General features: G+C 61.9%; 73 protein-coding genes, 1 tRNA gene, 2 pseudogenes and 2 riboswitches. Of the genes and pseudogenes, 35 read left to right on the top strand and 41 right to left on the bottom strand.

Annotated features, from left to right (window positions below; all coding sequences use genetic code 11):
- Positions 1–375 precede the first annotated feature (375 nt).
- Both H8A95_RS04895 and H8A95_RS04890 read right to left on the bottom strand, forming a co-directional pair.
- Entirely contained in the window at positions 376–1,137 is a 762-nt protein-coding gene (locus H8A95_RS04895) for an SDR family oxidoreductase (RefSeq protein WP_163161617.1), read from the bottom strand.
- Between the two features lie 12 nt (positions 1,138–1,149).
- Positions 1,150–1,911 (bottom strand): proteasome-type protease, encoded by a 762-nt coding sequence (locus H8A95_RS04890; RefSeq protein ID WP_229182168.1) that lies wholly within the window; start codon positions 1,909–1,911, stop codon positions 1,150–1,152.
- A gap of 302 nt (positions 1,912–2,213) precedes the next feature.
- Between H8A95_RS04890 and H8A95_RS04885 the strand changes: the two genes are divergently transcribed.
- Positions 2,214–3,824 (top strand): ABC transporter substrate-binding protein, encoded by a 1,611-nt coding sequence (locus tag H8A95_RS04885; protein WP_229182167.1) that lies wholly within the window; start codon positions 2,214–2,216, stop codon positions 3,822–3,824.
- Positions 3,825–4,016: 192 nt separating this feature from the next.
- On the opposite strand, the gene H8A95_RS04880 is transcribed toward H8A95_RS04885, so the two are convergent.
- A complete protein-coding gene (locus tag H8A95_RS04880) occupies positions 4,017–4,310 on the bottom strand; it encodes a GYD domain-containing protein (protein WP_229182166.1) in 294 nt (97 codons plus the stop codon).
- Between the two features lie 374 nt (positions 4,311–4,684).
- On the bottom strand, positions 4,685–4,903 hold the full coding sequence (locus H8A95_RS04875) for a hypothetical protein (protein ID WP_229182165.1): 219 nt from the start codon (positions 4,901–4,903) through the stop codon (positions 4,685–4,687).
- Positions 4,904–5,158: 255 nt separating this feature from the next.
- Between H8A95_RS04875 and pdhA the strand changes: the two genes are divergently transcribed.
- Genes pdhA through H8A95_RS04860 form a run of 3 tightly spaced genes read left to right on the top strand, consistent with a single transcriptional unit; the run spans position 5,159 to position 8,263 of the window.
- Entirely contained in the window at positions 5,159–6,169 is a 1,011-nt protein-coding gene (gene pdhA, locus H8A95_RS04870) for a pyruvate dehydrogenase (acetyl-transferring) E1 component subunit alpha (RefSeq protein WP_229182164.1), read from the top strand.
- The gene (locus H8A95_RS04865) at positions 6,162–7,142 is read left to right on the top strand and encodes an alpha-ketoacid dehydrogenase subunit beta (protein ID WP_229182163.1); all 981 of its coding nucleotides are present in this window, start codon (positions 6,162–6,164) and stop codon (positions 7,140–7,142) included. The genes pdhA and H8A95_RS04865 overlap by 8 nt, the downstream gene beginning before the upstream one ends.
- A gap of 20 nt (positions 7,143–7,162) precedes the next feature.
- A complete protein-coding gene (locus H8A95_RS04860) occupies positions 7,163–8,263 on the top strand; it encodes a dihydrolipoamide acetyltransferase family protein (protein ID WP_229182162.1) in 1,101 nt (366 codons plus the stop codon).
- Between the two features lie 21 nt (positions 8,264–8,284).
- Here H8A95_RS04860 and H8A95_RS04855 read toward each other — a convergent pair whose 3' ends face one another.
- The 4 genes from H8A95_RS04855 to H8A95_RS04840 form a co-directional block, all read right to left on the bottom strand.
- On the bottom strand, positions 8,285–8,710 hold the full coding sequence (locus tag H8A95_RS04855) for a carboxymuconolactone decarboxylase family protein (RefSeq protein WP_229182161.1): 426 nt from the start codon (positions 8,708–8,710) through the stop codon (positions 8,285–8,287).
- A gap of 180 nt (positions 8,711–8,890) precedes the next feature.
- Positions 8,891–9,733, bottom strand: coding sequence for a transglutaminase family protein (locus H8A95_RS04850; RefSeq protein WP_229182160.1), 843 nt, complete (start codon positions 9,731–9,733; stop codon positions 8,891–8,893).
- Between the two features lie 138 nt (positions 9,734–9,871).
- On the bottom strand, positions 9,872–10,816 hold the full coding sequence (locus tag H8A95_RS04845; protein ID WP_163161606.1) for an alpha-E domain-containing protein: 945 nt from the start codon (positions 10,814–10,816) through the stop codon (positions 9,872–9,874).
- Positions 10,817–10,824: 8 nt separating this feature from the next.
- Positions 10,825–12,243, bottom strand: a complete 1,419-nt coding sequence (locus tag H8A95_RS04840; protein ID WP_076858580.1) for a circularly permuted type 2 ATP-grasp protein — start codon at positions 12,241–12,243, stop codon at positions 10,825–10,827.
- 224 nt (positions 12,244–12,467) lie between these two features.
- Here H8A95_RS04840 and H8A95_RS04835 point away from each other — a divergent pair, with 224 nt between their 5' ends.
- The 3 genes from H8A95_RS04835 to H8A95_RS04825 all read left to right on the top strand — a co-directional run bounded on the left by H8A95_RS04835 (position 12,468) and on the right by H8A95_RS04825 (position 14,521).
- Positions 12,468–13,220 (top strand): competence/damage-inducible protein A, encoded by a 753-nt coding sequence (locus H8A95_RS04835; RefSeq protein WP_229182159.1) that lies wholly within the window; start codon positions 12,468–12,470, stop codon positions 13,218–13,220.
- Positions 13,221–13,226: 6 nt separating this feature from the next.
- On the top strand, positions 13,227–13,754 hold the full coding sequence (gpt, locus tag H8A95_RS04830; protein ID WP_092115219.1) for a xanthine phosphoribosyltransferase: 528 nt from the start codon (positions 13,227–13,229) through the stop codon (positions 13,752–13,754).
- 143 nt (positions 13,755–13,897) lie between these two features.
- Positions 13,898–14,521, top strand: a complete 624-nt coding sequence (locus tag H8A95_RS04825) for a hypothetical protein (RefSeq protein WP_229182158.1) — start codon at positions 13,898–13,900, stop codon at positions 14,519–14,521.
- Positions 14,522–14,537: 16 nt separating this feature from the next.
- Here H8A95_RS04825 and H8A95_RS04820 read toward each other — a convergent pair whose 3' ends face one another.
- On the bottom strand, positions 14,538–15,560 hold the full coding sequence (locus H8A95_RS04820; RefSeq protein ID WP_229182157.1) for a methionine synthase: 1,023 nt from the start codon (positions 15,558–15,560) through the stop codon (positions 14,538–14,540).
- Positions 15,561–15,659: 99 nt separating this feature from the next.
- On the opposite strand from H8A95_RS04820, the gene H8A95_RS04815 reads away from it, so the two are divergent.
- From H8A95_RS04815 to H8A95_RS04805, 3 genes are all read left to right on the top strand, one after another.
- Entirely contained in the window at positions 15,660–16,364 is a 705-nt protein-coding gene (locus H8A95_RS04815; protein WP_229182156.1) for a glutathione binding-like protein, read from the top strand.
- A 131-nt stretch (positions 16,365–16,495) separates the two neighbouring features.
- Positions 16,496–17,107, top strand: a complete 612-nt coding sequence (locus H8A95_RS04810) for a 2-hydroxychromene-2-carboxylate isomerase (RefSeq protein ID WP_229182155.1) — start codon at positions 16,496–16,498, stop codon at positions 17,105–17,107.
- Positions 17,107–18,081: an NADPH:quinone oxidoreductase family protein gene (locus H8A95_RS04805; RefSeq protein ID WP_229182154.1), complete on the top strand. Its 975-nt coding sequence runs from the start codon at positions 17,107–17,109 to the stop codon at positions 18,079–18,081. Before H8A95_RS04810 ends, H8A95_RS04805 begins: the two co-directional genes overlap by 1 nt.
- Before the next feature lie 81 nt (positions 18,082–18,162).
- Here H8A95_RS04805 and H8A95_RS04800 read toward each other — a convergent pair whose 3' ends face one another.
- The 11 genes from H8A95_RS04800 to H8A95_RS04750 all read right to left on the bottom strand — a co-directional run bounded on the left by H8A95_RS04800 (position 18,163) and on the right by H8A95_RS04750 (position 32,359).
- Positions 18,163–18,837 carry an alpha/beta hydrolase gene (locus H8A95_RS04800; RefSeq protein ID WP_229182153.1) on the bottom strand — a complete coding sequence of 225 codons (675 nt, stop codon included), beginning with the start codon at positions 18,835–18,837 and terminating at the stop codon, positions 18,163–18,165.
- Positions 18,834–19,724, bottom strand: coding sequence for a crotonase/enoyl-CoA hydratase family protein (locus tag H8A95_RS04795; protein WP_229182152.1), 891 nt, complete (start codon positions 19,722–19,724; stop codon positions 18,834–18,836). Before H8A95_RS04795 ends, H8A95_RS04800 begins: the two co-directional genes overlap by 4 nt.
- Before the next feature lie 135 nt (positions 19,725–19,859).
- The gene (locus tag H8A95_RS04790) at positions 19,860–21,278 is read right to left on the bottom strand and encodes an amidase (protein ID WP_229182151.1); all 1,419 of its coding nucleotides are present in this window, start codon (positions 21,276–21,278) and stop codon (positions 19,860–19,862) included.
- Complete coding sequence (locus tag H8A95_RS04785; protein WP_229182150.1) at positions 21,271–22,443, bottom strand: M20 aminoacylase family protein; 1,173 nt, start codon at positions 22,441–22,443, stop codon at positions 21,271–21,273. Before H8A95_RS04785 ends, H8A95_RS04790 begins: the two co-directional genes overlap by 8 nt.
- A 5-nt stretch (positions 22,444–22,448) precedes the next feature.
- Positions 22,449–23,969: a M81 family metallopeptidase gene (locus tag H8A95_RS04780; protein ID WP_229182149.1), complete on the bottom strand. Its 1,521-nt coding sequence runs from the start codon at positions 23,967–23,969 to the stop codon at positions 22,449–22,451.
- 244 nt (positions 23,970–24,213) lie between these two features.
- Complete coding sequence (locus H8A95_RS04775; RefSeq protein WP_229182148.1) at positions 24,214–25,878, bottom strand: ABC transporter ATP-binding protein; 1,665 nt, start codon at positions 25,876–25,878, stop codon at positions 24,214–24,216.
- The gene (locus H8A95_RS04770) at positions 25,875–26,762 is read right to left on the bottom strand and encodes an ABC transporter permease (RefSeq protein ID WP_176530408.1); all 888 of its coding nucleotides are present in this window, start codon (positions 26,760–26,762) and stop codon (positions 25,875–25,877) included. Before H8A95_RS04770 ends, H8A95_RS04775 begins: the two co-directional genes overlap by 4 nt.
- A 3-nt stretch (positions 26,763–26,765) precedes the next feature.
- Positions 26,766–27,707 carry an ABC transporter permease gene (locus H8A95_RS04765; RefSeq protein ID WP_229182147.1) on the bottom strand — a complete coding sequence of 314 codons (942 nt, stop codon included), beginning with the start codon at positions 27,705–27,707 and terminating at the stop codon, positions 26,766–26,768.
- A 263-nt stretch (positions 27,708–27,970) separates the two neighbouring features.
- A complete protein-coding gene (locus H8A95_RS04760) occupies positions 27,971–29,269 on the bottom strand; it encodes an ArgE/DapE family deacylase (RefSeq protein ID WP_229182146.1) in 1,299 nt (432 codons plus the stop codon).
- 265 nt (positions 29,270–29,534) lie between these two features.
- Positions 29,535–30,842: a D-amino acid dehydrogenase gene (locus tag H8A95_RS04755; protein WP_229182145.1), complete on the bottom strand. Its 1,308-nt coding sequence runs from the start codon at positions 30,840–30,842 to the stop codon at positions 29,535–29,537.
- Positions 30,843–30,911: 69 nt separating this feature from the next.
- A riboswitch (glycine riboswitch) is annotated at positions 30,912–31,027 on the bottom strand.
- 3 nt (positions 31,028–31,030) lie between these two features.
- Positions 31,031–31,137: riboswitch (glycine riboswitch) on the bottom strand.
- A 91-nt stretch (positions 31,138–31,228) separates the two neighbouring features.
- Positions 31,229–32,359, bottom strand: coding sequence for a M20/M25/M40 family metallo-hydrolase (locus tag H8A95_RS04750; protein WP_229182144.1), 1,131 nt, complete (start codon positions 32,357–32,359; stop codon positions 31,229–31,231).
- A gap of 270 nt (positions 32,360–32,629) precedes the next feature.
- Here H8A95_RS04750 and H8A95_RS04745 point away from each other — a divergent pair, with 270 nt between their 5' ends.
- Positions 32,630–34,249, top strand: a complete 1,620-nt coding sequence (locus H8A95_RS04745) for an ABC transporter substrate-binding protein (RefSeq protein WP_229182143.1) — start codon at positions 32,630–32,632, stop codon at positions 34,247–34,249.
- 270 nt (positions 34,250–34,519) lie between these two features.
- Here H8A95_RS04745 and H8A95_RS04740 read toward each other — a convergent pair whose 3' ends face one another.
- Positions 34,520–34,801 (bottom strand): hypothetical protein, encoded by a 282-nt coding sequence (locus H8A95_RS04740; RefSeq protein WP_229182142.1) that lies wholly within the window; start codon positions 34,799–34,801, stop codon positions 34,520–34,522.
- Between the two features lie 276 nt (positions 34,802–35,077).
- On the opposite strand from H8A95_RS04740, the gene H8A95_RS04735 reads away from it, so the two are divergent.
- A complete protein-coding gene (locus H8A95_RS04735) occupies positions 35,078–35,338 on the top strand; it encodes a PilZ domain-containing protein (protein WP_338027776.1) in 261 nt (86 codons plus the stop codon).
- A gap of 125 nt (positions 35,339–35,463) precedes the next feature.
- Here the strand turns inward: H8A95_RS04735 and H8A95_RS04730 are convergent.
- The 8 genes from H8A95_RS04730 to H8A95_RS04695 form a co-directional block, all read right to left on the bottom strand.
- Positions 35,464–35,550, bottom strand: a tRNA-Leu gene (locus H8A95_RS04730).
- 114 nt (positions 35,551–35,664) lie between these two features.
- Positions 35,665–36,825, bottom strand: a complete 1,161-nt coding sequence (locus H8A95_RS04725) for a tyrosine-type recombinase/integrase (RefSeq protein ID WP_229182141.1) — start codon at positions 36,823–36,825, stop codon at positions 35,665–35,667.
- Positions 36,826–37,274: 449 nt separating this feature from the next.
- Positions 37,275–37,499, bottom strand: a complete 225-nt coding sequence (locus H8A95_RS04720; RefSeq protein WP_229182140.1) for a hypothetical protein — start codon at positions 37,497–37,499, stop codon at positions 37,275–37,277.
- Positions 37,500–37,940: 441 nt separating this feature from the next.
- Positions 37,941–38,153, bottom strand: coding sequence for a twin-arginine translocation signal domain-containing protein (locus H8A95_RS04715; RefSeq protein WP_229182139.1), 213 nt, complete (start codon positions 38,151–38,153; stop codon positions 37,941–37,943).
- Between the two features lie 12 nt (positions 38,154–38,165).
- Positions 38,166–38,480: a hypothetical protein gene (locus tag H8A95_RS04710; protein ID WP_229182138.1), complete on the bottom strand. Its 315-nt coding sequence runs from the start codon at positions 38,478–38,480 to the stop codon at positions 38,166–38,168.
- Entirely contained in the window at positions 38,477–38,791 is a 315-nt protein-coding gene (locus H8A95_RS04705; RefSeq protein ID WP_229182137.1) for a DUF6634 family protein, read from the bottom strand. The genes H8A95_RS04710 and H8A95_RS04705 overlap by 4 nt, the downstream gene beginning before the upstream one ends.
- Positions 38,791–40,644, bottom strand: a complete 1,854-nt coding sequence (locus H8A95_RS04700; protein ID WP_229182136.1) for an AAA family ATPase — start codon at positions 40,642–40,644, stop codon at positions 38,791–38,793. The genes H8A95_RS04705 and H8A95_RS04700 overlap by 1 nt, the downstream gene beginning before the upstream one ends.
- Positions 40,641–40,892, bottom strand: a complete 252-nt coding sequence (locus H8A95_RS04695) for a hypothetical protein (protein ID WP_229182135.1) — start codon at positions 40,890–40,892, stop codon at positions 40,641–40,643. Before H8A95_RS04695 ends, H8A95_RS04700 begins: the two co-directional genes overlap by 4 nt.
- Positions 40,893–41,000: 108 nt before the next feature.
- On the opposite strand from H8A95_RS04695, the gene H8A95_RS04690 reads away from it, so the two are divergent.
- The 3 genes from H8A95_RS04690 (at position 41,001) to H8A95_RS04680 (ending at position 44,374) form a co-directional block, all read left to right on the top strand.
- Positions 41,001–41,306 carry a hypothetical protein gene (locus H8A95_RS04690; protein ID WP_229182134.1) on the top strand — a complete coding sequence of 102 codons (306 nt, stop codon included), beginning with the start codon at positions 41,001–41,003 and terminating at the stop codon, positions 41,304–41,306.
- A 325-nt stretch (positions 41,307–41,631) separates the two neighbouring features.
- Positions 41,632–43,632, top strand: a complete 2,001-nt coding sequence (locus H8A95_RS04685; protein WP_229182133.1) for a hypothetical protein — start codon at positions 41,632–41,634, stop codon at positions 43,630–43,632.
- 277 nt (positions 43,633–43,909) lie between these two features.
- Entirely contained in the window at positions 43,910–44,374 is a 465-nt protein-coding gene (locus tag H8A95_RS04680; protein WP_229182132.1) for a hypothetical protein, read from the top strand.
- A 305-nt stretch (positions 44,375–44,679) separates the two neighbouring features.
- Here the strand turns inward: H8A95_RS04680 and H8A95_RS04675 are convergent, their stop codons facing one another.
- From H8A95_RS04675 to H8A95_RS04645, 7 genes and pseudogenes are all read right to left on the bottom strand, one after another.
- The gene (locus tag H8A95_RS04675) at positions 44,680–45,456 is read right to left on the bottom strand and encodes an alpha/beta fold hydrolase (protein WP_229182131.1); all 777 of its coding nucleotides are present in this window, start codon (positions 45,454–45,456) and stop codon (positions 44,680–44,682) included.
- Positions 45,457–45,537: 81 nt separating this feature from the next.
- Positions 45,538–46,710: an HlyD family secretion protein gene (locus H8A95_RS04670; protein WP_229182130.1), complete on the bottom strand. Its 1,173-nt coding sequence runs from the start codon at positions 46,708–46,710 to the stop codon at positions 45,538–45,540.
- A gap of 11 nt (positions 46,711–46,721) precedes the next feature.
- A complete protein-coding gene (locus H8A95_RS04665; protein ID WP_229182129.1) occupies positions 46,722–46,925 on the bottom strand; it encodes a DUF1656 domain-containing protein in 204 nt (67 codons plus the stop codon).
- On the bottom strand, positions 46,925–47,953 hold the full coding sequence (locus tag H8A95_RS04660; RefSeq protein ID WP_229182128.1) for an FUSC family protein: 1,029 nt from the start codon (positions 47,951–47,953) through the stop codon (positions 46,925–46,927). The genes H8A95_RS04665 and H8A95_RS04660 overlap by 1 nt, the downstream gene beginning before the upstream one ends.
- Before the next feature lie 131 nt (positions 47,954–48,084).
- Positions 48,085–48,777: pseudogene (locus H8A95_RS44360) on the bottom strand (FUSC family protein); the annotation flags it as partial.
- A gap of 45 nt (positions 48,778–48,822) precedes the next feature.
- Positions 48,823–49,290: a winged helix-turn-helix domain-containing protein gene (locus tag H8A95_RS44355; RefSeq protein ID WP_420839332.1), complete on the bottom strand. Its 468-nt coding sequence runs from the start codon at positions 49,288–49,290 to the stop codon at positions 48,823–48,825.
- 283 nt (positions 49,291–49,573) lie between these two features.
- Positions 49,574–50,209: a response regulator transcription factor gene (locus H8A95_RS04645; protein WP_229182125.1), complete on the bottom strand. Its 636-nt coding sequence runs from the start codon at positions 50,207–50,209 to the stop codon at positions 49,574–49,576.
- A gap of 235 nt (positions 50,210–50,444) precedes the next feature.
- On the opposite strand from H8A95_RS04645, the gene H8A95_RS04640 reads away from it, so the two are divergent.
- Positions 50,445–50,837, top strand: a complete 393-nt coding sequence (locus tag H8A95_RS04640; protein ID WP_229182124.1) for a response regulator transcription factor — start codon at positions 50,445–50,447, stop codon at positions 50,835–50,837.
- Here H8A95_RS04640 and H8A95_RS04635 read toward each other — a convergent pair.
- From H8A95_RS04635 to H8A95_RS04625, 3 genes are all read right to left on the bottom strand, one after another.
- Entirely contained in the window at positions 50,832–53,636 is a 2,805-nt protein-coding gene (locus H8A95_RS04635; protein WP_229182123.1) for a PAS domain-containing sensor histidine kinase, read from the bottom strand. The genes H8A95_RS04640 and H8A95_RS04635 overlap by 6 nt on opposite strands.
- Before the next feature lie 108 nt (positions 53,637–53,744).
- Positions 53,745–54,185, bottom strand: coding sequence for an Ohr family peroxiredoxin (locus tag H8A95_RS04630; protein WP_229182122.1), 441 nt, complete (start codon positions 54,183–54,185; stop codon positions 53,745–53,747).
- A 226-nt stretch (positions 54,186–54,411) separates the two neighbouring features.
- A complete protein-coding gene (locus H8A95_RS04625; RefSeq protein ID WP_229182121.1) occupies positions 54,412–57,273 on the bottom strand; it encodes an ATP-binding protein in 2,862 nt (953 codons plus the stop codon).
- A 273-nt stretch (positions 57,274–57,546) separates the two neighbouring features.
- Here H8A95_RS04625 and H8A95_RS04620 point away from each other — a divergent pair, with 273 nt between their 5' ends.
- The 10 genes from H8A95_RS04620 (at position 57,547) to H8A95_RS04575 (ending at position 71,130) form a co-directional block, all read left to right on the top strand.
- Entirely contained in the window at positions 57,547–59,214 is a 1,668-nt protein-coding gene (locus tag H8A95_RS04620; RefSeq protein WP_229182120.1) for an NAD-dependent malic enzyme, read from the top strand.
- An 88-nt stretch (positions 59,215–59,302) separates the two neighbouring features.
- On the top strand, positions 59,303–60,739 hold the full coding sequence (gene fumC, locus H8A95_RS04615; protein WP_229182119.1) for a class II fumarate hydratase: 1,437 nt from the start codon (positions 59,303–59,305) through the stop codon (positions 60,737–60,739).
- 13 nt (positions 60,740–60,752) lie between these two features.
- Positions 60,753–61,337, top strand: coding sequence for an FUSC family protein (locus H8A95_RS04610; protein ID WP_229182118.1), 585 nt, complete (start codon positions 60,753–60,755; stop codon positions 61,335–61,337).
- Complete coding sequence (locus tag H8A95_RS04605; RefSeq protein WP_229182117.1) at positions 61,330–62,682, top strand: threonine/serine exporter family protein; 1,353 nt, start codon at positions 61,330–61,332, stop codon at positions 62,680–62,682. The genes H8A95_RS04610 and H8A95_RS04605 overlap by 8 nt, the downstream gene beginning before the upstream one ends.
- Before the next feature lie 77 nt (positions 62,683–62,759).
- Complete coding sequence (locus H8A95_RS04600) at positions 62,760–64,094, top strand: NAD(P)/FAD-dependent oxidoreductase (protein ID WP_229182116.1); 1,335 nt, start codon at positions 62,760–62,762, stop codon at positions 64,092–64,094.
- 272 nt (positions 64,095–64,366) lie between these two features.
- Complete coding sequence (locus H8A95_RS04595) at positions 64,367–66,106, top strand: alpha-keto acid decarboxylase family protein (RefSeq protein ID WP_229182115.1); 1,740 nt, start codon at positions 64,367–64,369, stop codon at positions 66,104–66,106.
- Positions 66,107–66,445: 339 nt separating this feature from the next.
- On the top strand, positions 66,446–68,167 hold the full coding sequence (gene poxB / locus H8A95_RS04590; protein ID WP_229182114.1) for a ubiquinone-dependent pyruvate dehydrogenase: 1,722 nt from the start codon (positions 66,446–66,448) through the stop codon (positions 68,165–68,167).
- A gap of 24 nt (positions 68,168–68,191) precedes the next feature.
- Entirely contained in the window at positions 68,192–69,595 is a 1,404-nt protein-coding gene (locus tag H8A95_RS04585) for a cytochrome ubiquinol oxidase subunit I (RefSeq protein ID WP_229182113.1), read from the top strand.
- On the top strand, positions 69,592–70,575 hold the full coding sequence (gene cydB / locus H8A95_RS04580; RefSeq protein ID WP_229182112.1) for a cytochrome d ubiquinol oxidase subunit II: 984 nt from the start codon (positions 69,592–69,594) through the stop codon (positions 70,573–70,575). The genes H8A95_RS04585 and cydB overlap by 4 nt, the downstream gene beginning before the upstream one ends.
- Positions 70,576–70,698: 123 nt before the next feature.
- Positions 70,699–71,130, top strand: coding sequence for a hypothetical protein (locus tag H8A95_RS04575; protein ID WP_229182111.1), 432 nt, complete (start codon positions 70,699–70,701; stop codon positions 71,128–71,130).
- A 447-nt stretch (positions 71,131–71,577) separates the two neighbouring features.
- Here the strand turns inward: H8A95_RS04575 and H8A95_RS04570 are convergent, their stop codons facing one another.
- Positions 71,578–71,778, bottom strand: coding sequence for a DUF302 domain-containing protein (locus H8A95_RS04570; RefSeq protein ID WP_420839334.1), 201 nt, complete (start codon positions 71,776–71,778; stop codon positions 71,578–71,580).
- 734 nt (positions 71,779–72,512) lie between these two features.
- On the opposite strand from H8A95_RS04570, the gene H8A95_RS04565 reads away from it, so the two are divergent.
- The 3 genes and pseudogenes from H8A95_RS04565 (at position 72,513) to hemA (ending at position 74,765) form a co-directional block, all read left to right on the top strand.
- Positions 72,513–72,728, top strand: coding sequence for a hypothetical protein (locus H8A95_RS04565; protein WP_229182110.1), 216 nt, complete (start codon positions 72,513–72,515; stop codon positions 72,726–72,728).
- 210 nt (positions 72,729–72,938) lie between these two features.
- Positions 72,939–73,172, top strand: coding sequence for a DUF6894 family protein (locus tag H8A95_RS04560; protein WP_229182109.1), 234 nt, complete (start codon positions 72,939–72,941; stop codon positions 73,170–73,172).
- A 370-nt stretch (positions 73,173–73,542) separates the two neighbouring features.
- Positions 73,543–74,765: pseudogene (hemA, locus tag H8A95_RS04555) on the top strand (5-aminolevulinate synthase).
- Between the two features lie 664 nt (positions 74,766–75,429).
- Here the strand turns inward: hemA and H8A95_RS04550 are convergent.
- Entirely contained in the window at positions 75,430–76,323 is an 894-nt protein-coding gene (locus tag H8A95_RS04550) for a LysR family transcriptional regulator (protein ID WP_229182170.1), read from the bottom strand.
- A gap of 182 nt (positions 76,324–76,505) precedes the next feature.
- Here H8A95_RS04550 and H8A95_RS04545 point away from each other — a divergent pair, with 182 nt between their 5' ends.
- From H8A95_RS04545 to H8A95_RS04520, 6 genes are read left to right on the top strand one after another with little or no spacing between them, the layout of a single operon-like run.
- Positions 76,506–77,984 (top strand): aldehyde dehydrogenase, encoded by a 1,479-nt coding sequence (locus tag H8A95_RS04545; RefSeq protein WP_229182108.1) that lies wholly within the window; start codon positions 76,506–76,508, stop codon positions 77,982–77,984.
- Positions 77,985–77,992: 8 nt separating this feature from the next.
- Positions 77,993–78,829, top strand: coding sequence for a citryl-CoA lyase (locus H8A95_RS04540; RefSeq protein WP_229182169.1), 837 nt, complete (start codon positions 77,993–77,995; stop codon positions 78,827–78,829).
- Complete coding sequence (locus H8A95_RS04535; RefSeq protein WP_229182107.1) at positions 78,826–80,058, top strand: CaiB/BaiF CoA transferase family protein; 1,233 nt, start codon at positions 78,826–78,828, stop codon at positions 80,056–80,058. The genes H8A95_RS04540 and H8A95_RS04535 overlap by 4 nt, the downstream gene beginning before the upstream one ends.
- Positions 80,055–81,524: an FAD-dependent oxidoreductase gene (locus H8A95_RS04530; protein ID WP_229182106.1), complete on the top strand. Its 1,470-nt coding sequence runs from the start codon at positions 80,055–80,057 to the stop codon at positions 81,522–81,524. The genes H8A95_RS04535 and H8A95_RS04530 overlap by 4 nt, the downstream gene beginning before the upstream one ends.
- A gap of 6 nt (positions 81,525–81,530) precedes the next feature.
- Positions 81,531–84,059, top strand: a complete 2,529-nt coding sequence (acnA, locus tag H8A95_RS04525; RefSeq protein WP_229182105.1) for an aconitate hydratase AcnA — start codon at positions 81,531–81,533, stop codon at positions 84,057–84,059.
- Entirely contained in the window at positions 84,014–85,456 is a 1,443-nt protein-coding gene (locus tag H8A95_RS04520) for an MFS transporter (RefSeq protein WP_229182104.1), read from the top strand. Before acnA ends, H8A95_RS04520 begins: the two co-directional genes overlap by 46 nt.
- The last annotated feature ends 180 nt before the right edge of the window (positions 85,457–85,636 follow it).

Below are 85,636 nucleotides of genomic sequence, written 5' to 3'. Positions count from 1 at the left end.
GGGACTCTCCGCGAATGCGTCTCTCGCCGTCCTCGCGGAGACTCCCCCTCATCCCGACCTTCTCCCCGCAGGCGGGGAGAAGGGGAAGATCAGCCCCGGGCAAGCTTTCACGATTTCGGAATAATGGAAAAATACCGCTGAGTTGCCCGACGTGTCAAGTTGCCGAGTCGGTCGCTGGTAGCCGCCGGCTACTTTGCATGGGGTTGTTTTCGATATTTGACAGGTTCCCGACGCTGCAGGATGTGGAAAAGCTCAAGAAGGGGCCGCTCTCGCCACCCGTCATTGCGAGGAGCGAAGCGACGAAGCAATCCATCTATCCCCGAGAGGATCGATGGATTGCTTCGCTTCGCTCGCAATGACGGGAGTGGCGGTGGCTTAGCCCCGGCCGACGAACGGCATCTTGGTCGCCATGACAGTCATGAACAACACGTTGGCGTCGAGCGGCAGCCCGGCCATGTAGGCGACGGCGTCGCCGACCGCTTTCGCATCCATGCGCGGCTCGTGCTTGGTGGTGCCGTCCGGCTGCAGCACGCCGGGGCCGTTGACCATGCGGTCGGTCATCGGGGTCGCGGCATTGCCGATGTCGACCTGGCCGACCGCGATGTCATACATGCGGCCGTCGAGGTTGGAGGCCTTGGTGAGGCCGGTGATGGCGTGCTTGGTCGAAGTGTAGGCCGCCGAGAACGGCCGCGGCGCATGCGCCGAGATCGAGCCGTTGTTGATGATGCGGCCGCCGCGCGGGGTCTGGTCCTTCATGATGCGGAAGGCGTGCTGGGTGCACAGGAACGGCGCGGTGAGGTTGGTGTTGACGACGGCCTGCCACTGCTCGAGCGGCAGGTCCTCGAAATTCACCGGCGGCGCGCCCATGCCGGCATTGTTGAAGAGAACGTCGAGCCGGCCATAGGTCGCCTTCACCTTGTCGAACAGGGCTGCGATCGCGGCCGGGTTGGCCATGTCGGCGGTGACGCACAGGCTCTTGCCGGCGGGGCCGAGCTTGGCGGTCTCCTCCAGCATCTCCAGGCGGCGCCCGACCAGCACCACGGTGTAGCCCTTGTCCATCAGAGCGAGCGACGCGGCGCGTCCGACGCCGGTGCCGGCGCCCGTCACGAGTGCGATCTTGCTGGTTGCCTCAGTCATCCGAGTTTCCTCTTACTTGGTTTTTGCTTCGGTTTCGTTCTTGTAGGGTGGGCGTGGAATGTTCTGATGCGCCGCGCGCAGCGCAGCCGACCAGCGCGAGCGCAAATCGTGGAAATAGGGCTCGCCGGCCTCGATGCGGTGGTTGAGATCGGCCTCGCAGGCGTCGGTGCGCACCACCAGCACGTCGATCGGCAGGCCGACGCCGAGATTGGAGCGCATCGTCGAGTCCATCGAGATCAGTCCCGTTTTGAGCGCCTCATAGAGCTCGACGTCGTAGTGCATGGCGCGATCGAGCACCGGCTTGCCGTATTTGTGCTCGCCGATCTGCAAATACGGTGTGTCGGTGGTGCATTCGATGAAATTCCCGGCGGTGTAGACCATGAACAGGCGCATCCGCGACCCCTTGATCTGGCCGCCGAACAGGAACGAGACGTCGAAGGAGATATCTTCGGAGCGCAGCGCGTCGCCCTCGGTGGAATGCACCGAGCGGATGGCGCGGCCGATCCGCTGAGCCGCCTGGAACATGGTCGGGGCGTTCATCAGCGTCTCGAGCTCGCCGGTGTCCGGATTTTCCATGCCCTCAGTCAGGGTCGACAGCACCGACTGGCTGATCGCCAGATTGCCGGCGCTGGCGATCGCCATGATGCGCTCGCCGGGTGTCGAGAAGATGTGCAGCTTGCGGAAGGTCGAGACATTGTCGAGGCCGGCATTGGTGCGCGTATCGGCGATCATGACAAGGCCGTCTCGCACCAGAATTCCGCAGCAATAGGTCATTTCCAGTCCCCAACGATCCGAGTTTCTCGGCGCAGAACGTGTAGCCAATTTCGAGGTCGCATCCAACCCTAATTCCCCGTGACGGGACATGCGGTCGCTGGTCAAAAAGGGCAGAGGCCGATCGCGGAGACGGCCTGTCGGCGTCTGTTCCAGCCGACGGCTGCTCGGAATTGCGGGGCGACGGCCTTGCTCTGCGTTGCGCGCAGCCGGCAATGATCAGCGCCCCCTGTCATTGCGAGGCACCTGGCGTTGTGGTCGACTGCCTGCAATCGACAAGAACAAAAGAATTCCGGGAGGCGAGAATGTCGTTCAAACTGGCCGCATGCATCATGGCACTGGGTGTCGCGGCGATGGCCGCGAGCCCGGCATCGGCGCAGAAGAAGGGCGGCACGCTCCGGCTCTATCACAACGACAATCCGCCCTCGACCTCGCTGCTCGAGGAGTCCACGATCGCTTCGGTGATGCCGTTCGCGGCGGTCTTCAACAACCTCGTGGTGTTCGATCCGTCCAAGGTGCACGAAAGCATCGATACCGTGATCCCCGATCTCGCCGAGAGCTGGTCGTGGGATTCCACCAGCACAAAGCTCACCTTCAGGCTGCGCCACGGCGTGAAATGGCATGACGGCCAGCCGTTCACGGCCAGGGACGTCCAATGCACCTGGCGGATGCTGATCGGCAAGAGCGAGACCCAAGACTCCAAAACCCAGGACTTCAAGCGCAACCCGCGCAAGGTTTGGTACTCGAAGCTCAGGGACGTCAGCGTCAATGGCGACGATGAAGCGACCTTCGAATTGACCGAGCCGCAGCCCGGCCTGCTGGCGCTGCTCGCCAGCGCCTTCTCGGTGGTCTATCCCTGCCATGTGCCGCAGCAGGTGATGCGCACCAAACCGGTCGGCACCGGACCGTTCAAGTTCGTCGAGTTCCGGCGCGGCGATTCAATCCGTCTCGTCCGTAACCCGGATTACTTCAAGAAAGACCGGCCGTATCTTGACGAGATCGCGGTGCGCTCGATCGACAGCCGCGCCACGCGCATGCTGGCCTTCGCGACCGGCGACTACGACATCACCTTTCCGTCCGACGTCAGCATTCCCCTGATGAAGGACGTCAAGGCGCGGGCGCCGAACGCGATCTGCGAGATGACGTCGACCAATCTGCAGATCAATCTCCTGGTCAACCGCGTCAATCCGCCGTTCGACAATCCGGACATTCGCAAGGCGATGTCGCTGGCACTGGATCGCAAGGCCTTCAACAGTATCCTGTTCGAGGGCACCGGGCGGCTCGGCGGCGCGATGCAGGCAAGGCCGGAAGGCGAGTGGGGCATGCCGCCCGAGATACTGTCGACGTTGATGGGCTACGGTCCCGACAGCGAGAAGAACCTCGCGGACGCGCAGGCGATCATGCAGAAGCTCGGCTACAGCGATGCCAAGCCGCTGTCGATCAAGATCCAGACCCGCAATCTGCCGACCTATCGCGACCCGGCCGTGATCCTCGCCGACCAGCTCAAGAAGATCTACATCATAGCCGAGCTCGATATCCTGGATACGCCGCGCTGGTACTCGCGGCTGCAACGCAAGGATTACACGATCGGCCTCAACGTCACCGGCGTCAGCGTCGACGATCCCGACGGCAATCTGGTCGAGAACTATTCCTGCAACTCGGAGCGCAACTACACCCAGTATTGCAATGCCGAGGTCGACAAACTGCTCGCGGCGCAGTCGCGCGAGGTCGACAAGGACAAGCGCCGCAAGATCGTGTTCGACATCGAGCGCCTCTTGGTCGACGACGCCGCGCGGCCGGTCATCCTGCACTCATCGGCCGGCAATTGCTGGCAGCCCTACGTGAAGAACTTCCATCCGCACGACAACAGCCAGTACAACAATCTGCGTTTCGAGGACGTCTGGCTGGACAAGTGACGCATCTGCCCCGCTGGCAACGACATGCGCCGTCGTCCTCGTGCGTTTCGCGTCTTCACTCATTCACGTGACCAGGAGCGGGTGGCTGTTCCTGCGCACACGCGTGGTCCCCGGGCTGATCGCCGGCTGCCAAGGTTGCGGCGGCACCCGTCAGTCAGACCGCGTAGGGATCCATTGGGATATCCGAAGCCGCTACGGGAGCTCGGATATCAGCTTGGTCCACTCGGCCTCGGGCCACGCCCGCGAGGTGCAGGTTCGAATGTTTCCCATTGAGCTGAGGGCAAGCGCGAGTTTTGTAATGCTGTCGCCGAGGGGCGCTTCGGCGAGGAGAAGAATGTCATGCTCGCCGGAGGTGAGATAGACCTCCTTGATTTCGACACCGAGCTTCTGGGCGAGTTCTCTCGCCGCTCGGCTGCGCTTGGGAGCTTCCTTGACGTTACGAATTCCCTGGTCGGTCCAGTCGATCCTCAATATGAATGTTGCCATGTCGTCCTCCAAGGGTTGTGCATTCCCTTGTCTGCCGCGTGCGCGGCAGGCGAACTTGCTTCACGTTGGAGTTGAAGGAGCGCCACATAAGGCAGGCGCTGCTTTCAGACTGAGATGCCTGCCGATGGCCTGACCGCTGCCCGTTCTGTCAAACGGCGACGTCGGCCCGTCCCGTCTCAAAGAGCAGCTCGGTGCAGACTACGCCATGTCCTTTGCTCGAGAAAGAGGCTCCCCGTGTTGTGATCGGAAACGCGCGGCGAGGCTCGGCGATCAAAATTTCGCGTAAGCGACGGCGCTGTGTCGTGATCACACGCTGCGCACGAGGATGACGGCCGCACGAGGCCTTCGCGAGCCGGGCTGCCATCTGGCGCAAGTCAGGTGTGGGTGTAGTCGCCGGGTTTCAATCCGAGCGCTTTCACAGCCGCTTCGGGAAGCGGCCCCCAGGCTTCGATCGTTTCATTCGGGGCCATCATGTCCGCAATGATCGCCGTGGCCTTCGCCGCGTCTCCTTCAGCCACGAAGAAGACCGAGCGAACAGGCGGACCGCCGCCCAACGGCGCAGTTGTTACGAGGACAACCTGACCATTTGCCATGTTCTTTTATACCGCTATGGCAGCGCTGTTTCCACGGATCTCATGGATCGATCCCAGCGATCCGGCCGCCGACCGGGCGCCAAAAGCGAAGCTGCTCCCGTATTGCATCGTCGTGGCTCGAACACCAAATAGCAGAATGGGACGCAGAACCGCTCCAGGAGCGAGAGCGTGGCCAGCAAGAGAGCAAGCGAAGAGCTCCCCGTTATTGCGCGCTTTGAGGTGCGCCGCCGCAATTGCCTCGCGCCGGACGGCTCGATGATCCGGCCGCTTCCCGCCTTCGCCACCGACGCCAGGTTAGTTGTCGAGCTTTACCAGTCGATGGTGCTCCTGCGCCTGTTTGACCGAAAGGCTGTTGCATTGCAGCGTACCGGTCGGCTGGGAACCTATGCCGTTTCGCTCGGCCAGGAAGCGGTGTCGGTCGGTGTCGCCAGTGCGATGCGGGAAGATGATGTTCTGCTGCCCTCCTATCGCGACAATGGCGCGTTGCTCTGGCGTGGCGTCAAGCTGGAGGAGATCCTGCTTTTCTGGGGCGGCGATGAACGGGGCAATCAATTCTCCGGTCCTGTCCACGATTTCCCGTTCTGCGTTCCGGTCGGATCACAGGCGCCGCATGCCGCCGGTGTCGCCTATGCCTTCAAGCTGCGCAGGGAGCCGCGTGTCGCCGTCTGCCTGTTCGGCGACGGCGCCACCTCGAAAGGCGATGTCTACGAAGCCATGAATTTTGCCGGCGTGCACAAATTGCCACTTGTGTTCGTCGCCACCAATAATCAATGGGCCATTTCGGTACCGTTGCGGCTGCAGACCGCTTCTGAAACGTTGGCCCAGAAGGCCATCGCTGCCGGATTCAGCGGCGAGCAGGTGGACGGGTGTGACGTGGTGGCGATGCGCGCCGCGGCCGAGGAGGCCATTCTCGCTGCCCGCGACGGCAAGGGGCCTCACTTCATCGAAGCGGTCACCTACCGGCTCGGCGATCACACGACGTCCGATGATGCACTGCGTTATCGTTCGGCCGACGAAGTCCAGGCACATTGGAAGGAGGAGCCGATCGCGCGCCTCAGGTCCTATCTTGTGAGGCAGAAGATGTGGACCAAGGCGGACGAGGAGCAGCTTGCCGCCGAGTGCCATGAGCGGATCGAGGCGGCGGTGCAGCGCTATCTGACGATGCCGCCGCGCCGGCCAGAGACCATGTTCGACAATCTCTATGCCGATCTGCCCGAGGCGTATGCCGCGCAGCGTCGCAAACTCGCGGGAGAGGACGATGCCTGAAGTGACGTTGGTCGAAGCCATCAATCTGGCGCTCGGCCGCGCCATGGCGGACGATCCCGACGTGGTCGTGCTCGGCGAGGATGTCGGCGTCAATGGCGGCGTCTTCCGCGCGACCGTCGGCTTGCAGGAGCGCTTCGGTCCGGAGCGCGTCCTCGATACGCCGCTTGCCGAGCTCCTGATCAGCGGGCTCTGCGTCGGCATGGCCGCGCAGGGGCTGAAGCCCGTCGGCGAAATCCAGTTCATGGGATTTATTTATCCCTGTCTCGATCAGCTGGTGAATCACGCATCACGGATGCGCAATCGTACCCAGGGACGACTCACCTGTCCGATGGTCCTGCGCACGCCGCATGGTGCCGGCATTCGCGCGCCCGAGCATCATTCCGAAAGCACCGAGGCGATGCTCGCCCACATTCCGGGCTTGCGTGTCGTCATGCCTTCGTCGCCGGAGCGCGCCTATGGACTTCTGCTCGCCGCGATCCGCGATCCCGATCCGGTAGTATTCCTGGAGCCGACGCGGTTGTACCGCGCGGCGAAAGGCGAGGTGGATGACAACGGCGAAGCCTTGCCGCTCGATCTCGCCTTTATCCTGCGGGAGGGGCGCGACGTCACGCTGATCAGCTGGGGCGCGATGCTGAAGGAAACGATGGCCGCAGCGGACGCGCTTGCCGACGAGGGCATCGCTGCCGAGGTTATCGACCTCGCCACGCTCAAGCCCTACGATGAAGACACCGTGCTCGGTTCGGTCACAAAGACCGGGCGCTGCGTCATCGTGCATGAGGCCGCGCACACCGGCGGATTTGGTGCGGAGATCGCCGCCCTGATCGCCGAGCGCGGACTATCCTCGCTGCTCGCACCCGTGACCCGCGTTACCGGCTACGACACGATCGTCCCGATGGCTCGCCTTGAACAGAGCTACATGCCGTCGGTCGGACGCATCGTGGCCGCCGCCCGAAAGGCCTGCCAGTACAACTGAACACCGACGGACCTCGTCCCATGCGCCAGTTCACGTTGCCGGACCTTGGTGAAGGTCTTGAAGAAGCGGAGATCGTCACGTGGTACGTCAACGAAGGCGACCACGTCGTGACCGACCAGCCGCTCGTCTCGGTCGAGACCGACAAGGCGGTGGTCGAGATACCGGCGCCGTCGAGCGGACGCATCGCGCGCCTGTTCGGTGCCAAGGGCGATATCGTGAAGGTCGGCGCGCCGCTCGTGGAGTTTGCTGAAGGCGCCGGGGAGGACACCGGCACGATTGTGGGTGACCTCGGCGGTGGCGAGCCACGGTCGACGGCAGCAGCTCCTTCGACGCCGCCGAGCGGGGAGGCAGCTCAGGTGTTTCCGGCGGTGCGCGCGCTCGCGCGCAAGCTTGACGTCGCGCTTGATCTCGTCGAGGCGACGGGGCCCGGCGGCACCATCACGCGGGGCGACGTCGAAAGGGCGGCGAAGCGGATGTCTCACAGCGGACCCGCCGAGCCGCTGCGCGGCTTGCGTCGCGCGATGGCCCAACGCATGACGGCAGCGCACGCGGAAATCGTCCCGGCAACGGTCACCGATGAAGCGGACATCCAGGAGTGGCGGCAGGGCGAGGATGTGACAATCCGCCTGGCGCGGGCGATCGCCGCCGCCTGCAAGGCAGAGCCCGCACTCAATGCCTGGTATCATTCCGGCGCCGGAGAACGGCGCTTGATCGAGCGCATCGATCTCGGCATCGCCGTCGACACCGGCGGCGGCCTGATCGTTCCCGTGCTGCGCAACGTCGCGGAACGGAGCGTATCGGACTTGCGGGCCGGACTCGACCGTCTGCGAGCCGACGCAATCGCACGTGCGATACCCCCGGAAGAGCTGCGCGGCGCGACGATCACGTTGTCGAATTTCGGCATGATCGGAGGCCGGTTTGCCAATCTCATCATCGTGCCGCCGCAGACGGCGATCGTCGGCGCCGGGCGCATATCGGAGCGCGTGGTCGCGCTTCGGGGAGAGGTTGCGGTCCGGCGCACGCTGCCGCTATCGCTGACATTCGACCATCGGGTGGTGACGGGCGGCGAAGCGGCCCGTTTCCTGGTTACCCTCAAGACCGACGTCGAGCGCATTTCGTGACATCACTCATTCGCGAGAGCGTCACGGCTCCTGCCTTTGTCCCGCCGGTGCATCGACGAGGAACGCGTCGTCCACCGGCACGCCGAGCGCGGTGACCAGCCGGTTGGTCTCGGCGGCCATGCCGACGATCGCCAGCATTTCCTGATACTCGGCCTCGGTCATGCCTTTGGCGCGGGCGGCTGCAGTGTGCGAATGGATGCAGTAGCTGCAGCCATGGGCTACCGAGACCGCAACATAGAGCATTTCCTTGACCTTCGGATCGAGTGCTCCGGGCGCCATCACCTCCTTGATGCTCTCCCAGGTTCGCCGCAGGGTCTTCGGATCATGCGCGAGCGCGCGCCAGAAATTGTTGATGAAGTCCGATTTTCGCGTCGCGCGGATGTCGTCGAAGACGGCGCGCGCCTCGGCTGAGAGCTCGTCGTCGGAGAGCAGTTTTACGGTGGCCATGGTGTGTCTCGCTGTTGGATTTGATACGGCCGCGATCGTCGCGCGCTGGTAGCTTACCATCGTCATTCCGGGGCGCGCCTCTTGGCGCGAGCCCGGAATCCATTTCTCCGCATGGTGGTGGCACGATGGATTCCGGGCTCTCGCTCCGCGAGCCCCGGAATGACGTGGAAAGAATGGGGTCTACGACTGCGTCTGGCTCTGCCACTGCCCGGGGCGTCCGGCCTGATCGACCTTGACCGCGACTGTCAGTGTCTCGTTGCCGCCGCCATAGCGGGTGCCGCGGACCGGGGCGGCGCCGAGATAGTCGAGCCCGATCGCGACGCGGGCATGGGCGTCGGTGGTACAGATGCCGTTGGCGGCGTCGAAGCCGATCCAGCCGAGGTCGGGCACGAAGGCCTCGGCCCAGGCGTGGCCGGCCTGCTGGTTGACCATGCCGTCGGAGCGCAGGAAGTGACCGGAGACGAACCGCGCCGGAACGCCGCCGGCGCGCGCGCAGGCGATCAGGATGTGGGCGTAGTCCTGGCAGACGCCGCGCTTCAGCGCGAACGCCTCGGAGGCCGAGGTGGCACTGTTGGTCGGGTCCTCGTCGAAGGTCATGTGCTCGTAGATCTGCGACATCAGCGCATGCAGGAAGCCGAGCACGTCGTTGCCTGCTTCCGCGCGCAGCTCGCGCACGAGACTCGTCATCGCCGGGTTGAGATCGGTCAGCGACGTGGGGCGCAGGAACAGGCTCGGCGGAAACCGCTCGTCGCTGCCCTTGAGTACGCCGCCGGTGTCCTGGGTCTCGACCAGGCCCTCGCAATGGATGGTGAGGTCGCTGATGGCGCCGTGTGTCAGCACATGGGTGACGTTGCCGAAGGCGTCCTCATGGGTATCGAGCCGGGAATCGGTCGAGACGTCGATCTGCCAATCCGCGACATACTGGCCGTCATGGCTGCCCGGCGTCATCCGCAGAATCTGGATCACGCCCGAGGCCGCCGGCTCGTAGCGATAGGTGGTGGTATGGGCTATCCGCAGGCGCATGGTCGATCAACTGCAGTTGGGATCGTCATGCCCGGACTTGTTCCGGGCATCCACGTCTTTCTTCCTAATCGCCCTTCAAAGCAAGACGTGGATGGCCGGGTCAAGCCCGGCCATGACGAGATTTTGCGTCAAAATCGGTCAGATCAGATACTGCTTGGTGATGATCTCACCCAGCCGTGAGTTATCCGCGATGAATTCCTGGATGAATTCGTGCACGCCGTGCTGGAAAATGTCGTCCATATGGCTGTGCTCGAGCCGGTTCCTGATGCCGCGGGCGTGGCGCTGGGACGCGCCCTGGCGGCCATAGGCGACGCCGATCTGGTCCAGATTGCGCACCAGATTGCTGTAGCAGCTGGCAAGCGAGCGCGGCAGCGTGTCGTTGAGGATCAACAGGTCGGCGATCAGCCAGGGTTTTAAGGTTTCCCGGTAGACCCAGTGATAGGCGGTCGTTGCCGACACCGAGCGCAGGATCGAGGTCCACTGGTAGTAGTCCAGCGGGCCGCCGACATGCTCTTCCTCGGGCAGCAGCATGTGATACTTCACGTCGAGAATGCGGGCGGTGTTGTCGGCGCGCTCGAGATGCACGCCCAGTCGCGAGAACCAGTAGGCGTCGTTGCGCAGCATGGTCCGGTAGGCCGAACCATCGAAGCGCAGCGAGGTCTCCTGCACGAAGCGCAGGAATTTCGCCAGCTCCTCGCGGTTGGCGGGACCTTTGTTCCAGACCGCCTGCAGCTCGATCCAGGCCGAGTTGATGGTGTCCCACATCTCCGACGTCAGTGCTGTTCGTACCGAGCGCGAATTGAGCCGCGCCGCCTCGATGCAGTTCTTGATCGAGGCGGGATTTTCGTCCGAGAAGGAGAGGTACTCGATGACGTTTCGCTCGTTCGCCTCTTCGTAGTGGTCGTAGAAGGCGGCGCCGACGCCCGCGGTGAGCAGCGCGGAATCCCACTCATTGGTCTTGCCGACATAGGCCGCGGGCAATGCGGTGACGCGTAACGTGGCGTCGATCGTGCGGGCCAGATATTCGGCGCGTTCGACATAACGGGCCAGCCAGAACAGGTTTTCAGCGGTGCGCGACAGCATGCTTTCAACTACTCGCTCAGTATCCAGGTGTCCTTGGTGCCGCCGCCCTGGCTCGAATTGACCACGAGCGAGCCTTCCTTCAGCGCCACCCGCGTCAGCCCGCCGGGCACGATGGTGGTGTGGCTGGAGCCGGTCAGCACGAATGGGCGGAGATCGACATGGCGCGGCGCCAGACCCTTGTCGGTGCAGGTCGGGCAGGTCGACAGCGCCAGCGTCGGCTGCGCGATGAAACCTTCCGGCTCGCGCTTGAGCTTGTCGCGGAACGCCTCGATGGTCGCCTTGGTGGCGGCGGGGCCGATCAGCATGCCGTAGCCGCCCGAGCCGTGCACCTCCTTGACGACGAGGTCGGCGAGGTTGTCGAGCACGTAGGACAGATCCTGCGGTTCGCGGCAGCGCCAGGTCTGCACGTTCTTCAGGATCGGCTCCTCGCTGAGGTAGAACTTCACGATGTCGGGCATGTAGGAATAGATCGCCTTGTCGTCGGCGATGCCGGTGCCGACCGCGTTGGCGAGCGTGATGTTGCCGGCCGCGTAGGCCGACATCAGTCCGGGGACGCCGAGCGCGGAATCCGGACGGAAGGTGAGGGGATCGAGGAAGTCGTCGTCGACGCGCCGGTAGATCACGTCGACCCGCTTCAGCCCCTCGGTGGTGCGCATGAACACCTCGTCGTTCTTGACGATGAGGTCGCGCCCCTCGACCAGCTCGATGCCGAGCTTGTCGGCCAGGAAGGAGTGCTCGTAATAGGCCGAGTTGTAGACGCCCGGCGTCATCAGCGCGACCGTCGGCTCGGCGGAAGCGTTGTGCGGCGCCACCGACCGCAGCGCCGACAGCAGTTCGTCCGGATAGCGTTCGACCGGTGCTACGCGGTGACGCGAAAACAGGTCCGGAAACAGCCGCATCATGATCTCGCGGTTTTCCAGCATGTAGGAAACGCCGGACGGCGTGCGTGCATTGTCCTCCAGCACGATGAAGTTGTCGGGGTCGGTGCGGATGATGTCGATGCCGGCGATGTGGACGTAGATGTCGTGCGGCACGTCCTGGCCGTTCATCTCCGGCCGGAACACCGGGTTCTGGAAGATCAGGTCTTCGGGGATGATGTTGGCGCGCAGGATGTCGCGGCCGTGATAGATGTCCTTGAGGAACATGTTCAGCGCGAGCACGCGCTGCTTCAGGCCCTTCTCCAGCAGCGTCCACTCGGTCGCCGACATGATGCGCGGGATGACGTCGAACGGGATCAGCCGCTCCTGGGCTTCGGAATCGCCATAGACCGCGAAAGTGATGCCGATCCGGCGGAACAGCAGCTCCGCTTCCTGGCGTCGATATTCGAGCGCATCCGGTGGCGTCTCTTTGAGCCAGCGGGAGAGCTCCTGGTAGGCCGGGCGAAGATCCTCGCCGAGGCCGTTCATCTCATCGAACGCGACTGCCATATATCCCGACTGCCCTCCCAAGCCATGTGACACAGTGCATGACTTGATGGGATGGTAGCAAGGGGCGGGCCAGCGCGATATGCATTGGCTTGTGGCATTTGCTAAGGGGTATCCGGAAGGCTGCCCGAAAAACCGGCTGAGGTCTGCTTAATTCGGCGGCAAAACCCCGTGACATCAAGGCATTGGATCGGCAATGTCAGGGGATCAAGTTAGGGAATGAGACCATGAGCGAGATCGTCACGGCGGGGATATTGGTGATCGGCGACGAGATCCTGTCCGGCCGGACCAAGGACAAGAATATCGGCTTCATCGCCGAATACCTGACCAATATCGGCATCGACCTGAAGGAAGTCCGCGTCGTCGCCGACGACGAGGCCGATATCGTGTCGGCCCTTGATGCGCTGCGGCATAGATACAATTACGTGTTCACCACCGGCGGCATCGGGCCGACCCATGACGACATCACCGCCGACAGCGTGGCGAAAGCGTTCGGGGTCGAGATCCACCATCATCCTGACGTGGTGGCGCGGTTCAGGGAGCGCTGGAGTGAGCAGGACCTCAACGAGGCGCGGCTGCGGATGGCCCGGGTGCCCGACGGCGCCGAGCTGATCCAGAGCGCGACCATCCTGGCGCCCGGCTTCAAGCTCGGCAATGTCATCGTGATGGCCGGCATCCCCACCATCATGCAGGCGATGATGGACATCGTGGCGCCGACCCTGAAATCCGGCGTGCGGATGCTGTCGGACTCGGTCCGCGCCGACGCGCGGGAAGGCGACATCGGCGGCCCGTTACGGGCGATCGCCGAAGCCAATCCCGACACCATCATCGGCAGCTATCCGTTCCAGGACGAGAACCAGAAGCCGAACACCAATCTGGTGGTGCGCTCGCGCGATCCCGAGAAGCTCGCCGCCGCGATGGCCGCGGTGAAGGAGATGTTGAAGCAGGTGCAGGCCGCGCAGAAGAAGCCGGCGGGTTGAGGCGACATGGTTGAACGAAATTCTGAACAGAATGCGCAGGATCGGGCCGGCAGGCCGTTCCCGGTCTCGTGGGATCAATTCCATCGGGATTGCCGGGCGCTGACCTGGCGTCTCAACGAGGTCGGCCCGTTCCACGCGGTGATCGCGATCACCCGCGGCGGGCTGGTGCCGGCGGCGATCGTGGCGCGCGAGCTCGGCTTGCGGGTGATCGATACCGTCTGCGTCGCGAGCTACGACCATGACAAGCAGGGCGACCTGAAAGTGCTCAAGGGCATTTCGGAGCAGACCGCCAAGCTCGGTGGCGGCACCGGCAAGGGGCTCTTGATCGTCGACGACCTCGTCGATACCGGCAAGACCGGCAAGCTGGTGCGCGAGATGCTGCCCGACGCGCATTTCGCCACGGTCTATGCCAAGCCGAAGGGACGGCCGCTGGTCGACACCTACATCACCGAGGTGTCGCAGGACACCTGGATATTCTTCCCCTGGGACACCGCGCTGTCGTTCCAGCCGCCGATCCGCGACGGCGCGGCTTGAGGTAGCTGTCATTGCGAGCGCAGCGAAGCAATCCATGCCGCCGCATATGCGGTACGATGGATTACTTCGTCGCTTCAGCGCAAAATTGCCTTGCAATTTTGTCGCGAGCTCCTCGCAATGACGATCGTGGTTAGAGCTGTGCCATGCCCCTGCAAAACCGCGTCACCCCCACCGGCGACATCGTCGCGTCAGAAAATCGCGGCACTTTCACCGGCAATCGCGGCATCATCCACGATCCCGCGACACGGACGCTTTTGAACAAGCGCTGGTCGTCGCCGGCGTGGCTCACCTGCGTCTGCGAGTTCGGGGGACGGCGGCGTGAGGTGATGAGCCGGCGAAGCTGGACCGAGCTGTTCTTCCTCGACGAAGCCACCGCGTTCGCAGCCGGACACCGGCCCTGCTTCTACTGCCGCCGTGACGACGCCAACCGGTTTCGCGCCGCATGGGAGACGGGCAACGGCGTCGGCGATCTCAGCGCCAAGGCGATGGATGCGGTGCTGCATGCCGAACGGCTCGACCGCGGCAAGAAGCGGCTGCATGAGCTACCGATGTCGCTCGATCAGTTGCCCGACGGGACGATGGTGCAGGCGAACGAGAAAAGCTATCTCGTCGCCGGTGGCAAGACACTGTGCTGGTCGTTCGCCGGCTACAACCGGGCCGATGTGACCACGCCCGCAATGCTGCTGACGCCGCCGTCGACCGTCCGTGCATTCCAGTCCGGCTATCGGCCGGTGCTGCACCCGAGCGCGGCGGCTGCTTTGGGCTGAGCCGCCGGCGCTGCGCTTACGCCAGCCGCTGTCGCGCCAGCTTGGCGCCAGCGCCAAGTGCGATCAGCTTGGCTTCGGCGATGTCCCGCCGCATCGGCGCCATGCCGCAATTGGTGGTCGCGATGATGTTGCCCTTCGGCACGTGCTTCGCCACCGCCTCGATCACCTTGACGACATCTTCCGGGGTCTCGATTTCGTCGCTGGCGACGTCGATCACGCCGGCCTGCACGATCTTGCCGGGCAGTGCTGCGAGCAGCTCGATCGGTACCTTCGAGTTGCGGCATTCGATCGCGACCTGCTGGATCGTGCTCTTGTCGATCACGGGGAAGGTCTCTTCATACTGCCGCCATTCGCCGCCGAGCGTCTGCTTCCAGTCGGTGTTGGCCTTGATGCCGTAGCCGTAGCAGATGTGCACGGCAGTAGCGCAGGTCAGGCCTTCGGCGGCGCGCTCCAGCGCCTTGATGCCCCAGTCGCGCACCTCGTCCATGTAGACGTTGAACGCAGGCTCGTCGAACTGGATCATGTCGACGCCGTCGGCCTGCAACGCCTTGGCTTCCTGGTTCAACAGCTCCGCGAAAGCGAACGCCATCTTGACGCGGTCGCCGTAATATTTGTCGGCGATGGTGTCGATGATCGTCATCGGGCCGGGCAGGGTGAACTTCAGCCTGTTCCTGGTGTGGGCGCGCGCCGCGCGCGCTTCGCCTTCATGGACGCGGCCCTTGAGCTGCAACGGCGCGACCAACTGCGGCACCATCGCTTTGTAGCGGTCCTTGCGGATGCCCATCTCGACCTTGTGGGCGAAATCGATGCCCTCGATCCGCTCCAGAAAACCGTGCACGAAATGCTGGCGCGCCTGCTCGCCCTCGGTGACGATGTCGACGCCGGCATCCTCTTGCAGCTTGACCGCAAGCACGGTGGCGTCGCGCTTGGCGCGGGCCAGCTCGGCGCCTTCCGATTTCCAGGGTGCCCACAGCATGTTCGGTTCGGCGAGCCATTCCGGCTTCGGCAGCGAGCCTGCGATCGTGGTTGGAAACAGCATGGGTGCCTCCCGGTGGGTTCTGATTGAGCGCCTGTGTGCCATGTCCTAGAGTGGAGGTACAGAACAACAAAAGTCTTTGTGATGGGGATTGGGACGCCGATGATCGACCTGCACTACGCGCCGACGCCGAACGGCTGGAAGATCTCGATCATGCTGGAGGAACTGGGGCTACCTTACAAGGTGATCCCGGTGAACATCCGCGCCGGCGAGCAGTTTCGGCCGGAATTCCTGGCGATCAGCCCGAACAACCGCATTCCCGCGATCGTCGACCATCAGCCTTCCGACGGCGGCGGACCGTTCTCGGTGTTCGAGACCGGCGCGATCCTGATCTATCTCGCCGACAAGGCCGGCCGCTTCCTGTCGAACGAGCTGCGTGCGCGGTCGAACGTCATCCAATGGGTAATGTGGCAGATGAGCGGGCTCGGGCCGATGCTCGGCCAGCACGGCCATTTCGCGCTCTATGCGGCCGAGAAGATCCCGTACGCGATCGAGCGCTACCGCGACGAGACGGCGCGGCTCTACGGCGTGCTCGACCGCCAGCTCGGCAAGACCGGCGCCTATCTCGCCGGCGACGATTATTCGATCGCCGACATCGCCTGCTTCCCCTGGACCATGACCCACAAGGCGCAGGGCTTCACCCTCGACGACTATCCGAACATCAAGCGCTGGTACGCGACCGTGCGCGCTCGCCCGCAGGTGCAGGCCGGGCTTGCGATCGGAAAATTCGTCAAGGAGCCGTTCGACGAGGAATCACGCAAGAACATGTTCGGCCAAAAGGCTAGAGAAGTGTTGGGGAAACAGTAGATGTTCCCACGCCGTCATTGCGAGCGAAGCGAAGCAATCCATCGCGCCACATGCGGAGACATGGATTGCTTCGTCGCTTCGCTCCTCGCAATGACGGAGGGTAGAGTGCACACATAACAAAGGGAAACGCCATGATCGAATTCTTCTTCGACTGTTCCAGCCCGTGGACTTACCTCGCCTGGCACAACATCCAGCCGATCGCGAAGGAGTTCGATACGCCGATCAGCTGGCGGCCGATCCTCGTCGGCGGCATCTTCAACACGGTCAATCCGTCGGTCTACGCGCAGCGCGAGACGCCGGTGCCGTTGAAGGCGCGCTACATGAAGAAGGATCTCGCCGACTGGGCGCGCTCGGCGGGCCTTGCGATCAAGATGCCGCCGACCGTATTCCCGGTGAACAGCGTCAAGGCGATGCGCGGCTGCATCTGGCTCGGCAACGACAAGATGGTGCCGTTCGCCCGTGCTGTGTTCGAGGCCTATTGGGGTGACGACAAGGATATCTCCCAGGATGCCGTGCTGAGCGAGATCTGCACCAAGCTCGGGATCGATCCGGCGCAGTTCCTTGCCGGCATCGGCGATCAGGCGATCAAGGACCAGCTCAAGGCCAACACCGAGGAGGTGATGGCGCGCGGCGGCTTCGGCTCGCCCACGATCTATCTCGACAAGACCGACATGTATTTCGGCAACGACCGCCTGCCGCTGATCCGCGAGGCGCTGGCCCGTCTCAAGGCGCGGGCTGCCTGATGCCGAAAGCCGTCGTTTGCCGCGAGCTCGGCCCGCCCGAGCGTCTTCAGCTCGAGAGTTTCGCCTCGGTGGCTTTGCAGCCGGGGCAGGTGCGCGTTGCGATCCGTGCCGCCGGGATCAATTTCCCCGACATCCTGATGGCTGCCGGCGAGTACCAGCTCAAGCCGCCGCTGCCGTTCACGCCGGGCTCGGAGGCTGCCGGCGACATTGTCGAAGTTAAAGATGCCGCAGGCGTTGCCGTTGGCGACAAGGTGATCGTCAAGATGCGCTTCGGCGGCTATTGCGATGAGACGGTCGCCGTGCCGTCGCAGCTCGTGCCGGTGCCGTCGACCTTCGACTATGCCGAAGGCGCGACTTTCCTTGCCGCGCACGGCACCGCGTATCACGCGCTGATCGATCGCGGGCAGATCAAGCCGGGCGAGGTGCTGCTGGTGCATGGCGCCGGCGGCGGCGTCGGGCTTGCCGCAGTCGAGATCGGCAAGCTGCTCGGCGCCACCGTGATCGCGGCGGCCTCGTCCGAGGAGAAGCTTGCGATTGCCAAACAACGTGGCGCGGATCATCTCGTGCTCTATGCGCGCGAGCCGTTCCGTGACGCCGTCAAGCGCCTCACCGACGGTCGCGGTGCCGACGTCGTGTTCGATCCCGTCGGTGGCGAGGTGTTCGAGAACTCGATGCGCTGCATCAACTGGGGCGCGCGGATTCTCGTCGTCGGCTTCACCGGCGGCATCGGTCTCGCCCGCACCAATCTCTTGATGATCAAGGGCGCGAGCGTGCTCGGCGTCCGCGCCGGCGAGGCGGTGCGCAAGGACCCCGCACTCGGCGAGGTCAGGTTCAAGGCGCTCAGCGAATGGGCCGAGGCCGGCCGGGTGCGGCCCAATATCTCACACCGGCTGCCGCTGGAAGACTACGCGAAGGCGATGCGGCTCCTGATCGAACGCAAGGCCATCGGCCGTGTGGCGTTGATGATGCGATAGAGGTGCGTAGGGCGGGTTAGCCGTAAGGCGTAACCCGCCGCGTCTGCCGAGAAGCGGTGGATTACGCTTCGCTAATCCACCCTACGATTTTGTGAAATTCCCGCCTTTCAAGAACGCAATCGTCTGCGCGATCGCCTCGGCGTTACGCACCAGCCAGGGATGCGAGGTGCGGATCACGATGTGGTCGGCCATGCCGTCGAGCCTGGTGTTGGCGACCGACACCCGGCCGTCATGCGGCCGCGGCAGGCCCATCGATGTGATCGGATAGACCGAGCGGTTGCCGGCGATGATCCCGGCCGGATAATCGATCGCCGGCAGCAGCGCGCTCGTCGCGGCATCGCGGCGGGTGACGAGCTGCTGGCCGGCTGGGCCGAACAAGGCGCGATAGGCAGCGAGGTTTTTCAGGCGATCGGCGATCTCGCTGCCGCCATTCGGCGTGCCCAGCATCACGACGCGGCCGAGCCGCGCCGGGCGATATCTTGCCAGATAGACGCGTGCCAGCAGACCGCCCATCGAATGGCAGACGAAATGCACGGAGCCGTCGAGGCTGCGCGCGAACGGATCGAGCGAGGAGTGGATGTCCTCTGCCAGCGCATCAAGTGGCTTGCGTCGGCTGTCATAGTCGAGATTGAGGGTGGCAAAGCCGGCATCGCCGAGCGCCAGCTCCATCCTGCGAAACGAGCGCGCCGTCCTGCTGATGCCGTGCAGCAGGACGACGCCGTCAGATGTCGACGCCGGGTGACGCCGTTCGCTCACTTATAGTCGCGCTCTTGCCACCACGGGAAATAGTCGGGCATGTCCGACGACACCTTGTTCTTGAACTGCGCCGGGCGCTTTTCCAGGAACGACACCACGCCTTCCTTGACGTCCTCGGAGCGGCCGCGGGCATAGATGCCGCGGCTGTCGACCTTGTGCGCTTCCATCGGATCGTCGGCGCCCAGCATGCGCCACATCATCTGGCGGATCAGCGCCACCGACACCGGCGCGGTCTTGGCCGCGAACTCCTTGGCGAGCGCGCGCGCGGTCGGCAACAGCTGGTCCGGCGGCACCACCTTGCTGACGAGCCGGCCGGCGAGCGCTTCCTGTGCCGGGAACACGCGGCCCGAGTAGCACCACTCCAGCGCCTGCGAGATGCCGACGATGCGCGGCAGGAACCAGCTCGACGCGGCCTCCGGTACGATGCCGCGCTGGGAGAACACGAAGCCGAAGCGCGCGGCCTCAGACGCGATGCGGATATCCATCGCAAGCTGCATCGTGACGCCGATGCCGACCGCCGGACCGTTCACCGCGGCGATGACCGGCTTCAGGCATTTGAAGATGCGCAGCGTCACCTGGCCGCCACCATCGCGCACCTGCGGATCGCTGTAGTCGACGCTGCCGTCGGCATTGCGCTTGACCGGGCCGCGCCGCGCATCGCGGTCGAACGTGTTGGCGCCGGAGGAGAGGTCGGCGCCGGCGCAGAAGCCGCGGCCTTCACCGGTCACGATGATCGCCCTGACCTCGTCGTCCTTGTCGGCTTTGTCGAACGCGTCGATCAGCTCCTGCTGCATCGTGGCGTTGAAGGCGTTGAGCTTGTCGGGCCGGTTCAGCGTGATGGTCAGGATCTGCTCGGCGACCTCGTACTTGATCGTCTCATACGCCATGGGGATGATTTCCTCTCGGTTTTCTTGAATGAACGGCGCAGGCGCGCGTCTCCATTCAGTTAACCCGGCAATCATCCCTTGTGAAGAAGTCGGATGCGCGGCGTCGCTCCGCGCATCCTGACTTGCGTTGAGGCGCTACTTCTTCGGCGGTATCGGCCACGGCTTCTGCGGGCCGCGCAGGCTTTCGAACGCCTTGCCCATGCCGAGCACGCCGATGTCGTCGAAACGGCGGCCGATGATCTGGACACCGATCGGAAAACCCTTCTTGTCATAGCCGCCGTTGATCGACAGCGCTGGATTCTCCGACATATTCCACGGCACGGTAAAGCAGATGTGCTCGAACGGCTTTGCCGGGTCGTTGAGCGGTGCTGCGAACTCCGCCGGGAAGTTCACGACCGGCGACACCGGCGAGATCACGTAATCGACCTCGCAGAACAGCTTTGCCGCGGCCGCGCGGATCGCCATCGTCTGGTTGAAGCCGCGCACCACGTCGACGCCGGAGAGTTTTGCGCCGGCCTCGGCCCAGTTGAGGATATAGGGCAGGGTCTTGCCGCGATCGGCTTGCGACAATTTCGACAGCTCGTCCCAGGTCCGCGCACGCCAGAAATTGTCGAGCCCCTCGAGCATCTCAGGCGTCAGGATGCCGTCGATCTCGGTGATGACGGCGCCGGCGGACTCGAACGCCTTCGCCGCCTTGACGACGACCTCGCGAACCTCCTTCTCGACCTTCTGGCCGGATCCGGCATCCAGCATCAGCCCGATGCGCAGCTTGCGCGGCGACTTCTCCAGCGCCTTCCAGTTCACCTCGAGCGCCGGCAGGCTCATGCCGTCGCGGCGATCAGGGCGCGACAGCACGCTCATCATCAGAGCGGCGTCGTCGACGGTGCGGGTCATCGGCCCCGCGACGCGGCCGACATAGGGCGGGTCGATCGGCACGCGGCCGAGGCTCGGCTTCAGCGCGACGAGGCCGCACCAGCTGGCCGGCAGCCGCACCGAGCCGCCGATATCGGTGCCGAGATGCAGTGGGCCGTAGCCGGCAGCACCGGCCGCGCCCGCGCCGGAGCTCGAGCCGCCGGGGTTCTTGCTGACATCCCAGGGATTGCGGGTGAGGGGATGGAACGACGACAGCCCCGACGACAGCATGCCGTAGTCCGGCATCGTGGTCTTGGAGAAGATCACGCAGCCCGCTTCGCGCAACCGCGCGGCAGGTGGCGCATCCTTTTCCGCCGGCGCAAGCTTGACGCTCGCCGCACCCAGCGGCACCGGCTGCCCCTTGGTCGCGACGTTGTCCTTGATGGTGACGGGCACGCCGTCAAGCGTGCCGGCCGGCTCGGCCTGCTGCCATCGCTCGGTCGAGGTCTTGGCGACCTTCCGCGCCTCGTCGGGGTCATACAGATAGAGCGCCTTGATTTGCGGCTCCCAGGTTGCGACCTGGGAGATGATTTCCTCCAGCACCTCGGACGGGGAGAACTGCTTGGCACGATAGCCGGCGAGCAGGTCGACGGCCGAGAGATCGTGCAGCGACGTGATGGCGTCCCCTTTCAGCTTATGCATGCGCACCTGCCGGCATGCGTTTCTCGATGATGCGGGCGAACATGCTGGCGCCGATCGGCAGGATCTTGTCGTCGAGAACGTAACCGGGATTGTGCACGGGCACTGAACCGTCATGGCCGACCCAGAAATACGCACCGGGAACGGCCTGCATCATGTCTGCGAAATCCTCGCTGCCCATCTTGGGCGTCGAGCGGGTGATCACCTTGGCGGGATCGACCACCGTGCGTGCGACTTCCTCGACGACACGGGACTGCTCCTCCTGATTGACCAGCACGCTGAAGCCGTCGCGGATCTCAACCGAGATTTCGGCGTCATATGCGGCGGCAAAGCCGGCACAGATTTCGCGCATGCGCTTGCGGATCAGCGCGCGGATCTCCTCGGAGAAACAGCGCACCGTGCCGCACATCCAAGCGTCCCCGGGAATGACGTTGTAAGCCGAACCGGAATGGATCTGGGTGATCGACAGCACCGCTGCCTGCAGCGGATCGACGTTGCGGCTGACGATCGACTGCAGCGCCTGTCCAAGCGTCATCGCGATCACCACCGCGTCCTTGGAGCGTTCCGGCATCGCGCCATGGGCGCCATAGCCCTGGATCTTGATGTCGAAGAAGTCGGCGGCGGCCATTGCCGGGCCCGGCAGGATCGCGATCTCGCCATGGTTCAGGTCGGGCGCGTTGTGCAGGCCATAGACCTCGTCGCAGGGGAACTGCTTGAACAGCCCGTCCTTGATCATGGCGCGGGCGCCGCCGAGGCCTTCCTCGGCCGGTTGGAAGATGAAGTGCACCGTGCCGTCGAAATTGCGGGTCTCGGCGAGATAGCGCGCCGTGCCGAGCAGCATCGTGGTGTGGGCGTCATGGCCGCAGCCATGGAAACGGCCGGGAATTGTCGAACGCCACTTCAGATTGGTGTTTTCTTCCATCGGCAGCGCGTCCATGTCGGCGCGCAGGCCGATCTTCTTGGTGCTGTTGCCCTTGCCCTTGAGCACGCCGACCACGCCGGTGCCGCCGAGGCCGCGATGCACCTCGATGCCCCAGCTCGTCAGCCTGTCGGCGACGATGCCGGAGGTACGGACCTCCTCGAAGCCGATCTCGGGATGCGCATGCAGATCCCGTCTGATGGCGGTGAGTTCGTCGGCAAAACTGTCGATGCGCTCAATGGTCGGCATGGTCTCTATCCGTTTGTGCGTGAAGGGGAGGTGGGGGTGAAAGTCGGGCCGTTAGGCTTGATACGAATGCCGGGCCGCAAATGTTTCCACGGCAGTGTGGCGGTATCGGCCGGCATCGCGCCGGGGGCGGCGCAGATCAGCAGTTTCTCGGCGATCGGCTCGAAATCGGCGCGGAAATGCACCGAACTCTTGTTGACCAGGATCTTCTGCGCGGTCGGCTCGATGCCGACATAGCGGTACATCGCCTGGTCGGCAAGCTGGGCCTTGTAGGAGCCGACGACGACGCGGACGTTGCCGACCCGCAGGCAGGCCGAGGGTCCCATGTCCATGTCCCGGCCGCCGTAGAATGGCCCGGGCGCGACGAACCTGCCGTCCGAGAGCTTCTCGACGACGAAGGTTTCCCTGTAAGGCGCATCGCCGGGAATACCGGACTTGCCGCCGAGATCGAGCGTGACCGTCGCGCCGACGCCGGCCGCATGCGCAGCCCGCGCCGATTGCGGGTCGCAGATCACGCCGGTGGCGGCGCTGGCTCCGTTGCGCACCAGCGCGCGCAGCATGCCGGTGGTATCGGAATCGCCGCCGGCGCCGGGATTGTCCTGGGTGTCGGCGATCACGATCGGCTTCGAGGCCGATGCCGCGAGCTCCATTGCAAGGCGCACGCCCTCATCGGGCGAATAGATCGGACCGTCGAAATCGTTCTCGTGGCTTTCGACCAGTGCGGCGATGCTGTCGGCTGCGGCGTCGGCATCGGCCTGGGTCCGGCCATAGGCGAATATGCTCGGGCCGCAGTCCCTGATATCGGCGGCCGGGAAGCCGAACGCAAAAGAAAGCGTCGGAACCGCGTCGCTCTCGAGCGCCGCAAGCTTCTGATAGATGGCCCTGGCCGGCTGGTCGTTGGTGCACTGCCAACTGATCGCGATCAGGAACGGCAATTGCCGGAATGCCTTTGCGAGACGTTGCCTGGATTTGAGCAACAACGCCAAATGCCTGGCGCAGGCGCGGCCGGTGTCGGCCATGTCGACATGCGGATAGGTCCGGTAGGCGATCAGCGCATCGGCATGTTCGACCATCTCGGGTGAGACGTTCGCATGCAGATCAAGGCTTGCGACCAGCGGAATGTCCTTGCCGATCGCCTTACGCACGCGGGCGAGGATTTCGCCTTCGCCGTCGTCATAGTGCTCGGTGACCATCGCGCCGTGCAGGTCGAGATAGACGGCATCGATCGGCCCGGCCGCGACGATGCCATCGATCATGTCCTTGACGATCCGCTCGAAGGCATCCTTCGTCACATGTGCCGACGGGGTCGCGCCGGCCGCAATCGTCGGCACCAGCTCCCAGCCATTGGCTTCCGCCGCCTCGACGAAGCCGGCGAGGCCGGCATTGATCTTGCGCATGACCTTGAGCACGTCGGCGCCACGCGTCATCGACGGCCAGCCGCCGCCGTGCACGAAGTCGTCATAGGTTGCCTTCGTCGGTGCGAAGGTGTTGGTCTCGTGCAGGAAGCCGCCAACGGCAATGCGGGTCATCAAGTTGGTCTCGATACGTTTCTTCGATCATGACGCGATCGGAATGGTTCGCACCATGGTCTCGTTTCGTTGGTTTGAGCGCGATCTTCCGGCGAACCGGTGTCCACCTTCCGGCCCACGCTCTAGCGCGCGACGTTAAGCGTGTCGTCGCGCCAAGCGCAAGCCAGGGAGCACCTCCGGATTTGCATGCCCTATGGGCGTATTGAAAGGCCCAAAGGTCCGTCGCGAAGTTAAGTCTAAAGACCTAGGCCGTTGCCACAATGCATTCCGAAACCGGGCGGAAATTCGCAAAATCCCAGCCGCGCCCGGGCGCAGCCTCGAGCAGCGCACGGGTGTAGGCCTGCTGCGGATTGGTCAGCACCTCGGCCGCCGGTCCCTGTTCCACGACGCGGCCATGTTGCATCACGGCGACGTCGTCGCAGATTTGTGCAGCGACGCGCAAATCATGCGTGATGAACAACAGCGCGATGCCGAGCCGTCGCTGGATTTCGTCGAGCAGATTCAGAACCTGCGCCTGCACCGAGACGTCGAGCGCGGACACCGCCTCATCTGCCACCAGCACGTCGGGATCGAGCGCCAGCGCGCGCGCGATCGCGATGCGCTGACGCTGTCCGCCGGAGAACTGGTGCGGATAGCGCGAGATCGCGTCAGGCGGCAGGTGGACGAGCTCGAGCAGCTCGCGGGCCCGCGCCAGCGCATCCTTGCGCGGCATGCCGTAATTGACCGGGCCTTCCGCGATGCTCTCGCCGACGGTGACGCGTGGATTGAGCGAGCGGTAGGGGTCCTGGAAGATGATCTGGATCTTCTGGCGATGCGGCTGCAACAGCCGGCGCGACAGGTCTGAGATCTCGCGGCCGACGAGCCGCACCCCGCCGGAGGTCGGATCGATCAGGCGGACGATGCAACGCGCCACCGTCGATTTGCCCGAACCGCTTTCGCCGACGATGCCGAGCGTGCGGCCCTTGCGCAGAGTGAGGGTGACGTTGCTGGCGGCGGCGACCTCGCGGGCTTTGCCGTACAGCGACCGCTCCCGGTAGACCTTGCTGAGCTCGTTGGCTTCCAGCACCACCGGTTCCTTCGTCTCCGGCCGCGGCGCGCGCGGCACGAGGCTCGGCACCGCGGACAGCAGGTTGCGGGTGTACTCCATCGTCGGGTTGCGCAGCACATCTTGCAGCTGGCCGGTCTCGACCAGCCGGCCGTGCCGCATCACCGCGACGCGGTCGGCGATCTCGGCCACCACGCCCATGTCGTGGGTGATGAACAGAACAGCTGTGCCGTGATCGCGTTGCAGGTCGCGGATCAAAGTGAGGATCTGCTTCTGGGTGGTGACGTCGAGCGCGGTGGTCGGCTCGTCCGCGATCAGCAGTTTTGGTTCGAGCACCAGCGCCATCGCGATCATGATGCGCTGACGCTGACCGCCGGAGAGGCGGTGGGGGTAGGAGGAGAAGATGCGCTGCACGTCCGGCAGCCGCACATGCTCCATCATCGCCAGGATCTTCTGACGGCGTGCGCGGGCGTCGAGATCGGTATGGGCGCGTAGCACCTCGTCGATCTGGCGGCCGACCGGCACCACGGGGTTGAGCGCGGTCATCGGCTCCTGAAAGATCATCGCCATCCGCGTCGCGCGCAGCTGGCGCAGCCGCCGGTCGGTCGCGGTGAGCAGTTCCTCGCCGACCAGTTTGACGCTGCCGCCGGACGGCACCAGTGTGCCCTTCTGCAGCAGGCCCATCGTGGTCAAAGAGGTCACCGACTTGCCCGAGCCGCTTTCGCCGACAAGGCAGAGCGTCTCGCCCTCGCGCACCTGCAGCGACAGGTCGTCGATGATGCGGTGCGCGTCAGCCTTGCGGCCGAGACCGACGACGAGATTGTTGATGTCGAGGACGACGTTGGAAGAGCTGGTTGTGGTCACTTGCCCTCACGCTGTTTCATGCGGGGATCGAGCGCGTCGCGCGCGGCGTCGCCGATCAGGTTGACGCTGAGAATGGCGATCGAGAGCAAGAGCCCCGGCCAGAAGATCAGCGACGGCTTGACCTGGAAATAGGCACGGCCCTCGGCCATGATGTTGCCCCAGGTCGGCGTTTCCGGCGAGATGCCGGCGCCGAGGAACGACAGGATCGCCTCGGTCAGGATCGCGGATGCGCAGACATAAGTGCCTTGCACGATCAGCGGCGCGATCGTGTTCGGCATCAAATGCCGCCACATGATTTTCGGCAGGCTCGAGCCGAGCGAGATCGCGGCCTCGACATAGGGCTCCTCGCGCGCGGTCAGCACCACCGAGCGCACCAGCCGCGCCACGCGCGGGATCTCGGGGATGGTGATTGCGACCATCACGGTCCAGATGCTGGCGCCGGACAGCGACACCACAGCGATCGCGAGCAGGATGGCGGGGATCGCCATCAAGCCGTCCATCACGCGCATCATCACCGCGTCGACCCAGCGGAAGAAGCCGGCGACGAGGCCGATCAGGAGCCCGATGGCGATCGAGCAGACGGCGGCGCCGAGCCCGATCAACAGCGAGATCCGTGCGCCGTAGATGACGCGCGACAGCAGGTCGCGTCCATAGGCGTCGGTGCCGAGCAGGTATTGCGCGCTCGACGGCTTCAGCCGCTGCGATGGCGTCAGCAACAGCGGATCGTGCGGCGCGAGCAGCGGTGCAAAGATCGCCATCAGGATGATCAGGACGAGGCAGATCGTCGCAACCGCGATGATCGGCGTCGACGCCAGGAAGCCGAACTTGACGCGGAACGGCCGGGTGACGGGGATGGAGGATTCGGGAAGGGTTTCGATCGCCATTGCTCAGTACCGGATACGAGGATCGAGCAGGGTGTAAGCGAGGTCGATCAGGAGATTGACCGCGACATAGATACCCGATGTCAAAAGGATCATGGCTTGGATCACCGGATAGTCGCGCGCCAGCACCGCATCGACGGTGAGGCGGCCGATGCCGGGCAGGTTGAACACGCTCTCGGTGACGACGACGCCCGAAATCAGCAGCGCGAAACCGGAACCGATCACGGTGATGACCGGAACCGCGGCGTTGCGCAGCGCATGGCGCAGCAGCACGCCGGTTTCGCTGATGCCCTTGGCGCGCGCCGTGCGCACGTAATCCTCACCCAGCACATCGAGCATCGAGGCCCGTGTCATGCGTGCGATCAGCGCGACATAGATGAAGGAGAGGGTGCAGGTCGGCAGGATGATGCGCTCGAAGAACGGGCCGAAGCCGGCCGAGATGCTCTTGAAGCCCTGCACCGGCACCCAGCGCAGATCGATCGCAAACACCTGGATCAGCACGTAACCGATCACGAACACCGGCACGGAGAAGCCGAGCACCGAAAGTCCCATCACGCAGCGGTCGATCCAGGTTCCATGCTTCCACGCTGCGATCACGCCGAGCGGCACCGCGACCAGGATCGAGAGGATCATGGTGGCCAGCGCGACCGAGATCGACGGCTCGAGGCGCGGGCCGATCATCTCGAGGATCGGCTTGTTCGAGATCAGGGACACGCCGAGATCACCGTGCAGCAGCTTGGCGACCCAGGTGTAGAACTGGATGTAGATCGGCTCGTTGAGGCCAAGCGAGGTCCTGATGCGATCGAGCTGTTCAGGCGTCGCATTGTCGCCGGCGAGGATGGCGGCGGGATCGCCCGGCGTCAGCCGCAGCAACAGGAACACGAACAAAGCCACCACGCCCATCACGGGAACGGCGGCGAGGATGCGGCGGATGAGATAGCCGATCATCGCTGCTATCTCCTGCCGTCAGATGGTGCGAAGCGAGGGCTGGGCCGCATCATACTCATGGTGTCCCCGTGATGTGTCTCATGCGCTTCTGCGTGTTGTCTCAAAGCCAGCGCGAACGTGATGAATTTGCAGGCAAATACTGTGCCAATGGCGACGTTATATCAAGGCGCGGTTCTGGCCGTTGGAGGCCTCCCTTGGTCTGAAGCTGCTATTTCGAATTGCACTTGTCGTGACGTGCCACCGATCTGAAGCGACAAGTCCATTCATGCTCTCATCACGCCGCACCAGTTGGCGACGAACAGTGCGATGCTCTGCGTTGTCTTGCGAAGGCTGTCGAGCTCGACACGTTCGTTGAATGCGTGTGGGCCGACACCGTAAGGACCATAGCAAAGTGCAGGGATGCCGTAATCGACGCAATAGTAGCGGGTGTCGTTGACGGCCGTCGACAGCCGCTCCTGCATTGGAGCCTGGAAGATGGAATGATGGGCTGCCGACAGAGCTGCTTCCGCTTCGCTGCTAGGCTCGCACACCGCTGCGTCGGCCTGAAAGCCGCTCCACACGAGCTCGGCCGGATTGTCGGACAGGAAGTCGTCGGCCTTGTGCGCCTCGGCCAGGCATTCCTCGATGCCACGCATCGCCTGCTGCGGTGTCTCGCCCGGCAGCAGACCGAGCCGGCAATCCAGCTCACACCAGGCCGCGGTCGAGCTCGCCCAATCGCCGCCCTTGATAATCCCGACGTTGAACTTGATCGGATTCTTGACGCCGCGGAACCAGCTGTTGTCGAGCGCCCTGGCATTGAGCGTTTTGGTGTAGTCCTGGAACGCGCGCACGAGATGCATCGCCGACAGGATCGCGCTCGTGCCGGCCTCGGAATAGGCGACATGCACCGGCGTGCCGCGTACGCGCAGGCGAAACCAGACGGCGCCGACCTGGGCGCGCGTGAGCGTGTGTCCGGTTGGTTCGGGAATCAGGCACGCGTCCGCGCGATAGCCGCGCATCAGGGTCGACAATGCGCCGTTGCCGGTGCTCTCCTCCTCGGTGACGGTCTGCAGATGGACGCGCCCGCCCGGCGCATAGCCGGCATCGCGGATCGCATCGAGCGCGAAGATCATCGCTGAGACACCGGCCTTCATGTCTTGCGCGCCACGCCCGAACATCCAGCCGTCGCGCACGGCCGCCGAGAACGGCGGTTGGTCCCAAAGGTCAGCGGGCCCCTCCGGCACCACGTCGATATGACCCTGCAAGATCAGGCTGCGGCCGCCGCCATTGCTGTTGAGCGTGGCAACGACCTGCCGCGATCCGGCAAGATCGATGCCGTCCATTGGTGCGGCTTTCGGATGGCTCATCAGATCGACGTCCGCAAGGCTGAACGCATCGACGTCGTAACGGCGCTTTGCGAATTGCTCGGCCAGCCAATGTTGTTGCGGTGCTTCCTGTCCGCGCAGGCTGCGGAACTGCACCATGCGCGACAGGAATGCGATCTGATCATCGAAGTTTCGATCAACGGCCGCGCACAGCTCAGCGGCAATCTGATCCGGTTTGGTCAACGTATCAGTTGTCATGTCCGGCCCTTCGTGGAGCCAGAAGCTGAGCTTTGACAATTTCGGAAAGGCGACGCACGGAGGCGCCGTCGGCACAATTGCCGTCCAGTATCCCGCGCCGGGCCGCAATGCCATGCGTGCCCGCTACCCCTATGCGCATTGTCCCCTCCCGCGATGAAACGTTTTTCCCCATGGTGACGCTAGTTCCTATCACGCGGTGTTTCTCGGCGAATTCCGACTTGGCCACAGGTAAATGCGCTCATATTCTTCCTCTCCGGCCGGATATTCAGAGGAAAGCTGCGTGGGTGGGCTCGGCCGTCTCGACCTCCGACGGCACCATCGAGGGCGTGTCGAGGTCGCGCCAATCGTCGATCGCCCCCGCCACCATCTGTGCCGTCGCGGCTGACAGCGTCCAGCCGAGATGCCCGTGGCCGGTGTTGTAGAACACGCCCGGAATCCGTCCGGCGCGAACCACCGGCATCATGTTCGGCATCATCGGGCGCAGCCCCGCCCACGGCACGACTTTCGAGGTGTCGATGTCAGGGAAATGATGACGTACCCAGTCCACCAGCGGCTGGATGCGGTCGGCGCGAATGTCGCGGTTGAAGCCGTTGAACTCTGCGGTGCCGGCGACACGGAAGCGATCGGCGCCGAGCCGGCTGGTCACGATCTTCGCTGCTTCGTCGAGCAGGCTGACGGTTGGTGCAGCGTCCCGGCTTTGCGGCGCATCGAGCTGTACGGTGATCGAGTAGCCCTTCACCGGATAGATGTTGACGCGGTCGTTGAGCAGGCTTGCGAAATGGCGGCTCGCGACGCCGGCGCAAATGACGATTCCGTCCGCGTTCAACTCATGTCGTGTCACGACATCGGCCTCATGGGAGGCGGCTTCGGTCCAGCCGATGCGGAAGCCTTCATCACTGCGCGCGATCGTGTCGACATCGGCCTCGTGGACAAAGGTCGCGCCGCGGCGGGCGCAGGCGTCGGCGAGGCCGCGGGTGAACTTGTGGATATCGCCGGTCGCATCCGACGGCGTGAAGAAGCCGCCATAGCAGGTCGTCTGCAGCGCGGGTTCGAGGTTGCGGATTTCGTCTGATGTCACCGGCCGGCGGTCGAGCCCGCCTTGTTGCAGCAGCGTGTTGACCCGTAGGCCCGCGTCGAAGCCGGCCTTGTCGTGATAGACGTGCAGGATGCCGCGGCGTTCGAGATCAAAGGCGATATTTTCGCGCTGCGCGATCGAGAACAGATGCTTGCGCGCTTCGATTGCGAGCCGCGTGGTCTCGATGGTGTTGCTGCGATAGCGCGTGATGCCGCCTATGAACTCGCCGATCCAGGAATATTTGTGCCAGCTCGGCTTCGGATTCATCAGCAGCGGCGCGTCGCTCCTGAGCATCCAGCGCAGCCCCTTCAGAATGGTGGCGGCGCTATTCCAGACTTCGGCGTTGCTGGCAGACAGCTGTCCACCATTGGCGAACGAGGTTTCCATCGCAGCGTAGCGATGCCTGTCGAGGACAGTCACGCTGTAGCCGCGTTCGAGCAGGGCATAGGCCGTCGTCACGCCGGTGACGCCGGCGCCAATGATCGCAATGTGTGGCATGTTGGTCTTCAGGCTCCCGTGTTGTTAGAGTCGCCGAACCGCCGGTGAAACCGGCTGCTTCAGCGCCCCATCTGTCACGGTACCTGAGAGCTTGATCCGCATCGGGCCTGGGCCCGGAAGCAGACTATCCCCTTCGGTGGACGTCATGACCCTTGCTGTGCGGCCATGCTCGTCTCTCTCCAGATCGTCCTGACGATACAGTCCTTTTGCCTGAGAGTTTCCGGGGCGGTTGCTCCGTCGGCGCCGAAGCCAACAACATGAATGTTGCCGCTTCGATCTCTCCCGCATCGTCGTGTTGGACGGCCGGACCGTAGGCGAAGCCTCAAAAATGGACAAGGCTAAATTTCGGTCCGGCAGTGCCAACGTGTTGTGCAGTGCAATCGATGTCAGTCGAGCGTCGCCAGCAGTGCCGCCATCAGGCGGCCACGCTCGGCGAGGCTGTCGACCTCGATATGTTCGTTGAGCGTGTGTGCATCGGCGCCGCGAACGCCGAGGCCGTCGAGCGTGGGGATGCCCATCGCACCGGTGAAGTTGCCGTCCGATCCGCCGCCGGCGTTGCCATGCGGCAGGTCGAGGCCCATCGCCGCCGCGAGGCCTTTTGCTTTTTCGTACAAGGCCATCGTGCCGGCATCCGGCTCCCACACCGGGCGGGTGACGCCGCGTGTCACCTTGAAGGTCACGTCGTTGGCCGTGCCGGACAGCGCGATCATGCGTTCGACGCCGCGGTCGAGATCGGCCTGGCGCTTGGCCATGCTGAGCGCTTCGCCGGTGCAGGTCGTTGCGACGCAATTGACCCATTGGCCGCCATGCACGATGCCGACCGAGAAGGTGCAGTCCTCGGTCGTCATGCCGTCGATGGCAATGATTTGCCGGGCCATTTCCCGGATCGCGGAACGGCCGGAGGACAGCGTCGCACCGGCATGGCTCGGCTTGCCGATTGCTTCCAGATTGAAGCGCGCGATCGCGTAACGGCCGGTGACGACACCGTTGTTTGGTCGGCCGGGCTCCGGCACCAGCACGTATTTGTTGCGCGCGGCTTCCGCCTCGATGATGTCGCGCGTCGACGGCGTGCCGACTTCTTCATCGGGCGTGAACAGCACGGTGATCGGCAGCGGCGTGGTGAAGGAGGCGCGGGCCAATTGCCGGATCGCCTCGATCGACAGATAGTTGCCGCCCTTCATGTCGAAGATGCCGGGCCCGAAGCACTTGTTGCCGTCGCGCCGCCACTTCAGCTTCTCGATGGTGCCAACGGGGTGCACCGTGTCCAGATGACCGGCGATGAGGATGCCGGGTTGGCCCTGTTTCGGATGGGGAAAACGGGCGCGGACACAGCCCGCAAAGCCCTGGCGTCCGGCGATGCGTTCGATCGTCGCACCCATGATCGCCATCTCGCGCGCGGCGAGATCGAGCATGCGCTCGACCGCGGCAGCGTCCCAGGTCGGGCTCTCGCATTCCACCCAGCTGTGCAGGCCCTGCAGCATCGCTTCGGAATCAAAGGGAAGATTGGCGGGGTTCATCTCTTTTCTCTCTTGTTGTTTTGTTTGCGCCGGTACGCGTTCGCGTACCGTACGAAAAGCTCGGGCGAGGACTTTGTAAAGTCAAATGCGCTGAACTAGTAGTTCATTCGTTCGTATACGTTTGATTGCGCCCGAAACCGATTGACGCGCATTGCGCTTGATGCAAGTCTCGATTTCACAAGCCATACAGCATGTTAGTTCGCCTAAATAACGAACCGCATGCATAACGAATAAGCCGGCTTTGACCAGTTACACGTCAGGAGAGATTGCATGTTCCCTATCTCGCGTTGGAAGCGCCACACCTTAGCGGTTGCGTTGTCGGCGCTTGCGCTGTCGTTCGCACCGCACGAATTGTCCTTTGCGCCGCAGGCCATGGCCGCGGATAAGACCATCACTGCGGTGATGCATTCGGATCTGCGCGTCATCGATCCGATCCTGACCACGGCCTACATCACGCGAGACCACGGCTACATGGTCTACGACACGCTGGTGGCGACCGATTCCAACTTCAAGATCCAGCCGCAGATGGCGGACTGGAAGGTGTCCGACGACAAGCTCACTTACACGTTCACGCTGCGTGACGGCCTGAAGTGGCACGACGGAACGCCGGTGACGGCCGAAGACTGCGTCGCTTCGTTGAAGCGCTGGGCCAAGGTCGACGGCATGGGCCAGAAGCTGATGGACTTCACCGCGAGCCTCGAAGCCACCGATGCGAAGACGATCACCCTGAAGCTGAAGGAGCCCTACGGCCTGGTGCTGGACTCGATCGGCAAGCCGTCGTCGCGCGTCGCCTTCATGATGCCGAAGCGGTTGGCCGAAACGCCGCCGGACAAGCCGATCCCGGAACAGATCGGTTCGGGCCCGTTCAAATTCGTGCAGGCTGAATTCCAGCCGGGCGTGAAGGCGGTCTACGTCAAGAACAAGGACTACGTGCCGCGCAAGGAGCCGGCGAGCTGGACCGCAGGCGGCAAGGTTGTGAAGGTTGACCGCGTCGAGTGGGTCACGATGGCTGACGCGCAGACCGCAATGAACGCGCTGCAATCCGGCGATATCGATTTCCTGGAGAACCCCTCGTTCGATACGTTGTCGATCCTCGAGGGCGACAAGGACCTGAAGGTCGATACGCTGAACAAGTTCGGCTTCCAGACGCTCGGCCGGATGAACTTCCTCTATCCGCCGTTCGACAACATCAAGGTTCGCCAGGCGGCGCTGATGGCGATCAACCAGAAGCAGGTGCTCGACGCGCTGGTCGGTAATCCCAAATATTACAAGACCTGTGTCGCCTTCTTCATCTGCGACACGCCGTTCGCGTCCGAGGTCGGCGGCGAGACGCTGCTGAAGGGCGGCGACATGGCGGCGGCCAAGAAGGCGCTTGCCGAGTCGGGCTATGACGGCACGCCGATCGTCATCATGGCGCCCGGCGACGTCACCACGCTCAAGGCGCAGCCGGTTGTCGTTGCTCAGCAACTGCGCGATGCCGGCTTCAAGGTCGATCTGCAGGCGACCGACTGGCAGACCGTGGTGACCCGCCGCGCCAGCCAGAAGGCACCGAAGGACGGCGGCTGGAACATGTTCTTCACCAACTGGGTCAGCGCCGACGTCTCCAACCCGATCGCCAATCTCTCGATTGGCGGCCAGGGCAAGAATGGCGGATGGTTCGGCTGGGCCGACGATCCGAAGATCGAACAGCTGAAGGATACCTTCGTTCGCGCGCCGTCGCTCGACGAGCAGAAGAAGATCGCGGCCGATATCCAGAAGGAAGCCTACGAACAGGTGATCTACATCCCTCTGGGGCAGTATCAGGGACCGAGCGCCTGGCGGAAGTCGCTGTCCGGTGTGCTTGACGGCCCGGCGACGCCGATCTTCTGGAACATCGACAAGTCCGAGTAAGCCTCGACTTGACGCAAAACAAATGGCCGGGACTTGTCCCGGCCATTTTTCGTTTCGCCATTGTTTATCAGGTATAACTGTCGCGGATTTGTTCGAGGCCATCGCGAAGCGGCGGCCCGCTCGGTGGCGCGCTCGGCGGGGAGGGGCGCTCCTTGCGCTGATCGCGTTGGTTCGGGGTGCGTTGCGCGGATGGACAGTCGTTCGGCATCGTCATGCTCCAATTGCGGCATGACAACAATGATGCGACGGACTGGTTCCGAAACGTGCTCGCTAATCCGCGTGGCCTGATTTTGCGCTGACCGTGCTCGACAGGCTGGTGATCTGCGTCTGCCCGCCGCCGCCGTTGATCCAGACGGCCGCTCCTGCGGCAAGCGCCAGCACGAAGCACAGCATGATCGCACCGCGAATCCATCGCCGATAGATCACGCGCTCGTTGGGCGTGGCATCACGGAATGTCTGCGCATTGAGACCGTTGCTGCAATGAGCCGCGTCGTCGCCGTGCTCGAGAATCGCGGCGCCATGATCGCGCGCGTTGTCGCTTGCAATCGACATCGTCATCTCCGACCAAAATTGATTTCGAAATGTCGTGGCCGAGAAATATGCGGCCGGAATTTCCAATGCGGGGGAGGCTACATCACGTGGCGATCGCCGCGTGTGAACCCTGCCACAGCCCGAAACACGATGTGGTGATGCTTGCCCGCTCAGCCCGTCGCCAGCGTCCTGGCATACCAATTGGCTTGGCGACGCTTAAGGTTCCCGTCAGTATTGCGTCGTAACCTGACCGCTTGTGTATCACCCCCGACGGGCCGACGACCATAGCAGGCCCGCATCAGCCAGCGCACAACCGCCAATGCCGTCCGACGAGCGGCGTGCCGGATCACGTCGCCGCATCCTCAAATCGGGGCGATCGAATTCGGCAACGAAGCGATACCCTGTACGGTCCGGAATCTCTCGCCGCACGGCGCCTGCATCGAGGTCAACTCGCCGCTGTGGTTTCCCGACGGCTTCGTCCTCGCCGTCGACGGCCTGAGGCACACCTGCCGGGTGGCGTGGAAGAAGGACAGGCGGATCGGACTGCGGTTTGCGTAAGGCACGGCGCCGTCGGCGACGGCTCGCCTTCACCCGCTGGATTTCTGCTGGGCAGCCCTTCGCTCACTTCGCCACGAGAGCGTTGCCGGGGCTGCCGAGCCGTAGCTCGCGAAGCGAGCGAAGGCTGGTGCGGGCGGTGGGACTCGAACCCACACGACGTTGCCATCGAGGGATTTTAAGTCCCTTGCGTCTACCAGTTCCGCCACGTCCGCATATTGATTTTATTGATCTTTTCGCAATTTTGACCGGAGAGTTTTCCAAAATCTCCCGGCGGTTTTCCAAATCTGGTTTCGTTCTGTTCCGGGTAACCCTCGGCGGCGCATGTTCTAGCTCTTCGTCATCAGCCGATCAAACGCTCGGATGACGTTGTCCTCGCGCGCAACGTGGCGGCTGTAATGACCGCCCATGCGTTCGGATTTGTCGCCGAGAAGGTCGGCGATTTCGCGGTCGGTCGCACCCATGCGCTTCCACCAAGCTGCGTAGCTCGAGCGCAGGCCGTGCAGCGTGGTTCCCGCGCCGATCAGCCCCTTCGCTTCTAGATCGCGCAGGTAATGGCTGACGCGGGTCTGCATGTCGGTTTCGCTTTCCCACGGTGTTCCGTCGTCGCGGACCGCAATCAGCGTCGAGGTCGCCGATCGGCGCAGATCAGTCAGGAAGATCTGCAACTCGGGGAGGGCAGGCAAGAAGGCCTGTTCGTTGTTCTTTGCTGTAGTCAGGTAGATCGCCTTGCCGGTCTTCTCATGGTCCCGGTATTGCTTCCAATTGACGACGACTGCGGTCTGACCGCGCAGCCCGGCGTATCTGGCCAGCATTAGGCAGATCTTGATTTCCATCGGCGCGCGCTCAAGTGCGACGGCCAGCTCTTCCGGATACCATTCGCGGTTGGCGTTTGGATCTGCCGTGTGAGCCTTGTCCATACCCAGGCACGGGTTCAATTTCAGCCCGGTCTTATTGCCGCGCTTGACACCCTGCTTGAACGCGCTCGACAGCGCAGCGATCATCTGATCGGCAAATCTCGGCCATTTCTCGTTGGCGCATTTGTCGCGCAGTTCGTAAAGGTCGGGCTGCTGGATCTCGACCAACTGAATTGAGAATGCGTCGCGCAGGTAATCGTAGGCCTCCAGGTAGTCTTTTCTGGTCGCCTTCGCGAGCTTCCGCCACTTCGGATATGCGTCGGCCGGCGCCTTGTCAGACAGTTCCGGAACGACGAATTTTGCCCGCTCATCACGGCAGCGATCGATATCGCCGTTCGTATACCAAAAAAGCAGGCCGCCCAGGGTATCGCTGGCCATGTCCTTGGTGGCTGTTCTGACGATCCGCGGAGCGTTGTAGAGCCTGACGAAGTGCGGCCCCGCCATGTGCTTCAAAAGTGCGGCCTTGGTCCCGCTGAAGCCCTTGACGAGCACTTCACCCGTCGATCGGCGATAGACGTACCATTTCCCCTTGGACGTCGCGATCTTCAGACCGCGCAATTTAACTTCGACCACCGACCAGGTCCCCAATCTTGCGCCGTGGAACTGGCGACTGTCCTTGGTTCGGGTCGATAGTGTCAAGCCAGGCATCGAGCCGACCGCGATGCCAGCGGTGTCCGCGTGACGACTGGGTAAATTCAATCGGCTTGACCGGGCAGACAGCCTTAAAAATCTCGGGCGACAGGCTGCAGTATTCGGCAGCCATATGCAGTGGTAATGCGGCCGGCCACCGTTCAGCGACGGAATGCGTCACGGCATTCCTCCGTCGCTTTGCGGCATCCTGGTGCGGCAGTACCAGATCACTCGTTATCCCCAGATTGTACACAGGCCTATCAACGCCTCGGAGCGCTTGGCCATTCGACAATCCGGGGAGAAACCGCCAGATTCTACAAAAAAAGCGCGCTCTCCCCGCAATTCAAATGGATCGATACGTTGGGGACATTTAGCGCGCAGCGTATGGGTACCTAACTCGAGTTCCCTTCCCGTTGGAGGGCGCGTCGCCCACGCAGATAGCCGTGGCTTGTATTCGCGTAGACGTCTGCGAGCTCGCGCTCGAGCATCGAGTTGGCGACGATCAGTGCGACGATCGTTGCGCGGAGATCGCCGCCGCACGCCTCGATGGCCTGGTCGGCTGCGGCTTCCAGATCGACGGTCGCGCCTGCGGATTGCTCTGGCGTTGCGTCCGGCATGGTGGAAATTCCAGGGATTGACGGGTGAGGGCGATTGTTCTCTATTTGTTCTAATTTGGCAACAGGCTGCTGCCAAATTGGAGCGATAGGGATGGCTAGTCGACGAGCCGCGGAGTGGCGGTTTCCGAACGCGAAACAGAGGCGGGCGGAGGAGATGGCACAGCGAATCCGCGCGGCGCAGCGCGAGCGCATGTCTGTAGACGACGAGGAGGCGTGGTGGGCTGCCGTGCTGTCGGATCCACGCGCCCGGTCGGACCGCCCGGATCAGGACCGGACTCTTGGCGAGCTCCGAGATGCAAATCTTCGTGTCGAGTGCCGCCGTTGCATGCGCGTCATCGAAATCCAGCGCGCTGATGCGATCCGGCTCTTCGGGGTCGGATCCGAGTGGCGTCACGTCGGCATGCACCTGCTTGCCGACGGTTGCCAACATCATACCGGCCGTCATGAGGAGGACGGCTGTTGGCCGGATTTCAGGTAGCGGCCCCTGCGATCCGCGTTCACGCCAGGATGCAGCCTCTCCGTCTCGGCGATGACGACCTCGAGAAATCGATCGAGATCGAGTCCTTGCTTGGCGATCGCTGCCGTTGGCATGGCTGCGCACGCCGCGCTGGCGGCAGCGCCGGCGAGGAGGTTGCGACGGGTGATCTCAGACATCGTCACCTCTACTTAGCTTTCCCAATGGTTCGGGGCGTAACCGTGCACACGCCAATGGGCCTCGTCGATTTCATGCCAGTGCCTGGCCTCCTCCAGGGTCGCGCGCGCGTCGAGAGGAAAGCTGCTGCGAGCCATTGCAAGCGCGCGCTCAGATGCGATTAGCTCGGCTTCCCAAGTCACCGCCCAAGCCGGCATCGACGCCGTAGGACCGGGTGTTGCGGAAATCACCGTGCCCAGCAGGAATCTCCCGTCGTGACGCAGTACTTGCACGCTGCCGATCTTCGGTCTGCCGGTGGTCGTAACCAGAACCGAATGTAATTTGGTCATGTTTTCTCCGCTCGGCCGCCGCCGCTGCCGGCCTGCTTGCCGAGCAAATAGAACCGCGACATCGTGCGAGCCCAGCGTCGGTGCCGGTCAATCCAAACGACTGGCGACGTCTCGATGCGCCGCTCGTCTGTCAGCGTCGGATGTCCGCTGACGACGCCAACCAAGGTCATCTGCCGGCCATTCGGTGCGCCCGTTATCGCCGGCGACCAGTCCTCGATCAGCGGTGCGTTAGCCAATTCCTTCGGCGACGGGGGCTCTCCGCGCAAGAGCGCCTTGAAATCGTCTCGCAGGCGCTTTTCGTCGATCGACATCAGTGCCTCCTTGCGCACGCGTCGCGCGCCTCGAGCGTCGCGGCCACCAGTCTCTGCAGCTTGCGCATCGAAAAGCGCTCCCGCTCCCACGCACGACCGATGATCTCGAGCTCGTCGTCGGCGAGCGCCGCGTCGCACATCCGCTCGTCGTCCTCGGCGGTCATGTCGGACATCACCTGGGCGGCGAGCGCCGGCAGGTGCTGCAGCGACGGCGAGGGGATCCTGATCACGCGGAAACGGTCGCGCAGGGGCGCCGGCAGCTTTTCGACCGAGTTGGCGGTGGCGATGTGGACCACGTGCGAGAGATCCAGCTGAGCGTCGAGCCCGATCTCGCGATAACGGGCCGCCGTCTCTCGCTCTAGGAACGCTGCCATTGCGTGCCAGAGATTGCCGTTATAGTTGCTCTCGCCGCCCTTCTCGATCTCGTCGACGAACACGATCGGGTTCGCCGTCCGAGAGATCACGATGGCGCGCGCTGGCGCGCTTGGCTGCGCGGTCGACCAGGACTTCGGCGAGCCGGCGAAAGTTCCATCGTGAGCGGCCGCGCCGTCATATCGGTAGACGTACATGCCGCCGCCGATCAGTTCGCCGAGCCGGCGCACCAGGCGCGACTTTCCGGAGCCTGGATCACCAAGGAGGAGCGTCGGCCGCGCGTGCACAGGCTGACCGTCGCGTAGATCCTGCGTCAGCAGTCCGACCTCCCGCCAGGCGTGCGGATACTCGTCGCGCAGCTGTTCGCGCACCATTGCCGCGTCTCTGCAGACGACCAGCGGTAGGGCCTGATCGCGCAGCTCTTGCCAGGCGGTTGGTAGCCCGCGCGCGTCTGCCAGTTTGCCCGACATCACGATGACTTTCGGGGCGTCCGTAATCGCCGGAGCAGCTGGATCCGGTTCAACCGTGGCGTCTCCATCGGCTGGCTCCCGATCGTAATCGCGGTCCTGCATCTCCATTGCCGCGATCCGAAAAATTGAGACATCTGAATTGGTCCACTCGCCGCGTGCCGCGCGCCACCAAACGTCGAGGCGATCGCGCAGGAGACGGCGCTCATCTGGATTTGTGATGACGGCGTGATGCTCGCACATCCACGCGATCTGCGGCAGTACGGCGGTGAATGACGCCGGTTGGCGCGGATTGCACAGCATCGCCAGCCAAGCGATGGCCAGATCTCCGGCCCACGGCCGGCCCTGCGCGAACAGCGTTTCAGCGACCGCGGCAATCTGGATCGCCTGTTGCTCGCGATTGCCTTGCGGTTGCGGGACCACGAGATCGAGCGGAGCTACCTGGCGTTCGGTCTCTCGCCGGAGCCACGCCATCGCGCTGTCCCACCGGTCGTGCGCGAGAATTTCGACACACGTCGGAATTCCGCCGACAACGCGGGATTCGTCCGCTTGATCGGCGACGATGCGCTGCATCTCGCCTCGCCAGAATCGGCTGGCTATCTCGAAAAAGTCGTTGCCTGCATATTTTCCGCTGGCAACCCCGTCCCACACGCGCAGGCGAGCGCGGGCCTCGCGTGTGTCTCCGTCGGTGCTGCTGATCACACCTAGGGCGCCGGCGACAACGGCATTAATTACTGTTGCGGCGTCGTCGGTACACAGCGCCAATAGCTCCCAGGCCCGGGCCAGCGGTGGATCGAGCGGCCGCGCTCGCTCGGCGCTGGCGAGCAGCACGACGTTCCGATCTGTTCGGTCTGCGACAAACAATGTGTCGTTGATCTGCTGGAGGAGGGGAGCGCCTCCTCCTGGGTCCAGCTCTTCGACCCTGTCGCACGCGACAGCTACCGCTGCCTCCCAGTCCAACTGGCAGCAGAAATCGGCCAGCCAACGGACGCGTGCACCCACGTCGTCGCTCATCGCGCGGCCTCCTTCGATGCGGGAGCTGGTGGCGGCGCAGACTCGGCCCGGTCCTCCAGCACCGTTTGCAGCCAGTAGCCGAAGTCTGCCTCTGCTTGACCATGCAACTCGCGCAAAACTTGCGCGGATTCAAACGGAGGCTCTCCTTCTGCAGCCGCTAACGAATCCTTCGGATTAGTGGTACATATATTGCTGTACGAAGTTGCCATCATAGGTGTTTTTGTTGCAACAAAAATGCCGAAAATCAAGGATTAACTTGCGCTGTGGTTAAGGATTCGAAACCGAAAAAGGCGACGACCGAAAAAAATCGTGGAGGCCGGCCGCCGCGAGATCCGGAAACTCTCCGGACTGAACGCTTGGTCCTGCGCATTCATCCAGACTTGATGCGCCACCTGGTCGAGTTGGCAAAAAAGAATGGACTGACCAAATCGATGTTGGTCGAGCGCTCTCTTGTGAGCTTCGTCAATCTCACGGCAGGAACGCCGATACTCGACGCGATGGGGCGCGAGCTGACGGCCGAGCCAGTAGGCGATCAGCTAGGTACGCCAGCTTCATTTGATGAGGTTTGGCAGCGCGCGGTCGGTGGTGGGCCGCGTCCGCAATCTCACTGGGACGCGATACGTCGCCGCGCTGCCAGGCACCAGGGGGATGACGACCAGTGACATTTCGAATGTCGTAACGTCGGCTCGCAATTCGTCAATCGTTGACGTCAAACAACGGATCTCGAAGATTCCGCATCGCTGATGCGACTTCCGTCTCAAATATTTCGACTCTCGAAATGTTTGGTCGTAGGACATTACGAGAGTCGAAATATCGCTCGGTATTTCACTCGGACGTCGGCGACATTCACTCAGACTTTCCCTCAAACTGTGAGTGATAGTTTGAGGTAAAGTCGGGTTTTTCTGAGGTTGTTTTTTTACAACACGAAGTTCTCAAAATGCCTGTGGCAAATTGCTGATTTTGCTGATCCCATGAGTCCTTGGAGAAATGTCCGCCAAGGATTCAAGCTCTTTGAAGACCGCCTCGCCATCGAATGCCACGATCGCCAACGCCGCGCCTGTCGGGCCAGTGGGCGATTTCCTGCTTTCGATGCCGGAATGGAACTCGGCTGTTAAGCCCGCGGAGGCGGATGCGCAGTCCAAGGCCACCGATAAAGGCAAGCGCGCCGGCGCGCGCGGGGCAGGATCGAAGCCGCGTCGCTCCAGGTCGACCGAAGAGTTCGCCGACGGCTATGCTGTTGTGCGTTCCGACCGCGGATACGCGCGCGAGGCGCGCCGCCGGCGGAAGGCCGAAAAGCGGGAGGCCGAGAAGGCTGCCGGCATCACCTTCGAGACCAAGCGCCGCGAGCTCATGGAGGCCCTGGACGCGATTTCAGAGCAGCGTGCGACAGAAGAGCAGCGCAAGCTGGTGCGCGATGCCGACAAGGCCGAGCACTTCGGGAAGCTCTATGCCTGCGACCAATCGGCGTACGACAGGATCTTCGGCGACGGCTTCGTCTTCGAAGGCGGCATGGTGGCTGGCAAATATTGGCGCAAGCCCTTTGTCGAGAAGGGGCTGCGCACGTGGCGTCACCCATTCTTCATGCGTGTCGCTGCATCGATCGGCCGCGCCGCGTCCTGGACGCTGCGCACCGGCCCCACAAAAGACGGCTGCGTGCTCCGGTACAACAAGCTTCATGCGCTCGATGAGGCCTACGCCTTCTTCTGCGAGAGGTGTCGCGACCTGTTCCGGCTTGACCTCGATAGGGTCTTCGAAAGCGAGACGGCGCTGCGCTCCTGGATTGCCTACATCGTCGCGGAGAATGATCTGCCGTGCGGTCCGCATCTGGTGCACTGGATCCCGGATGACCGCTTCCCGGGGCAGGTCATCAATCCGCAGCTGATCTTCCTGCTGCCAGAGGGCCACGCGGTGTGGCCAACGTCACCCGATCGCCAGAAGCTGATGCTCGGCCAGGTCATCGCCGGGCTGACGCGCGTGTTCCAGTGCGATCCCGGCGGTCTGGCGTACCCGTTCCACGGCAAAGACCCGATCTCGCCGCTGACGACAGCGATCGTCTACCAGGACACGCACATGCCAATGCTGTCCGAGTATTTCGAGGCGATGGACCTCACGCTCGATCCGGAGCTCATGTTCCGTCACATGCTGACGGAGAAGCTGGAGGAGGCCGGTTTCGACAAGGCTGACAGCAACACCTGGTTCTCCACGGTCGCCAAGCTGTCGAATTCCGGAGCGCAGATTCTATTCAAGGGCGGTACAGCCGCCGACGATCCGCGCTTCATGCGAAAGATCATCAGCTACATCACCCCGACCGTGTTCGACGCCATCAAGCCGACGACGGCCCAGCAGAAGAAGACGGTCCACCAGTTGATCGAGTGCTGCGCCCGTTACACTGCGGTCAACTTCGACCCGGCCAAGATGGACACAAGGGGTCGCCAGCGTGGCGCGGCCGCTCACCTCATCGAGGCGACCGACAGCATCCATGTCAAAAAGAGCAAGGGACAGGCGTTCGCCGCCGGCGTGAGGGTCGCCGAGACGCGGTCCATCATCACTACCGCCGTGCTCTCCGAGCTCAAAGCTGGCCGCGAGCCCACCATTGCATCGATTACGGCCCTCGTTGATCGCTGCTACAACACTGTAAAACAACACTTTTTTGCTTGCTATCAGACCGCTGTCGCGTCGCTTTCAGTTGAGACGCTGTTAAGGGGGTGCACCTCTCTCCCTTGCGATCGTGCCCCTTCCCGGGAAGTGCTCTTGACGGCCAACAGCATCTCCGACGTGCCGGAATCGTGGCGTTCTGCCTGCCTGGATCCGGTCATCGTCGATCATTTCCGTCTACAGGCTCTCCGGTCAGCTAGAAAACGGCTTGCGGCTGACAAACCGCGTACTGTCACCACGCGCCCGGTCGGCAGCAACGTGCTCGCATTCCTGTCGGCCGGACCAGTGAAGGTGACGCTGTGCACTAGCTCTGAGGTCAGCCAGGCGGCGTAGCCTACGGAATCCGGCCAACCAATTATCTCTTCAACTGTCCTGCCGGACTCCAGATTGCGTGACGTGGTCACTTCCTGATCTCCGGTGGCGCGTGGTGAGGTCTCGTCAGCACAAGTGATGCTCACGGTCACCACGATCGCTCCACGTCATCCTGCGGTGTCCGAAGACCGCGTTCGGCACGGTGTCATCCATCCGGCAGACAGAAACATCTTGATCGTTGCTGACCCGGACTCCAGTAGTTCTCCGGTGCATGAATAGCTCTTCGAGGAGAGCAGAGATGACAACATCAGAATCCGTCGACCGAACCGTCCGGCAGATCGACGACGATACGCGAACCCATTTCTTCCGGAGTCCGGATGACGGTCCGGATCGACAGTTCACGTCATCACGTCAGCGTCAGGACCCGACCGTCAGCCGAGCCAAAGCTCGTCAGCGCACTGCCGCGTGGCGTCTCCGGCTCGATCGTCAGCGTCGACCGGAGGCCAGAGACATTGGCATGGCTATGGTCTCGGCTTTGGTGATGTCACCGTCGGTAAACCTGCAGAATCCGGATGTCGGCGAGATTCGTCTCGTCCGTGCAGCGTTGGCCGACCTGGAGCGTCGGGGATACGACATTTCAGAGGTGCTCGACGTGCTGGTGAAACTGCGTCGCCGTCTGCGTGGCGGTGACCGTGCTCCGCAGGAGGAATCCGGATCCGTCGGTGAGACTCTCCACAGCCATGCCGGTGACCGACGAAATTAATTCGTCAACGCCGTTGCGCCTTGCTGACCTCGGTACGAGGATCGAATCCGATGCTGATCGACATATCCTTGGCGGGACAGATCAGCATCGACCTCAGGACCGGCCGCACTCCCTGCGAGCCGGGCCAACTTTTCTCAGGATAATCGTTGAACCTTGCAGCGCCTGGACTCACGGTGATTTGCTGACGCCTCGTACCCTCAATGGCCGCGAACCCTTACAGTAGGTTCAACTCCTGCCCTTTCCGCCACTACAAAACTTCTCCTCCGACAGCAAAAAGGCACAACAAAGGCTGTTGCGGCTAAACTCTAGGCTTGCTGTCCCGTAGCTTCGAGGATCAGCCGCGCGATTTCCTCTGGGTGCGAAATCAGCGAAAGGTGGCTTGCCTTCACCTCAATCGTCTTGGCGCCCATCCGTTTGGCCATAAACCGTTCGAGGTCCGGATTGATGGTGCGGTCCTCCGTCGAGACGGCGTAGTAGCTTGGCTTCGACCGCCAGGCTGCGTTCATGGTCTTGCCGGTGAGCAGCGCCTTGTGGAACGGCTCCTGTACGGCATAGAGCACCTTCGCCTTCGCTTCCGGCAGGTCGCCTGCAAAATCGCGCAGGAAGACTTCTTCGGAAAGGCGTCCTTCATCGCCGTCGAACAGGATACCGGCCGTCGCCGGTGGTGTCGGATAGGCCTTGGCAAGGGCAGTGTAGTCCTCGCCGGCATCCGGGGCGCGCGCCGCCACATAGACCAGCGCCGAGACGTTCGGATGCATCCCGGCCTCAGTGACGATCATTCCGGAAAAGGAATGGCCGACCAGGACTGTCGGCCCGTTCTGTCGCGCAAGCACGCGCTCGGCGGAGGCAACCGCTTCGGACAGCGTCGTCAGCGGGTTCTGCACGGACGTTGCATTCAGCCCTGCGGACTGCAGCCGCGCAATCACCTCGGTCCAACAGGAGCCGTCGGCGAACAGCCCATGCACCAGCACGACGTTGCGCGCCTTCGGCGGAGTGAAGTTTGCGGCTATGCCACGGGTAGAGATCATCGAGGCAGCCGCACCCGCGAGGAGGGCGGTCGAGAACATGCGTCGGTCGATCATAGTGTCTCTCCTTTGACATGCGGATTGGCACAAAGCCTAAATTTGATGGCGCGGAATGATTGCTCCACCCTGCATACGGACTCACGATGGATTGGGAATGCAGCCTGATCGCGCGGAATCTCCACCGAACAATGCAAGAAAGCTATCCTCAAGGTCGGTGCGCGCCTTCTGAAACAGAGTGCCGCCCTCGTTGCCGTTTCTGATCGTGACAGTCGCGGTCAAGCCGGACACCAGCGGCACTCCAGGAGGCACCTTGTCGATCGCAATGCGAACTGGCACTCGCTGTGCCAAACGCACCCAGGTGTAAACCGGATCGACGTTGGGCAAGCCCTGTGTAGCCACCGCCGCATTGGAAACGCTGACGCCGCGCGTCACCGTTGAAATGTGGCCTACGATAGGTGAGGAATATCCCATCAGCTTTGCTTCGGCACGATCCCCCACGCAAAGTCGGGCCAGCTTTGTTTCCTCGAAGTATCCGTCTATCCAATAGCTGTCTGTGTCGATGACAGAAATGTTGCTGGTCCCCTGTTGCGCGTAATTTCCCACTCGGAGCAGGAGATTGGTGACGAATCCGTTCACCGGACTGCGCACCTCCGTGCGTTGCAGGTTGATCTCCGCCTGCCTAACTTGCTCTTGGCCTGCGTCGGCGACGGCCTTTGCCTGAATAGCGGCTCCCTCATAGATCTGCCTGTCCTCGACGCTCTCCGCCAAGTCGGTCAGCTCGCGTCGCCGTTCGGCCTGCAATTTCTTGACTTCATGATCCGCCACCTTTTGCAATAGGGTCGCCTTGTTTGAACGTAGCGCGACCTCAAAGTCGAACGGATCGATGACATACAAGATATCACCCTTATGAACGAATTGATTGTCGACGACTCGTAGCTCCCTGATCTGCCCGGAAATCTGCGGCGCAACGTTCGCAACTTGAACTCGCACGCTCGCATCGCGCGTCCACGGCGCGGCATTATACAGGTTCCAGCTCATGACGGCGACCAGCACTGCAGCAACCGCGATGCCGATTGTGGCCAACTTGCGTGCCAGGAACCGGAGGCTTTGGGCGATATCGCTTCGGCGCCTCAACGCGGACTTGCCCGGGGATGGTGCGGTCTTCGACGCGGCCTCCGATACCTCTCGCGCGACGTCGTCTAAATCTTTGATCTGAGAATTCGATGCCTTGCCCGCAATCGGCAAAGAGGGCGCGGCAGCTGCCTGCGTCTCGTCTCCCTGAACAGCTTCATCGCGAACAATCGCGCCCATGGTGTTCTCCTCTAGAACAGCAGCATCAACAGGCCCAGAATCGTCACATACAGACTCATCTCTGCAAGCTGGACGTTGCTGAACATTTTGGCGAAACCCACGACATGCAGAACCGGTCGAAGGACGACGATGACAACAAGAGCTGTAGCCAGGTAGGTTACAAATGGCGCAACAAGAACGCCTCCGATGATCAGCTCTGGAAAGGTATGTGCCATCAGATTGCCTTTCGGGAGAAATGAGTGCCACTCCACTGGTCGATGGTGTCGCCCGTCAGGACGAGACAGGCGACAACATCTGCATCGATCGAATCCTTGCATGAAGCATTCTCGCACAGCGCACGAGTAATGGCGCGGAGCGTGGCTGCGTCTCTCGTGGCCATCGCGGCGCGTGCTTGGTGGACCAGTGGAGCGAAGGGACCATCCGCGAGCTGCATCAGCTTCTCATTGCAAAGTCGAACCATTGCCGATCGATCGAAGGATGAGAGCAGCTCCGCGAGCCCATGACTGTCCCGCGCTCCTCCGGCGGAAAGGAATTGTCCGATGCGTGACGCGTCGCGGAACGTCGCCTCGACCAAAGTGTCGCTGTTCTCTTGGTTTGGCTCTCTCAATTCGCCGCGAGCCTCCGCGAGCAAATGCTTCCTGATTTTGTCACCGGAAACGGGTGGAATGAGCATTTGTGCGGCCAGCAAGACTGCTGCGGCCGCGACGACGAATAGAGACGTGAAAAGGAAGGTCTGAGGGTTGTAGGTCTGGGGGTTGTTCGGGCCCAGGATAGTTGGGATGGCAATGAGATTGACGCGGCCGATTCCCGACCACAAAGGATTATGCGACGTGGTCAGAAGGGCTGCGCCGACCGTAAACGGAGCTAGGGCAAATGCCAGCGCAGGAAAAGCGTCAGCGCCATCGAGCACGATGAACTCGAGTATACCGGCTAAGGCGGCCGCGATCGGCGCGCCAATGAGGGCAACTGCCGTGAAGCCGCGCGGATTCGGCGTCGTGGCTCCCAATCCGGCGAGCGCCGCAACGAGATAAAGTGAAACGCTTGCCGCAGACCAGCCGGCCCAGACAAAAAACGTCGACGCGATCGCAAACCATAGAGCGGCACGCAAACCATTTTCGACGGCAATTCGATAGGAGCGGTATAGCGGGGCGCGCACGATCGTGACGGCCAGCTGATTGACCCCAAGGCTACCAGATCCTGGCGGACGTTTTCGTCCCGCCGCAGAAATTCTTTGGTTTGCCATGCCGGGGCTCGATCGATCGCGGTGCTTGTTTGGTCGCGGACACCGAAACCGAACGAAACAGGTGCAATGTTCAAGGTCCGCGCCGCTTGCAATTCAGCGATCAGGTCGACAGCGGCGCTCCGGGCGGCGGCGCTCCGGGCAGGGCCGCTGCTCGACTCGAGAGCGACGCTTCCAATTTCAGGACGGAGTGCCACGATTTCCTGCAGCAAGGCAAGGAAGGTCGTCGTATTTCTCTCGCCATGGAGGTTAGCGCTCGCGTACTCACGCACGCGACGATGAATTTCTGCAAGCTGCGCGACGAGGCGTGGATAGCGGTCGGGAGCAGACATCAACGCATTTATGACCGCTATCGATATGATGCCGATCACGATCGCCGCGCCGCGCTCCACGCCGGCGTCAAATACGTTTTGGGGCTTATCGATTTGCTGTATCGCGATGACTCCAACAGTGTAGCCGGATAGCACGGCTGCATAGGCCCGATAGCCGTCCAAGAGCTTGCTCGCAAAGACGCAAAGACCAAGCCACACGGCCGACGCCGCCAGCATCAGATCTCTCGTCTGTGAAAAGAGCCCCGTTATTGCGATTGAGGCTGTCACCCCGACAACGGTAGCGATCAATCGAACCACCGCCTTGTCCAGCGCCTGACCGCGGGTCGGCTCCGCAAGAATTGCAACGGTCACTGCCGCCGTGGACGGCGCCTCGAGCTGCAGCCAAAAGCTTACGTACAACGCCAGGATTGTGGCCAGCCAAACGCGGACGGCGAAAGTCCAGGAGCCAGCTGGAATCCCTACTACATGAACCGGCTGCTGGGCTATTGTCGCCACCACGATGACCCTCAACGAATTTTGCGGACGCGTCGGGGCCCGCACTCAGTTTTCGTGTCCCAACACGCTGACGGAGGCGACGAAGCAGTAGCCACGTCCGCGGATGTTGACGATGAAGCGATTTCCTTCTTGTCCGTCGCGCAGCACACGGCGGAGCGCAGACATATGGACCGTGAGATTATTTGGCTCGACATAGATGTTTGGCCAAACGCGAACCATCAGCTCTTGCTTGCTGACGATCTCACCGCTGTGTTTGAGCAAAACGATAAGAAGTTCGAGGGCGCGACTTCCGACCGGGACAGGCTTCTCGCCTTCCAGCAGAAGGAATTGTCCGGGAAGCAGACGAAACCGTCCAAATGACAGTTCAGTTGGCGCGACGCCGGCTCTCTCGGTTCTGGTCTCGACGAATGGCCTGGCCCTGTGCGGACTCTGATCCGCGCGTCTGACATCATGTCCTGGCTCGGAACTAGGCGCAAAACGTCCGAGATCTGCGGTCGATCCAGAAGCGTGCATTCTGACCTCGCGTGCGTGGTGGACGACAACTTCCGTGGGCCAAGTTATGGCAGTTTGGCAGACCTCGGTCGATTGTGCGGTGGGAGTCTGAGCTTCGCTTCTGGTTGGCAATGCTAAGCGATCGCTTAGGGACAATGGGGCGCGTGATCTCGAAGTTCGTGCTTTGGGATACGTTGCCCGCACAAGGCGCCGATCAGCGGCAAAGCAACCGCCACAGATTATAGGTTGTGCACTGGGGAGTGCGGCGCGCGAAACGCCCGAGCCAGGATGCTCTTAGGCCGGCTCAGGAGTTGTGCGGCTGCCGTAGTCTCGGACTGAGGGTGTCCGCCATCCGGCTGAGCTCGGGAAGTGAACGTGCCTTCATTTTTCGCATTAGGTGGGTGCGATGCACTTTCACCGTAGATTCGGCGATGCCGATATCGTTGGCAATCTGCTTGTTGAGGCGGCCTGCGACGACATGGAGCATAACCTCACGCTCGCGGGAGCTGAGTGTGTCGAAACGATCTCTGAGCGCGGCCAAGGCGCTATCACCCTCCCGACGGGCACGGTCGCGGGCGAGGCCGGCCCCGACGGCGTCGAGGAGATCCTGATCCCGGAACGGCTTGGTAAGGAACTCTATGGCACCACCTTTCATCGCTTGCACGGTCATCGGCACGTCGGCGTGCGCTGTAATGAAGATGATTGGGACTTGCCTGTTTGCCGCGGCAAGGTCGCGCTGAAGTTCAAGTCCGCTTCGCCCGGGCATTCTGACGTCGAGCACCAGGCAGGTCGGCCCCTCCGGCGGATCGGCGTTGAGAAAATCGGGAACAGACGAAAATTGCCGCGTCGGTAGGCCGACGGTTCGCAAGAGACGCGCGACTGAGTCGCGAAACTCAGGATCGTCATCGATGACCAAAACACTGGGATTTGCGTCACCCATTCCCGATATCCTGCGCTAAACAGAAAGCTCCTCCCCAGGATCGCTTCATTCTATCCCCAATCCGTCGAGCTGAACAATATCCGTTGCCTAAGCGGATAGCCGGAGGGCTAAGCCATCGCTTAGGAGCGCCGGCCTTGCTTTTGTTGCGCTGTGCCTGACAATAGAAAGTTGCATATGGGCACGAGGTATTGCGGCGCCGGTATGGGTGGACGCGAGGGAGCTTCTGGAACCCGCAATGTTGCACCAGGCACGTATATCCATTGTCGACGACAATGAGGCTTTTCGCGAGTCGCTGCGAAAGCTCGTAACGTTGCTCGGCTACACAGTCGAAGCGTTTCCGTCGGCAGCCGACTTCCTGGCATCGCGTCTGCTACCTGAAACCGATTGCCTGGTCGCCGACGTTCACATGCCAGTAATGACAGGAGTCGAACTGCACAGGCATTTGGTCGATGCTGGCCACGCGATCCCGACGATCCTCATTACTGCATACCCGGACGAAGTCGTCAGGGACCGGGCTCTGAAGGACGGCGTTGTTTGCTACCTCAGCAAGCCGGTGGATGACGAGCATCTCGAGCGATGTCTGCGTTCGGCTCTGCAGTCGGGTACGCCGATTGAGGATCGTTCATAAATCCTCTTGGGTTGCGGGCAGAGTGAACTGAAATACGGCCCCCCGAGGTTCATTGGCACTGATCCACAACCGCCCGCCATGTCCGTTGATGATGCTCTGACAGATCGACAGTCCCATCCCGACTCCGCTGGTCTTCGTCGTGAAAAAGGGCTCGAAAACTCGATCGCGATTTACCGGATCAATGCCGGGCCCTGAATCATGCACCGCGATGAGGGTGCCGCCGCTCTCGCCTTTTTCGGATCGGATCGACAGTTCGCGCGGTCCGTCCTCGACCGCGCCCATCGCTTCGACGGCATTCAGCATCAGGTTCATTAGGACTTGCTGCAACTGGACACGGTCGCCCTGAACGGCAGCCGGTCCATCCATGAGGCGCGTACTGACCGATATTCCATTCTTGGCGGTTGCGCTTCGCACCATGACGATCACCTCGTTGATCGCTTCATTCAAGTCGAAACGCTCTTTCCGTGGAGGCGCCTTCTTGATCTGACTACGAATTCGTCCAACGATGTCCTTGGCTCGGTCCGCATCCCTGACGACGCAATCGAGCGCTTCCCTGACCTCATTCAAATTCGGCGGGTCCATTTCCAAAAACCGTATCCCCGCTCGAGCGTTGTTTCGGGCGGTCGCGATCGGATGCAGAATTTCGTGGGACAGCGAAGCGGCCAATTCTCCCATCATGCCCACGCGATTTATGTGCGCAATATCCGATTCCAGCTGCCGCAGCCTCTCGCGCTCGTCTTGTGCTCGCCGCCGTTGCGTCACGTCAGCTGTTGTAATGAAAACCTCACCCGGCGTCCCGAATGAGGAAAACATATGATAATTGGCTTCGAGGTATTTGACGGCTCCGTTGGGAAGCAGGATTCTGTGCTCGATCGTAAGATCTCTCTTCAGGCGTACTGCCTCCTGAACCGCGTCCCAAACTCTGTTTAGATCGTCCGGATGAACGCGCCGCCATATATCGCCCCGGTCTGGCAGGCCGCGCTGCGGATCAAATCCCCAGATCCGGTAATTCTCATCCGACCAATAGGAGTAACGCGACGTTGCAGGGTTAAAGACCCTAGTACCTGTCTGGCTTATCCTCTGTGCCTGGGCTAACCAGGCTTCGCCGCGGCGCAGCTGCTCTTCGGCCTTTTTGGCTTCATCGACCTCGACTGCCAAGCCATACCATTGGACGATACGCCCTTCTTGATCCCTCAGTGGCTCGCAACGAGCGTGGTGCCAACGAAATACACCGTCCGCTCGCCGCAAACGGATCGCGGCCTGATAGGGGGTACCGGTTTGAATTGCGTGACGGAAGGTCACTATGAATTCTGACAGATCTTCAGGGCGTAAGAACGTTTCCGCCCAGTCTCGGTGTCCGAAATTCTCAAATGGCACACCAGCGTAATCCAAAAAGCGCCGACTGATATGAGTGGTTTTACCATCGGGGCTCATTGACCAGACGAGGCCTGGCACTGCTTCGACAATCTGACGAAGCTTGTATTCGCTTTCCCGAAGAGCTTCCTCGGCGTGCTTGCGCTCGGTCAGATCGAGCACAAATGAAATACCCTGGTTCCCATCCTCTTGAAAACTTACCGCGCCGATCAGCACCGGAATGCGGGTGCCGTCCTTGCGAATGTATTCCTTTTCGATGGCCGGGAATTGTCCACTTCCGAAATATTTCTGTACTCTCTGGGTGTCTCGCTCGCGGCACTCGGGGACCGTCAGCTCTTTCCAATCTAGTCGGCCTGCCAGCAGATCGTCCCGATCGTAACCTACCATTCGAAGCCACGCGTCATTTGCTTCAAGAACTTGACCATCCAAGTCCCACAACATGACTCCGATGATATTGGCTTCGACCAGGCGGCGGATTCTGGCATCACGTTCTCGAACGGCTTGCTCTGTACGCTTACGGTTCGTCACATCGACTGTTGTGGTAAAAACTTCAACGAGCGCGCCGAGCGAGGAATACGTATGATGGCTGGTTCCCTCAAGGTGTTTGACAGTTCCGTCAGGGAGCACGATTCTGAACTCGCCCGCGAAATCTTTTCTCTGACGCACGGCCTCCTGAATTGCTTCCCACACGTGGTTTCGATCGTCCGGATGAATGCGTTGCCACATATCGTCCCGACTAGGCAGGCCCTGCAGCGGATCAAACCCCCAGGTCCGGTAACTCTCATCCGACCAATAGGAATAGCGCAACGTTGTCGCGTTGTAGACCCAATTGCCAACGTGACTCAGCTTCTGTGCCTGGGCTAACCAGGCCTCGCTGCGGCGCAGCTGCTCTTCGGCCTTCTTGGCTTCATCGATGTCGATGGACAGGCCGTACCATTGAATGATGCATCCTTCTCGATCGCGCAGAGGTTCGCAAAGAGTACGGTGCCAACGAAACTCGCCGTCTGCCTGTCGTAGGCGCCACTCTCCCCGGTACGACTTACCGGCCTGAATTGTGTGACGGAAATGCTCTGTTACTTCCAAAACGTCGTCCGGATGTATGAATGTCTCCACCCAGTCACGGTGCGTGAAATCCTCAAATCGCATGCCGCTGTAGTCCAAAATGCGGCGGCTGATGTGAGTCGCGTTGCCATCGGGGTCCATTGACCAGATGAGGCCCGGTACCGCTTCGACGATTTGACGAAGCTCGTCTTCGCTTGTCTGAAGGGCCTTCTCTGTGCGCTTGCGTTCAGTCAGATCAAGAACAAATGCGACGCCGCCGCCTGTAGCGATTGCGAGAATTACAATGGAGCCGAGTAGAGGATCGGTGTGAGCCGGCGCGATCACCAGGCCGACCAGGGCGATGAAGAACGCGAACGCCTTCACGTGAGGCGTCATCGGCGCAACAAGGTGGAGCAAGCGTGCTGCTAGAGGTGACGATGTAGCTGCGGTACGGTGTGTTATCATTATGATCTCCACACGTCAGATCACAGCCTATGTTGTAAGCAGGTTGAGCGTGACTTCGATGTTGCCCCGCGTAGCCTTGGAGTACGGGCAGAGTCGTTCCGCCTGCTGAACGAGGTCGTGCGCGACGGCGCGGGCGATACCGGGAATGCTGATGTTGAAGCGTGCGCTCAGAAAATAGTCGGTGTTATCGGCAAGGTGCAGATCGAGTTCGGCGTCGATCGTAATTTGGCCCAAGGTGACTTTGTTCTTGCGCGCCGCGTGTGAGATGGCGCTCGCGAAGCACGCCGCCCAGCCGGCGCCGAAGAGTTGTTCTGGATTGGTGCCGATGTCGGTCGAGCCGGGCGTTGTTAGCTTGACGTCGAGATTACCGTCGTGGCTGCGCGCGATCCCATGGTCGCGCCCGCCAGTGGTACGGGTTCTGGCGGTATAGATGACTCTTGCCCGTCCGCTGTCGCTCTTGGCTTCCATGGGCTCTTTCCTAGCCCTTTGCTATCAGCGTGAATCCGACACTGGCGATATCGAACTTCGTTCCCGACAAGGCACCTACGCCCATCCGTCGCCAATGGCTCGTTATGCGTTGTATGATCTTGTATGGAGTTGTAAGCGTTCCAGCCCTTTGGAATCGCTGAGGAAAGCGGATGGATGCACAGGAATGTATCCCGGCACTTACGGAAGAGCCCGGCCGCCTCAACTGTTATTGGCCTAGCTCCGTCAGCAGCCGCTCTGCCAACCGCTGATCTGCGGTGTCTCGCCCTTCGGTGAATTGCTCCAAGATCGGCTGCAGCAGCTTTCGACCGTCCTCCGGTCTGCCGCGATTGGCCAGGAGCCTGGCCAGGTCGATGGCAGTGCGTAACTCCCAAGCCCGTGCGCCTTGGCGGCGACTCAATTTGAGTGATTGGGTGAAGCAAGCCTCCGCTTGGTCAACTCGGCGCTCTGGTGAAGCGAGAAGGGCACATCCCTTCATCCGCAGCGCTTCCGGCAGCAAGTAGTGTTCTCCGTTCTCATCGATGCGGCTTATGGTTTCGTCGATCAGGGCGATACTTTCGTCGACTCGTCCTATGGCAATGAGACCTTGCGTGAGAGCAATGTTAAATTCTACCTTACGCTGTCCGAGAACCATGTTGAGCTTCGTATCGCGCGCAGCGAGGTATTTCAGGCAGTCCTGAAGAGTTTGAACCCCGGCCCTCGGATTGCCGCCGTAGATGCTGAGGGTGCCTTTGTAGGCGCGTCCGACGTGCAGATTGGGACTTAGAGAATGGGATTCGGCATGTGGAATCAACCAATCCACGTGCTCTTCGGCGCTCCGAAGATCACCCGCCCAGATAAGTACGCCCGGAACCCAACTCAAAGTGACTGCAAGCGTTGCGGGATTGCTGCTCAGCTTGGCATCGTTGACTGTCTGACGCGCCCGTTCGACTGCCTGCGCGGGGAAACCCTGCGCCCACAGAGTTCGCATCAGCACGACACCAGCCAATATGTGTTCATCGACCCCAAGATATGTCCGATGGGTGCTCGACCAATGCTGTAGCGCAGCCTCAAGCTCCGGACGGGCGCCGGCATAGTCGCCAACGAAGTGAAGGGCCCGTCCCAGAGCTGATTGGGCAAGGGCGGTGGCGTCCGGCTCCTCGATGGTTCCGGCCACCGTGCGGGCGCGCTTTGCATAGTCCAGCGCAATTTTGAATTCTGCCTGGCGAACACAGAACAGCGAAAGCATCCACAGCATCATGACTTGACCGAGGACATTGCCGCATGCCTCGGCGATCACCAGGCTCCTGTTCAAGGCCGCAAGCGCCGCCTCGCTCGGCCCATCAATGTGCATCGATGCGACTCCCAGGCTTGCCTGCAGTTGCATCTCCTCCGCGCCGCCACGGGTCGTATCATCGAGCGCCGCGATTGCACGTTCAGACCACCGACAACATTCAGGTAAGAGTGACATTGTCAGGAAAACGGGCGCCGCCGCTGCGGCAAGCTTGATCCCAAGCCGAACATCGCCACGGTCACCAAAACACCATTTCAACGCGCTGCGGGTGTTGTTTAGTGCGGCGAAATGAGGCGATCGCTCTGGTCCGGTGGACAATGTCGGCCAGTCGCTGCCAGACTGCTCGAGCCATCGCTGATAGTACGCCGCATGGCGGGCGGCCAGTTCGGTCGCCTCGGCGTTGCCGGTCGCAATACTGAGAGCGTAGGCTCGCGTCGTGTCAAGAAGACGATAGCGTATCATGGCGCCTAGAGGACGCGTTGCGACCATCGATTTGGCAACCAGACTGTCCATGGCGGTGAGGACTTGCGATTGATCGATGGCGCTGTCGGTGACGACCGCCAAGGCAGCGTCAAGGGTAAAATGTCCGACGAACACGGCGAGGCGGCGTAGCACGGCGCGCTCCAGTTCGGAGAGGAGCTGATAGCTCCAGTCGAGGGTCGCCTGCAGTGTCCTTTGGCGGGGCGTCGCGCTGCGGTGTCCAAGCAACAGCAAACCAAGATGTTGATCTAAGAGGTTCTCGGTTTGATGTAGGCCGTAGACTTCAACCCGCCTGGCGGCCAGCTCAATTGCGAGCGCCACACCATCGAGCTTGCGACAGATGCGTGCAACGACTGCGACATCAGCGTCGCTAAGATTTATATGAGCGCCGCTCGCCACCGCGCGTTGAATAAACAACAGCGGTGCCGGAAAAGTCTGGGCAGCGGCGCTCGTTATCTCGGCATCTTCCGGTGGACAAGTAAGAGTATCCAGTCGATAGACATATTCGCCTTCGACTTGAAGAACTTCACGACTTGTCGCCAAAATGTGAACGTCGGGCGCCTCCGCGTAAATCCTCGATGTCAGTGCCGCGATCACATCGATGAGATGCTCGCAAGTGTCGAGAATGAGCAACATCCGCTTGCCGCGCAGATAGGCGATCAAGGCCGGTGTCGCATCCTCCGACTGAACCGATAATCCCAACATCGAAGCGATCGCTGTGGCTGCCAGACCAGGATCGCTCAGCACGCTCAGGTCGGCAATGAGAACCGCGCCCTTGAACGCCTCGATCAGGTGATGGCCGACGGCTATTGCCACAGTGGTCTTGCCGACGCCGCCGATGCCGACGATGCTGACAAAGCGAGTAGCGATCAAATGATTCGATATGCGCAGAATGTCCTCATCCCGTCCAACCATGTTTGCCAAACGGCTGGGCAAATTGGCATGCGAGAAATCCGCTGCACCAGGTGCCGCCGAGTCGACCTCACTGCGCGAACGCGTTACCGGCGCCACGAAACAATAGCCCTGTCCGGACAATGTCGTGATGTAGCGGGCACCATCCTTTCCATCGCCAAGCGCCTTGCGCAGGTTCGCCAAATGAAAGCGCAGGCTGTATTCCTCGGCCGTGACATCGGGCCAGACGAGAGACAATAACTCTTTCTTGGAGATGACTTCGTTGGGCCTCAATACCAGAGCGATCAGGATGTCGAGGGCGCGGGCGCCCAATTCCACAGGAGCGCCTTCTCTGGTGAGCAGCCGTTCGCTTGGGGCCAGACGAAAGGGCCCAAACGAAAGGACATCTTTGCTTGGCGCCACCACCTGACAAGCTCCGGGGTCGGCCTTCGAATTGAGTTCGGCTAATTGACCTTATTGCGTCTCTTCGCACAAATCATACCGCAGCGCCTGGGAATTGCCAGCTATCCCTCGCCTCGCTCGACCGAACGCAAGTGGAACCTATCGCTCGTTAGCCGCGATTGGGCGCGATTAGCCGAACTTAACTCGCGTGGATACAAGGCGCGGTTTAGCTTGCGGCCGACCTGGACGAGGGATTGAGCGGCGCTCCGTTCCTCATATCGAACGATGGGAGTGACCATGACCGCTGACGTCGCTGGCAAAGGCTATGCATTGCTGCGCAGTCCACATCTCAACAAGGGCTCCGCCTTTTCCGTTGAAGAACGACGCGCCCTCGGGCTTGAGGGCCTGCTACCCCCTGTTCCTTCGACACTCGATCGCCAGGTCTCCCGCATTCATGCGCAGCTTGCGACGCTGGATAACGATCTGCAGAAGTACCTGCTACTGTCTGATCTGCAGGCCCGAAACGAAACCCTCTATTATGCGGTCCTGATGTCAGACCCGGCCGGGTTCATGCCACTGGTCTACACGCCGACGGTCGGTGAAGCGTGCCAAAAGTTCGACCATATCTTCCATGCTGCCAGGGGCGTGTACCTGCCGATCTCGGCCAAGGGCCAACTCAAGCGTTGGCTGTCCAACTGGCCCGAGAAGAATGTGCGCTTCATCGTCGTTACGGACGGCGAGCGGATCCTCGGCCTCGGAGACCTTGGGGTCGGCGGAATGGGCATCCCGATCGGAAAGCTTGCGCTTTATACCGCCTGTGCGGGTGTGCCGCCTGAGCTTTGCCTTCCGGTCACGATCGATGTCGGGACGAACAATGCGGCGTTGCTGGACGATCCGCTTTATCTCGGTCTGCGCCATCAGCGCGTTCGCGGCGAACAGTACGATGCCTTCATCGACGAGTTCGTTACGGCCGTCCAGGAGCTCTACCCGAAGAGCTGCATTCAATGGGAAGACTTCGCCAACTTCAACGCCGTTCCCATTCTGGCCAAATACCGCGATCGCATCTGTACCTACAATGACGATATCCAGGGTACGGCGTCGGTGGCGCTGGCCGGCATCTATGGTGCCCTCCGGATCAGTGGTCAGAAGCTCACCGATCAGAGGTTCCTGTTTCTGGGCGCAGGTTCAGCCGCGACCGGGATTGCCGAATTGATCTCGCAGGCCATGGTCATGGAGGGGCTTACGATCGATCAGGCCAGAAGCCGGAACAATCTTTTCGACATCAATGGTCTGCTGACCTCATCAAGCAAGATGATGGAGTTTCAGAAGCCCTTCGCTATCGAGCACGAGCCGATCAGTGATTTCGCCGCGGCAATCAGGGCTATGAGGCCGACCGGCATCATTGGCGTGAGCACGGTGCCAAAGCTGTTCAATCAGAGAGTTATCGAGGCCATCTCTGAGATCAACGACAGGCCGATCATTTTCCCTTACTCCAATCCGACATCTCGCTCGGAGTGTACCGCCGAAGAGGCTTACACGTGGTCGAACGGCCGCGCGATCTTCGCAAGCGGCAGTCCGTTTCCGCCATTGAGCGTCGAAGGCAAACACTTCGTGCCTGGTCAAGGCAACAACGTCTACATCTTCCCGCCGATGGGCATGGCGGTCTACGCGACCGAGGCGAAGCGGGTCACAGATCAAATGTTCATCGTCGCCGCAAAGGCCGTTGCCGAACAGGTCGGCCAGGACAGTCTCGATGTCGGTCTGATCTATCCACCGCAAAGCAAGATCCTGAAAACCTCGCTGCACGTCGCCACCCGGATCGCCGAGCACATCTTCGAACGCGGGCTCGCTCGCGTGCCGCGACCGGACGATCTCTCCCGTCTGATAGCGGAGAAAGTGTACGTCCCAGCCTATGAACGCAATCCTTCCGTCCGACGCTACTCGAGCGCCGCTGCCGCGGGTTGATCAAGAGATGAAGAGGGGGTGGAGGTCAAAGCTCCACCCCCTAATCCCGGACGGGATGCGAAACACAGCCACGAGAAAGGAAACACCAATGACCCAGTTCAGGAAAGAAACCGATAGCCTCGGTGTTGTGCAAGTGGCCGCCGACAAGCTGTGGGGCGCCCAGACGCAGCGATCGCTGGAGCATTTCAGCATCGGCAAGGACTTGATCCCCCGCGAGATGATCACGGGTTACGCGATCCTGAAGAAAGCGGCCGCAACCGCCAACCATGCCAGCGGACGGCTGGATCAAGCCAGATACAAGCTGATCGTCCAGACCTGCGACGAAATCCTCGCCGGCAAGCATCACGACATGTTCCCTCTGCACGTCTGGATGACTGGTAGCGGCACGCAGTTCAACATGAATGTCAACGAAGTGATTTCAAATCGCTGCTGCCAGCTTGCCGGCACGGCGCTCGGCAGCCACGCGCCTGTTCATCCCAACGATCACGTCAATATGGCGCAATCGTCGAACGATTCCTTTCCCTCGACCATGAACATCGCGGCCGCCGTGAACGTCAAGCAGCGCCTGGTCCCAGCGGTCACTGCATTGCGCGATGCCGTTGCTGCCAAGGCGAAGGAATGGGACAAGATCGTCAAGATCGGCCGCACGCACATGCAGGATGCGACGCCGCTGACGCTGGGCCAGGAATGGTCGGGCTATGCCGGCATGCTGACGGATGATCTCGTCCGGATCGAAGCGTCGTTGCCGGCTGTGTATCGACTCGCGCTCGGCGGCACTGCGGTCGGCACCGGCATCAATTCCGCCCCCGGCTTTGCCGAGTCGGCGGCGGCCGAAATCGCCAAACTCACAGGGCTCCCGTTCGTAAGCGCGCCTAACAAGTTCACGGTGCAAGGCGCCCATGACGCGCTGGTGCAATTGTCCGGAACGCTGCGAACCCTTGCGGTTTCGCTCTACAAGATCGCCAACGACATCCGCCTGTTGTCGTGCGGACCTCGCGCCGGATTTGCCGAGCTGAACATCCCGGAGAACGAGCCGGGTTCTTCCATCATGCCGGGCAAGGTCAACCCCACGCAGTGCGAGGCGCTGACCATGATCGCGGTGCAGGTCATGGGTAACGACGTCGCGGTCGGCTTTGGCGGCGCCGGCGGTTACCTGGAGATGAACGTCTACAAGCCGCTGATGATCTTCAACATCGCGCACTCGATCACGATCCTGAGCGACGGCTGCGTCAATTTCCGCAAGTTCCTGGTGGAAGGGACCAGGCCCAACCTGAAGAAGATCAACGAGTATGTCGATCGGTCGCTGATGCTGGTGACCGCGCTTGCGCCTGTGATCGGCTACGACAAGGCGTCGAAGATTGCGCATTACGCGATGGACAACGATCTCACGCTGAAGGCCGCCGCGCTCAAGCTCGGGTTCGTTAGCGAGGAGGAGTTTGACCGGGTCGTCGACCCTGCCAAGATGGTGACGCCGTATGTGGCCAATGCGGGCGAGCCGGCCAAGGCAGATAGCTTGGTGGGTTGAGGAACGCGAAGCCATGTCCGAAATTGAAGAACGAGCGAACATCACCCTCGTGGATTTCGCATACGCCATGGAAATGGCCGTTGCCGCCCTCCTGTCATACTGGGCAATGACGGCGGGCCTGACGCGACTTGTCGACACGCCGACTGATCTGCTCGGCGGGATGTGGGCCGCCGTTGCCGCCGTTTTCGTGTTTAGGGAAAAGGAGCTCGACAGCGTTTCCGCAGGGCTCGCGCGGCTGATCGCGACATGTGTCAGCTTCGCATTGTGCCTGCCCTATCTCTGGTTTTTCCCGGCAACACCGTTGAGTATCGCAATCCTGTTGGCCATCGGCACCGTCGTCATGGTCTTGCTACGCCGGCGAGGCGACATCATCACGACCGGTATCACAACTGTCGTCGTGATGGTCGTTGCCACCATGGACCCACACGATAGCTGGCGACAACCACTGCTGCGCCTCCTCGATACTGTGGTGGGCATCTCGATTGGCGTTCTTTGCCAGTGGATCGGCTTTCATTTGCTCCAGAGATTCATCCGCGCGCGGCAGGTATCGCGATCCAGCTTAGCCTCGATGCACCCAAAAGGTACGCGACATGACTAATCTGGTTGACGTGACAGTCGCCGGTACCGTCGGTGAAAACTCACGCGGCGGAGAACCAAAGTCGCTTCGTTCCTCGCGGGGGAGATACATCGAAACCACCGACGAGCGCTATGATTTGATCCTTGCGTTCGCAAAAGTGCTCTATGTTAACGGCCAGTCCACGGAACAGGTCGGCGGTACAATCCGGCGGATCGGCGACAGGGCTGGGGTCCGCGCCGAACTGTTGCCGCGCTGGGGTGAACTGGTACTGCGCGGGGAAAGTGGCGGGATCCCACGGATCTGGCAGGTCGCAGCCGTTCCCACCAACGTGGACATGGGCCGCGTCGCTTCCGCAATGCAGGCAATTGCAGACATCGAGGCTGACCAGCTTTCCCTCGACGAAGCACGCAAGCGCATCGACGCTATCAATAACCAGCCGCCGGCACCGACCTGGCTGTTCGCGCTGGCTGCGGGCGCAGGCGCTGTCGCGCTGGCAATTATCTTCGGCGTTCAGCACGGGATTGCCGCACTCGTGATCTTTGCGAGCGCGGCAATGGGCGCTTTGCTCCGCCGCGTTACCGCCCGCGTGAGCACGAACATCTTCATTCAGCCGTTTTGCGCAGCGCTTCTTGCAGGTCTCATCGGGGGATTCGCGGTGCGCTATCAATTAAGCACGGCGCTGCGGCTTGTCGTCGTCTGCCCCTGCATGGTTCTGGTTCCGGGGCCGCACATTCTGAACGGCACGCTTGACCTGATCGGCGGGCGCATTCATCTCGGTGCGGCCCGCGTGATCTATGCCGGTCTTATCCTCGTCGCGATCTCGACCGGGCTGCTGCTCGGGCTTGCGCCGTTCCAGGCGTCGTTGCCGATCGACCCGCCGGGCTTGGCTGTGCCGGTGTGGCTCGATGTCGTTGCGGCTGGCGTTGCGGTCGCTTGCTACAGCGTGTTCTTTTCGACTCCGCTGAACATGCTTGGGTGGCCCGTCGCTGTCGGCGCTCTGGCTCATGCCTTGCGCTGGATTGCAATGGCTAAGCTTGGCTTTGGCGTGGTAGCGGGCGCCCTAGTGGCCTGCCTTGTCGTCGGCTTTCTGCTTGCGCCGGTCTCGCGCCGCTGGCATCTGCCGTTTGCAGCGATCGGCTTTGCGTCCGTGGTGTCAATGATGCCCGGCGTCTACGTCTTCAGAATGATGAGCGGATTGTGGCAGATCGCATCTACGACACAGGAAACGTCACAGTTGGTTGGGACTACGATCGGCGACGGCGTAACCGCGCTCGCCATCATACTGGCGATGAGTGTCGGCTTGGTCGTGCCAAAGATGGCAATCGATCACTTCGGTGATCGGCACCAGCAGAATCAGAGAGGCTAAGGATGCCGTCGCCTGCTCGAAAATGCCGCCGAGCGTCGGCGAAAGCCGTTGATAACAATGGCACGAACGAGGTGATCATGAGCGCTATCTTGGTGAATAATCTGCCAGAGCAGCGAATGGCTTTCGGCGAAGCGCCGCCATCGGAACGCAAGCGCGTCGTGATTGTCGGCGGCGGTTTCGCGGGACTTGCGGCGGCACGCGCGCTGCGGCACGCCGATGCCGACGTCTTGGTGATCGATCGACGCAACCACCACATATTTCAGCCGCTCCTCTACCAGGTGGCGACGGCGGTGCTCTCGCCTGCGGAGATCGCCGCGCCGATCCGTCAGCTCGAGGCGAAGCAGCGAAACGCCAGCGTCGTCCTGGCGGAGGTCACTGGCGTTGACATCGCTTCCCGCACGATTGAGGCGTTCGCCCCCGGCGTGGGCGTCCGCAAGATCGCATTCGACTATCTGGTGGTTGCGACCGGCATGCGCCCGAGCTACTTCGGGCACGACGAATTTGCGCAGTTTGCACCAGGGCTCAAGAGCCTCAGCGACGCTGAAACAATCCGCACCAAAATCCTGAGCGCGTTTGAGCTGGCGGCAACGACTGAGGACGAAAGCGAGCGCACGCGCCAGATGACCTTTGTGCTGGTCGGCGCAGGCCCCACCGGCGTCGAACTTGCAGCGTCTCTGGCGCAAATGGCCAAGGTCACGCTGCGCGGCAACTTTCGTCGCATCGATCCGGCAAAGGCGAGCATCATTTTACTTGATGCGGGCGAGCGGGTGCTGCCGGCCTTCGCTGAGCGGCTGTCCCGCAGGGTGACCAAGCATCTGGAAGAGCTCGGCGTGAAGGTCTTGACCGGCGTCAAGGTTGAGACGGTCGACGAGCAGGGCGTAGTCGCTGGCGGAAGCAGGATCCCAAGCGCTACAGTGCTTTGGACGGCCGGGGTCGCTGCATCGCCACTTGCAAAGATGCTGGGTCCAAAGACCGACCACGCGGGGCGGGCACTGGTTGACCCGTTCCTCAAGGTGGCAAACGCCCCTGGAGTGTTTGTCGTCGGCGACGCAGCGTCGGTGATGCAAGACGGGCGTGCAGTGCCGGGCGTGGCGCAGGCCGCAATTCAGCAAGGGCGCTATGTCGGACGGTTGATCGCGAAGGAGCTGAAGGGCCGAGAGCTCAGACGACCGTTTCGCTATTTCGACAGGGGCAACATGGCCGTCGTCGGCAAGAACTACGCGGTGCTGGAGCGAGGTTGGTTGCGCACAAGCGGCTTCCTGACATTCCTGGTGTGGGCGATCGTTCACATCCTCTCCCTCCCGCAACTGCAGAACCGCCTTCGTGTACAGCGCCAGTGGCTCTGGTCGTATTTCACCGGCCAGCGTAGCTCGCGCCTGATTCCCGAGCCGCCGCGGATGCCGAACGGCTGAGATCCGACAAGGCATCCACACTTGAAGTGTGACCGGATCGCCTCCAGCTTGCGCATGAACGGATGCGCTACGATGACTTCGTTATCTCGGAATTGTCTGCCCGTTAGCCGCGATTGGGCACGATTAGCCGAACTTCACTCGCGATGACAGCGCACCCGGTTTAGCTAGGAGCCAACGCAAGCGGCGGAGAAGAACGGAGTTCGCTTCAGCAGAGCTTCGTGCGCAGGCTTCCGTCGATATCCCGAGCCTTGGAAACAGAGCGGAACAACACAATGTCCAGCAACCCCAGACCCGGCCAGCGAATGACAATCGGCGACTTCCTGCTTCGCCGTCTCGAGGAGGCCGGCATCCGACATCTGTTCGGCGTCCCCGGTGACTACAACCTGACGCTGTTGCAGCAACTTCACGATACCGGGACGGTGAAATGGATCGGCACGACCGGCGAGCTGGTCGCGTCCTATGCGGCCGACGGCTATGCACGGCTGAACGGTCTGGGTGCGCTCCTGGTAACGAACGGCGTCGGTGCCTTGAGTGCGATCAACGGTGTTGGTGGCTCATACAGCGAGCACGTTCCGGTCATCTGCATCTGCGGATCGATCCCGCTCAGGTCCATCGACCGTGGCTTGGGAATGCACCATACCATGGCCGACGGATCGTTTGATCACTTTCTTGACGCCTACGCACGAGTAACCGTCGCGCGGGCCCGGATCACTCCCCGAAACGCGACCACGGAGATCGATCGGCTGATCCTCACCGCATGGCGGGAAAAGCGTCCGGTGTACATGGAGCTGCCTTCCGACATCGCATACCTGGAGATTGAGGCTCCGGCAGATCCGCTCGTGCTCGCCGAACCGCCGAGCGACCGGGAACGGTTGCGTTCGTGCATCGCCGCCGTCGCGGCGAGACTGTCCGCCGCTACCTCCCCGGCGATCCTTGTGGACGCTGACGCGGACCGGTTCGGCGTCGCATCCGAGCTCATGGAACTTGCAGCAAAGCTGCACGCTCCGGTGGCGGTGATCAACGCAGCCAAATCCGTGATCGACGAGACGTTCCCGCATTACCTCGGCATCTATGGCGGCAAGGCAAGCGAGCCGCACGTACGCGACGTAGTCGAGAGCAGCGACTGCCTGCTCTCCGTCGGCTACCGGCCGATCGAGGTCACCACTGGCGACTTCACGGCCTCGCTGCCCAGCGACGCAATCCACGCTCGCGGCCATTCAGTGGATGTGGCCGATGAAAACTATCAGGCGGTGACGCTCAAGGCAGTCCTTCGCGGCGTCATTGACGCGGTTCCGATCGACAGCAAGCGCACCCAACGTCATGTCGTTGCGCCGGTCGTGGCGAGCACGCAGCCCGATGGCTTCGCCAAGCTGACTCAGGCTGCATACTGGCAAGCCATCCAGAGCTATCTCCGACCCGGCGACGTTCTGTATGTCGACAATGGCACGTCTTTCGCTCTCCTGGGCCTAAAGCTTCCGACGGATTGCACCTTCGTCGGATCAATCAACTGGGGCTCGATCGGCTACTCGGTCGGAGCCTTGCTCGGCGCGCTGACCGCAGCGCCACACCGTCGTCACCTGCTGTTCCTCGGCGACGGTTCGTTTCAGGTCACGGCGCAGGAGCTGTCGACCATTCTGCACCATGACCACAAGCCGGTGATCTTCCTGATCAACAACGGCGGGTACACGATCGAACGCGGCTATATCGGCAAGACCGAGCCCTACAACGACATCGCCAACTGGAGCTACGCGGATCTGCCGAAGGTGTTTCGTCCTGATACGTCGGCGCGCTCATTCGTCGTCCAGACCGTCGGGGACCTGCAAAACGTCCTCGCGACACCGAACGACACGATGATTTTCGTCGAATCGATCATGGACCCCCACGACGCTCCCGCCGCGATCATTGGCAGCAGCAACAAGGGTGCCGAGCTGGACTACGGCCCGCGTGGCCCGCAGCAGCGCAAGGATCTGCAGCTTCGGCCAGCCCTACCGACGCTGATCGAGCCCGCGTAAGTGGAATGGAGGACTCACAATGGCTGTGTTTCAGGCCACGAGAACAAAGCCGTCATCGAGCGCGACAGGCGGAGCGAGACGAGATTTTGCTTGGCCTCATCGAACTGCGTACCAAACGAGCGGAGACGGTCGCCTCGCAAAAACTCGCCGCCGCTGAATAACCGGGCAGCAGCTGGCCAGGACCACCTTCGCGTCCAGCACCAATGGTTCTGGGTCCTGTCTCACCAGCCAGCGCAGCTCGCGACTGTACCAGAGCCGCCGAGATGCGCTGCTCCCAGGGGCGGATTGTTCCCGTAGTGCAGCGAAATCCAATCGAAGCAAGATGAAGGGTTTTATGACATGAGCAGGACAGCCGCAGAATTTCTTGTCGAAGCGCTTGAGAAGACCGGTGTCAAGCGAGTCTACGGCGTCGTGGGTGACTCGCTCAATGGCCTCACCGATGTGATGCGGCGGAGGAAGTCAATTGACTGGGTCCATATGCGTCACGAAGAGGCCGCAGCGTTCGCTGCGGGCGCCGAAGCCCATCTCACTGGGAGCCTGGCGGTCTGTGCCGGAAGCTGCGGTCCCGGTAATCTTCACCTGATCAACGGCCTGTTCGACTGCCAGCGCAACGGCGTGCCGGTCCTGGCGATCGCTGCTCATATCCCGAGTAGCGAGATCGGTATCGACTACTTCCAGGCCACCCACCCTGAAAGCCTGTTCAAGGATTGCAGCCACTACGTCGAGCTCGTCTCAAATCCGAAGCTGCTTCCGCAGATTCTCAAGCGTGCCATCCGGGTCGCCGTCGCGAAACGTGGTGTTGCCGTGGTGGTCCTGCCGGGCGATGTCGCGTTGATGGGTCTGGACGCTGGCGTTCCGGAGTGGATGGTGCCCACGGTGCCCGTCCTGCGTCCAAGCGTAACAGATGTCGAGCGTCTGGCCGATCTTCTCAATCAGTCATCCCGGGTGACACTGTTTTGCGGCGCGGGTTGCGCAGGCGCGCATCCCCAGCTCATCGAGCTTGCCCGCAAACTGAAAGCGCCGATCGTGCACGCTTTCCGGGGCAAGGAATTCGTCGAATACGACAATCCCTATGACGTCGGCATGACCGGGCTTGTGGGATTTGCGTCCGGCTACGGGGCCATGAAGAATTGCGACGCCCTGTTGTTGCTGGGTACGGACTTTCCTTACAGGGCGTTCTACCCTGAGCGTGCGAAAATAGCGCAAATAGATGTGCGGCCCGAAGCGCTCGGCAACCGCTGCTCAATTCATCTCGGCTTGCTCGGCACGGTCAAGGACACCCTCGAGGCCGTGTTGCCGGCGATCAAGGAGAAGACGGACTCGAGCCATCTCGACGACGCTCTGGCCGACTACAAAAAGGCGCGCAAGGATCTCGATGCGCTGGCCGAAAGCGGCCCAAACAGCACGATCATTCACCCTCAATACGTGATGCGGCTGGTGAGCGAACTGGCCGCAGACGATGCGGTGTTCACCTGCGATGTGGGAACACCGATCATCTGGACGGCGCGCTATTTGAAGGTCAATGGCAGGCGCCGCATCATCGGCTCATTCAACCATGGATCGATGGCCAATGGCATGCTGCAGGCGATCGGTGCGCAAGCGGCCTATCCTCAGCGCCAGGTGATCTCGATGTCCGGCGACGGCGGCTTCAGCATGATGATGGGAGACTTCATCACGCTGACGCAGATGGGCCTGCCGGTAAAGGTCATCGTTCTCAACAACGGGACGCTCGGCTTCGTCGAAATGGAAATGAAGGCAAGCGGTTTCCTGGATACCGGCTGCGATCTCAAGAACCCGAACTTTGCCTTGATGGCCGAGGCCATGGGAGTTCGCGGCATCCGGGTCGAAAGACCGCAGGAGTTGAGAGCAGCGCTTGAGACCGCGCTGACGCACAAGGGGCCGGTTCTGGTCGACGTGGTGAGCGCGAGGCAGGAACTCGCCATGCCGCCCAAGACGACGCTCGATCAGGCCTACCATTTCGGCATGTTCATGATGAAGGCGGTGCTCGATGGTCGGGCGAGTCAGCTCATCGATCTCGCAAAGGTCAATCTGACGCGCTGAAGGGTTACAGAAAGGAGTGACGCGATGGAATGGACCGCTCTTCTATTGTCCCGGTTGCAGTTCGCCTTCACGGTCTCGTTTCACATCATCTTTCCATCGTTCTCGATCGGTCTTGCGGCCTGGCTCACGGTGCTCGAAGCCTGTCACCTGGTCACCGGCAAGCCGGTCTATCGTCGCCTGTTCGAATTCTGGCTCAAGATATTCGGTGTGGCGTTTGGACTGGGCGTCGTCTCCGGGATCGTCCTCGCATTTGAATTCGGCATGAACTGGAGCCGGTTGTCGGAGGTGACGGGGCCGATTCAGGGGCCGTTGTTGACCTATGAGACGTTCACCGCTTTTGCGTTGGAAGCGTCTTTCTTCGGCGTGATGATTTTCGGGCGAAGCCGCGTAACGCCACTGGTCTATTTGTTTTCTACCACGATGGTAGCGCTCGGCACCACTTTCAGCGCCTTCTGGATCATGGTCAACAATAGCTGGATGCAGGCTCCCGTTGGCTACGCGGTGGAGAACGGCGTTTTCGTTCCGATTGATTGGAAGGCAATTATCTTCAGTCCGGTCGTATGGGTCCGCTTTCCCCACATGCTGATCGCCGCCTATCTGACGGGTGCTTTCTGCGTCGCTGCGACCGGCGCCTGGTATCGTCTGAACAGCAAATTTGCGGCGGAAGCCCTGGTGATGCTGCGCATGGGCCTGTTCCTTGCGGCACTCCTCGTTCCGGTCCAGCTTTTTTTCGGTCACCTTAACGGCGATTACGTTCACGAGCGGCAACCCGCCAAGTTCGCGGCGATCGAAGGCCGCTGGCATGACGAGCAGCCCGCAGGCGAAGTCCTCATCGCCATTCCCGATGAGGCTAGGGAGCAGAACCATTTCGAGCTGAAGATCCCGTATCTCGGCAGCCTCATCGCCTCGATGCGGTTCAATTCGAAGGAGGTCGGGCTGAACAGCTTTCCGAGGCAAGACCGGCCACCCGTCTTGGTCCCGTTCTTTGCCTTCCGGGTCATGGTCGGCTGCGGCCTTTTGATGATGGCGTTGGCGTGGCTTGGTTCAATCTATCTTTTGACTGATCGTAGGAGAGGGGAGACGGTGTTGCTGTGGGGGACGTTTCTGAGCTTTCCGCTGCCGTTCGTTGCCACCCTGACGGGATGGTTTACCGCCGAAGTAGGCCGTCAGCCCTGGAGTGTCTACGGTGCGCTTCGCACAGCCGACGCCGTCACGCCGGCTCTCACCGTCGAGGCGGTGACGGTGTCCTTGATCATCTTCGTCGTTGTCTATCTCGTCATCTTCAGCTTCGGAACGCTTTACGTCTATCGCCTCTTGAGAGCAGGCCCCGTCGAGTCCAAGCCCGTCCTTCCTCTCAATCCGAAGCGTCCGCTGGCCGTTGCGGGCGGCAGCCCTGTTCGGAAAATCGTGGAAGGGAGTGTAACATGATCCTGTTTTGGGCAGGCCTGCTTGCAGTGGCAATGCTGCTTTATGTGCTGCTGGACGGCTTCGACCTTGGTGTAGGCATCCTGTTTGCCTTCGCGGACGAACCCGGTCGGCGTAAGATGCTCGCCGCCATCTCGCCGGTCTGGGACGGCAACGAGACCTGGCTCGTCGTCACCGGCACGGTTCTGTTCGGTGCGTTTCCTGCCGTTTATGCCGCGCTCTTGTCTGCGTTCTATCTGCCGCTGGTGTTGATGCTCTGCGCCCTGATCCTGCGCGGCGTCGCGTTTGAGTTTCGCTACAAGGCGCAGACCCGCTTTCGCTGGATCTGGGACATCGGTTTTGCGGGTGGATCACTGATCGCAACCTTCATTCAGGGGATGACAGTTGGCGCTCTTGTCGAGGGCCTGCCGATGAAGGATGGTCATTATATCGGCGGGACGTTTGGCTGGTTTAGCCCCTTCGCAGCGCTCTGCGGCCTTGGGCTCGTGCTCGGCTACAGTCTGCTCGGCGCCAGCTGGCTGGTGAGGAAGTGCGAGGGGCCGCTGCGGGAGCGCGCCTACCAATTGCTCCCCGTGCTGACCGTCGGCGTGCTTGCCTTTCTGGTCACCGCGTTTGTTCTGGCGGTCGCCATGCATCTCAGCCTGATGGACCGCTGGTTCGAGCGTCCCTATCTCGTGCTATTTCCTCTGATCGGCGCGGTATCTGCAATTGGTCTGCTGAAGGCAGTGCAACGCCGCAACGATCTCGCTCCATTCAGATTCGTAGCGCTGATCTTTATGGCGGCGTTTGGCACCTTGGCCTGCTCGTTCTGGCCGTACATGATTCCGTTCGCGCTTACCGTCGACCAAGCGGCCTCGCCGAAAGAGAGCCTGGCATTCATGTTCTGGGGAGCCGGACTCTTCGTGATGCCACTCACGCTGGCCTACACGCTCATTGTCTACCGGCTGTTCCACGGAAGAGTGACAGAAGCGACCTACGAATGATGGTGCCCCTGGTTGTTGCTCCGAGGGAGCAGCGAAGAATGCTGGCGGCGCCATCGGTCTCCACGTCAGCGAAGGTTGCTGTACGGCCAACGCCGTGAGATACTCGAAATGATGTGCCGAACGATGGATGCGTCGATTATTTCAGGTTTCGCGGCATTGGCCGGAGCTGCGATCGGAGGCTTGACCTCGGCGGCGGCGGCCTGGTTTACACAGCGTAACGTGGCGCAGATCCGATGGGTCTCAAGTCAGGCGCTACGCCGCCAGGATCTCTACCGCGACTTCATCGAAGTCGCCGCCAAATGCTATATGCATGCACTCCAGCACGACAGGCCGGACGTTCCCGGTGTGGTTCAGGTCTATTCCAATATCTCGCGGATGCGCGCCTTGTGTTCATCCGAGATCGTAGAAACGGCCGAGGATGTCGCGCAGAGGATCCTCGCCGCCTATGCAAGGCCCGACAAGAGCTTCATCGAATTACGGGCCATGGTCAACGATCACACCATCGACCTGCTCCATGATTTCAGCCAGGCTTGTCGGCTCGAGCAGGATCTTTAAGTCAATAAGTCGATCATTGGTCCGCGTTGTCCGAGGCTCGATATTCGACTTTCTTTTGCTTTGCGGCGTTCGCAGGGTCGGTGATTGCTTGCAGCCACCCGGGAACAATTTCGACCCATCGATCAGAAGCTTCCGTGCGCCGTTCGGGAGTCTGAGTTCACGACCGATCGAAGCCGAACCACGAGTTCGCATGCTTGCTTGCCATCGGCAGCGATACTGCTGAGGGTCTGTCGCACTTTCTCGAGGTCCGGCGGTTGGACGCGCAACCATCGCAACCGAGCCTGTGCGCTCAGGACCAATGCCGCGAATGCGCCGATGAGTTCGTGGGCTCGTGCATCGAAGGGACGCGCGGACTCCGCTGAAGTTTGCAACGGTACCTCGCTCCTGGCGGCGGTCACCCTTCCTCGAATGGGAGGGCGTGCTGATTCGTGAGCATGAGAAGTCGCCTTAACAATTGGCGGGGGAGGGTCCCGTTGGAGTTGTGGCCTTACTTGCGATCGCTTTCGCTGCGACAGCCATGGCGTTGACCGTCGTATCGTCTGCACCGTCTACGCTGTGGCGGGCCGCAATAAATGCAGGATCGTTGTAAGACAGCCACGTGACGCCCGACGCGTCCCGCCAGACCAGTGTCTTCAGCGGCAGGTCCATCCCGATCGTCTGGTTCGCCTGCATCAATGGTGTGTGTCCACCTTTGCATTACCGAAGATCAGGAGCTCTGTCGGCCGCAGCGCGAGGCCCACAGCAGCCGCCCCTTGATGAACTTGACCCAAAGTAACTTTCTAGTGCGGGAGCGGGTCGAGGAGTCCCAACGGTTTCGAGGGAATGCATCGGGAGCGATTTGGGACGCCAAAGCGCGATCTCCTACGAGTTTCTGTTCCTGATTGAAGTAATCGCAGTTCAGCTCGCGAGCCCCGTCAGCATCGTTCAGAAACGCAGTCACGTGGATCGCCGGACTCGCGTGGCGGCCTAGGTGGATTCGTGCCGCGGAGAGCGAGGTCGTGCCCGACGATCTCTGTAAGGAGGTGGCCGGTGCCATAAGCTTTCGTATCGCCTCGTGCTTCCTTTGGATGCCCGATCTCTACCGCCGCTCAATTGAGCTGCTTGTGCCAATGCTCCTAGTCTGCACTTGTCCGACCAGCGCGGGGGGCCAAAAGGGAGAGAACAATGTCTTACCGCACGGAAAGTCACTGCTCTGACAAGGGCACGCGATGCGCAGTCTGCGATGGAAAATTTGGTCTCGTCCGGCATTATTCCTGGCGAACCCAGCTTTGCTCCCAGAAATGCGTCGATCGTCTCAAGGCTCGCCGCCAAAGTGACCGCAATTGGATGGGCTGGCTCCGAATCGCCTTCGATCATTCACTTGAAAATCATGCGAGGGCCTCATGACGCTCCATATCTCACAACGAGGCAGGCAATATCTGAAGACAGCAGAGACTTTGTTTCGCACCGCCCAAACCATGACCGACCGAGTGGTTGCGGCCCAGCTCAAGGCCCTTGCCGACGACTACGAGCGGCGAGCCGAGAAGGCTTCGCGCATCGATGCGGCTAAGGCATTGGCTCGATCCGCCGCCAGCGCTGAACCAGAGTGGAGTGCATGAGCTGATGGGCAGGGTCGCTCATGAGCTATCGCGCCAACTGTAGATCGTCCAACTGAAGCACCGCGTCGGCGTCGGGAGCTTCGGGCACATTCGGCAGCAAACGATTGCCGGCTAGAATGGACCACTGTTTCCGTCCTTCGTTCCGCGTCGTCGAGGGCGCCAGCAAGGCTCGGATCTCGCCGCCACCCACCCGACTGCACGAGGTTGAACATGACCCAGGTGTATTTCCACTGTTCCAACACGAAGAAGGTTTTCCTCGATCAACACGGCGCCGTGGTGAACGATATTGCCGAGGCGCGCGAGCATGCGACCCACCTGGTGCAATCCTTCACCAACGAGCGCACTCTTGAGGATTGGCGAGACTGGGTCATGCATGTCAACAACGATCAGGGCGATGAGCTCTTCGTCGTGCCCTTCACCTTCGTGCTCGGCAAGTCGAATTGATGAGGGTGTCGGTCGACATCAGTTACTTCGCCTTTGCTGGATTGCTCCGGCAGTCTCGCCCTGGTCGAATGTGCTCGATGTGCTGCGATACGTATTAGCCACGATCTGCCGAGATTTGGACTGCTTCACTCGCCCGGCATCCCTCGTCGGATATCAGTTTGCCTCTCGGAGGCTGGTTCCCTTGCAAGTGCTCGGCGCCCGGCGCCTGGTCCCTCCGCCGCGGCTCCCTTGCGGCCGGTCCTTTCCCCTCCCGAGGACCGGCCGCTCGTTTCGGGGCCTGACGGGCGCCAGCGCCGTATCGGACGGGCCTGGCGGCTCTCTGGATCGGCGAAGTCTCGATCGGTGAGTACAAACCGGGCGGAGATCTGCGATGGCTTATGATGATTTCTTTTCAGCGGCGCTTGCCCATCTGCACGCCGAACGGCGCTATCGGGTGTTTGCCGATCTTGAGCGCATCGCCGGACGTTTCCCGCACGCAACATGGCATTCCCCGGACGGCCCACGCCCCGTCGTCGTCTGGTGCTCGAACGACTACCTGGGCATGGGCCAGCATCCCAAGGTGATCGGCGCGATGGTTGAAACGGCGACGCGGATGGGCGCGGGGGCCGGTGGCACGCGCAATATTTCCGGCACCAACCATCCGCTGGTCGAGTTGGAGCGCGAACTCGCTGACCTCCACGGCAAGAAAGCGGCGCTGGTCTTCACCTCGGGCTACGTATCCAACGAAACCGGCATCCCTACCATCGCCGGGCTGCTTCCTGATTGCGTGATCCTGTCAGACGCCTGGAACCACAATTCGATGATCGAAGGCGTGCGGGCGTGGACAAGAAGATCTGGCGCCACAATGACGTCGGTCATCTCCAGGAATTGCTGGCAGCGGAGGCCCCGGAGCGGCCGAAGCTGATCATATTCGAAGCTCTCTACTCGATGGATGGCGACATCGCGCAGGTGAATCAAATCTGCGAGCTCGCGGAGCGCTATGGCGCCATGACCTATATCGACGAGGTCCATTCGGCCGGCGTGTATGGACCGCGCGGCGCCGGTATCGCTGCGCGGGAAGGGGCCTTGCACCGCATTGACGTGGTTGAGGGGACGCTTGCGAAGGCCTTCGGCGGTCTCGGCGGCTACATCGCGGCAAATGCCAATATCATCGATGCGGTGCGCTCCTACGCGCCGGGCTTCATTTTCACCACCGCACTGCCGCCGGCGGTTTGCGCCGCCGCGACCGCGGCGATCCGACATCTCAAGGCGTCGCAATGGGAGCGCGATCGCCACCAGGAACGCGCGGCGCGGGTCAAGGCCGTGCTCAATGCGGTGGGCCTGCCGGTCATGCCCAGCAAGACGCATATCGTGCCGGTCATGATGGGTGAAGCGGAGACGTGCAAAAAGGCGAGCGATCTCCTGCTCGCCGAGCACGGCATCTATGTGCAGCCGATCAACTATCCGACTGTCCCGCGAGGCACGGAGCGGCTGCGCATCACGCCGACGCCCTACCATGATGACGCACTGATCGACGCGCTGGCTGAAGCGCTGGTCGATGTATGGGGGCGACTTGGGTTGCCCTTGCGACGGCAAGTGCTCACGGCGGAGTGACTGCCACCACAAGCAGCATCGGTACAAGCCTCGTATCCAGCACAGGCGCCAATTACTCTATCCACGCTCGCGGCTCGGCGATTAGCAAGACCCCTAGGCCGGGCTTTGGCGTACGCGGGATGAGGCTCTAATATCTAGTAGTCTGGACCGTAGGTTCCCACGCGCCGGAAATGAAAACAGCTGGTAAATCAATGGGATTGACTGACACTCTCTCCGCCACCCCATTGTACTCACTGCATCCGATTTTCCGAATCAACAGCAAAATCAATTAGCTAGGACCCGGCGAACTGCATTTTTTGATCGTGGGTTCGGAGGAGGCTTCCTCCGCCACTACGCTGTTTCTTCTCTTTCTCATCGTTGAATCGACATCAAGAACAACGAGCAGCGAGACAAAGGCTGTTGCCGCTAGTCCGCGATGTACCCTAATCGCTGCCCAAACCGTGGGTTTTGGCTGTGGGTTCGGAGGATGGATTTTGCGAGGGCGACCAGCGGCCACGCTGCTCGCGCTGCGTGCGGAACGCGTTTGGCGCGCCGAATTCGTTGGGGTGGTCTGCCTGAAGGCTCATCAGTTTTTGATTGGACCGAATCGATGAGTCGCTCGCGCAATGGGGCTTCATGGAGCCTAGACGCCTGGGATTGCTCGTAACGACGCTAGGGCGTCGATTTAACGGATGAAGATGAGCGTCGAGGATGCCGCGGGGCCGGGCGGAGCGTCGGTGCGGTAGACCGCCTCAAGACGATAAGAACCCTCTTGGGCGTCCGGCAAATTGAGGCGGACCAGTCGCCCGGAATCGAGATCCTCGCGTACCATGGGTCTCGGCATATAGCCCCAACCAATACCAGCTTTCAGCAGCGAGTGCTTCGACCCCAGATCGGCCAGGCGCCAGGTCGAGAGGCCGACCACGCCAAAATCCTTCGATTTGGTGAGCTGTGAGCGGTCACTCAGGACCAGCTGCACATGATCGCGCGCTGCACCGGGCTTGTTCTTCTTCGCCACCGCCAGCGGATGATGCACAGCCGCGACAGGAAGCAGTTTGACGTCGCCGACATAGACGCGCCCGATGCCCGCCATGCCCTCGATACCGGGGAGTAGCCCGGAAATGCCGACGATCGCCGTGCGGTCCACGACCAGCTGCATGACGCCGCCCAACGCCTCGATGTGCAAACGGAGCGCGACCGTCGGAAACCTGGCGCTGAAGGCGGTCAGCGCGTCGACCACGCGTTCGGTCGGCAGCATGACATTGAGAACAATGTGTACTTCCGCCTCTAGGCCCTGGAGCAGGCCTTTCACCTTGGCACGCAGCTTGTCGGTGCTATCGGTTACGGTGCGTGCTTCCGCCAGCACCGTAACTCCGGCTTGGGTCAATTGGGGCTTGCGCGTCGATTCGCGGTCGAACAGCGAGACTCCCAATTGGGACTCGAGATTGGCGATGGCGTAGCTGACGACGGACGTCGCGCGATTGAGCTTCCTGGCCGCAGCGGCGAAGCTTCCGGCTTCGACGACAGTGAGAAACACCCTCAATTGGTCGAGGGTAGGCATGCCTGGGTCGGACGGCATATCGAAATTGCCAATCTCTTCGATGAGCAAAAACGGTCAGGCCGGCGATTCGCGAGCCAGATGAACGTCACTCAATGCTACGCGAACTCCTCCTACCGGGTCGACGGCAAGGATATTGACGGCAGCACAATGGCAAGTTACTTTGTTGTTAGCAAGCAAGATAATTAAGCTCCAGGATAACGATGCAAAAATATCAAATGCTCATCGATGGCCGCTGGTGCGATCCGTCTTCCAGTCAGTGGTTTGAGACGGCCGAACCCTTTTCGGGAAGACCTTGGGCGCTGATCCCGCGTGGCGAAAGGACGGATGCCGACAGGGCTGTGGATGCGGCCTATCGGGCCTTCAAAGCTCCGGCTTGGGCGAAACTGACCGGAACCGCTCGCGGCGCGCTGTTGCGCAAGCTGGCCGACCTGATCGAACACAATGTGGAGTTGCTCGGCACGATTGAGCAGCGCGACAACGGCAAGCTCATCGCCGAGGTGAGCGGCCAAGTGCGAAACGTCGCGCAGTGGTTTCACTATTATGCCGGGCTCGCCGACAAGATCGAAGGCGCGGTCGTGCCGATCAACAAGGCGGGCGTTTTCAACTATGTCAAATACGAGCCGCTCGGCGTCGTCGCTGCGATCACACCATGGAATTCGCCGCTTGCATTGACGACCTGGAAGATGGCGCCGGCGCTTGCGGCTGGCAACACCATCGTCATCAAGCCGAGCGAGTTTACCTCCGCCTCCCTTCTGGAGCTAGGAAGGTTGGCGCTCGAAGCGGGCTTTCCCGCCGGCGTTGTCAATGTCGTGACGGGCTACGGCCCCGAAGTGGGGGAGCCCTTGGTGACACATCCTCGTGTTGCCAAGGTCGCTTTTACTGGAGGCGCCGCAGGTGGACGTGCCGTAAATCTTGCGGCCGCGGCCGATTTCAAATCGGTCACGCTCGAACTGGGCGGCAAGTCTCCCAACATCGTCTTCGATGACGCCGATCTCGATCAGGCCGTGAAAGGCGCGATTTCCGGCGTCTTCGGAGCTTCGGGGCAGACCTGCATGGCTGGCTCCCGGCTTCTTCTGCAGGAGTCGATCCACGATGCCTTCGTGGAGAAGCTCGTCGTCGCAGTGCGCGAGGCGAAGATCGGCGATCCCTCGCGAATGGAGACCCAGATCGGTCCGATCGCCACGCGTGCGCAGTGGGAGAAAGTCCTGCGGATGATCGAGATGGCGAAGGCGGAGGGCGCGACCTGCGTGCTCGGCGGTCATCCGCTCGAGGGTCCCGAATTCGGTCAGGGACAATTCGTCGCCCCGACCATCTTCACCAATGTCAGCAACAGCATGCGGATTGCCCAAGAGGAAGTGTTCGGCCCAGTGCTGTGCATCCTGAAGTTCAAGGACGATGCCGAGGCGATTCGCATTGCCAACGACGTCGAATATGGACTTGCCGCCGCTGTCTGGACGCAGAACCTGCAGCGGGCGCTCGACAGCGTTGATCAGCTCGAGGCTGGAACGGTCTGGGTGAACAACTACCGCGCCACCTCCTTTACCACGCCGTTCGGTGGCTACAAGCACAGCGGTCTCGGTCGCGAGGGCGGGACCGAGGCCATCAAAGAGTATCTCCAGGCAAAGAGCGTGTGGATCACCACGCGGCCGAATCGCGCCAATCCCTTCGTTCTTGGTTGAGCATCCCGATGAGCAAGAGATCTGACATCGACGCGGACAAGTTGGCTGCCTGGTGGCGCACGGACATCATCTCCATCGCGCCCGGCCAGATACGCATGCGGGGCTACCCGATCGAGGAATTGATCGGACGAATTGGCTTCTGTGAGATGATTTGGCTGATGCTGCGCGGTGAGTTGCCGTCGCCGAAGCAGGCGTCGTTGCTGCAAGCAGCACTCGTCGCAGCCGTTGATCATGGTCCGCAGGCGCCTTCGATCGCCATCGCCCGAATGGCGATGACCTGCGGTCTCGGGATCAACAATGCGATGGCTTCGGCCATCAATGCGCTGGGCGACGTTCATGGTGGCGCCGGCCAGCAATGCCTCGAGCTCTACGAGGCGATAGCAGTACTGACCGCCTCGGGCGTATCGTTGAGCGAAGCTTCGCGGCAGGAAATCGAGCGCCGTCTCGATGCCGGGGAGCATATTCCGGGCTTCGGCCATCGTTTCCACGGCATCGACCCTCGCGCCGGTCGGCTGCTCGCTCTCGTCGCCGAAGTCGCCGGCTCGGACGGCGTCACCGGGCGTTTCAAGCAGATCGGCGAGGCCGTCGAAGCCGCGCTCGCGCAAATCAAGGGCAAGACCGTGCCGATGAACATCGATGGTGCGACAGCCGTCATCTATGGCGAGTTGGGCCTGCCATCGCCGCTGGCGCGCGGCCTCTTCGTGCTGTCGCGCAGCGTCGGGATTCTCGCCCACGCCTGGGAACAGCACGAGCAGGGTGGCCGGATTAAGGGACCGATGCCGCCGAGCGTTTCCTATCGCTATGAGGGCGAAGCGTTACGTCACATCGAGGAGGCCAACCGATGAACGCGTCCGCTGCGGAACCGCTCGCGGGTCTTCGCGTGCTCGATTTCGGGCACACCGTCATGGGGCCATCCTGCGGCCTGATCCTCGGCGACCTCGGTGCCGATGTCTTGCGGATCGAACCGGCACCCAACGGCGATCCCACGCGTCGGCTGAAGGGGTTCGGCACCGGCTATTTCGGCTTCTACAATCGTAACAAGCGCAGTTTTGCGGTCGATCTCAAGACGCCGGAAGGGCTGGAGATCACGAAACGCCTGCTTGCCGATTCGGATGTGCTGATCGAAAATTTCGGTCCTGGCACGATGGAGCGCCTAGGTCTCGGCTATCCGGTCGTAGCAGAACTGAACCCGCGGCTGATCTATGCAAGCCTCAAGGGTTTTCTGACTGGTCCCTACGAAGAGCGGCTGGCGCTCGACGAAGTCGTGCAGATGATGTCGGGGCTCGCTTACATGACCGGCCCCAGCGGACGCCCATTGCGGGCCGGCACCTCGATCATCGACATCACGGGGGGCATGTTCGCAGTGATCGCCATCCTCGCGGCGCTGCGCATACGGGACGCGACCGGCAAGGGGCAACTCGTCGAGAGCGCATTGTTCGAAACGGCCGCCTTCCTGATGGGCCAGCATCTCTGTTATTCGGCGCAGAATAGCGAGCCGATCCCGCCGATGCCCGAACGTGTCTCGGCCTGGGCCATCTATGAGACGTTTCCTGTCAACGATGGACGACAGATCTTTGTGGGGATCACGACCGATAGCCACTGGCAGCGCTTCTGCGCGGTGACGGGGCGAGACGATCTGGCGCGAGATACGGGCCTCGCCGCCAACAATGACAGGATCGCAGCCCGGCCGCGCCTGGTGCCTATCATCCGCGATTATTTCGCGTCCCTCTCAATGGACCAGGCGGTCGAGATCTGCAGTAAGGCGCGCATTCCCTTCGCACCCATCGCGCATCCTGAAGACCTCTTCGACGATCCACATCTCCGTGACACCGAATTCCTGTTGCCGACGCGGCTGCCGGGAAACATCGCAACGCGCCTGCCGCGTTTGCCTGTGTCGCTGGCTCATTCGAAGCCGGGCCTGCGCCGCAATCCTCCAAATATGGGCAGCGACACCCGCGAGGTCTTGCGTGACCTTGGCTTCAAGGAAGCCGAGGTCACGGATCTCCTCGCGCGGGGCGTCGTCGCCGTCGATCCAACGGAAACCGAGAAAAATCAGCGGGAGAAAATGTCATGAATAACGTACCGGAGCACAATGAAAGCGACGTTGTCGTCGTCGGTTGTGGGATAGCCGGGCTGAGCACCGCGGTTTCTGCACTGCAGGGCGGGCTCTCCGTCACGCTGATCGAACGAGCGCCTGAGCCGGATTTCGGTGGCAACAGCCGCTGGACCGAAGCCTATTGCCGCATGAAGAATGAACGCGAGATCTCCGATGATTTCGAGGAACACTTCGCGGCCAACGCGGGCTGGAACATCGATCCGAACGTACTGTCGGCCGCGGCCGACGGCTATACCGACTGGCCGAGTTATGTGAAGGCACATCCCTTCCCCGATCCTGAAGTGATCACGACCTTTGCCGCAAATGTTCCGAGCACTGTCGCTTGGCTCAACAGCTTCGGTCTGCGTTTTGAGCCCCAGCCGATCTATCTCCTTACCCAGAATACGTCGCGAATTGCTGCAAAGGGCGGGGGCCTCGCGCTCATTGAGCGGTTGATGCAAGAGGCCAAGGCTCTCGGTGCGAGCGTGCTTTTCGAGACGACGGCTGTCGATCTCCTCCGCGATGAAGATGGCCGGATCGCCGGCATTTCGGTCGTCGGACCCGACGGCTTGAGGCGGTCGGTCAAGGCGCGTGCAACAGTGCTCGCCTCCGGCGGCTACCAGGGCAATCAGGAGATGATGACGCGTTATATCGGGCCGAAGGCCCGCTATATCCGACCGGTGGCGCGCGGCGGTTATTACAATAAGGGTGAAGGCCTGCGCATGGCGCTCGCTGCGGGGGCCGCTCCCGCCGGTGAGTATGGTTCGTACCACGCCGAGCCTGTCGATCCGCGGTCGCGTCAGGCCGAAGCGGTCGTGTTCATCTGGCCCTACGGTATCCTCGTCAACAAGCTGGGCAGCCGTTTCATCGACGAAGCGGCGGCGACGGCTGACGCCACTTACGACAACGTCACGCGGACTATTGCGGACCAGCCAGATGGGATCGCCTGGGTGATTTTCGACGCACAGGTCGAAGAGATACCGCGCTGGCGCGCCAGCATCCGATCCGACGAACCGGCTTTGGAGGCCAACACGATTGCCGGACTGGCACAGCAACTCGGACTGCCAGCCGCCGCACTTGAGCAGACCGTAGCCGCCTTCAATGCGGCATGCCCGCCAGCGGCAGGCGAGTTCACACCGCTCGCTCTCGACGGACGCAAGATCGTCGGCCTCGAGCCGGCCAAGTCCAACTGGTCGCGGCCGCTGATCAAGGCGCCGTTCCGCGCCTATCCGATCATTTCGGCAAACTGCTTCACTTTCGGCGGCCTCAAGGTCAACACTAACGCCCAGGTGCTCGACACCGATGGACGGGTGATGCCCGGCCTTTATGCGGCCGGCGAGACGGTTGGCATCTACCACCAGGTCTATACGGGTTCGACGTCGGTGTTGCGCGGAGCGGTATTCGGCCGTCTGGCCGGCAGCCATGCGGTCACCACGCTCCGGTGAGTCGCGATGATGGCGAGAAGCGGAGACTTCGTCGGCACGATCGATACTTCGGCGGGCAAGCGACAGGTCGTTGACCTCGAAGCGGCGGCGGCGCGGTATCCGGCGCTCAGCGAGGCGCCACGCATATTGCTGGTGTTCGCCGAGAATCTGTTGCGCCATGGCGGTGGATCAAACGACCTCGAAGCGTTGCTCGGCGGTCGCGGTGAGGTGAGTTTCCGGCCATACCGCGTGTTGATGCAGGACTATGCGGGACTGCCTGCGCTTCTCGACATCGCCGGACTGCGCGAGGCTGCGGCGCGGGTAGGGCGCAACCCGGCGACGATCGACATCGCGTGCCCGGCCGATCTAGTGATCGACCATTCGATCCGTGTCGCGCATACGGGGCCGGGATCGGCCGAGCGAAATCTCGCCGACGAGCTGGCGGAAAATGCCGAGCGCTTTACCTTCCTCAAATGGGCGGAGTCGGCTTTTCCGCGCCTGCGCGTCGTCCCGCCGGGCAACGGTATCGTCCATCAGGTCAACCTTGAGCGGCTGGGGCAGGTCATCGTCGACGACGGCGAATGGATCTTTCCGGAAACGCTTGTTGGGACTGACAGCCACACTCCGATGATCAATGGCCTCGGAGTGCTCGGCTGGGGCGTCGGCGGGCTGGAAGCGACGGCTGCGATGCTCGGGCTGCCGCTCTCGGTGACGGCGCCGGCCGTCACCGGCGTTTGCCTGCAAGGATCTCCGCCGGAAGGCGTTCTCGCCACGGATATCGCGCTCGCATTGGCCGAGCGTCTGCGTCGGGAAGACGTGGTCGGACAATATCTGGAATTCTTCGGCGAGGGCGTGGCTCAACTGTCGGCGCCCGATCGCGCGACAATCGCCAACATGACGCCGGAATATGGGGCGTCGGCATCGCTGTTTCCGGTCGACCGCCGGACCGTCACTGCCCTCCGAGACAGCGGACGCAACGCTGCCGCGGATCGGGTGGAGCGCTACGCGCGGCAGTTGGGATTGTGGGCTGCGCCCGACGAACGCCCGCGCGCGTTCTCACGCGTCATCATCTTTGACCTCTCGACGCTGCGTCGCGCGGTCGCCGGCCCCAGCCTGCCGCACCAACGTCTGGATCTGCCCGACGTGGCGCTCAGTCTACCGCAGCGGCCCCGTCCGACGCACTCCGGCCTCGAGGATGGCGACATCGTCATCGCAGCGATCACGAGCTGCACCAACACAGCCAATCCGGTGGCAATGATCACGGCAGGCCTGCTCGCGCAGAAGGCATTGGCGCGCGGCCTGCGTTTGCCGGATCGCATCAAGGCGTCGCTCTCGCCGGGGTCGCGCGCGGTCACAGCGTATCTCGATGAGCTCGGACTCCTCGCCCCTCTGCAGGAAGTGGGCTTTTGGCTGGCCGGCTATGGTTGCATGACCTGTGTCGGCAATTCCGGTGATCTCGCGCCGAACGTCGTCGCCGAGATTGCGAATCGTACCGTCGCGGCGATTCTGTCAGGCAACCGGAATTTCTCTGGACGCATCCACCCGCTGGTCAAAGCAAGCTATCTCGCTTCGCCGCCGCTGGTGGTGGCCTACGCGCTGGCGGGCACCATGCGGCGAGACCTCTCACGCGATCCGATCGCGCTCACGCCGGACGGTCCGGTGTTTCTCGGCGATCTTTGGCCGACACCCGGAGAGGTTGCAGCCGCATTGAGCCGGGTCGGATTGTCGGCGGGAGGCAAGGAGCCGTTCGTCGCCGGCCCGGCTTGGCTCGCCCTTCCGTCGGAAGACACGCCGCTATTTCATTGGCAGGAGGGAAGCTCCTATCTGACGCCGCCTCGGTTCGACGCCGATGCGCCAGGGGAAACCGTGTTGCCGGCATGCAGGCCGCTGCTTCTTCTCGGGGACAACGTGACGACCGATCACATCTCTCCCGTCGGCCGGATTTCGCCGGATGACCCTGCGGGACAGTATCTTCTGAAGCTTGGCGTGAAGCCCGGAGACTTCAACAGCTACGGGGCGCGCCGCGGCAATGGCGAGGTCATGCGCCGTGGTACCTTCGCCAATCCGACGCTCGAGAATGCTCTCTGTGCGGACCAGCGGGGTGCATGGACGCAACATCAGCCCAGCGGCGAGGTGATGAGGCTGTTCGACGCCGCCGAGCGCTATGCCGGGGCGCAGGTACCCTTGGTGATCGTTGCCGGCAAGGCTTATGGCACGGGCTCAGCGCGCGATTGGGCGGCAAAAGGCACACGTGCGCTGGGGGTGCGGGCCGTGCTTGCAGAGAGCTTCGAGCGCATTCACCGCGCCAATCTCGCCCTCGTCGGTGTTCTCCCTCTGCAGTGGATCGAGCGGCCGGATCCACCGCTCACTGGGCGCGAGACGCTGTCGCTCGACATGCCTTCGAGCGAGTTGCGCGCCGGAACGATCGTTCAGGTTCAACTGACTGACGATCAGGGCGGGCACCGCACAGTCGAGGCTCGCTGCCGGCTCGACACTGCTTTCGAGCTCGAGTGCTGGCGCGCCGGCGGGATGCTCGCTCGCGCGTCGGAAGCGTAGACAATCATAATTTGAGGAAGGAAACGATGAGAACGATAGAGAGCGCCTTTGACGCGCCCGATGCAACCACGATGATCGACGCATCAAATGCTCCTGCGGTAGACCTGTCGCAGCCGCCGATGTCGCCGAAGATGGCCTGGCGTCTCGTGCTTTCGACGTTGCTCGGTACCACCATCGAATTCTTCGATGTGTATATTTATGGGCTCGCTGCAGGGCTCTATTTCGCCCATGTATTCTTCGCTGACGCGAGTCCGACAATCGGCGTCATCGCATCGTTCGGGACTCTGGCGAGCGGTTTCCTGGTTCGTCCGATCGGCGGCATCATAGGAGGCCACTACGGTGATCGCTATGGGCGCAAGAAGGTGCTCGTCGCCAGCATGATCATCATGGGCGTCAGCACGTTCCTTGTCGGCATCCTGCCCGGCTACGCCCAGATCGGGCACTGGGCGCCGGTCCTGCTGATCCTTGCCCGCCTCGCCCAGGGCCTTGGTGCCGGGGCGGAGTGGGGCGGTGGGCTGCTGATGCTGGTCGAGCACATGAACAAGACGCATCGCGGCTTCTGGGGCAGCCTCACCAATTTCGGCATCTGGCTCGGCATCGCCATCGGTACGTTGATATTTGCCGGCATCACGCGCCTTGCGCCGGAAACCCAGGAGTGGACTTGGCGTGTACCTTTCCTGGCGTCGGGGGTTCTTGTTCTGATCGGACTATGGGTACGGCTCGGCGTTTCCGAGACGCCGATCTTCGCGAAGGCCGAGCAAGACGCCAAGGCGGCCGGTCACGAGCGTCTGCCGATCACCGACTTGTTCCGCCGCCATCTGACGCCGACGATCCTCGCGGTATTCATCGCACTCGGTGCCGCATCCTTCCAGATCTACGGCGCGTTCGCGACGTCCTATGCAGCCATGCTGCACTTGCCGATGAGCACGATACTGCTCTTCCAGTTCATCAACGGTCTGTTCGCGATGGGATTTACCGTTTTCTTCGGCTGGCTTTCGGATAAGACGGGACGCCGCAGTCTTGCGATCACAGGCAGTATCATCGTGGTGCCGGCAACATACATGTTGTTTCGTTCGCTGAACGCAGGGGATCTACCGCTCGTGCTGGTCTGGCTTGTCCTGCTCGAGATCGGCCATTCGATGGTGTATGGACCCATGGGAGCTTTCCTTGCTGAATTGTTTGACACACGCACGCGGTACACCGGCGTCTCGCTCGCTTATCAGGTCGGAGCGGCGATTTCGGGGTTGGGGCCGTTGATCGCGAGCGCGATGCTCGCGTCGGCCGGCGGGCCTCCTCACGTCTACGGTGTCGTGTTGATTGTGGCCGTGACAGGTCTTCTGACCATTGTCGGCGCTGCTTGCGCCCAAGATAGGACGGGACGAGAATTGCCCACGTGACCAAAAGCCAATGCCTGGGCCGAATTGCTGTTTGGCCCAGCCACTGAACGGGCGATGAGAAATACGTGCCGCCCAGCCTGGCAACCTTGACAAGCGGGCCTCGCTAAATTACTTTCCTGTTAACAAGCAACAATTATCGAGAGGATTCCCATGGCAATCGCGAAGCTGTCCGACAAGCGT

The sequence above is a fragment of the Bradyrhizobium oropedii genome (assembly GCF_020889685.1).
In the GTDB taxonomy this organism is placed as follows: Bacteria; Pseudomonadota; Alphaproteobacteria; order Rhizobiales; family Xanthobacteraceae; genus Bradyrhizobium; species Bradyrhizobium oropedii.
The sequence above is the reverse complement of the archived record's forward strand: the minus strand, read 5'-3'. Positions and strand labels throughout refer to the sequence as shown.

What these genes read in the sequence shown, in the direction of transcription:
- H8A95_RS04895 (WP_163161617.1), bottom strand. Translation starts at nt 1,137, where the DNA reads ATGACTGAGGCAACCAGCAAGATCGCACTCGTGACGGGCGCCGGCACC.
- H8A95_RS04890 (WP_229182168.1), bottom strand. Translation starts at nt 1,911, where the DNA reads ATGACCTATTGCTGCGGAATTCTGGTGCGAGACGGCCTTGTCATGATC.
- H8A95_RS04885 (WP_229182167.1), top strand. Translation starts at nt 2,214, where the DNA reads ATGTCGTTCAAACTGGCCGCATGCATCATGGCACTGGGTGTCGCGGCG.
- H8A95_RS04880 (WP_229182166.1), bottom strand. Translation starts at nt 4,310, where the DNA reads ATGGCAACATTCATATTGAGGATCGACTGGACCGACCAGGGAATTCGT.
- H8A95_RS04875 (WP_229182165.1), bottom strand. Translation starts at nt 4,903, where the DNA reads ATGGCAAATGGTCAGGTTGTCCTCGTAACAACTGCGCCGTTGGGCGGC.
- pdhA (WP_229182164.1), top strand. Translation starts at nt 5,159, where the DNA reads ATGATCCGGCCGCTTCCCGCCTTCGCCACCGACGCCAGGTTAGTTGTC.
- H8A95_RS04865 (WP_229182163.1), top strand. Translation starts at nt 6,162, where the DNA reads ATGCCTGAAGTGACGTTGGTCGAAGCCATCAATCTGGCGCTCGGCCGC.
- H8A95_RS04860 (WP_229182162.1), top strand. Translation starts at nt 7,163, where the DNA reads ATGCGCCAGTTCACGTTGCCGGACCTTGGTGAAGGTCTTGAAGAAGCG.
- H8A95_RS04855 (WP_229182161.1), bottom strand. Translation starts at nt 8,710, where the DNA reads ATGGCCACCGTAAAACTGCTCTCCGACGACGAGCTCTCAGCCGAGGCG.
- H8A95_RS04850 (WP_229182160.1), bottom strand. Translation starts at nt 9,733, where the DNA reads ATGCGCCTGCGGATAGCCCATACCACCACCTATCGCTACGAGCCGGCG.
- H8A95_RS04845 (WP_163161606.1), bottom strand. Translation starts at nt 10,816, where the DNA reads ATGCTGTCGCGCACCGCTGAAAACCTGTTCTGGCTGGCCCGTTATGTC.
- H8A95_RS04840 (WP_076858580.1), bottom strand. Translation starts at nt 12,243, where the DNA reads ATGGCAGTCGCGTTCGATGAGATGAACGGCCTCGGCGAGGATCTTCGC.
- H8A95_RS04835 (WP_229182159.1), top strand. Translation starts at nt 12,468, where the DNA reads ATGAGCGAGATCGTCACGGCGGGGATATTGGTGATCGGCGACGAGATC.
- gpt (WP_092115219.1), top strand. Translation starts at nt 13,227, where the DNA reads ATGGTTGAACGAAATTCTGAACAGAATGCGCAGGATCGGGCCGGCAGG.
- H8A95_RS04825 (WP_229182158.1), top strand. Translation starts at nt 13,898, where the DNA reads ATGCCCCTGCAAAACCGCGTCACCCCCACCGGCGACATCGTCGCGTCA.
- H8A95_RS04820 (WP_229182157.1), bottom strand. Translation starts at nt 15,560, where the DNA reads ATGCTGTTTCCAACCACGATCGCAGGCTCGCTGCCGAAGCCGGAATGG.
- H8A95_RS04815 (WP_229182156.1), top strand. Translation starts at nt 15,660, where the DNA reads ATGATCGACCTGCACTACGCGCCGACGCCGAACGGCTGGAAGATCTCG.
- H8A95_RS04810 (WP_229182155.1), top strand. Translation starts at nt 16,496, where the DNA reads ATGATCGAATTCTTCTTCGACTGTTCCAGCCCGTGGACTTACCTCGCC.
- H8A95_RS04805 (WP_229182154.1), top strand. Translation starts at nt 17,107, where the DNA reads ATGCCGAAAGCCGTCGTTTGCCGCGAGCTCGGCCCGCCCGAGCGTCTT.
- H8A95_RS04795 (WP_229182152.1), bottom strand. Translation starts at nt 19,724, where the DNA reads ATGGCGTATGAGACGATCAAGTACGAGGTCGCCGAGCAGATCCTGACC.
- H8A95_RS04790 (WP_229182151.1), bottom strand. Translation starts at nt 21,278, where the DNA reads ATGCATAAGCTGAAAGGGGACGCCATCACGTCGCTGCACGATCTCTCG.
- H8A95_RS04785 (WP_229182150.1), bottom strand. Translation starts at nt 22,443, where the DNA reads ATGCCGACCATTGAGCGCATCGACAGTTTTGCCGACGAACTCACCGCC.
- H8A95_RS04780 (WP_229182149.1), bottom strand. Translation starts at nt 23,969, where the DNA reads ATGACCCGCATTGCCGTTGGCGGCTTCCTGCACGAGACCAACACCTTC.
- H8A95_RS04770 (WP_176530408.1), bottom strand. Translation starts at nt 26,762, where the DNA reads ATGGCGATCGAAACCCTTCCCGAATCCTCCATCCCCGTCACCCGGCCG.
- H8A95_RS04765 (WP_229182147.1), bottom strand. Translation starts at nt 27,707, where the DNA reads ATGATCGGCTATCTCATCCGCCGCATCCTCGCCGCCGTTCCCGTGATG.
- H8A95_RS04760 (WP_229182146.1), bottom strand. Translation starts at nt 29,269, where the DNA reads ATGACAACTGATACGTTGACCAAACCGGATCAGATTGCCGCTGAGCTG.
- H8A95_RS04755 (WP_229182145.1), bottom strand. Translation starts at nt 30,842, where the DNA reads ATGCCACACATTGCGATCATTGGCGCCGGCGTCACCGGCGTGACGACG.
- H8A95_RS04750 (WP_229182144.1), bottom strand. Translation starts at nt 32,359, where the DNA reads ATGAACCCCGCCAATCTTCCCTTTGATTCCGAAGCGATGCTGCAGGGC.
- H8A95_RS04745 (WP_229182143.1), top strand. Translation starts at nt 32,630, where the DNA reads ATGTTCCCTATCTCGCGTTGGAAGCGCCACACCTTAGCGGTTGCGTTG.
- H8A95_RS04740 (WP_229182142.1), bottom strand. Translation starts at nt 34,801, where the DNA reads ATGTCGATTGCAAGCGACAACGCGCGCGATCATGGCGCCGCGATTCTC.
- H8A95_RS04720 (WP_229182140.1), bottom strand. Translation starts at nt 37,499, where the DNA reads ATGCCGGACGCAACGCCAGAGCAATCCGCAGGCGCGACCGTCGATCTG.
- H8A95_RS04715 (WP_229182139.1), bottom strand. Translation starts at nt 38,153, where the DNA reads ATGTCTGAGATCACCCGTCGCAACCTCCTCGCCGGCGCTGCCGCCAGC.
- H8A95_RS04710 (WP_229182138.1), bottom strand. Translation starts at nt 38,480, where the DNA reads ATGACCAAATTACATTCGGTTCTGGTTACGACCACCGGCAGACCGAAG.
- H8A95_RS04705 (WP_229182137.1), bottom strand. Translation starts at nt 38,791, where the DNA reads ATGTCGATCGACGAAAAGCGCCTGCGAGACGATTTCAAGGCGCTCTTG.
- H8A95_RS04700 (WP_229182136.1), bottom strand. Translation starts at nt 40,644, where the DNA reads ATGAGCGACGACGTGGGTGCACGCGTCCGTTGGCTGGCCGATTTCTGC.
- H8A95_RS04685 (WP_229182133.1), top strand. Translation starts at nt 41,632, where the DNA reads ATGTCCGCCAAGGATTCAAGCTCTTTGAAGACCGCCTCGCCATCGAAT.
- H8A95_RS04680 (WP_229182132.1), top strand. Translation starts at nt 43,910, where the DNA reads ATGACAACATCAGAATCCGTCGACCGAACCGTCCGGCAGATCGACGAC.
- H8A95_RS04675 (WP_229182131.1), bottom strand. Translation starts at nt 45,456, where the DNA reads ATGATCGACCGACGCATGTTCTCGACCGCCCTCCTCGCGGGTGCGGCT.
- H8A95_RS04670 (WP_229182130.1), bottom strand. Translation starts at nt 46,710, where the DNA reads ATGGGCGCGATTGTTCGCGATGAAGCTGTTCAGGGAGACGAGACGCAG.
- H8A95_RS04665 (WP_229182129.1), bottom strand. Translation starts at nt 46,925, where the DNA reads ATGGCACATACCTTTCCAGAGCTGATCATCGGAGGCGTTCTTGTTGCG.
- H8A95_RS04660 (WP_229182128.1), bottom strand. Translation starts at nt 47,953, where the DNA reads ATGGCAAACCAAAGAATTTCTGCGGCGGGACGAAAACGTCCGCCAGGA.
- H8A95_RS44355 (WP_420839332.1), bottom strand. Translation starts at nt 49,290, where the DNA reads ATGCACGCTTCTGGATCGACCGCAGATCTCGGACGTTTTGCGCCTAGT.
- H8A95_RS04645 (WP_229182125.1), bottom strand. Translation starts at nt 50,209, where the DNA reads ATGGGTGACGCAAATCCCAGTGTTTTGGTCATCGATGACGATCCTGAG.
- H8A95_RS04640 (WP_229182124.1), top strand. Translation starts at nt 50,445, where the DNA reads ATGTTGCACCAGGCACGTATATCCATTGTCGACGACAATGAGGCTTTT.
- H8A95_RS04630 (WP_229182122.1), bottom strand. Translation starts at nt 54,185, where the DNA reads ATGGAAGCCAAGAGCGACAGCGGACGGGCAAGAGTCATCTATACCGCC.
- H8A95_RS04620 (WP_229182120.1), top strand. Translation starts at nt 57,547, where the DNA reads ATGACCGCTGACGTCGCTGGCAAAGGCTATGCATTGCTGCGCAGTCCA.
- fumC (WP_229182119.1), top strand. Translation starts at nt 59,303, where the DNA reads ATGACCCAGTTCAGGAAAGAAACCGATAGCCTCGGTGTTGTGCAAGTG.
- H8A95_RS04610 (WP_229182118.1), top strand. Translation starts at nt 60,753, where the DNA reads ATGTCCGAAATTGAAGAACGAGCGAACATCACCCTCGTGGATTTCGCA.
- H8A95_RS04605 (WP_229182117.1), top strand. Translation starts at nt 61,330, where the DNA reads ATGACTAATCTGGTTGACGTGACAGTCGCCGGTACCGTCGGTGAAAAC.
- H8A95_RS04600 (WP_229182116.1), top strand. Translation starts at nt 62,760, where the DNA reads ATGAGCGCTATCTTGGTGAATAATCTGCCAGAGCAGCGAATGGCTTTC.
- H8A95_RS04595 (WP_229182115.1), top strand. Translation starts at nt 64,367, where the DNA reads ATGTCCAGCAACCCCAGACCCGGCCAGCGAATGACAATCGGCGACTTC.
- poxB (WP_229182114.1), top strand. Translation starts at nt 66,446, where the DNA reads ATGAGCAGGACAGCCGCAGAATTTCTTGTCGAAGCGCTTGAGAAGACC.
- H8A95_RS04585 (WP_229182113.1), top strand. Translation starts at nt 68,192, where the DNA reads ATGGAATGGACCGCTCTTCTATTGTCCCGGTTGCAGTTCGCCTTCACG.
- cydB (WP_229182112.1), top strand. Translation starts at nt 69,592, where the DNA reads ATGATCCTGTTTTGGGCAGGCCTGCTTGCAGTGGCAATGCTGCTTTAT.
- H8A95_RS04575 (WP_229182111.1), top strand. Translation starts at nt 70,699, where the DNA reads ATGGATGCGTCGATTATTTCAGGTTTCGCGGCATTGGCCGGAGCTGCG.
- H8A95_RS04570 (WP_420839334.1), bottom strand. Translation starts at nt 71,778, where the DNA reads ATGGACCTGCCGCTGAAGACACTGGTCTGGCGGGACGCGTCGGGCGTC.
- H8A95_RS04565 (WP_229182110.1), top strand. Translation starts at nt 72,513, where the DNA reads ATGACGCTCCATATCTCACAACGAGGCAGGCAATATCTGAAGACAGCA.
- H8A95_RS04560 (WP_229182109.1), top strand. Translation starts at nt 72,939, where the DNA reads ATGACCCAGGTGTATTTCCACTGTTCCAACACGAAGAAGGTTTTCCTC.
- H8A95_RS04550 (WP_229182170.1), bottom strand. Translation starts at nt 76,323, where the DNA reads ATGCCGTCCGACCCAGGCATGCCTACCCTCGACCAATTGAGGGTGTTT.
- H8A95_RS04545 (WP_229182108.1), top strand. Translation starts at nt 76,506, where the DNA reads ATGCAAAAATATCAAATGCTCATCGATGGCCGCTGGTGCGATCCGTCT.
- H8A95_RS04540 (WP_229182169.1), top strand. Translation starts at nt 77,993, where the DNA reads ATGAGCAAGAGATCTGACATCGACGCGGACAAGTTGGCTGCCTGGTGG.
- H8A95_RS04535 (WP_229182107.1), top strand. Translation starts at nt 78,826, where the DNA reads ATGAACGCGTCCGCTGCGGAACCGCTCGCGGGTCTTCGCGTGCTCGAT.
- H8A95_RS04530 (WP_229182106.1), top strand. Translation starts at nt 80,055, where the DNA reads ATGAATAACGTACCGGAGCACAATGAAAGCGACGTTGTCGTCGTCGGT.
- acnA (WP_229182105.1), top strand. Translation starts at nt 81,531, where the DNA reads ATGATGGCGAGAAGCGGAGACTTCGTCGGCACGATCGATACTTCGGCG.